Here is an 81,987-nt window from a genome sequence, read left to right as displayed (position 1 = left end):
TTGGTGGAGGTAAGCGGGATCGAACCGCTGACCTCTTGCATGCCATGCAAGCGCTCTCCCAGCTGAGCTATACCCCCGCCGCGAAAGAAGGCCGCATTATAGGGACCTCATTGGTGCTTGTAAAGGGCTTTTCGCGTTTTTTTAGAGATAAGCCGAAAGCGATGCCAAAACTTTCTCGCGGCCGATCAGGGTGATCACGGCATCGACCGAAGGTGTTTGCGCCTGGCCGGTCAGCAGTACGCGCAACGGCATGGCCAGCTTGGGTATCTTGAGGCCGTGCTTGGCGACGCATTCCTTGATCAGTCCGTTGATGGCCGGTGCCTCCCAGGCGACGCTGGCAATGCCGGCCGCGAAGTCGGCCAGTGCCGGGCGCGCCTCATCGGACAGGTGCTGGGCGAGCAGGGCAGCATCCGGCACGACATGAATGTAGAAAGCTTCGACGGCATCGGCCAGCACATTCAGCGTGTTGCAACGGTCGACGTAAAGCGCGACGGCCTGTTCCAGGCTCGGTCCGGTATCGGTGTTCACGCCGCGGGCGTCAAGGCGTGGCTTGACCTTGGCGGCCAGTTCGGCGGCCGGCAACTGCTTCATGTAATGCTGGTTCAGCCAGAGCAGCTTTTCAGTGTTGAACTGGGCAGCGGAGGCGGTGATGTGATCGAGATCGAACCATTCGACGAATTGCTGGCGCGAGAAGACCTCGTCGTCGCCGTGCGACCAGCCGAGGCGGGCCAGGTAGTTGATGACGGCCTCTTTGAGGAATCCATCTTCGTCATACTGAATGACGGATACGGCGCCGTGGCGCTTGGACAGCTTGGCGCCGTCGTCGCCGAGGATCATCGATAGGTGGGCGTAAGTCGGCACCTCGGCGCCCAGCGCCTTGAGGATGTTGATCTGGCGCGGTGTGTTGTTCACGTGGTCGTCGCCGCGGATGACGTGGGTGATGCCCATGTCCCAGTCGTCGACGCAGACGCAGAAGTTGTAGGTTGGGGTACCATCGGCGCGGGCAATGATCAGGTCGTCGAGTTCGTCGTTGCTGATCTCGATGCGGCCCTTGACTGCGTCGTCCCAGGCTACCACGCCGCCTTTCGGGTTTTTGAAGCGGACGACCGGCGGCACGTCGGCCGGCGGGGTCGGCAGGGTCTTGCCGTCTTCCGGGCGCCAGCGGCCATCGTAGCGCGGCTTGATCTTCTGGGCTTCCTGCTCGGCGCGCAGGGCATCCAGCTCTTCCTTGCTGGTGTAGCAATGGTAGGCATGGCCCTTGGCGAGCATTTCCTGGATCACGGCCTTGTAGCGGTCCATGCGCTGCATCTGGTAATAGGGGCCGTCGTCGTGGCTCAGTTCCAGCCAGGCCATGCCGTCGAGGATGGCTTGCACCGCTTCGGGCGTCGAGCGGGCGACATCGGTGTCTTCGATGCGCAGCACGAACGTGCCGCCGTGACGGCGGGCATAGGCCCAGGAGAAGAGGGCGGTGCGGGCGCCGCCAATGTGCAGGTAGCCGGTGGGGCTGGGGGCGAAACGGGTGCGAACGGGTTTCATGTAATCCGGAATGAAGTGAGGCAAAGGGCGATATTCTAGCCGACCGGCGTTTGACCCGTATGGCCGATTGTGGTTAAATGCGCGCCTCTTGTACGGGCGGTTAGCTCAGCGGTAGAGCACTGCCTTCACACGGCAGGGGTCACTGGTTCGATCCCAGTACCGCCCACCACATAAGTGGCTCGCACAGGAAAACGAAAACCCGCTCAGCGCAAGGCTTGGCGGGTTTTTTGTTTGTCGGTAGCCTGGTTGAATGAAGGCTGTGTTGGGGGTATGCCCTTTATGGGGTGGCCGCGCTCTTCAGACTGAGATCGAAGTGAATGATATGGTCGACGATGATGGCGATCAGTTCGTGGGCGATATCCGAGACGTGTTTCCATTCCGAGACCGTCGTGGAGTGGATGTTGGTCTGGATCAGCCTTTCCAGGAGAGCCGAATGTTCGCGCGTGTGTACGTCGACCTGGTCCTTGGGGAAGCCGAGTGTTCGCATGAGCTCTTCTTCCGTCTCGAAATGGTCTGCAACCAGTTGCCAGAATTCCGCAAAGTAGTCGCCGAATCGTTCGGATGTCAGAGGCAGTCCGGTTTCCTTCAGCATTTTCGCACCCAGTCTTGCGATGTCGCGATGCTGCTGATCGACGGTCGGGATGCCTGTCAATAAGGCTTCGTCCCACAATTCCAGTGTGCTGAGAGAGGTCGGCAAAGACATGGTGTTTTGCACAATGAGCAATGCATGATTGTATGCCGATACAACCGCGGCGTCATCGTCTAGGAATTACCCTAGTGGTTTGTGGTCGGCACGGTGAACAAAAAAATGCCCGCACGAGGCGGGCATTAAATCCAATCCATGGAGGAGGGTTGGAGGAGACAAGTGCTTATTATCCAGAAATTCGTTGTGCGTTGCAGCAAATTATTTGTAGCAGTTTGTAACGATGTGTTGCTGGTTGGGCAATTCGGCGGTTTGCGTACGCAGCAACTATGCGGCTGAGGTGGAGGTAATTCAGAGCGGCAGTTCGGCCTGGATGGATATTCGTTGCTCAGGCAATTCGGTCAACGGGAGCAAGGTGCTGGCCCTGACCCCCAGGAGACGTATGCGCTGGGTCAGCGGGACGCGCTTCAGGCATTCTCCGGCCGCCTTGCGGATCAGTCGGCCATCGGACGTCGGGGTGGAGAGCGTGATGTCGCGTGTCACGGATTCGAAATCGGCGTAGCGAAGCTTGATGCCGATGGTTCGCGCGACGTAGCCTTTGCGGGTGAGGTCCTCGGCGACACGCAGACAGATGCCGGTAAATATCTCGGAGAGTTCGGCCCGGTCGGCCCTGGCATGCAGGTCGCGCTGAAAGGTGCTTTCGCGGCTGATCGACTTGGGTTCACGGCTGGTCTTGATCGGACGATCGTCGATGCCGTGCGCGACCTGGTGCAGCCAGGAGCCCATGCTTTGACCGAAGTGTCGAAGCAGGTGTTGCGGGGGTGTCGCGGCCAGTTCGCCGACCGTCTTGATGCCTAGCTGGGCGAGGCGTTCATTGGCTTTGGGGCCAATGCCGTTGATTTTCCGGGCGGGCAGCGGCCAGATGCGATCCGGTATATCGGGCGTGTCGAGCAAGGTGATGCCGTTCGGCTTGTCGAGGTCGGAGCAAATCTTGGAGAGCAGTTTGTTCGGGGTGATGCCGATCGAACAGGTCAGGCCGGTAGCGTCCAGTACCGCCTGCTTGATTCGGCGTGCCAGGGGGAGGCTTTCTTCGTCGTGCTCGGTCAGGTCGATGTAAATCTCGTCGATGCCACGATCTTCTATTAGCGGTGCAACGCCCGCCACGGCTGCCTTGAAGCGTCGGGAATAGTCGCGATAGGCATCGAAATTGGCGGGCAGCAGGATCGCGTCGGGGGCCAATTGGGCTGATTTCATCAGGCCCATTCCCGAAAACACCCCCAAGGCTCTGGCTTCGTAGGTTGCGGTGGTGACGACGCCCCGCCCGACGTAGTCGCGCAAACGAGCGAAGTGCAGGCTGCCATCGGCCTGGGGTGTCGGCTGGTGCGCGCTGCGACCGCCAACGACGACCGGCTGGCCGCGCAGTTCGGGGTAATGCAAGAGTTCGACGGAGGCGAAAAAAGCATCCATATCGAGATGGGCAATGCGCCGCTTCCTTAACTGGGCGGCGTTGTCAGTCGTCGGCGCTTGCTGGGGGGTATTAGCCATGGCTGTATTTTTATACAGTCATGGCCTGGGCGCAATGGATGCGTGGGTGTGGCGAGCAGTTTCCGGTTTGGCCGACGACCGGAGAGCCCGGTCAGGCGTTGCGTAAGGCCAGGTATTCGTCGATCAGGCGGGCAAGCAGCGATTCTTCGTCTTCTTCGCTCAGGCCGAGCAGTTCAGCGACCAGTTTGACCTTGCCGGGATTGACCTTGGCGCGAACGGCGGAGGGGGCTGCGCGTGGGGGCATTTCATCGGGCTGGGCGGTTTCTTCCCAGGGCGGGCTTGGTTCCGCCGGGGACGGTGTGTCAGCAGCCGGGGAGGCAGCGTGTTGCGGCGTCGCGGGTGGTGGCGCCGACTCCTCGCTTTTGCGCGGGCGGCCGGTTGCTTCGGCGAGTACGTCGTCGACGACCTTGCGGGAGACCTTTTCGCCCTCGGGGAGCTGTTCGATCTGCTCGATCAGGGAATCTGCCTTGGCTTCATTTTTCCGGGCCAGTTTTTCGAGTTGTACGGCCGCGCTGGTGCTCGATATTTTCCCGGAGTCGAGCAGCGCCGTGACTTTCTCCGACAGATTGGCGGCTGCCGTTGCCTGAGCCAGCCAGGTGGGGGCACGGCCGAAATACTGGGCGGCCTCTTCCGGGCTGGTGAAGCGCTCGGCGATCCGCTGGACGGCGTTGGACATCTCGCGCGCTTCGAGCGCAGAGCGGACGCCCAGGCCGATATTCTCGAAAACGCGGATTTCCAGCGCCTCGTCGTCCGAGCAGTCGCGGATGATCACCGGCACCCGGGTTTCGCCGGCCAGCAGTGCCGCACGGCGCCGGCGTTCGCCGGCAATGACGATATAGCGGTCGTTGCCGGCAGGTCGGACCACGATGGGGTGAATCAGGCCGAGTTTGGCGACGGCATTGGTCAGTCCCTTCAGCGTTTCTTCGTTGATGTTCTGGCGAATGTGGTTCGGATCGGGGGCGATCAGGTTGATATCGACCAGGTCGAAACGGGGCGTGCTGTCTTTGAAGGCCATGGGGTTCGGGAGGTATTGGGTCAAACGGGGGGCGCGATGTTCGCCGCTTTCGCGCTTTTTATCAATCGGGAAGGATCACTGGTGTCTGCTCGGGCTTCGCTTTCAGCGATTTTCTGGCATAAATGTCGAAGCGGCTGGATTTTCCCTCCAGCGCATAGCTCGGTGTTGCACCGGCAATGCAGGGCGCCTTGCGCGGGCGCTTGACGACAACGCGGTGGCTGGCGAGGGCGAGCGCCGCCTGCAGCAGTTGCGGCGCATCGTCGTCGTCGCCGACCAGCGGCCGGAAGAGCCGCATTTCCTTCTTGACCAGCGAACTCTTGTCGCGATGAGGGAACATCGGGTCGAGATAGACGACCTGCGGCGTATCCAGAGACCAGGATTGCATCAGGGCAATCGCATTGCCGCATAGCAGCTGCATGCGCGCGATGATCGACGCCACCTCGCCGTCGTTCCGGCCGCGTCGCATGCCATCGTCCAGCAGCGCGGCGATGACCGGCTGGCGTTCGATCATCGTCACCACGCAACCCAGCTGGGCGAATACGAAGGCATCGCGGCCCAGCCCGGCTGTGGCATCGAGGATGAGCGGCCGGACACCGGGCTGGATGCCGACGGCCTTGGCGATCATCTGCCCGCTGCCACCGCCTTGCAGGCGCCGGTGGGCCAGGGCGCCTTCAACGAAATCGACGCGCACGGCACCGGCTGCCCCGGGGCCGAGTTCCTGGAGTTGCAGGCCCTGATCGCCGACTTGCAGGCTGAAAGCCGCGCTGCCGTCCTGCGGCAGGCCGAGTTGTGCCGCCAGGGCCTTTGCCGCCTCGGCGTGAGCGCTATCCAACGTATCGACCCGAATGACGAGCGGGGCGCATGGCTGGATATTTTCGGGCGGGATCATCGTCGGCGGAGAGGCGCGGGCCTGGGGCGGAAAGGAGGCGCGCATTGTAGCAGGCGGGTTTTTGCCGGTCCGGAGCGGCCGATGATTTCGCGTTTGCCGGTGCCGTTACTGGCAAGCCCGGGGGCGAACGGAGTTAAATTGAGCGCTTGCCCACCATCACAAGGAAATGGCGTTGCGGCCCAGTACTACCGAAACCATCACCATTCGCGGTTTGCGCTACCACATCCGGCACTGGGGGGCCGAGGATGCGCCGCCGGTATTCCTGCTTCACGGCTGGATGGATTCGTCGGCGACTTTCCAGTTCGTCGTCGATGCCCTGCGCCGGGAATGGCACCTGATCGCACCCGACTGGCGGGGTTACGGGGCCAGTCAATGGCTTGGACGCCCGTACTGGTTTCCCGATTATTACGCCGACCTCGAAGCCTTGCTGCAGCACTATTCGCCGGATGCGCCGGCGCAGATTGTCGGCCACAGCATGGGAGCCAATATCGCGGCGACGTTTGCCGCCTTGCGCCCGCAGCGGGTTGCGCGGTTGGCGATGCTCGATTTCCTGGGTCTGAAGCCCGATCCGGCCATCGACGCGCCGGCTCAACTCGGCAAATGGCTGGCCGAAATCGGTGAGGAGCCGCGCCTGAGGGCTTATCCCGACCAGGCGGCACTGGCGCGTCGCCTGCGTTTGGCCAATCCCCGCCTGTCGGTGGCGCGGGCGGATTTCCTGTCGCACGCCGTCAGTCGCCGCAATGCCGATGGCGCGGTCGAAATGGCCTGCGATCCCTGGCACAAGGTGGCCTCGCCAACGCTCTACCGGGTCGAGGATGCCATGGCGGCCTGGCGCCGGATCAAGGCGCCGGTGCTGATGTTGATCGCCGAGAAGGGATTCGTGAACATGCGCTTCGGCAAGGAACCCGAAGTCTTGCGGGAGCGTCTCGCATGCTTTGCCGACCTGCGCGTGGAAACGGTTCCCGACGCCGGGCACAACCTGCAACACGACCGGCCCGAGGTGGTCGCGGGCCTGCTGGAATCTTTCCTGCACCGCTGAACGTGCCGCGTGGCGGCGACCGGCCGGGCTCAGTGATAGAAGGCGTAGCCGATGAGGATGGCGCCGACCAGTCCCACGGCATCGGCGATCAGCCCGCAGGCGACGGCATAGCGGGTTTTCGTGATGTTCACGCTGCCGAAATAGACGGCCAGCACGTAGAAGGTTGTTTCCGTGGATCCCTGGATGATGGCGGCCAGTTTGCCCTGGAACGAATCGACGCCGTAGGTGCTCATCACATCGACCATCAGGCCGCGGGCGCCGCTGCCGCTCAGGGTTTTCATCAGGCCGACCGGCAGGGCGGGAACGAAATCGGCATTCATGCCCAAAGCAATCACCACGGCGCGGATGCCATCGATCAGATAGTCCATGCAGCCCGTGGTACGGAAGACCGAAATGGCAGCCAGCATGGCGATCAGGTAGGGGATGATCTGCACGGCCACCCCGAAGCCTTCCTTGGCCCCGTCAACGAAGGACTCATAGACATCGACGCGCCGCCAGGCGGCCACTGCCACGAAGAGGACGATCAGCGAAACGATCAGGCCGCTGCCGAGCAGGCCGATCATCTGCGCCATGCGTTCGGGCGGCATGCCGCTGAGCCATGCGTACAAGCCGCCCATCAGCGCCGTGAATACGGCAAAGAAGCCGAGCACCGGGCGACAGAACAGATTGATGCGCTGCCAGATGGCGACGGCGACGAGTCCGGCGCAGAACGAAACGAAGGTGCCGAGCAGGGTGGGCAGGAAAATGTCGGCGGCGTTGAAACCGACCAGCCCCTGTTTCAACGCAATGCTCTGGCGGATGGCGATGACCGAGGTGGGGATCAGCGTGATGCCCGCCGTGTTGAGCACCAGGAACATGATCATCGGATTGCTGGCGGTATCCTTTTGCGGATTGATCTCCTGCAATTCGCGCATGGCCTTCAGGCCGAGCGGTGTCGCCGCGTTGTCGAGGCCGAGCATGTTGGCGCTGGCGTTCATGACAATGCTGCCGCCGGCTGGGTGTCCGGGCGGAATATCGGGAAAGATGCGGCGGAAAAAAGGCGCCATGGCGCGCCCGAAGAGCTGGATCAGGCCGCCCCGTTCGCCGATTTTCATGATTCCCAGCCACAGGCTCATGACGCCGACCAAGCCAAGGGAAATATCAAAACCAGTCTTCGCCGTGTCGAACAGGCCGGTGAGTACGCGCGTGAAAATGTCGAGATCGCCTTGCAGCATCTGCGCGACGGCGGCAGCGAAACCCAGCAGGATGAAGGCGATCCAGATTCGATTGAGCACGGGTGACGGTGTGGCTCAGGGCAGTGGCGCGACGAGCCGTTTCGGGAGGGGAAAGGCGGACAGTCTAGCGATGTCCTTCGCCGCTGTCATGCCAAGGGTTAGGGCAAGTTCCAGGCATCCTTGCGGCGCCGGTATTCCGCTTCGGGCAACTGGACGATCAGGGGGTGGCCGGCCGCATCGAGCCAGGTGCAGATCTCGGTCATGTCGGCGAGCGAGGTCGCGGTGCAGCCGGCCGTCGGAATCCCGGCAGCCTGCCAGACATGCAGGAATATGCAGGAGCCTTCGCCGGGGCGGCAGGCGGCGTTGTGGGCAATGACCGCGCCGATGACATAGCGCTCGTCGTCGCGCAGCATCTCTTCATGAGAGCGCCAATCGACAGCATCGACCATGTCCTGGTCGATGATCTGGTTGTAGTAGCGGGAAGTCGGGTCATCGACGCACTTCAGGCAGGCGCTGGCGCAGCGATAGGGCAACCGGGCGGACTGTGCAAACGCGCTTGCCGGCCCCGCTTCGCCGAACAGGGCGGTAATTGCGAAAACCCCGGCGGGGGCACAGCCGTCGCCTTCCTGCTTGCGACATTCGGATGCATGGGTGGAGGGATGCAGGCCGACGCCCCAGGCCAGGCCTGATCTGCCTAGGCTGACCGGTATTGGGCCGCCGACAGCCTGCCAGGCTTGTGTGTGATGCCGGCGGACGAACCGCTGCAGCGTGGCGCTGTTGCTTGTCCATTCGGGGGCGATGACGCGAAGTATCTGGCATGAATTCGCGGCGGCAGGTGCTTGGCTATCGGGCATCGGCTTGGTTGTAGTCGGGCTGGTATGCCGGATTTTGCCCGAATACGGTATGCTTCAAGAAAATAACAACATCGCTTGCAGGGTTATTCGTGTTTCGGCACTGATCCCGGTAGCGTCACGGGAGGGTGATTTCGCCCATGTCGACCGGTTTTCTATCGCTGGTTCTGAATGCGCCGGAGAGCAACCTGCTCTACGTCGGAAATTACGACCGCCTGCTGGTCGGATTTTCCATCGGCATCGCCATTCTGTCGTCGTATGCCGCCTTGCTGATTGCCCAGATGCTCGGCCGCTCCGGGCGCATCGAGCGTCGGCGTACCTGGATCGCACTGGGTGGCCTGTGCATGGGTTCGGGGGTGTGGGCCATGCATTTCACCGGCATGCTGGCTTTCAGTCTGCCTTGTTCCACGGCCTACGATCCTCTGCTCACCGGACTTTCCATGCTTCCCGGGGTGCTGGCCAGCGCGCTGGCGGTTGAGGTATTCAGCCGTCAGCAGCGTTCGGGACGACGATTGTGGTTGGGCGGACTGTTATTCGGTAGCGGCATCGGTGCCATGCATTATGTCGGCATGGCGGCTTATCGCTTGAATGGCTTGATTGTTTACGATGCGTGGCTGTTTGTTCTTTCCATCGCAGTCGCCGTCCTGTTCGCCGTGCTGGCGCTCTGGATCACACACTTTCTCGCTGCTTGGCAGGGAAAGTGGCGGGTGGCGGCCCCTGTTGCCGGTGCCGTGGTCATGGGCGGCGCAGTCTCCGGCATGCACTATACGGCGATGGCAGCCGCCTATTTTGTACGGGGGGAGGAGATTGTCGCAGCGTCAACATTGACGCCGACTTTCCTGGCCTACGTTGTCTTGATGATCAGCGTACTGCTGGCGCTGGTCACCTTGATTGCGCCATTCGTTGTGCGCTTGTCGTTCCAGTTCAGCAAGCGGGAACTAAGGGTCGTCGCGGTTTTGCTGAGTGGATGGACGCTGGCCTGCTGGTTGGCAAGCGGTGTCTACACGGAAATGCAGCAGCATGGCGAGTACGAACGGGAAGCAGCCTTCTCGACACATCAGGCGGCGCTGGTCGCCAGTCATATCGACGAAACGCTTGGCATGTTGCGTGGGGTGCCGGCCACCCTGATCAGGAGCGACATGATTCGGCGTGCGCTCTACCGAATGAAAGGGAGCGTCGATATTCCGGGCGATGCGGCGGAACGCCGAAGAGCCTGGAGCGAAGACCCGGAGTTGTCCGCCCTGAGTCGTTATCTGGCTTTGCTGGCCGAGAACCTGAGTGCCGATAACGTGTGGCTGCTCAGGGGGAACGGAGATTGCATCGCCGCCAGCAATGGCGAAACAGCGGGGAGTTTCGTCGGGGGGAATTTTGCCGATCGCTTGTACTTCCAGGAGGCGGCAGCCGGTAGACCAGGGCATCAGTATGCCGTTGGGCGAGTCAGTCATATTCCCGGGCTCTATTTCTCCAATCCGATTTTTGATGGCGATAGGTTTTTGGGTGTCGTGGTCATCAAGCGGGATATCACGAGATTTGCCAAATGGATCGCCGATGTGAACGGATTTCTTGCCGATGACAACCGGATCATCGTGCTGGCCAGCCGTCCTGATTTTCTCTATCGCAGCCTGCCGGGCAGTACCATTGATCGGCTGCCGGTTGTCGAGCGTGAGCAGCAGTACCGGCGAAGCAACTTCGAGGCGTTGAGCTTCAACCGATGGAAAGGCGGCGAACTGCCGAATGTGGTGCGTCTCGGTGCCGAACCGGAGCCCTTCGTCATCGCCCACCAGGCACTCGCAGGGCACGGCTTGAGTGTCTACGTACCGCGTCAGGTCACGAATCTGCCGCGTCTTGAATCGGAGCGGTTCTGGCTCTTTCTTCTCGCAGCCCTTGCCGGCAACATGCTGATTCTGGCATTGCTTGCCATGGCTCTTTACCTCAGGGCCATGCGTCGCGCGGAGTCGGCGGCACAGGTGACGGCTGCCTTGCTTGAGGAGCAGGTGAGCGAACGAACGGCGGCACTGCAGAGGGCAAACCTGAGTCTGCAGGAGGCGAGAAATGCTGCCGAACAGGCAATGAATGCCAAGGGCGCATTCCTTGCCAACATGAGCCATGAAATTCGCACGCCGCTGAACGCCATCGTCGGTATGACTTACCTGATGCGTCGCGACGGCGTCGAACAGCGCCAAGCGGCGCGTCTGGAAAAAATCGACCTGGCTGGCCACCATCTTTTGGGGGTGATCAACCAGATTCTCGATCTGTCAAAGATAGAGGCCGGGAAATTCGAGTTGGATGAAGCCCCAGTTTCCGTCGGCAGCATCATGACAGGGGTGGTATCGATGCTGCATGAACGGGCTCAGTCGAAGCGCATCGAATTGCGGATGCTGCCGTTCGAGTGCGCTTCCCCCTTGCTTGGCGACCCGGCGCGACTGAGCCAGGCGCTCCTGAATCTGGCTGCCAATGCCGTGAAGTTCACCGAGGTTGGCACGGTGACTGTCAAAGCTGTGGTCGAAGATGAGCGTACCGATGAGGTGACCGTGCGGTTCGAGGTCGACGATACCGGGATCGGCATCGCTCCGGATGCCATCGAACGGCTGTTCGATGCGTTCGAACAGGCTGATAACTCGACCAGTCGGCGATTCGGCGGTACCGGTCTCGGCTTGGCGATTACCAAGAAAATCGCCCTCCTGATGGGGGGCGAGGTCGGAGCCGGCAGCATTCCGGGGCAGGGGAGCCGTTTCTGGTTCACTGCACGACTGCGGAAAGGTGGGGCTTCGGCATGGTCGCCGGAGTCTCCGGCCGACAATCCGGATCTCGGCAAGCGGTATGCCGGAAGCCGTGTATTGCTGGCCGAGGATGAGCCGATCAACCGGGAAATTACGCTCGAGTTGCTTGCCGATTCGGGCTTGGAGATCGATGTTGCCGAAGACGGGGTGCAGGCGGTCGAACTGGCTAGCATGAATCACTATGCGCTGATCCTGATGGACATGCAGATGCCGAAGCTGGATGGCATTCAGGCAACGCAGCGGATTCGTGCGCTGCCGGGCTGCGGCGGCGTACCGATTCTGGCCATGACGGCCAATGCTTTTATTGAGGACAGGCTACGTTGCGAAGAGGCCGGGATGAATGATTTCGTCGCCAAACCAGTCGATCCGGCGCATTTGTTCGCCACGATGCGCAAGTGGTTGCAGGCTAGGGACAGTCAAGGGGATAAATCACTGAATTGATGATTTTGTCGATATTGAAGATTGGTTGGGTGGTAGATATTTATGGAATATTTGCCGAAATGGTATAGAGTGAACAGTGTAGTAGTGTCTTATTGAGGTGAATCCATGGCCATCGAATCCGTGACTTCGACAATCAGTGCCTACGTCAGTGGTGGGGCGCAAGCCGGCCAGTCGCAGCAGGCGCAACAAGTCCAGCAGGCGCAGCAGCCTGAAACGCGTGAGCCGCGCCCGGAAGAACGCGTGGAGCGCAAGGAAGAACCGCCGCGTCCGGTCGTCAATGCGCAGGGGCAGCAGACGGGTACGCTGATCAACGTGATCGCTTGATCGCAGCAAACTTGAGTTGATACTGCGACATGCCGGTAGCTTCTTTTTCCGGCACGCAAGCGGCCGGTAGCGCGCTATGGGCCCAGATTCAGCAACAACAGGCCCAGCGTACTGCGGATCAGGCCGAGCAGCGTGCCAGAGCTTTGCAGAGCCAGGCCCAGGCGGCACAGAGCGAGGCAGTGCGCGCACAGGAAACGGCCCGAGCCCTGCAGTCTGAGTCCACGGCGGCTCAGAACGACGCGGGCGAGGCCCGGCGGAGCGTGATTGCCTTGCGCTCGCAGAGCGCCTTGCAGGAGCGGTTCAGTAATGTGCAGGGCCAGATTGCTCGGGTGCTCGACACTACCTTGTCGGCAACGCCGAACGCTTCGGCGGGTGTCGTCAATACATCCGGTCAGCAGACGGGAACCGTGATTGATGTGACTGCCTGAAACGTATTTTTGTCACTTGCGGGCGCATTGGGCGCCTTTTTTTTCGGGCTTTGATATTGTCTCGGCTTGATGGAATAGGCTGTGAAAGGAATCGGATTTTGCTAGAGAACCATTGGTGCGCCTCGGTCGACGCCACCATTCAATTGCGAACCGGCTGCAACCCGCTGGAAAAGCACGGGCCGCAGGCCGTCCTGGTACACGCCGACGCTTGGGCACCGATGGATGCAGTGGCCGATCCGCACGATATTCGGCAAGTCGTCGACTACGAGGTGATATTCCTTGCCATCCGCAAGCTGGAAGAAAACGCGCACTGCGAATGCCTGGAGTCCAGCATCCTGGAAGTGATGGCGGCCATCTTCGGAATGAGCATCGTGTCCTCGGCATTCGTTTCCATGCATAAGCCCCATGTCTACAACGGGCAGGGCGTGCCGGCCATCTCGCTTTCGATGACCCGCGAGCAATGGGAAAGGACGCGCTGTTGATTTCAGCTATCGGCGCGGTGTCGGCCAATGGCATGATCGGCCTTGACGGCTGGCTGCCTTGGGATATTCCGGAGGAACTGGCGTATTTCGAAAAAACGGTGGCCGGTGCCGCTTTGCTGATCGGGCGCCTGACCTACGAATCGATGGATGTCGTTCCGGAGGATTCCTTCATTGTTTCCCGTCAGTCGGACATGGTCGTCCGGGAAGGCTGTACGCGGGTTGCCTCGGTCGAGGAAGGATTGCGCCGCGCGCAGGCGACAGGAAAGCCGGTATTTGTCATTGGCGGCGCCTCGATTTATGCGGCTGCCTGGAAATACTGCCATCGTTTCTGGCTGACGCGGATCGAACAGGCGTTTCACGGCGACTCGTCTTTTCCCGAAACGGTGGATCTGAGCGGTTGGGTGGTCGAGCGTGAGCACTGTCGATACTTGCGCGAACGCAAAACCGATACCGACGTGATGTGTCGTTTTTTTGTCTATCGACAAAATAACCCGCTTTCGCTTCCGGTTCCGGATTGCAATTCATTCGGGGCCTGATCAGAATGGGTCGTACCGACTCTGCAGTTTTGACGAGTGGAAGCAATGCCTGAGCAGAATCCCCGTTCCGGGTACCATTTGTGGTTCGCCCTGATTTCATTGGTAGGGGGCGGCTTCGTTCTGCTGGCATTTGTATTGTGGTCTGTCCATCAGAGCGCCTGGTCCGAGGCAAAGGATGTGGCGATCAGTCAGTCCGCACTGATCGAGGCGCGTCTCGAATCGACGTTGCGTCACATCGAGGCAAGGCTGGACGACCTGGCCGCGAGGATTCCGGAAGAAGCCTACCGCCCTGCTGCAGGGGAGCGTTTCCGGCAGCAATTGGAGACGGACCTGGAGCGAGGTCACCATGTATTTCCCGATGTGGCCGGTTTTCAGGTGATCGATGCGCGCGGCGATGTTCTGTACCGTTCTGGCGGCGGTGAATACGCCAATCTGGCGGATCGTTCCTATTTCACGGTGTTGAAGAGCAATCCGGAGAGCAGTCTGGTTTTTTCCGAAGTCGTTACCTCGCGGATTACCGGGCGCCCAACCATGGTTGCGGCACGCGCCGTACGCAGGCCTGATGGTGGCTTCGTCGGTGTCATCAGCGCTGCAGTCGAACTGGAGCATTTCGAATCCTTGTTCCGGTCGATTCCACTTGGCGAAAATGGGGCGATTTCGGTTCGGCGTAGCGATCAACATGCCTTGGTGGTCAGATATCCGCCCTTGGCAAAGGAGCTAAACCGTTCGCTCGATGCCGGGCACCCGGTCGTCAAGTATTTGCAGAGCGGTGAGCGGCAGGGGGTTCTCGAGTTTGTTTCCCAGGCTGACGGGGTCCGGCGGGTCTACGCCTTCCGTGCGCTGGAACGCTACCCGTTCTACGTTTCGGCCGGTTTGGCCGAAACGGATGTGCTGGCTGCCTGGCGGAAGCGTGCGCTTCTTGTCTTGCTACTGGGCAGCGGCTTGTTCGTCGGCATCATCGCCGTGGTTGTTGCGCTCTACCGCTCGCAGCAGCGTGAGCATGCCGCGGCTCAGGCCCTGCGTCTGAAGGATGAACGGTTAACGACGGCGCAGCGCATTGCCCAGATGGGCAGTTGGGAGGTCGAATTGCCGAGGATGAAGGTTCGATGTTCGGATGAATTGTTCCGTATATTCGAACTGCCCCAGAGCGCGGAATGGTCGAACTATGCGGACTTTCTGGCACAAGTGCATCCGGATGACCGGGAGATGGTCGATAAGATGCTTCAAGATTTGATTGCGTCACGCCAGCCGGCGAGCTTGAAGCATCGCCTGCTGATGCCGGATGGCCGGATCAAGTTCGTGCTGGAATGCTACGAGGTGGAGTACGGCGAGGACGACAGGCCGGTGCGGGTCATCGGCACATCGCAGGATGTGACCAGCCAGCAGGAAATGATCTCGAAAATGTTGCTGCTGGCGAGCGCGGTTCAATACAGCAGCGAGGCGATCCTGATGACCGACGCCGATAACCGGATTGTTGAGGTCAATCCGGCCTTTACGCAGTTGACAGGGTATGAGGCCTCGGAAGTGATCGGGCGGAATCCCAGTTTCCTATCGACGGGACGAACGACACGGGCGGAGTACGCCCAGCTTTGGTCCAGTCTGGCGGAGCACGATTTCTGGCAGGGGGAAATCTGGGACCGCCGCAAGGACGGTGCGGTCTATCCAAAATGGATGTCAATTTCGGTGATCCGCGACGATGACGGCGGGGTGCGTTACTACGTGGCGCATTTCACGGATATCAGTTCCGAGCGCGCCGCCGAAGAGAGATTGCATCACATTGCCCACCATGACGTGCTGACCGGCCTGTTCAACCGATTCAGCCTGAAGGGGCATCTCGACCAGGCGCTGGCCGCCGCGCGTCGTGACGCCTCCAAGGTGGCCCTGCTGTTCATCGATCTTGATCGCTTCAAGGTCATCAACGACACCCTGGGGCACCATATTGGCGACCTGCTGCTGATCGAGGTTGCCCGCCGCCTGGAGTCGTGCGTGCGCGACAGCGACGTGGTCGCCCGTCTTGGCGGTGACGAGTTTGTGATCATGCTGACCGGGATCGCACAAAGTTCGGTGGTGGCAACCGTGGCGGAGAAGCTGGTATTCAATATCGGCTGCTCTTACCACATCGAAGGCTTTGATCTCTATACCTCGCCGAGTATCGGTATCGCCATCTACCCGACCGACGGGCCGGATGGCGAAACACTGATGAAGAATGCCGATGCCGCCATGTATCACGCCAAGATGGCCGGCCGGAACAATTTCCAGTTCTTCGACCAGAAGATGAACGATGCTGCCGTCGATCGCCTGAAGATCGAAAACAGCCTGCGCCAGGCATTGGCCAATCAGGAGTTTCGTCTGCACTACCAGCCCGTTATCGACGTGGTGTCGGGCAGGGTGCGCGGTCTGGAGGCGCTGGTGCGCTGGCAGCATCCCGAGCAAGGCCTGCTCTCGCCCATACGGTTCATCGGTGTGGCCGAGGAAACGGGGCTGATCCAGCCGTTGGGCGAATGGGTGATCTGGGAGTCCTGCCGGCAGCTTGCGGAATTCAAGGCGGCCGGATTGAGCGACTTTCGCATGGCCATCAACATTTCGGCTGTCCAGATGCGCAATGGCAACCTGCCTCTGCTCGTCCGCGGAGTTATCGAGGCTTATGACCTCAATCCCGAAGACCTGATGTTCGAGATAACCGAGTCGGTGGCCATGGAACAGCCGACGGAAACGGTGCGCATACTCGATCTTCTGAACGCCATGGGGATCAGCATTGCGATCGACGACTTCGGTACCGGCTATTCGTCGCTGAGTTATCTTCACATGTTCCCGATCAGCCACCTCAAGCTCGATCGATCCTTTGTCGAGGAGATCGGCAACGGCACCGACGGCTCGGTGATCTGCGATGCCACCATCGGCCTGGCGCACAGTCTGGGACTCAAGGTGGTCGCCGAAGGGGTGGAAACCCAGGCGCAGTTCGATTACCTGCAACAACTCCGGTGCGACATGGTGCAGGGCTACCTGTTTAGCCGTCCGCTGCCGGCGAATGAGGTTGCTGACGCGATTCGTCAGCGGAATGTCCGAGGCTAAAGCAAAGGGCGACAAAAGGCTTGCCAAGCCTTTTTGTTTTCCCTATGATTAAAACGAACGTATGAATTAAAGGAGCCTGACATGGCTGAAATCCGTACCGGCGACACCCGCGAACGCATTCTCGATGCTGGCGAGCGCTTGTTCATGGCCCACGGCTACGAGGGAACCTCGATGCGCCAGATTACCAGCGAGGCCGGTGTCAACCTGGCTGCCGTCAATTATCACTTCGGCTCCAAAGAGGCGTTGATGCAGGAAGCCTTTCGGCGTCGCCTCGACTGGTTGAACGAAGAGCGCATGCGCGTGCTGGATCTGATGGAGGCCGAGGCGGACGGCAAGCCGCTGAAGCCGTCGCAGATCGTCGATGGCTTTTTCGGCACGCTGCTGCGCATGGCGGGCGACGAGAAGCGCGGCGGGGTGACTTTCCTGCGCCTCCTGGGTCGCACCTTGACCGAACCGTCCGAGTTTATCAGGGCCTTTCTTGCCCACGAGTACAAGGAAGTGATGGATCGTTACAAGGAGGCGCTGTTCAGGGCCTTGCCGGATGTTCCCAAGGCGGAAATCGTCTGGCGTTTCCACTTCATGCTGGGGGCGACGTCCTACGCGATTGCGGGTACCGATGCCTTGCGCCTGGTAACCGACTGGCAGATCGAGGACGAGGATTCGACGGATCGCCTCGACCGCCTGGTGCCGCGCCTGATGTCCTTCCTGCTCGGCGGCCTGCGCGCCCCCTTGCCCCAGTTTTCAGATACGACGGCCGCCAGCAATTAAGCGGCCTATACCAATAAAGACATAAAAGGAGACCTGTAATGCAAACCGTGTTGATGATTTTGGCGGGATTGTTGGGGGCGATCGTATTGATCGTTGCCATCCGTCCGATTCGCCGCTCGTTGATTACCAGCCCCATTTTCGCCACGTATCGCAAGGTTCTTCCGCAGATGTCGGATACCGAGCGCGATGCGCTGGAAGCCGGCACGGTCTGGTGGGAAGGCGAGTTGTTCCGCGGCAAGCCCGACTGGCAGAAGCTGCACGCCTACCCGGTGCCCAAGCTGACGCCGGCCGAGCAATCCTTCCTCGATAACGAGTGCGAGGAAGCCTGCCGTCTGGTCGATGACTGGAAGGTTACCCACGAACTCTACGATCTGCCCAACGAGGCGTGGCGCTATATCAAGGACAAGGGCTTCCTCGGCATGATCATCCCGAAGAAGTACGGCGGCCTGGAATTCTCGGCCTACGCCCATTCGCAAGTGGTGACCAAGCTGTCGACGCGCTCTTCAGCGTTGTCGGTATCGGTCATGGTGCCCAACTCGCTCGGCCCGGCCGAGCTGCTGCTGCACTACGGCACCGAGGAGCAGAAAAACCATTACCTGCCGCGCCTGGCCAAGGGCATCGAGGTGCCGGCCTTTGCACTGACCAGCCCGTGGGCTGGTTCCGATGCGGCTTCGATTCCGGATAGCGGCGTCGTCTGCAAGGGCATGTACCAGGGCAAGGAAGTGCTCGGCATGCGCGTCAGCTGGGACAAGCGCTACATCACGCTGGCTCCGGTGTGCACGGTGTTCGGCCTGGCCTTCCACCTGTTCGACCCGGACGGCCTGCTCGGCGACAAGAAGCATATCGGCATCACCTGTGCGCTGGTTCCTTACGACCATCCGGGCGTCGATACCGGTCGTCGCCACTTCCCGTTGAACGCCATGTTCATGAACGGCCCGACGCGCGGCAAGGAAGTCTTCATGCCGCTCGATTTCATCATCGGCGGCCCGAAGATGGCCGGCCAGGGCTGGCGTATGTTGATGGAGTGCCTGGCGGCCGGCCGCTCGATCTCGCTGCCGTCGTCGAACACCGGCATGGCGCAGATGACGGCACGCGCCGTCGGCGGTTATGCCCGCGTCCGCAGCCAATTCAAGATGGCTGTCGGCAAGTTCGAGGGCGTCGAGGAAGCGCTGACCCGCATCGGCGCCTACACCTACATGATGGATGCCGTGCGCAAGATGACGGCCGGTGCCGTCGATCTTGGCGAAAAACCCTCGGTCGTTTCGGCCATCGCCAAGTACCACGTGACCGAGCGCGCCCGCCAGGTGGTCAATGACGGCATGGATGTCATTGGCGGCAAGGGCATCTGCCTCGGCCCGAACAACTTCCTCGGCCGTGCCTACCAGCAAGTGCCGATCGGCATTACCGTCGAAGGCGCCAACATCCTGACCCGCTCGCTGATCATCTTCGGGCAAGGAGCCATCCGCTGCCATCCGTACCTGCTGCCGGAAATGCAGGCGGCACAGAATCCGGATACCAAGAAGGGCCTGGTCGATTTCGACAAGGCGTTGTTCGGCCATATCGGATTCACCATCAAGAACGGTTTCCGCGCGTTGTGGCTGGGCATGACCGGTTCCCACTTCGCCGGTGTCAATACCGATGTGGCGCCGGAAATGCGCCGCTACTACCAGCAGCTGACCCGTTTTTCGGCCGCCTTCGCGTTCATGTCCGATATCTCGCTGCTCGTCCTCGGCGGCAGCGTCAAGCGTCGCGAAAAGCTGTCGGCGCGTCTGGGCGACATCCTGGCGCAGATGTACCTCATCTCCTGCACCCTGAAGCGTTATGAAGCCGAAGGCCGCAAGAAGGAAGACGCCGCGCTCGCCCATTGGGCGATCTGGGATGCGATGTACAAGGCGCAGCAGGCTTTTGACGGCGTGATTGCCAATTTCCCGGTGCGCTTCATCGCCGCCTTCCTGCATCGCTCGATCTTCCCGTGGGGCCATCCGTACGTCGTGCCGTCCGACGACGTCGGCCACGATGTTGCCAAGACCCTGATTGCACCGTCGGCGACCCGCGACCGCCTGACCGCGGAATGCTACTTGCCGTTGATCGAGAAGGAGCCGGTCGGCGCCATCGAACTGGCCCTCAAGGCGACGCTGGAGGCCGAGCCGATCGAGGCGAAAATCCGCGCCGCGGAGAAGGATGGCCGTTTCGACAACAATCCGCAGGCCAATGTCCGCGATATCGCCATCGTTGCCTTCGAGGGCGGCGTGATCAATGCAGCCGAATATGAGGTGATGAAGCGCCGCAACCATCTGCGCGATATCGTTGTCCACGTTGACGACTTCCCTTTCGACTACAACGTTGCCACGGCCAACAAGCCGGTTGATGACCGGATGGCCGCCTGATATGAGCAAGACGATCTACGTGGTGGACGGGGCTCGCACACCCTTCCTCAAGGCGCAGAAAGGGCCGGGGCCGTTCGCGGCTTCCGACCTCGCCACCCAGGCCGGACGGGCGCTGCTGTTGCGCCAGCCGTTCGAGCCGGGCGATCTGGACGAGGTGATCCTCGGTTGTGCCGCACCCTCGCCGGACGAAACCAATATCGGTCGCATGGTTGCCCTGCGCATGGGCTGCGGCAAGAAGGTGCCGGGCTGGACCGTGATGCGCAACTGCGCCTCCGGCATGCAGGCCATCGATTCGGCCATCGCCAATATCCAGTCCGGGCGTTCCGAACTGGTGCTGGCCGGCGGTGTCGATGCGTTGTCGCGCGCGCCGCTGCTTTACTCGGACGCCATGGTGCGCTGGTTCGCCGGCATGATGTCGCTGCGTACGGCAGGCGAGAAGGTCAGGCATTTCCTGAAGTTGCGTCCGGCTGCCTTGCTGACGCCGGTCATCGGCCTGATGAAAGGGCTCACCGACCCGGTGGTCGGCCTGCTGATGGGGCAGACAGCCGAAAACCTGGCCTGGCGTTTCGGCATCAGTCGCCAGCAGATGGATGAATTCGCCGTGCGCAGCCATCTGCGCGCCCTGGCGGGCCGCGAGGCCGGTCACTTTGGCGAGATCGTTCCGGTGGTCGATGCACAGGGGAAGGTCTATGCCGAGGACGACGGGGTGCGCGCCGATGCCAGCATGGCCGGCATGGCCAAGCTGAAGCCTTTCTTCGACAAGAAATACGGCAACATCACCGCCGCCAACAGTTCGCAGATCACCGACGGGGCCGCCTGGGTGCTGCTCGCTTCGGAAGAGGCGGTCAGGAAGTGGAATCTGAAGCCGCTCGGCAGGATCGTGGACAGCCAGTGGTCCGGTCTGGAGCCGGAGCAGATGGGCCTCGGTCCGGTGCATGCATCGACGCCCATCCTGCAGCGCAACGGGTTGTCGCTGGCCGACGTGGATTACTGGGAGCTGAACGAAGCCTTCGCGGCACAGGTTATCGGTTGCCAGGCTGCCTGGAAGGACGATGCCTATTGCCGCGAGCAACTGGGTCTCGAGGGGGCGTTCGGCAGCATCGCCGACGACCGCCTCAACGTTGATGGCGGCGCGGTGTCGATCGGTCATCCGGTTGGTGCCTCGGGCGCGCGCATCGTCCTTCATCTGCTGCAAGTGCTGCGCCGGAACAAGGCGAAGCGGGGCGTCGCGACGATCTGCATCGGAGGCGGCCTGGGCGGCGCGATGCTGGTCGAGAGCCTGAACTGAGATGCGCATCGGTATCGTGGTCGACTCGGCGTGCGATCTGCCGCGCGAGTTCCTTGACCAGCATGGTGTTCTGATCATGCCCATCACCTTGCGCATTGGCGATGCACTGGTCGAGGACCGCCGCCATCCGGACGAAACGCAGGCCTTCTATATCCGGCACCTGGACCGGAAAAACGAGGATTTTGCCGAGTCGATCCCGTATTCGGCATCGCAGATCGAGCGCCTTTTCCTCGAGCGGCTGGTACTCGATTTCGACTACGTGTTTTGCCTGACCATCACCAGCACACGCAGTCCGATATTCGATCACGCCATGCTGGCCTCGCGTGCCATCCTGACCAAGTACAAGGCCATCCGCCGCGAGGCAGGCATGGAGGAACGTTTCGGTCTGGCCGTCTTTTCCACGCGCAACCTGTTTACCGGACAGGCCGTGCCGGTTGCCGAGGCGGTGCGCCTGATCCGTCAGGGTGGCTTGCCCAGCGAGATCGGCGCACGTTTGAAGCAGCTGATCGACGAGACACATACCTATCTGGTGCCGGCAGATCTGTTCCACATCTACAAGCGGGCTTCCAAGAAGGGCGATACCAGCCTGAGCTGGGGCTCCTATACGCTGGGTTCCTGGCTGGACGTCAAGCCCATCCTGCATTGCCATCGCGACGTGACAACCACGGTCGACAAGGTGCGGGGTTTCGAGGCAGGCGTCGAGCAGCTGTTCGAGCGGGCGGTCAAGCGCATCCACGACGGGCTCGATGCGCCGAACGTCTGCCTCAGCTACGGCGGTTCGCCATCGGCCGTCAGCCGGTTTCCGGGCTATGCGCGTTTCGCCAAGACAGCCGAGGACAACGGCGTGCAAATACTGGTGTCGCCGATGAGCAAGACGGCGGCCGTCAATGTCGGGCCGGGTGCCCTGTCGCTGGCTTTTGCCGCGAAGGGCCATCGTGCCCACTGAGGACTATGCAATGAATGTGAATCTTCAACACTGGAAGCTGGTTGTCGATGCCGAGGGCATCGCGACGGCCACCTTCGACAAGACAGGCGAGACTGCCAATTCGCTGTCGGCCGATGTGCTGCGCGAGTTTTCTTCCCTACTCGACCAACTCGACCTCTATCCGCCCAAGGGGCTGATCATCCGCTCCGGCAAGGACGCGGGCTTTATCGCCGGGGCCGATATCGGCGAATTCTCGCAACTCGATACGCCGGAAAAGGGCAGGGAGCTAGTCGAGCGCGGCTGGACCCTGTTCAATCGTCTGGAGGCCATCAAATACCCGACCTTGGCGCTGGTGCGCGGTCATTGTCTGGGCGGTGGCCTGGAACTGGCACTGGCTTGCCGCTATCTGCTGGCCGTGGACGAGTCGGGAACCAAGATGGGCTTGCCGGAAGTCATGCTCGGCATCTTCCCCGGCTGGGGAGGCATGCTGCGGCTACCCAAGCGGGTTGGCCCGGCCGCCGCGCTGGACATGATGCTCACCGGCAAGACGATCGATGCCAGGCGGGCCAAGAAAATGGGCCTGGCCGACGACTGCGTGCCGCCCCGCGTCATGGAGCCGGCGGCCCGCCAGCTGCTGCTTTCGGGGCAGCCGCGCCGGCCGTTGCCGTTGATGCAGCGCCTGATGAACGGGCCGCTGAAGAGCATCGTGGCCAACGCTGCGCGCAAGCAGGTGGCGAAGAAGGCGCGCCCGCAGCACTATCCGGCACCCTACGCCATCATTGACCTGTGGCAGAAGCACGACGGCAATGCGCTGGCCGCGCCGGAGGTGGTCGACCGCATCATCTCGTCGCCGACGGCCCGCAACCTGGTTCGCGTTTTCCATTTGCAGGAACGCATGAAAAACTTTGGCAAGGATGCCGGCTTCAAGGCCAGGCGCGTTCATGTCATCGGCGCCGGCGTTATGGGGGGCGATATCGCGGCCTGGTGCGCCCTGCGCGGCATGACGGTGACCCTGCAGGATCAGACGCTGGAGCGCATCTCGCCGGCCATGAAGCGTGCCCACGCCCTGTTCAGCAAGAAGCTCCGCGAACCGCTCAAGGTGCGTGCGGCCTACGACCGCCTCATTCCCGATCCGCAAGGCGATGGGGTGCCGCATGCCGATGTGATCATCGAGGCCATTTTCGAGAATGTCGAGGCCAAGCATGCCCTGTTCCGTTCGCTGGAGCCGCGCATGAAGCCGCAGGCCGTTCTGGCCACCAACACGTCCAGTCTCCGTCTGGAAGACCTGCGTGCCGTGCTGGCAAGGCCGGAGCGGCTGGTCGGCATCCATTTCTTCAATCCGGTTGCGATGATGCCGCTGGTCGAAGTGGTCGAGGCCGAAGGGGCCGACCCGGCCGCTGTGCAGGCGGCCTGCGCCTTCGTCAAGCAGATCGACAAGTTGCCGTTGCCGGTGAAGAGCGCGCCGGGCTTTCTGGTCAACGCGGTACTCGCTCCCTACATGCTGGCCGCCATGCGCGCGGTGGACGAGGGCGTTTCTCCCGAAACGGTTGATGAGGCCATGCTCGCCTTCGGTATGCCGATGGGGCCCATCGAACTGGTCGATACCGTCGGCCTGGACATCGCGATGGCGGCCGGCAAACAACTGGCCGGCGGTGCCGATGCGCCGAAATGTCTGCTCGACAAGGTCGAACAGAACATGCTCGGCAAAAAATCGGGACGAGGTTTCTATGACTGGACTTCCGGCAAGGCTGCCAAGGGCAGTGCCGGGTCTGTGCCTGCCGGACTGGCGGAGAGGTTGGTCAAGCCGTTGATCGACCGCGTCGAACAGCTGGTTGCCGACGGGGTCGTCGGGGATGGTGAACTGGCCGATGGTGGCGTCATTTTTGGTACCGGCTTTGCTCCCTTTACCGGCGGTCCGCTGAACTATCGCGCGAGATTGCACGGGTGATGTTGCTGAATTGCAACAGGTCGTAAGTTTTTTTTTGATCAAACAGAATTTCAAACGTTTGTTTGAGTTTTAATTGTTGCACCAAACCGGGGCCAGTTCCCACCACAATCACAACAGGAGACATATCGATGCACAAGAGAATCACCATGCGCCTGATCCCGGCACTGATTGCCGTTTCGTTTTCGGGGGGCGCCTTCGCGGCTGCCTTCCAGCTGACCGGCCAGAGTGCCTCAGGGGTCGGTATGGCCAATGCCGGTGCTGCCGCCGCCGCAGAAGATGCCAGCACGCTGTATTACAACCCGGCCGGGATGACCTATCTGTCCCAGGGGCATAACATCAGCTTCGCCACGACGCTGCTGAGTCGCAGCACGCGCTTTACCGACGAGGGAACGGGTGGCTATCTCAACAACCCGGGTAACCCGCCGTTCTATGCAACCGGATTGGGGAAGGAAGTCGGTGGAGATGGTGGAAATGGTGGTGGATTGCACGCAGTCCCCGCCTTCTATTATTCCTATGCCTTGGCACCGCAGTGGCGTCTGGGTCTCGCTGTCAATCCGACTTTTGCAGATGAGACCGAGTACGACAAGGATTTTGCCGGTCGTTATTCGGGTTTAAGAACCAAAATCCGGATCGTCAACGTAAACCCCTCGATTGCTTACAAGGTGAATGACGCGCTGTCGGTGGCGTTCGGTATCAATTACGCCAAGGCTGACGTTGAATTCAATCAGGCGGTGCCGAGGGCTGGTCAGTCGGATGGCTCCGGTGCCTTGAAGGGAGATGCAACCGGCTGGGGATTTAACCTGGGCGCGATGTACCAGATCACGAACGATACGCGCGTGGGTCTGAGCTATCGCTCCACGATCAAGTTCAATCTTGAAGGCGATAAAAACCAGACGGGGCAAGCGACCCGCGACATCTATGCCGACTTGACGACGCCGGATACCGCTTCCTTGGCGGTTCGTCACCAGTTCAACGACAAGTGGGCAATCCTTGCCGACTACACCTGGACGGGTTGGAGCAAGCTTCAGAAACTCGAGCCGGTCTATTCAGACGGCAGCCGTGCCGTGGCGCCATTGCGCTACAACTTCAAGGACACTTATCGGATTGGTCTGGGTAGCACTTACCAATTGAACAACCAGTGGATGTTGCGTATGGGCGTCGCCTTCGACAACGGGGCGGTTCCCGACAATGAATCTCGTACGATGACCGTGCCCGACCAAGATCGTACTTGGCTGTCGCTGGGGGCCAAATGGAAGATCACGCCGCAAGCATCGCTCGACATTGGTTATGCTCACATTTTTGTGAAGGATGCATATACGGCGCGGAAGGTTTATAGCTCTGCGGCAGAAACGACGGTTGTGCAGACCGTTCGTGGCAAGTTCGAAACCTCTGTCGATTATTTGTCGCTTCAACTGAACTATTCCTTCTGATTCAGAAAGAACCTTGCGTACTTTATTCCCCGGCTGGCCCGGGGATTTTTTTTAATCCATCGCGCAAAAAAAAGTTGACCCGAGGGTCGGCTTGTCTATAATTCAAACGTTCGTTTTATTTAACGAGATGTTAGAACGAGACCAAAGGAGAACCGCTTGAACAAGCTGATTGTGAAGAAAGCCGCTGTGCTCGGCGCCGGCGTGATGGGGGCGCAGATTGCGGCGCATCTCGCCAACGCCAACGTGCCGGTCGTGCTGTTTGACCTGCCGGCCAAGGAGGGAGACAAGAACGGTGTCGTCAAGAAGGCCCTCGACGGCCTCAAGAAGCTGGACCCGGCTCCGCTCTCCAGCAAGAGCAAGCTGAAGTTCATCGATGCCGCCAACTACGAGGAGCATCTGGCACAGCTGGCCGATTGCGACCTGATCGTCGAGGCGATTGCCGAGCGCATGGACTGGAAGAACGATCTGTACGCCAAGATCGCCCCGCACATCGCGCCGAATGCCGTCGTCGCATCCAATACCTCCGGCTTGTCGATGAACCTGCTGGCGCAGGGCCTGCCGGCGGATATCCGTCCGCGCTTCTGCGGCATCCACTTCTTCAACCCGCCGCGTTACATGCATCTGGTCGAGATCATTGCCACCGAGCAGACCAATCCGGCGACGCTGGATGCGCTGGAAACCTGGCTGACCTCCCGTCTGGGCAAGGGCGTGATCCGTGCGCTCGATACCCCGAACTTCGTTGCCAACCGCATCGGTGTTTTCTCGATTCTCGCCGTCATGCACCACACCCAGGCTTTCGGCCTCGGCTTCGACGAGGTCGATGCGCTGACCGGCCCGAAGATCGGCCGTCCGAAGAGCGCCACCTACCGTACGGCCGACGTGGTCGGTCTGGATACCCTGGCGCACGTCGTCAAGACCATGCAGGACACCCTGCCGAACGATCCGTGGCATGCCCACTTCAACGTGCCGGCCTGGCTCAGGCTGCTGATCGAAAAGGGTGCGCTGGGCCAGAAGACCCGTTGCGGCATCTTCCGCAAGCAGGGCAAGGAAATCCAGGTGCTTGACCTGGCCGCCCAGGACTACCGCAAGTCGGCCGGCGAAATCGCCGAGGAGGTTGGCGCCATCCTGAAGATCAAGAACCCGGCCGAGAAATTCGCCGCGCTGCGTACCTCGCAGCATCCGCAGGCGCAGTTCCTGTGGGCCATCTTCCGCGACATCTTCCATTACGCCGCCGTGCAGCTGGAAAACGTTGCCGACAATGCGCGTGACCTCGATCTGGCCATGCGCTGGGGCTTCGGTTGGGCGCAAGGTCCGTTTGAGACCTGGCAGGCCGCCGGCTGGGCCGAGACGGCCCAGGCCGTGGCTGCCGATGTCGCAGCCGGCAAGGCGATGAGCAGCGTACCGCTGCCGGCCTGGGCGCTGGAGGCCGGTCGTACCGGCGTGCATGGGCCGGAAGGTTCCTACTCCGCTCGCAAGAACGCCTATGTGGCCCGCTCCGCGTTGCCGGTCTATCAGCGTCAGCTCTTCCCGGAGCGCGTGCTGGGCGAAAATGCCGCTACGCCGGAAAAATCCGGCGAGACCCTGTACGAGAACGACGGTGTCCGCCTGTGGCGCCTGCCGGCGCTCGACGCCGGCATCGGCATCGTTTCCATCAAGTCCAAGATGCACACCATTGGCAACGAGGTGCTGGATGGCGTGATCGCTGCCGTGCGCCAGGCTGAAACGACCTTGGATGGCGTGGTGATCTGGCACGAGGCGCCGTTTGCCGTGGGCGCCAACCTGCAACAGGTCTCGGAAGCGATTGCCGCCGGTGAATTCGGCCTGCTGGAGCAGACCGTCGAGAAATTCCAGCGCGCCTCGCAAACCCTGAAGTACGCGCAGGTGCCGGTGGTGGCTGCGGTGCAGGGCATGGCCCTGGGTGGTGGTTGTGAGTTCGTGATGCATGTCGGCAAGCGCGTCATGGCGCTGGAAAGTTATGTCGGCCTGGTTGAGGCTGGCGTCGGCCTGATCCCGGCCGGCGGCGGCTGCAAGGAATTCGCGGTGCGCGCCGCCGATTGGGCTGCCCAGTCGGCCACGCCGGGCGAGGTCTTCAACTTCCTGCAGCCGGTGTTCCAGACCATTGCCATGGCCAAGGTGGCCAAGAGTGCGCAGGAAGTCGTCGATTTCGGCTTCGCCAAGCCCTCCGACACCATCCTGTTCAACGCCAACGAATTGCTTTACGTGGCGATCAGGGAAGCCCGTGCCATGGCCGAGGCAGGCTATGCCCCGCCGCAGATGGCGCGCGGTATTCCGGTCGCTGGCAAGAACGGCATCGCCACCTTCGAGATGATGCTGGTCAATATGAAGGAGGGCGGCATGATCTCGGCCCACGACTACAAGGTAGCCAAGTCCGCTGCCATTGCCCTGTGCGGTGGCGAGGTGGAAACCGGCAGCCTGGTCGATGAGGAATGGCTGATCACCGTTGAACGCCAGCTGTTCGTCGAACTGCTGAAAGACCCCATGACCCAGGCCCGGATCAAGTACATGCTTGAAACCGGCAAGCCGCTGCGTAACTAATTCCATGTCCTCGCCGCGCCATAACTTTGTCGCCGCCGCTTGCCGTACTAATCGTACTGTCTGCGCGCCGGCTTCGCGTTCTGGCGCAACGCCGACATGGAATTCAGCTCCCTCAGGAGACATAGAGAAATGAGCAAACAGATTCAAGAAGCCTACATCGTCGCCGCGACCCGCCTGCCGGTCGCCAAGCGCAACGGCATGTTCAGGAATGTCCGTCCGGACGACATGCTGGCCGCCGTCATCAAGTCCGTCGTCGCCAAGGTGCCGGATGTCGATCCGGCGCTGATCGGCGACGTCATCGTCGGCTGTGCCATGCCGGAAGCCGAGCAGGGCATGAACGTCGCCCGCATCGGTGCGTTGCTGGCCGGCCTGCCGATCACCGTGCCGGGTATCACCATCAACCGCTTCTGTTCCTCCGGGGTACAGGCGGTCTCCGATGCCGCCAACCTGATCCGCCTCGGTCAGGCCGACGTGATGATTGCCGCCGGTACTGAATCGATGTCGGTCATGCCGCAGATCATGGGCAACAAGATGTCGATGAACCCGGCCATCTTCGCCAGGGAGGAAAACCTCGGCATCGCCTACGGCATGGGCCTGACCGCCGAAAAGGTCGCCCAGCAGTGGAAGATCGGCCGCGAGGCGCAGGATGCCTTTGCCCTGGCTTCCAACCAGAAGGCCTGTGCCGCAATCGCGGCAGGCCATTTCAGTGCCGAGACGACGCCCTATGTCATCCGCGAGAGCCTGCCCGACCTGAAGAGCGGCCAGATCAAGTTGCGCGAACGCACCGTCGAGTTCGACGAAGGCCCGCGTGCCGACGCATCGCTGGAAAAGCTGGGCAAGCTCAAGCCGGTGTTCCACGCACGCGGTTCGGTCACGGCTGGCAACTCGTCGCAGATGTCCGATGGCGCCGGTGCGGTCATGCTGGTATCCGAGAAGATCCTGCGTGAGCATAATCTGACGCCGCTCGCCCGCTTTGCCGGCTACGCCGTCGGGGGTGTGGCACCCGAGATTATGGGTATCGGTCCGATTGCCGCGATCCCCAAGGTGCTCGCCCAGGTCGGCATCAAGCAGGACGATCTCGACTGGATCGAGCTGAACGAAGCCTTTGCGGCCCAGTCGCTTGCCGTCATGCAGGAGCTTGGCCTGAACCCGGAGAAGGTCAATCCGCTGGGCGGCGCCATCGCCCTCGGCCATCCGCTCGGCGCGACCGGCGCCATCCGGATCGCGACCCTGGTTCATGGGCTGCAGCGTACCGGCGGCAAGTACGGCATGGTGTCGATGTGTATCGGCACCGGGATGGGCGCCGCCGGCATCATCGAGCGCCTGTAAGCATGTCGGATGCACGCTCGACGATCAGGGCCGGAGTCGCGGCATGAAGCCGTCCTGGATCGTCAAGTTGCCCCCGGTATGGCGGGCGCGGGTCATGCGGATGGGGTTCAACCTCCATCCGGCTTTCCGCAGCACGGGAGGGCGCGTCGTGCATGTCGCGCCCGACCTCTGCCATATGCGTGTCCGCCTGCCACTGAGCTGGAAGACGAAGAACATCGTCGGCTCGCTCTACGGCGGATCGCTGTTCGCGATCACCGACGGGGCGCATCCGGCGATGCTGATGGCTGCGCTGGGCGAGGACTACATCATCTGGGACAAGGCAGCGAACATCCGTTACCGCAAGCCGGGGTACTCCACGTTGTACGCTGATTTCCGGGTGACGCCGGCGGAGCTGGCTGCGATACGCGAGGCGCTTGCCGAGCAGCACGAAGTCGATTGGACCTTCGAGATCGACATCAAGGATGACGAAGGTGTGGTGCATACGGTCGTCGAGCGGACCGTCTATATCGCCGATAAACATTACTACCGCCAAAAGAGCGGTGGAGGAGACAAACAATGATTACATCGACATGCGTGAGAAAGGCGGCACTGATCGCCGCCCTGATGACCGTTCCCGGGCTGCATGCAGCCGAGGTGGCGGGCGTCAAGGTGGAGGACAGGCTGAAAGTCGGCAGCAGCGAACTGGTGCTCAACGGCGCCGGTCTGCGCAGCAAAATGTTCATCAAGGTCTATGTCGGGGCACTGTATGTGGGGCAGAAGGCCACTACGCCGGCTGCGATCTACGACAGTACCGGGCCGCGCCGCATGGTGTTGCGCCTGTTGCGCGACCTCGATGCCGATTCGTTGCATTCGGCGCTCGACGAGGGCTTGAAGAACAATCACTCCCCTGCGGAAATGGCAGACATGAAGGGGCAGGCCGAACAATTGGCCGGCATCATGAAATCCATCGGCAAGGTCCGCGAAGGCGATACCATCGCTATCGACTTCACGGCAGACGGCGTTGCCGTGAGTCAGAATGGCGAGCAGCGCGGCAAGGTGCCCGGCGCCGGGTTTGCCAGGGCACTGCTCAAGGTCTGGCTGGGCGATAAACCGGCCGACGCTTCGCTGAAAAAGTCGCTGCTGGGCAGCTAACGCTGACGTACGAAGGAGGAGACAAAAATGGAAAAAATCTGGCTACAAAGCTACCCGAACGGTGTTCCGGCTGAAATCGACATCGACCATATCCCTTCGCTGGTCGCCTTGTTCGAGAAAGCATGCTCGACCTATGCGGACAAGGTTGCCTATATCAGCATGGGAAAGGAGATGACCTATCGCCAGCTGGACGAGGAAAGCAAGGCATTTGCCGGCTGGCTGCAGGCCAAGGGTTTCAAGAAGGGCGACCGTGTGGCGCTGATGATGCCCAATCTGCTGCAATACCCGGTGGCCCTGTTCGGCACCCTGCGCGCCGGGTGCGTGGTGGTGAACTGCAACCCGTTGTACACGCCGCGCGAACTGGAGCACCAGCTCAAGGACTCCGGTGCCATCGCCATCGTCATCGTTGAGAATTTTGCCCACACGCTGGAGCAGATCATCGCCCATACGGCGGTCAAGCACGTGATCGTCACGCCCATGGGTGAAATGCTCGGGCTCAAGGGCGTGGTCGTCAATTTTGTTGTCCGTCATGTCAAGAAGCTGGTGCCGGCCTGGAAGATTCCCGCGGCAAGCGGCTTCAACAGCGCCCTGGCCATTGGCCGCCGCCACGGCTGGAAACCGGTTGCTCTGACTCAGGACGACATCGCCTTCCTGCAATATACCGGCGGTACCACCGGTGTCTCCAAGGGTGCGATGCTGACCCATGCCAACATCGCTGCCAACGTTACCCAGGCCTACAGCTGGATCAAGCCGGTGGTGCGCGAAGGCGAGGAGTTCATCGTCACGGCCCTGCCGCTCTATCACATCTTCGCGCTGACAGCGAACTGCCTCACCTTCCTGATGATCGGCGCCCGCAACCTGCTGATCGCCAATCCGCGCGACATTCCCGGATTCGTCAAGGAGTGGGGGAAATACCCGGTCACGGTGGTGACCGGCGTCAATACGCTGTTCAACGCCCTGCTCAACAATGCCGAATTCGCCCGGCTCGATTTTTCCACCATGCGCGTCACACTCGGGGGGGGCATGGCGGTCCAGGGGCCGGTGGCGGAGAAGTGGTTGAAGGTAACCGGCACGCCCTTGCTGCAAGCCTATGGCCTGACCGAAACCTCGCCGGCAGCTACCATCAATCCGCTCGACATGACCGAATTCAACGGTGCCATTGGCTTGCCGATTTCCTCCACCGAGATTTCGATCCGTGACGATGGCGGCAACGAGGTGCCGCCCGGACAGGTCGGCGAGATCTGCATTCGTGGCCCGCAGGTCATGAAGGGTTACTGGCAGCGTCCGGATGAAACCGAGCTGGTTTTCTACCCGGATCGTTTCCTGCGTACCGGTGACATGGGCTATGTCGACAAGAAGGGCTTCGTATTCCTGGTGGACCGCAAGAAGGACATGATCCTGGTGTCCGGCTTCAACGTCTATCCAAATGAGGTTGAGGAGGCTGTCGCCATGCACCCCGGGGTCATGGATGTGGCCGCCATCGGCATCTCCGACGAGCATTCCGGCGAGGCCGTGAAAATCTTCGTCGTCCGCAAGGATCCGCGAGTGACCGAGAAGGAACTGATCGATCATTGCCGCAAGCTGCTCACCGGCTACAAGGTGCCGAAACACGTCGAATTCCGCGACGACCTGCCGCGTACCAACGTCGGCAAGATCCTGCGTCGCGCATTGAAAGAGGGGGCGTAATGCCGATTCCAGCTTCACTGAACAAGAACCTGTCGCTGCCGGCCATCTGTGCGCCGATGTTCATCATTTCCAATCCCGATCTGGTCATCGCCCAATGCAAGGCCGGCCTGATCGGCTCCTTCCCGGCACTCAACGCCCGGCCGAAGGAACTGCTCGACGACTGGCTGATCCGTATCAAGACTGAACTGGCCGCTGATCCGAACGCGGCGCCGTTCGCCGTCAATCAGATCATCCACCCCTCCAACGAGCGCCTGGAGCATGACATGGCGCTGTGCGTGAAGCACCAGGTGCCCCTGATCATCACCAGCCTGTCGGCGCCGACGCAGATCGTGCCGCACGTGCATGCCTACGGCGGCAAGGTCTTCCACGACGTGATCAGCGTCCGCCATGCCGAGAAGGCGCTCGAAGCAGGTGTGGACGGGCTGATCCTGGTCTGTGCCGGGGCGGGCGGTCACGCCGGCACACTCAGCCCCTTCGCGCTGGTCGGCGAGATCCGCAAGTTCTACGATGGACCGATCGCCCTCTCGGGGTCGATCACCAACGGCCAGGCCATTCTCGCTGCGCAGGCCATGGGTGCTGACTTCGCCTACATCGGTACGCGCTTCATCGCGACGAGCGAGGCCAACGCGGTCGAAGCCTACAAGCAAGCCATTCTCGATTCGGCTGCCAAGGATGTCGTCTACACCCCGTATTTCACCGGGGTGCACGGCAACTACCTGATGAAGAGCATCGTCGCCGCCGGTCTCGATCCGGCCAACCTGCCGGAGAAGGACAAGACCTCGATGAGCTTCGGCGGCAGCCGTGATGCCAAGGCGTGGAAGGACATCTGGGGCGCCGGTCAGGGTGTCGGCACCATCGATGAGGTGCTGCCGACGGCCGAACTCGTCGCCCGCCTGAAACAGGAATATCGCAGCGCCAAGGCGGCGCTGTGCAGCAACCCGTTCTGAACAATAAACCAAGGAGACTGCAGCAATGAGTGATTACCGCGCCCCGGTGAAAGACATGCGCTTCGTGATGGACGAACTGGCCGGTTTCAAGGAGTTGAGCCAGATCGCCGGTTTCGAGGAGGCGACCCCCGATCTCGCCGATGCCGTGCTGGATGAGGCAGCAAAATTTGCGGGTGAAGTGCTGGCACCGCTCAACCGCATTGGCGACAAGGAAGGCTGCAAGCTGACCCCGAACGGCGTCACCACGCCGCCGGGCTGGAAGGAAGCCTACAAGGCATTTTGCGAAGTCGGCTGGAACGGCATCAGTTCGCCGGCCGAATTCGGCGGCCAGGGCTTGCCTGATTCGCTGGGCGTTGCCGTCAAGGAAATGGTCTGCTCGGCCAGCCTGTCGTTCTCGCTCGGCCCCTTGCTGACGACCGGGGCCGTCGAAGCCTTGCTGACCTGCGCCAGCGACGAGCTCAAGGCCATGTATCTGGAAAAGATGGTGACCGGCGAATGGACCGGCACGATGAACCTGACCGAGCCGCAGGCCGGTTCCGACCTGGCGCTGATCCGTTCGCGTGCCGAGCCGCAGTCTGATGGCAGCTACCGGGTTTTCGGCCAGAAAATCTTCATCACCTACGGCGACCACGACATGACCGACAACATCGTGCATCTCGTGCTCGCCCGCCTGCCGGATGCACCGGCCGGCGTGAAGGGCATCTCGATGTTCCTGGTGCCGAAATTCCTGGTCAATGCCGACGGTTCGCTCGGTGCCCGGAACGATGCCCATTGCGTTTCCATCGAGCACAAGCTCGGCATCCACGCCAGCCCGACCTGCGTCATGGCCTATGGCGACAACGGTGGCGCCGTCGGCTACCTGCTCGGCGAGCCGAACCGTGGCCTCGAATACATGTTCATCATGATGAACGAAGCCCGTCTTGGCGTCGGCCTGCAAGGCATTGCCCTCGGCGAACGCGCCTACCAGCAGGCACTCGGCTACGCCCGCGAACGCAAGCAAGGGCGCGATGCGCTGACCGGCGAAGCACTGGTGAGCATCGACAAGCACCCGGATATTCGCCGCATGTTGATGTTGATGAAGTGCCGCGTTGAAGCCTGTCGCGCCATGGCCTACTACACCTCCGGCCTGCTCGACCGGGCGCATGCCGCCGGCCATACCGAAGAAGGCAAGCGCCACTTGTGGCTCGCCGAATTCATGATTCCCATCGTCAAGGGCGGCGGTACCGAGATGGGCATCGACGTCACCTCGCTCGGCGTACAGATACACGGCGGCATGGGCTTCATTGAAGAAACCGGCGCCGCCCAGCATTGGCGCGATTCGCGCATCACAACCATCTATGAAGGCACCACCGGTATCCAGGCCAACGACCTGCTGTTCCGCAAGCTGATGCGCGACCAGGGCGCCACCGCCAGGGTCGTCTTTGGCGAGGTCCATGCCACTGCCAAGGCACTCGCTGCCTCCGGCAAGCCGGAACTGCAGGCCATGGGCCAGCGTCTCGGGGTTGCCCTCAAGGCCTGGACGCAGGCGACCGAATGGCTGGCTGCCAATGCCAAGGGCGGATTGGGTGGCGTGCTGACCGCTGCCGTGCCTTACCTGCATCTGGCGGTGACCGTATGCGGCGGCTGGTTCATGGGCAAGGCCGCCCTGGTTGCGGCTGGCTATCTCGACACAGGCGAGGGCGACCAGGCCTTCTACCGGTCCAAGGTGGCCACGGCACACTTCTACGCCGACCAGATGCTGCCGCAGGCAGGCGCTTTTGCCGAAACTGCCATGGCGGGCGATGCCGCGATTGGCAACATGACCGGCGACGAATTGTTCTGATGTGCTGAATCTTCTCTGCGGGTTAGTTTAGCGAAACATCTCTGGCAACAGGATCAACGCGTCAACCCTTTGGGGCCTTCGGGCCCCTTTTTTTATTTGCAGCAATCAGGTGGCTGCGTGGTTTTGCGAAGTCGTTAGACGCTTTGCAAGCGGGTGCCTTGTATTGAAAGGCTGAAATCGACCCAATGCAGTCCTTCGGGAGCGATTCTCTCGTCGGTCTGCATTCGAAGGACTGCGGTCGAAGCGAGTTGCTGACCAGGAAATGCCCCAAGAGCGTCAGAGCAACTTGGGGCTACATTGCAGACCTATCTCAACGCATTACGCGGGCTCGCTCGACAATGATGTCAGCCTGAGCCTGCGTCACACCGGGGCCAAGAGACCCGAACATCACGCCCCAGTTGTTCGTGCTCCCGCCCAATCGGGTTTTCATGAAAACGTCGATAACCTCTGACGTAGAGTGACGAAGCAACTCGGCCCCCTGTAGAGCTCGCGCGATAGCCTCAGAGGCAGGGCGAGCCAGGAATTCATCCTGAAGCATTTCGTCCAGCAGCGGCCCCATTGCGTTGACGTAGCTGTCGAAGCGAGCATCCTGACCGCGAACATCGGCAAGCTCCGCAAAAAGCGCGTCTCGGCAGGCGGCATCCTTCTGCATCGCCCGGCGAACGTCCATGCACATCATGTTGGCGGTGCCTTCCCAGACGCTGTTGAGCGGGGCTTCTCGATACAGACGCGCCATCGCCCCATCCTCGACAAAACCATTGCCACCGTGGCATTGCAGCGCCTCGTTGGCCACTGCCACCACTCGGGAACAGTTGAAGTATTTCGCCATCGGGGTTGTGACGCGTGCAAATGCTTTCTGCTGCGGCTCAGAGTCAATGTAGTCGGTCGCCTTCGCAACTCGCATGGCCATGAGCGTTGCAGCCTCCACTTCGACGGCCATATCTGCCAACACATTGGCCATCATCGGCCGTTTGGCGAGACTGGAGCCGAAGCCACCCCGCGTAGTGGTGTGATTGAGGGCTAGCGTCAGAACCTGGCGCATCAGACCAGCCGAACCGACGGCAAAGTCCAGCCGCGTCAGATGAGAGTGCGACAGGATTTCACGCAGCCCGCGACCTTCCTCGCCGACACGAATCGCCAGCGTGCCACTGTATTCAACCTCACTGCCTGCATTGGAACGGTTCCCTGCCTTGTCCTTGAGGCGCTGGATGAAGAACCTGTTGTAGCTGCCGTCGGGCAACGTACGTGGCAGGAAGAAGCAGGTAACGCCGCCGTTGACCTTCGCCAAGGTGAAGAAGCCATCCGACTGTGGCACCGAGCAGAACCACTTGTGACCGGTCAGCTCGTACCAGTGAGCGGTGGCACCGTGGTAATCAGCGGTATGAGAGAAGACGGCAGTGGTCTGCGTCTCACGCAGGTCCGAACCACCTTGCTTCTCGGTCATGGCGTAGCCTATAACCACGGAGGGTTTATCGGCTACTTCCCGGCGGCTATTCTCGTACACCGTACCTAGCGACTTCTCCGCCCAAATCTTAAGTGCCGGTTCGTGGCTGAACCCAGCATAGGAGGCATATGCCATCCCGGTCGGACAACCCGTACCCTGCTCAACCTGATTCCAAAGGTACGAGAGCATTGCTCGCGCATAGTGAGGGTGCTTTTCCTTAGCGGTCCAAGACAATGTCGGCACCTCGCACTTCCAGGCGAGCGACATGAGTTGGTGCCAGGACGGATGGAAATCGACCCAGTCGATGCGGTTTCCAAACCGGTCATGGGTTTTCAGTTCGGGAATGTTGCGATTGGCCTGGCGAGCCAGTTCCTGAATCGCCTCGTTACCGGCAAGCTGGCCAATGGCTGAGCACTTGCCTGCCGCCCAGGGAGCCTCACGTTCGATGGCTGCCTTGAGGACGACATCATCGTCGAAGGCATTGAACCCGGTGGGCATCGACGCCTGGTTCTTTACGATGTGGGTCGAGAATCTGTCGGCGGCGGCCTTGATGGGCTCTGTTGGAATCGGGGCGTTCATTGCTGTCTCCTTTGGTTTGATTTGAACGACGTGACGTTGTTGTACTGGGCCACAGCGGCACAGCACACATCGGCAATCTGTCCGGCCAGGGCATGCACAGCTTCTGCGTCTTGCTTACCCGAGCCATCGAAATCTGCATTGAATGGGGAAAGCGGTCCAATCAGGCTTTCCATGAAGCCACCGACAACGACAGTAGCGGCGATATTGGGGTCGAGGTCGGTACGGAAATCACCGTGTTCCTGACCTTCTTTCACGATGCGCATGATTTGCTTGCTGATAGCGTGGCGATAAACCAGACGCGCCTCGTCGATTTCCTTCTCGCAAGGCTCGGCAATCAATGCGTACGCCAGACGACGATTGCGCATCGCCCGCTCGACAAAAGCCGACACCGCCGCATGAAGTGTTTGAAAGGGCAAGTCGTCGTTGTCGGCAATAGCCTCCAGCACATCGACTTCGCGCTGAGAAACGACCGACAGCACTTCGACGAACAAATCTGCTTTCGAAGGGAAGTAGCGATAAACGGAGCCTGTCGCTACGCCAGCGGCCGAGGCTACATGGCTGACCTGTGCTTCCGCCCAGCCACCCTCGGACACCAAGGCTCGCGCGGCATCAAGAATGCGTTGACGGTTATCTGCAAGACGGGCTTCGACACGTTCAGTTTTACGGTAGGCCATAATAAAATGAATTTGAATTCAGTGAGTGAACCATAATTCATTTCATTGGCGTGCGCAACACGACAATATTGGCCGCACTTTTTAGCTTGAATGAAAAAAGCCGCCTTTCGGCGGCCTGGCAATCACGCGTTAGAGCGCGGCAATCGCTGTATCAACGACGCCATGTAGCGTTCGAAAAGCGTGTCAGGATTTTGCTTGAAGAGGCGGATTCGCCCCGTATTGCTCAACACCAGGAGGCCCACGATATGGGCGAAAACGGCACTAGTCTCAAGAACGGCCTCCTCAAAACTCAGGCCCAAGGCTTCCAACTGCACCTGGACAGGCTTCAGAGCCGCCATCAGCTGGTCGTTCAATTCCTGGTTGAGCTCGGGGGTCAGCCCACGAGGCTTCATGCCATCGAACAGGTAGAAGCCCAGGTCCAGCTCCTTGGGATTGTCGCGGTAGAAGACGTAGAAGGCTTCAGCCTTGGCGTGGAGCAATGTGACCGCCGATGACGGCTTGCCACTAGCCTTGGCAGTCTCGACCACCTGATTGAGGCGGAGCAAGGACTCGCCAAGCAGAGCGCCATAAATCTCTTCCAGGTTGGTGAAGTAGCTGTAGATGGCGCCGGGCGTATAACCCGCCCGCTTGGCGATTTCTCGCAGGCTCGCACCATCCAGGCCAAGCTCAAAAAAAGCTGAACGTGCCGCATCAAGAATCAGGGTTCGTCGCGCCTGATTCAGCGTGCTTTCCCTAACCACGCGGGATTCGGCGGTGCCCCCACTTTTGCTGGCGGTTTTTTTTCGAACGGCAGTTGACTTTTCCATAACTCAGATTCTACACTGTTCTTACGCATTGAACACTGTTCAATTTTATAAACAGCGTTACGAGAGGAAAGAACATGACTGCTACCGACACCAGCGGCTTGATGGATGGCAAAGAGTTTCGTGAATCCCTGAAGAAGTACAAACCCACCGTCTATGTGGATGGTCAATTGATTGACTCGGTCGTTGATGCGCCGTCGCTTCAGCCCGGTATCAATGCGATGGCCGTCACCTACGACTTCGCACATGACCCGGCCATGGCTCCCCTGATGCTTGCCAAGCAGACTGTCTCCGGCAAAACGGTTAACCGAATGCTGCACATCGACGAGTCGGCGGGCGACCTGCTCAACAAGCTCGAAGCTGTCCGGGTGCTTTGCCAGGAAACCGGGTGTGCCCAGCGCTACCTAGCCCACGATGCCCTCGGCGGCATCCTGCAAGCAGTCACGAAAATTGATGATGCCAAGGGCTCGAGCGAGTACACCTCGAAGTTCTCTGCCTACCTCCAGCACGTCCAAGACGAAGACCTGACCATCGGTATTGCGATGACCGATGCCAAGGGTGACCGCAGCAAGCGTCCGAATCAGCAACTGAATCAGGACGTGTACGTACATATCGTCGAACGTAGTGCGAAAGGTATCGTCATCACCGGCACCAAGGCGATTGTGACGGGCGCGCCGTATGTGCATGAGTTCCTGGTTATGCCGTCGCGCAACATGCGTGAGGACGATGCAGACTTTGCCGTTTGCTGTGCTGTACCGGTTGATGCCCCGGGAGTCACGATTGTCGCCCGTCCCGCTGGCCGCCCTGGTGAGAAGCCGGAACATGGTTCGCCAATTTTCTCTCGTAAGTACGGCCAATCGACGGGTGTGGTCATCTTCGACAAGGTCTTCGTGCCTTGGGACCGCGTGTTCCTGTCAGGGGAATGGGAATTTTCCGGGGACATTACCTATAACTACGCAACGCATCACCGTCACAGTTGTATCGGTGCCCGTGCAGGCTTCGGCGACCTGCTCATCGGTGCCGGGGTGCTGATGTGCGAAGCCAATGGCCTCGACCCCAACAAGAAGGCGAACCTGCGCGACCCGATGGTCGAGCTCATCAAAATTACCGAAGGGTTCTACGCCTGCGGTGTGGCGGCCAGCGTCTACGCGGTTCAAGACCCGTATTCAAAGACCTTTATGCCGGAACCGGTGTATTCGAATATTGGCAAGCTGCTGCTCTCGACCCAGATTTACGATATGCACCGCCTTGCTCACGAGGTCTCCGGCGGCCTTATCGTTGCCTTGCCTGGGCCCGATGAAGACCATAACCCGGCAACGGCGGCGACCTTGGCTGAAGTGCTGCGTGCCAACCCCGATGTGCCGTACGACAAGCGTATCGAGGTCTCTCGCTTCATCGAGGATTTGACGGCTTCCTACCAGGGCGGCTGGTACTCGCTCATCAGCTTGCACGGAGGTGGTTCGCCGACGGCGCTGAGACAGGAAATCTGGCGCAACTACCCGGTGGGCAGCAAGGTCGAACTGGTTGAACGCCTGATGGAGCGTGGCGTCTTGGCTGAAGACAACAGGGCAATCACCAAGAACAAACAGCCAGGTCGTTGCTGTGATGCGGGATGCAGTCAGCCTGGCCAGCAATTCATGGTGCCGCTGCCGGAAATCAAAAAGACGAGCGCTTGATAGCTAATGCCACCTTCAGGCTTGCTTGGAGGTGGCAGAACTCCGATGTCCATTTAGGAGAACAGCAATGCTTCACCAAGCTAATGAGTCGACTCTTGTTCTGGTAGACCTTCAAAAATGGTTGATGCCCAGCATCTTCGACGGCGAGCGAGTTATCAAGGAGGCCGTTCGCCTGGCCAATATTGCCCGAATCCTTGAGATTCCCGTCATCGGGACAGAACAGAGTCCTGAGGGTATTGGCGAGAACGTAAGTGAGGTCAAGGAGCTGTGTGACCAAACAGTAGTCAAAAGCCATTTTGATGGATGTGAAGACGGCCTCTTGGAGGCCATTTCAGCTAACCGGCAGAACGTCATTGTCGCTGGATGTGAAGCACATGTTTGCGTTTTGCAAACATGCGCGGGACTTCTTCAGCACGGATTGAATGTAACCGTAGTCTCTGACGCCGTCGGTTCTCGGGTCACGGGCAACCGTGATGCGGCCATTGCCAGGTTAGGAAGGGCCGGTGCGACGCTTGCCACGGTTGAGATGGTCGCCTTTGAATGGATGCGTTCAAGCAAGCATCCACGGTTCAAGGACGTTCTTGCTTTGATTCGCTGAACCACAAGTGCCCGAAGCTCTTTGGCTGGGACTGACTGGATTCTGACTACAGCGGTCAGTCAGATGTCTGGTTACGAGAAGAGCCGACAGGCCGCTTCTGGCCGGTAGCAGACTATCAGTGCAGAAGATTCACAGGCAAGTGCCGGCCATGAAGAGTCACTGGAAAATCTACTCCATAGCTGCCGTTCAAATTGCGTGTTGCTCCGAAGCGGCCATTGACCCGTGGGTACTCAGAATATGATTTTGATCGTCAGCCATGTAGTGATACCAGACGACCAATAAAAATGATAGGGGGAAGATTCCCCTTTGACGCGATAATCGGGTCAGTGTTTTTTGAGTGGCAGGTCCGCCAAAAGATTGCGGTCACTAGCTCTCAGCGTATGACTAATACGCCCCAGTCATAGGCAGCCTGTCGCAGAAGAACTCTCAGATGAGCTTCCAAATGCTTCTTGTCCACTGTGTCGATATTATTTACACCAGCAAACCCGTATGCTGAACAACATACATCAAATCAGTGCATTATATAGGTGGCATTGGTTTTGCTTTGTCGTTTGGTAGTGCCATAAACTGTTATTTGTAGAAAGAGAGCCCACCAAATGAACAAAAAAACGAAATTTCTGGCTGCTTTGTTGGCCAGTGCAGCGATTGCAGGAAACGCACATGCAGCACTAGTTAACTCGGCGCTGCCGACGAATACCTACATTACTGAAAGCGGATTAGATTGGGCATGGGCCTTCCCCTTGCCTGCAGCTGCCGGGCTGGACCTTTCGTTTCAAAGCTCTTTCGGCTGGCGCATCCCAACCCTTGCTGAGCTTGCACTTGCCCCAGATGCTACAGATTTTATGTTTGCTGGAGCTAACGTGCCGCTTCACGGTGTCGACCCAGTAAGTGGAGCTTATTTTAGTGCTACTAATGCCGCTCTTACCGGTGCAGCAGCATGTGCCACCCCCTATTTCAGTAACTCTTATAGCCATTGCGATTGGCAGGATGGTCAAGGTCAGCCTTTGGCACCTTGGGCCGGCTTACAGGGCGCACAAGGCTTTGCTGACCAGTTAGTCGTTCGCAACGCCCAAGTTCCTGAGCCAGCCAGCATCGCCCTTATTGGTTTGGGCCTTATTGGACTTGTCGGAAGTCGCCGTAAGGCAAAGTAAGGCAGGCAAGTCGTTTTTTTAGTTGGCATGAACGAGGGGCTACAGCCCCTCCTTTCTCTTTTCCATTCCCCATGCTTGAATGACCGCAATCAGTCTGAAGCAGACACAGCGCTCCGCAACCCGACTGTCCACTTCTGGCCGCAAGCTGCCTGAGTGAGTAATCACCAAAATATTGCAAATCGATAGTTAGCGGGGCGCCAATTCTATATTGTCGCAACCGCCGAAATACGGGGCTTTAGCGAATCGCCTCGAACATAATGCGAATCAGCGTTCCGGTTGCTGACGATGCGTGTTTCAATTCGATGCTGGCGCCATGTCGGTCGGCGACTTCCTTGACGATGGCCAATCCGAGGCCGCTGCCTTCGCTGATCGATTCGTTCAGCCGGTAGAAACGCTCGAAAATCATACTTTGCTTGTCTGGTGGGATGCCCGGGCCATTGTCCTCGACCTCGAGAAAGGGCCGTTCTTGATCCAGTCCGCTACGCACGGTGATCGTCCCGCCTTCCTGGGTGTAGCGCAGCGCATTGTCGATCAGGTTGGAGAGCATTTCACGCAGCATCCATTCGGAGCCGGAAACGATGGCCGGGTTGGCCTCGAAGCCGAGATCAATATGCTGCTTCATGGCCTGATCGAACCAGGCTGACGCACTAGATTCGAGCAACTGCCCCAGGTCTACAGGGCGCTTTTCCTGGACAAGGTTGGCCTCCTGCCCGGAACGGGCGAGGGCCAGCAGTTGATGTGTGAGGTGGCCGAGGCGTCGGGTTCCGTCGAGCAGACGTTGAGCCCGGGGCGCATAGTCGGCCGGGAGTTCCTGGGCGTGCAGTTCGAGTTGCGCCTGCAGCCCGGCCAGTGGAGTTTTGATCTGGTGCGCGGCATTGGCCAGGAAAGCCTGCTGGGCGGCGGAGGCTGACCGCAGATCGTCGATCAGGCCGTCCATGGCCTGGATCAGCGGCTGTGCTTCGGCCGGGATGGCATGCTGCGGGAGGGGGCTGAGATCGTGCGGGGCGCGCTGGCTGATTTCCCGGCTGAGATCGGTCAGCGGGGCGAGACCGCGCCGAACACCCAGATAGACCAGGACCAGCGTCCCGATGATGAGCAGGATATTGGGGAGCAGCATGGCGGCCAGAATCTTGGACCCGGCTCGTTCCCGTTTGCGTGTCGTTTCGGCAACGGTGATGGTGACCTGGCCGCCGGCGGTATCGAGCCGGTAGCTGGCTTTGCGGATTTTCTTGCCGCGGAATTCGCCATCCGACAGCACGGGGTTTTTCCCCTTGGTGGCGGGATCGGGCAAGAGGTCGGCATCGCCGGCAAGCAGCTGAAGTGTCGGGCCGTAGATCGACAGAAATTCCTCGTCGCTTCGGTTGGTACGGAGCACGGCTTCGGCGGCCGCCGGCAGATCGACCTGCAACCGGGCATCGAGATAACGGATACGCCCGGCCAGTGCGATGGCGTCATCCGCCAGCGCGTGATCGTATGCGTCGGCAGCAGGTTCGAAGGCGATGCGGTAGTCGACCGCCAGACTGAGAACAAGCAGGGCAGCCAGCGGGAGGACGAGCAGTACGAGCAGCCGCCGGCGCAGGGTCGGCGTTGCGGGCACAGTCGGCTTAGCGTTCATCGAGGCGATAGCCGATGCCGCGGATGGTCCTGATCTCGATACCACTGCCCTGAATCTTGTGGCGAAGTCGGGATACATAGATTTCCACCGCATTGGCGGTGATTTCGTTTTCCCACTCGCTCAGGCTCTCGGCCATTTTTTGTTTATTCACGACATTGGGCATGGCCAGCATCAATTGCTGAAGAATTTCCCATTCCCGGCCCGTGAGGTCGAGGTCTTCGCCATTGGTCGTGGCGACGCGCCGAGCCAGGTCGAGACGGATGGCACCAGCGGTCAGCTCTGAAGAAGCGGATGATCGGCTGCGCCGGATCAGCGCACGCAACCTGGCTTGCAGTTCGGGGAGCTGGAAGGGCTTGACCATGTAGTCATCGGCGCCCAGGTCCAGGCCACTGATGCGGTCGTCCAGCCCGTCGCGGGCGGTCAGGATGAGGACGGGAACCAGGATGTTGCGCTGGCGTAGCAGGCGGATCAAATCCAGGCCGGACATGCCGGGGAGTCCGATATCGACGATGGCCAGATCGTAGTGGGTGAGGCCCAGTGCCGAGACGGCCGGCTCCGCGGCATTCAGGTGGTCGACTGCAAAGCCGCCTTTTTCCAGGCCCTCGCGGATGCTATCGGCGAGCAGGGTATCGTCTTCGACAAGCAGAATGCGCATGGTGAGGGGGAGCCTAGGGGCGGATGACGACGCTGACTATGATAGCGCAGCCGGGACTCGGCTTTTGCGCGGCTGAAAAGGTGGAAGGCTCCCGCAGGAGCCTTCCGTGGCATGCCGTGGATCAGGAGAGGGGGATACTCGGCATGCCGGGGAAAAACTGTCCGGACTCAAATCCAGCTACTGTCGCCGTCGCTGTCCAGACCATCGCTCAGGCCGGCAAAGCCGGAACCGTTCGATGCCAGGCTGTCGGACTCAAAAAAATTGTTGACCACCGTGGTTTCGTTGGGCTGTGGGAGGGCGTTACCACCGAACAGGCTGTTGCTGCCGTGATGACCGATCAGGTTCTCGATGCCCTGGAACAGGAATGCACCGGCTGCCACGCCGGCAGCGGTCGTCGCGACATTGCCCAGCCAGCCGGAACCCCACGACGACGTTGGGGCGGACTGCGCCGCGCCAGGGGAAGCGGGCTGCGGTACCGGACGCGATGCCGAGTTGCCCCAGGTATCGCCATTTGCAAAGCCGCCACGTCCCTGCGTAGCCCGAAGGCTATCAACTTCGCCCTGCAATTGCTCGATCCGGCTTCGCGCGCTAGCGATGGCCTGTTCCTGTAAAAAGGCTTTTTGCACCAGCAGATAGGCAGCGTCCGGCTGGCGGGCGACGGCGTCGCGAATCAGGGCCTCGGCATCGGCATCCTTCTGGCCGGCATGGGCGGCAACCAGTTGCGACAAGAAATTATTGAGCTGCTCACGTTCCTGGGTATTCACGGGGTTTCACTCCTTTGACGAGACCAGACCAAGATAGGGCCGGGGCCTGTGACACTCAAGGCGGCAATTGCAACAGATTGTCGCTGGATGCTGACGGGTTCGTCAGGAATCGTCGGTACGCTCATTGCTCGTCGTCTTCCTGTCCGTGCCGGCGCATACCCCACCAGGCAAGTGGTGGCAGCAGGGTGAGCGTGAACAGCGTGGCGGTGACGACGCCACCGACGATGACCACCGCGAACGGACGCTGCGTTTCGGCACCGATGGCGCTCGACAAGGCTGCTGGTAACAGGCCGAGCCCGGCCATCAGCGCGGTCATCAGGATGGGGCGCAGGCGGGACACGGCGCCTTCGGTGATGGCGCGGACCAGGCTGGAACCGTTATCGACCAGACGGACGATTTCTTCGACCATGATGACCCCGTTCTGCACCGAAATACCGGCCACGGCGATGAAGCCGACGGCAGCCGAAATCGACAGGTGCAGCCCGGCCAGGCCCAGTGCGAAGAAGCCGCCAGCGATGTTGAAGGGCAACATCGCCAAAATCAGGCCGGCCAGGCGAATGGAGCGGAAGGCCCAGAACAGCAATGCAAAGATACCGAACAACGAGGCCGGGACGATGACGGCCAGGCGCTTCATGGCACGTTGCTGGTTTTCGAACTGTCCTCCCCAGACGATGCGATAACCGGCCGGCAGTTGGACCTGACTGGCGACCTTGGCCATGGCTTCGGCAACGAAACTGCCCTGGTCGCGACCTTGCAGGTTGGCCTTGACCGGCACATTGCGGCCCCCGGCCTCGCGAGCGATACGAGATGCGCCTTCGCGGACCTCGACAGTGGCAAAATCAGCAATGCGCACCGTACCCTTGTTGTCGGGCAGGGCCACCGGCACGGCACCGACATCTTCCACCGAGTTTCGATACGGTGCGGCAAAGCGCAGCACCAGGTCGAAACGGCGTTCGCCCTCGTAGAAGCCACCCACGGCATTGCCGCCGAGCGCGCTTTGCACGGCACTGTTCAGATCGTTCATCGAGAGTCCGAGTCGAGCCATCTTGATCCGGTCCGGGAGTATGGCCAATTCGGGCTGTCCGGCAGGCTGGAAGGCCGCCACATCGCGGCTGCCGCGTGTCGCGCGGAGAATCTCGGCGATCTGCTCGGCCTTGTCCTGCAGGATGTTCAGGTCGGGACCGAAAATCTTCACGACGATTTCCCCCCGGGCGCCGGACAGGGCTTCTTCCACATTGTCCTGGATGACCTGCGAGAAATTGGTTGGCAAGCCGGGAATGGCCTTCAGTTTGTTGGACATGTCTTCGACCAGCGCTTCCTTGTCGGCAAAACGCCAGTCACCACGCGGCTGCAGGTCGGCCAGGATTTCAATGTTGTTCGGACCCTTGGGGTCTGTGCCGTCATCCGGGCGACCGACCTGGGTTACCACCATTTTGACTTCCGGATAGGTGCGCAGGGTGGCACGGACGGCACGCTCGACGTCCTTGCTCTGCTCCAGCGAGGAGCCTGGGGGGAGGGTGATGGTCAGCCACAGGTTGCCCTCGTCAAGGCGGGGCAGGAATTCGTTGCCCAGTAAAGGGATCAGGCCAAAGGCCAGCAAGGCGATCAGGCCGCCGATACCGAAGGCCTTGCGCGGGGTGCGTTGGCATTGCATCAGCAGGCGCCGGTAGGCCCGCTGCAGGCGGGCAAGCCAGTCGATGTGCTTTTCTGACAGGTCATTCTTGGCCAGCACCAGCGAGAGCAGGGCGGGAACGACGGTCAGCGTGAACAGCACGGCACCGATCAGCGAGAAGGACAGGATCAGGGCCACCGGGGCGAAGATGCGGCCTTCGACGCGCTGGAAGGTGAAAATGGGCAGGAAGGCGAGAATGATGATGGCCTTCGAGAACAGGATCGGCTTGGTCAGGTGCGCGGTCACCCAACGCAGCGCATCGAAACGGCGGCCGATGGCCGATTCGATGGCGGCTGTGGGCTGGTGGACGGCCAGGCGGACCATTAGCGCTTCGACCAGCACCACGGCGCTGTCGATGATGATCCCGAAGTCGACGGTGCCGAGCGAAATCAGGTTGGCGGGCACGCCCTTCAGATCCATCAGCGTGAACGCGAAGAGCAGCGTGAGCGGGATGATCGCGGCCACTACCATGGCCGCCCGCCATTCGCGCAGGAAAATGACCAGGACCGAAACCACCAGCAGGGCGCCGGCCAGCAGGTTCTCGATGACGGTATGCACCGTGTGCTTGACCAACTCGGTGCGCTGGTAGATTGCCTTGATCGAGACGCCCTTGGGCAGTTGCCCGTTATTCAGCTCATCGACGCGTTGCAATACCTCGGCGACGACCTTCGATGGATCGCCGCCCTTGGTCATCAGAATGATGCCTTCGACCACGGAATCCTGGCCGTCGTGGGCGACGATGCCGGAGAGGGGGCGGTCGCCGACCGATACGTCGGCCACGTCACCCACGGTGATCGTCTTGCCATCCTTGGCCGAGACCACGGTCGCACGGATGTCGTCGAGCGAGGCGTAGAGGCCAACCGCCCGCACGACCAGCGACTCCTCGCCCCGTTTCATCAGGCCGCCGGATGCGTTCTGGTTGCCGTTGACCAGCGCCTGCGAGACCTGGTCGAGCGTGATGCCGTAGCGCATCAAGGCCGGCGGATTGATCCGAACCTGGTATTCCTTGACGGCGCCACCGAAACTGTTGATATCGGCCACGCCGGCGACGCGGCGCAACGCCGGCCGCACGACCCAGTCCTGCAGGGCGCGTACCTCGCGCGGCGGCATCTCGGCCGGGGCGCTCAGCACGTACCGGTACACCTCGCCCACGGCGGTGGCCAGCGGGGCCAGTTGGGGCTGGATTCCCGGTGGAAAACTGACGTTCTGCAACTTTTCCAGCACCTGGTTGCGGGCGAAGTAATCGTTGGTGCCTTCCGAGAAGGTCAGCGTGACCACGGACAGCCCGGTGATCGACACCGAGCGGACCTGCGTGGCGCGCGGGACGCCGCTCATCTCGCGCTCGACGGGAATGCTGATGTTGCGCTCCACCTCTTCGGGCGATTGCCCGGGATATTGGGTGACGACCTGGACCTGGACATCCTGGACATCGGGGAAGGCTTCCACCGGCAGGTCCTGCAGGGCGCGGAAGCCGATCACGGCGAGGGCGACCGCCATCACCAGAATGAACATCCGCTGGCGGATGACGAAGGTGGAAAAGCTCGGCAGCACCTTATTCTCCCTGTGCCAGTTCGGAGGCGAGCAAGAGCGCGCCGCGCACGACGACGATGTCCCCGGCCTTGAGCGGCGAATCCGCGCTCAGGTAGGCGAATTCGCTATCCTGGCGGGCCACGCTGACCGGCCGGCGCTCGAATTCGCGGGTCCCGATCTGCACGAAAACATGGGCCGACAGGCCGCCAGTTAGCAGGGCACTGACGGGCAGGCGAACCACCTTGGCTGCATCGGGAGCGCTCAGCGTGGCGCGGGCGAACATTTCCGGCTTCAGCCGACCATCGCCGTTATCGACCACGGCCCTTACCGGGATACGGCGGGTGGCTGGGTCGACGCTGGCGCCGACGCGGTCGACCTGACCGGTGAAGTCCACGCCAGGGTAGGCATCGAGCGTGAAACTGACCGTCTCGCCTGCCTTGGCGAGTGCAGCGGCCTTTTCCGGCAAATCGATGTTGAGCCACAGGCGACGCAGGTCGGAAATGACGAACAAGGGATTGTTGGCATCGGGCCGGACCTCGGTGCCCGGATTGGCCTGGCGGTCGACCACGATGCCGGCCAGTGGGGCGCGCAGCACCAGGCGCTGGCCTTCGATCTTGCTGCCGGCCGGTGCCAGGTTGGCCAGGCGCAAGCGGGCGCGCTCGGCCTCGGCATTGGCGCTCTGCGCATCGGCTTGGGCGACTTCCAGATCGCGCCGGGCCAGTGCATCGCCCTGGAAGAGGGTCTCTGCCCGGTTGAGCGCCTTGTGTTTCTGGTTGCTGTCGGCTTCTGCCTTGCGCAGGTCGGCAATGGCCTGGCCGAAGTCGGGGGCGTCGAGGACGGCCAGTTGGGCGCCGGGTTTGACACTGTCGCCGATGGCGGCTTGCAAGGACACGACGCGGCCGGCGAGCGGTGGAAATATGCGAGCGGTGAGGTCTTCGGCCACGCTCAGCCGGGCGTTCATCGGCTCGCTGGCCGGAAGCGCAGACAGGCTAACCGTTTCCAGCTTCAGAAACGCCAGTTGGCCGGCATCTTCCGGCAGGCTCAGATGGTTGGCCGGGGCACGTACCTTGTCGGCCGGTGCGCCGGGACGCGGATTGTGCGCATGCCAGAGGCTGGCACCGCCGGCACCGAGCGCAAGAGCGGCGATGACGATGAGCGCGCCACGGGCCAGAGGGGAGGCGAGGCGGGCGCGGAGCGGGGTGGGTTGTCGAGTCATGGCAATTCCGGGCGATGGCGTGCGGCCGCCCAGGCGGCGCGGGCCTTGGCCGCATCGGACAGGGCGAGGGTGGTATCGGTTTCGATGGCGAACAGGCTGCGGCGGGCATCAATCACATCGAGTGCCGATGCAGCGCCGTGTGTGAAGGCGAGGACGATGGCGGCATGGGCCTTGCGCGCAGCAGGGAGCGCTTCTCCCTGCAGGCTGCGTGCTCTCTCACTCAGGCGTTCGGCCTCATAGGCGGACTGTTCCAGTTCGGCGGCCGCCGTGGCGCGGATGCGGGCCAGTTCATCGCTGGCAACGTCGCGGTCGACATGGGCGCGGCGAATTTCGCCGCGATAGTCGTAGCCGGTGAAGAGGGGAATGCTGACGCCGAAGCCGTAGGTCGTGCTCGGGCGATCGTCGGGCACCCGTTCAACCTGCGCCCCGATGCTGATGTCGCGAACCTGCAGGGATTTGGCCAGGGCGATGCCGCGTTCGGTGGCATCGAGGCGTTGGCGGGCGGCGACCACGTCGGGGCGGTTTTCGATATCGCTCGTTGCCGTGGGCAACGTCGCCAGGGATGGCCACGGATCGACCGTAGCCAGCCGTGGTGCATCGCTTTCGATGGCCAGCAGTTGAGCCAGTGACAGGCGGGCGCGGCGCAACTCGATGCGGGCCTGGGTGGCTTCGCTGTCGGCTTTCAGGGCATCCGCACGGATACGGGCGGCGTCGGCAGCCGAGAGGTCGCCGGCCTTGAGCCGCAGCTCGGCCTTGCTCGATATCTGATGGGCGAGCTGTGCCGACTCATCGCTCAAGCGCGACTTTTCTTCGGCGGCTTTCAGATCGAAATAGGCCTGGCGGGCGAGCAGTATTTGCTGGCGCAAACTGTCGGATTCGTCGGAGCGATTGGCCTGCAGGAGTGCATCGGCTACCGAAATACGCAAGTCGCGCTTGTTGCCGCGTTCGATCGGCTGGTCGATGCGCAAGGTGGTGTCGATGCTGCCGCCACCGGCGGTGGGGCGGCGACCATTGATGCCGCTGGTGTTGAGCGATACGACCGGGTTCGGACGGGCGCCGGCCATGTCGATGCCGGCCTTGCCTGCCGCGGTGGCGCGTCGGGCGCCGAGCAGGCTGCGGTTGTTCTCGAGCACCAGCCGCTCGACTTCCTTGAGTGGCAGCGAGCGTGCCGGCGGCGGCTCGGCATGAAGAGTCCCGCTGCCCAATCCGGCAAGGCACAGCAGCAAAATTGAAAGTCTGGTGTTCATGGGGCGGCACAGTAGCGAAAAGAAGCTGTCGCTAGCCTGACACTCTCATGTGACAGGAAATGAAAAAGCCCCGCAGGGCGGGGCTTCCTGGGCGACGATTGCCGCGTTTTGGCCTGTTGCTACTTGACCGACATCAGGTAGGCAATCACATCGGCACGAGCGGCGGCATCGCCGAGGCCGTCGTATTTCATCTTGCCGCCAGCAACGACTTTTCTGGGTTGCGTGATGTAGGCATCGACCTTGTCGGCCGCCCAGGTGATGCCGCTTTGTTTCATCGCCTCGGAATAACCCGAAAAATCGGTGACCGAACCAGCCTTGCGGCCGAATACCCCGTTCAGGCTGGGCCCTTTCTTGTTCTTGCCGGCAGCGGCGCTATGGCAATCGCCGCATTCCTCGGCAAATACATCGGCGCCTTTCCTGGCATCGCCGGTCGCCCAGCTCGGGGCCGCCAGCAGGGTAGCGCTCAGGCAGAACAGCAGACTGATGGCTTGTTTTTTCATCTTCGCTCCTTGCGTCTTAGATCGAGGTCCACAGGAACAGCATGGTGGTGTTGTTGTCGCGAGCCCGGCGCTCGTTGCCGTCGTTGTCGAGATAGGTCGAGCCACCCATGAAGCGGTTGTAGCCGGTGTACTGGATGCCGACACGGACGTTGGCCCAGCCATTGCCCCACGAGCCTTCCTTGCCCCAGGGGGTCCAGTCGGCTTGCAGGATGTAGCCCCGGGTGTTCGGGCGGCCGTTGATCGAGCCATTGGTGACCAGACCGGTGGTGTCGTCAACCGAGCTGTAGAGGCTGCTGTTGGATTTGCCGCGCAAGTCGAAGAGGCCAACGGTGCCTCCCCAAGTCTGGTCGAAATGATAGGAACCGGCCGCACGGAACTGGTCGATGCTGTTATGCACGTCGTCGGCCCCCGCCAGCGTGGCGTTCAGGCGTTGCCATTCGCGCACGTAGCTCGCATTGGCCGTGAAGATATGCTGGCGGTTGCCTAGGTACTGGTAGGAGGCATCGAGTCCGAGGTCGCGGTACTTGTCCGCTGGGCCGGGATCGGCGCGATCCTGAATGTCGGCGCTGAAACCGAACAGCCCGAACGAGAAGTTGTCGCGCTTGCGGTCCTTGAAGTAGGCGATGCGGCCATAGGTGCCCAGTCCCTTGAACTTGCCCTGGTCTTCGGTATTGAAGACATTCAGGGCCTTCTTCGACAGGTTGTTGTACAGACCGAGTTCGGCATAGAGGCTGTCGTCGTAGAAGGCGTAGGCATTCACGCCCATGACACCGCCACCCAGGCTTTCAACCTTGGGTGCAGCCGGGCCGAAGCCGGGATTGAAGTCCGACTGGGTGTAAGGAAAGCGCCACTGACCCAAGGTGTTGAATGGGTCGGTCAGCGTTGGATTGGTGTTCAGCGAGACGCCGACGGTCATCTCCTTGTCGCCGAGTTTCAGGCTGCGGGCGTAGCGCACATCGGCTTGATCGAGGGCGTAGGTGCGATCGACACCGGAATAGGTCACCTGGACGAAACTGCCGATGTTGTCGGCCAGCTTGCCGGCGACAAAAACGGACGCTTCCTGCATGGCGACGTTGTTGTTGCCGTTGAAGTGCTCGACCTTGTCGGCTTCCGGTGCATCCTTCGCGGTGCGGGTGGCGTTGACCACCATCATGGCCGACAGCGGAATCTTGCCGTCCTTGCCATCGCTATCGGTGTAGCCGTTGATCTTGAAGCGGATGCCATAGGGGGTCAGTTGCGGGCCATAGCCGCCGACGTGGCAGGCGGCGCATTCGGAGCCGGTTTGCCGGGCGTAGCTGGGAACGGCCTGGGCGTTCGGGATGGTCATGGCGAGCGTGGCGCCGATACCGGCCAGCGCGGCCAGTCGGCGCAGGTTGGCATGGCGTTGCCAGGCCAGGCGCGCGTAAGTCAGGATGTTCATGGAGTTCCTCTTCTTCGTTCAAGACGCCGCATTCTTGAACCCTGTGCCTTGCGAATCCCTGACGAAAATCGTTGTCAGGCATTCGCAAGCTAATTGTCGCGATGATGCGTGCCGTTCATGATTGGGAGGTCGAGATGGGCGCTGCACGTCAGCCGACAGGCAAATTGAAATCGCTGTTGTCCTGGGGGTCGCTGGCCCTTCTGCTGGTCGGCGGTTTGGTCTTTGCCGGCGGCAAATACGCGATCGATCAAACCAATACGGTCGAGTTCTGCATTTCGTGCCACGAAATGAAGGACAACAATTTCGAGGAATACAAGGACACGATCCACGCCAGGAACCGCACGGGGGTCAAGGCGACCTGTTCGGACTGCCATGTCCCCCATGATTTCGTGGGTACGACGATCCGCAAGATCAAGGCTGCCAACGATGTGTTTCACCATGTCGCGGGGACGGTCGATACCAAGGAGAAGTTCGAGGCCCATCGTCTCGAACTGGCCAGGCGCGTGTGGTTGCGCATGAAGGAAACCGACTCGCAGGAATGCCGCCACTGCCACGACATCAAGGCCATGGCTCCGGAAATGCAGGGAAAAACAGCTCAAAAGCAGCATCAGAAGCTGCTTTCCGGTGAGCGGACCTGCATCGACTGTCACTACGGCATTGCCCACAAGGAGCCCGAAGGGGGCCTGGAGCCGGGCGATGTGGTGCGCAATTAAGCGGGAGCGGCCGGCAGCATGCGCATACTGATAGTCGAAGACGACAGGCTGGTTGCCCAGGGACTCAAGGAGGGGCTGCAGCAACTCGGATATACCTGCGATGTCGCCCATAGTGCCGAGGACGCCGATGTTTGCGTGAGTGGCGAGGAATTTGATGTCGCACTGGTCGACATTGCCTTGCCCCGTGCCGACGGCCTTTCCTTCATCCGGCAATTGCGCAGCCGGGGCAATCCGCTGCCGGCACTGATTCTCACCGCCTGCGGCAGCATGGACGATACCGTGCGCGGTCTGGATGCCGGGGCCGACGACTACATGATCAAACCCTATCGTCTGCCGGAAGTGGCAGCGCGGATACGGGCGCTGATTCGTCGTTCGAACGCCATTGCAGACGCCTGTTTGTGCCATGACGGGGTGTGCCTGGACACGCGCAGCCACACGGCCACCTTGAACGGTGCAGAGCTGGATCTGACCAATCGCGAATGGGCCATTCTGGAGATGCTGCTCATGGCATCGCCTGCCGTCGTCAGCAAGGACAAGCTGGTGCAGCGTCTGGCTGGGTGGGACAAGGACATTACGCCGAATGCCATCGAGGTCCATCTGTCGCGGCTGCGCCAGAAGCTGTCATCCGGCAGTATCGTCATCCGGACGGTGCGCGGCATTGGCTATCGCGTCGATGCGCCCAACAACTGAACGTCAGCCGCTCTCGCTTCGTCAGCGCCTGATCCTGGCCCTGATGACGCCGCTTGTCATCATATTGGCCGCTTCGTCGATCTTCGATTTCCAGCTGGCCAAGCGGACGGCGAATCGGGCGCACGATCAGGCGTTGGCCGACAACGTTTACGATCTGGCCGCCCATCTGAAGCGGCAATTGCCTTCCCGTGACCTGGATCTGACCGAGGAAGCGGAAGCGATGCTGCGCAGCAATGCCCCGGACATGCTTTATTTTTCGGTGACGGATGCTTTCGGCAAGGTACTCGCTGGCGATGCCGACTTGCCGTCACAGCCCTTTCCCAAGAACGACCAGATCGAATTTGCCGATGGCCAGTATCGCGGCCACGTCGTGCGCATTGCTTCGCACCGGATCAGCGGCTACGGCCAGGATTTCCAGATCGTGGTTCTGGAAACGACCGAAAAAAGACAACAGGCCAGTGTCCGCATCCTGACCGCGATGATCGTGCCGAATCTGGCCGTGGTGTTGGCGACCCTGCTGGCGGTCATATTCGGTGTACGCCAGGGGCTTTTGCCCCTCCATGCGGTCGAACGCGATATTGCCGGTCGGTCGGCGAACGATCTGCACGAAATCGACATGGCCGGAACGCCGGCGGAAGTCCGTCCCATGCTGGGGCGGCTCAACGAACTGTTTTCCCTGGTGCGAGAATCGGTGGAAATCCAGCAGCGTTTCATTGCGGACGCGGCACACCAGTTGCGTACCCCGCTGGCCGGTTTGCAGACACAGCTTGATCTGGCCAGCGCTGAAGGAGCATTCAAGGAGAGTCCCGAGCGTTACCGGGCGCTCGATGAGGCCAGCACCCGCCTGGGGCATTTGCTGAGTCAGTTGCTCACGTACGCTCAGGCGGAAACCTCCGGCTCACAGATAGAACGCTTCGAGGCGGTGGATCTGGGCATGCTGGTCGAGGATTCAGCCTCGCTGTTCCTCGACGCAGCCCTGGCCAGGAGCATCGATCTCGGATTCGACATCAGCCCTGCCAGGACCAGAGGGTTTCCCTGGATGCTGCGCGAGGCCTTGTCGAACCTGATCGACAACGCCTTGCGTTATTCGCCGGAGGGCGGGACGGTCACGGTACATTGCGGTGCCGAGCAAGGCCAGGCTTATCTCGGCGTCGAAGACAGCGGCTCCGGTATTCCCGAGGAGCATGTCCGTCACGTCTTCGAACGCTTCTACCGCATCCCGGGATCACCCGGCCACGGTTGCGGCTTGGGATTGGCGATTGTCCAGGAAATTGCCGAACTGCACGGCGCCCGTGTGACCTTTCCGCCAAGTTTGCTCGGCGGTCTGCATGTCAGGATCGTTTTCCCATCGGCAAGCTAGTTGATTTGTCTGCAGGCCGATGCGGGACCAAGCGGTTTTCGATCTGAAGACGCCGAACCATGCACCATCTCCGGCATGAAAAAAGGGAGCCACAGGCTCCCTTCGCTTGGATGTCAGTCGGTGCTTCAGAAATTGATGCCGACCTTGGCGATCAATGCCCAGTTCTCGAATTCGACGTGCTTGCGTTCGCTGGTGTTCAGGTAGCGCAGGTCGAGGCCCGAGTAGTACATGCCCTTGCGGTAATTGGCGCCGACCACGGCACCATAGGCGAATAGATTCTTGTCGCTGACGCCATTGTCGGCCTTGACCATGCCGAGGACCGGGCCGGCACCCACCGAGAAACCGCCGCCGACGGGCAGCGTGTAACGCGGGGACAGCTCGAAGGAGGTGGCTTTGACGCCCGATTCGTTGGTGTGGTTGATCTGGACGTGGGTGCGGATGCGGTTGTCCGGCGTCTGGATCAGGCCGCAGTTCATGTTGAAGTCGAGGCCATAGACGAAGTTGGTATCGTCGTTGGCTGCCTTGGCATTCATGACGCCGCCGGTAATCGCCAGCGACGGCTCGAGCTTGAAGCCTGATTCCAGGCCGGGCAGGAAGCGCAGGCCATCGGCCATGGCTGTGCCGGACACGAGGCCGGCGAGGATCAGCGCAGATACGAAGCGGGTGGTTTTCATGGTCTCTCCGATTGAGTTGTTGTCGATCGAAGAGACTGTAGCGCGCAGTGGAACAGGCGTCGGTGACTCAGGTCACCCAGTTGTCACTTCTTGAGCAGCGCGCCTTCGATGGCGTCGAGATCGGGTTTCTTGATGGTCCCCATCTTCTTGCTGATGACCTGGCCGTTGCGGTCGATGAAGAGGGTGTAAGGCAGTCCGGCCTTGGTGTTGCCCAAGGTTTGCATGAGCGGAATGCCCTGTTCCTTGGCGACGAAAACCGGGTAGTCCATGTCGTAGGCCTTAGCGAATTCCTTGGCCGGCTCGGCCTTGTCCTCGATGCCGATGCCAAGCACCTCGATCTTGCCCTTGTGGGCATTGCGGAATTTGATCAGCTCGGGAATTTCGGCCCGGCACGGACCGCACCAGCGCGCCCAGAAATTGACCACCAGCGGCTTGCCCTTGTAGCGCTCCAGCGCAACCGGCTTGTCGTCGAGGTCGGCCAGCGTCGCCGCGAACAGCGGTGCCGACGATGGCATTTCCTGCGCCACGGCCAGCGTGGACAGGGCCGCGAGTGCAAGTGCCGGTAACAGGCGGATCATGGGAGATCGCCCCGGCGGAAGAGGAAGTAGCCGGCCGTCGCGCTCAACAGGCCGAGAAGGGCAGGGTAAGCCAGGGCGAAGACTTTGTAGCCGGCGGCGCCGAACAGGTCGAGGATGACGTAGGCCGACGGGCCGAGAACGATCAGTTGCGGGTCGAACAGGGCCAGCGCGGCGGTGCGGAAGACCTGCAGCGGGTTGGCGAGCGCCAGGGTGATGGCCAGTTCCGGCGCGATCTTGCCCTGGATCATGACGCCGAGCAGGATCAGGTCGAGGAAGAGCAGCAGCACCAGCCAGACCATGAAGGCGGCGCCTTGCGCCATGTCGGTGGTGCGGGCTACCGAGGAGATCAGCATGCCGATACCGAGGAAGCACATGGCCATCACGGCGAGCAGCGCGGTGTAGTAGCCGAACATGTCCCAGGGCACTTCGATGCCGACGATGGTCGCCCAGATGACGGCACCGAGCATGGCCAGGAAGACAGGGGCGAAGACGACAATGTAGCGGCCGACGATCTTGCCCCAGAACCAGGCGGACAGCGACACGGGCAGCGACAGCAGGTATTCGAAGACGCCGGCCTCGCGGTCGCCGGCCACCGAGCGGACGGTGGTGATCAGCACGAAGATCGGCAGGATGGCCATGGTCAGCTGGATGTAGGTGACCAGCAGGCGGGACAGGCCGATGAATCCCAGGACGCGCGACTCGGTCAGGCCGAAGACGAAGAGCAGGGCGACGATGCCGCCGAAGACCAGGGTGTAGATCTGGAACCAGCGGGCACGCAGGGATTCGACGATATCGAGTTTGGCGGTGAGCCAGAGTTGTTTCATTTACTTGCCTTTGGCCAGTACGTGCTGGCGCATGTCGGTGAAATCGAGGCTGCCGGGCATTGGCATGGAAACGGCGGCGTAGTTATAGCCCATCGGTGAGCTGCGGGTGACGTAATGGGCGCGGCGCGGGTCGAGCCAGCGCATCTCGTCGCGGCTCTTGCTGTCGAAGTCGGCAACCCACATCCGGGTGCCGGCCTCGGCAAGCCACCGGTATTTTTCCGCTTTTTCCTTGAGCCAGAAGGCGAGACAGCCGGGGTCGTCGAACTTGAAGACGCTCTGCTCGCTGCCGCCCCGTATCTGCGCGGCAAAGCGGCGGTCGGAGATGACCATGCTGCACCGCGCACAGGTGTCGCGATCCCACTTGATCTCCGCCATCTCGTCGGGCCAGTTGCCCTTCTTGCAGGCAGAGAGCAGGGCGGCCAGCGGTGTCAGCAGGAGGCCGCCAACACCGATCTGGCCGATGAAGCGCCGGCGATGCGTGTCGCACATGGTCAGCACTCGGCCAGCGAAAGATCGGCAACGAGGGCCGTGTAGCGGGAAACGATGCCCAGGAAGCGCAGGCGGTCGGGGCCGGCAATCTCTCCGCGCCACTCCAGCTGTTTTTCGTCCACCGGAGCGATCCGCCAGCCGTCCAGTGCCTTGGCAAAGGCGGGCTCGAAACGCTTGAGGAGGATGCGGCACGAGACCGTGCCGGTCAGCGAGACATCGTCGGCGACCTTGTCGTCGAGGACGACCTTGCCCATGTCCATTTCGATGACGCGATTGACCAGCGCCGATACCTCGTCGAGACGGTGGCTGGAGATGATCATCGTGGCGTCGTTGAGGCGCTCGGCGAGCAGGTCGAAGAAAATCTTGCGTGCTTCCGGATCGAGGTTCGCCGCCGGTTCGTCCATGACCAGCACCTGCGCATCGCGCCCCAGGGCAATCGAGATCAACAGTTTTTGCTTCATGCCGCCGGAAAGGCGAACGAACTGACGGGTCAGGATGGCCTCGAGATCGAGACCGAGCCGTCGGGCGATGGCATGGATGCGCTGTGGATCGGTACCGCATAGCGAAGCCGAGAATTCGATCAGCTGGCCGACCGGCATTTTCAGCGGCGGCGGCAGTTGGGGAACGAAACCGATCTTGCCGAGCACGGCGGTGCGATGGCTACGCGGGTCCAGACCGTTGATGCTGACGCTACCGTCGAAGGTGTATTCGCCGAGCAGGCAACGGATAAGGGTGGTTTTGCCGGCGCCGTTGGAGCCGATCAGGGCGACCCGTTCGCCGATCCCGATGTTGAGGCTGATGCCATCGAGTACCCGGGCTTTGCGAAAGGTCTTGGCGACATTATTGAACTGGATCATGGGGCCAGATTATAGGTGGGGCGGTGTCGATCGGCATTGAATCTCGATCAAAAATCGTGCGTCTTCGCCGCATGGGCGGCGTTCCCCAGCGTGCCTTCGGCAATCGATGCAAACAGTTCGGCCAGCGGCAAGGGGGCGGCCGGGAGAGCCAGGGCAGAAGCGGCCACGGCGTCGCCATCGCTCAACGGAACGAAATCGATGCCGGGTGTTGCCAGTTTTTGCATGCCTTCGGGAATGACGGCAATGCCAAAACCCGCGGCAACCAGCGTCAACATCGAGGTCTTGCGGGAAATGGCCGGCCCCAGGCGGGGCACGAATCCTCGCTTGAGGCAGAGGTCGGTGACGCAACGGGCCAGACCGCCGCGCTCGCGATGCACGGCGCTGACGAAGCGCTCTTCGGCGAGATCGGCAATCGCCAGGGCAGGGGCAACTGCCATCGGGTGCCGGGAAGGCAGCGCGACAAGCAGGCGTTCGGCTGCCAGATGGCGCAATGCGACGTCATCGGTGCGCCGCAGCACCGGCAGGCGAATGAAGCCGATATCGGCTTTCCCTTCGGCTATTTCCACCAGTTGTTGCTCGGACGACAAGCGGTCGATGTCGATGCGCGCCGACGGGGCCCGGTCGTGAAACTGCCGGATGCTGGGCAGCAGGCCTTCAAGCGGCAGCGAGCTCGAGTGCAGGAGGCGCAGTACCCCGGCTTCGCCCCGGCTCACTTGCCGGCCGTCCTCGATGGCCGTTTGCAGCGATTGTTCGATGTTGATGACGCGGTCGCGAAACTGGCGGCCCGCCGGGGTCAGGCTGACGCCGCGGGCTTCGCGGACGAACAGGGCAAAGCCCAGCTCGTCTTCGAGGAGCGCCATCTGGCGGCTGAGCGCCGGCTGGGCGACATGCAGCGCCGCGGCGGCAGGCGTGAAGCCGCCTTGCGCACCGATGGCGAGGAAATAGCGAATCTGGCGCAGCGTAGGCATAACAAAACGATATGGTTCATTGAAAAAAATGGTATTCGATTTATACATCGAATCTGCCGAGAATGGCAGAGGATTCAGACAGCGAGGTTTTTGCATGACAGCGGATATCGTGGCGACCCTGCCGGTTGCCTTGCTCGCAGTAATCTGCGGATACGCACTGTTTTCCCTGTTCGGCTTTGGCTCGGCCATTCTGGCGGCTCCGGGCCTGACGCTGGTGATGCCGATGGTCCGTATCGTTCCGCTGCTTGCCATGCTCGACGCGGGCAGTTCGTCGTTGCGGGCGTGGCGAGGGCGCGCTGCGATCGATACTGCGGCAATACGTTTGTTGTTGCCCTGCATGCTGGCCGGGCAGGTCATGGGAGTCGGCCTCTTGCGCTACCTGCCGGTACGCGAAACGGGCCTGCTCTTCGGCTGCTTCGTCGTCCTGCTCGGATTGTCGTCGCTGCGGCCGGGGGCGCAGGCGCAGCGGCAAGGCGGAGCCTGGGAGGGGATCGGGCACGGTCTGGTCGGCGGCGTTCTGGGCGGGATGTTCGGCAGCGGCGGCTTTCTGTATGCGCGCTATCTGCAGCGACGCTTGCCGCAACAGGATCGTTTCCTGGCGACACAATCGGTGATGATCGGCATATCGACCGTCTGGCGCGTCGCGCTGTGCGCCCTCTCTGGTTTGATCGACGGTGGCTTGCTGATGACGGCGATCATGCTTGCGCCGGCGGTGTGGGCGGGATTCGGGATCGGACGTCTTGCCCGGGGCCGGATATCCCGTCAACGTTGGGGCGGGCTGTTAAACGGCCTGTTGGTCGTAGCGGGCCTGTTGCTCGTTTATCGCCACATGGCTTGATCATGGCTGAACCGAGCGATCCGGGCGCGATCCTCCGCCATTTTTCGCAGGGTGGAATTCAGCCGGACCCGGCGCAGCATCTCGTCGCACAGCAGCTGGCGCGGCTGCTGGCGGAGGTGGTGGCCGGTGCGGGCAAACGCACGACGGGGCGGGTGGCACGCGGTATCTTTCTGTGGGGCGGTGTCGGACGCGGCAAGACCCGGCTGGTGGATGCCACCGTGGCCGCCGCACCGGCGGGGATGGCCTGTCGATGGCATCAACTGGCCTTCCTTGATGCCTTTCACCGTGTTTTTGCCGGACCGGCACGGCACGACTTCACCGTCGCGATCGACAGGCTGGTCGGGCAGGCCCGGTTGCTGGCCTTTGACGAGTTTCATATCCACGACGTCGCCGATGCGCAGATTCTCAGCCGCGCCTTCGGCTACCTGGCGGAACAGGGTGTGAGCCTGCTCGTCACCGCCAACCCGCCGCCGACCGGATTCGTCGCCGAGGGAGACCGGCAACGCCATTTCGCCCCGCTGATCGAACAGCTCTCGGCATGGTGCCAATCGATCGAACTGGATGCGGGCGTCGATTATCGCCGCGCTCATCAGCCGGTCGGGCAGCGGTGGCTGGTGCCGGATACGGCAGCTGCACGCGCCCAGTTGAGGGGCGATCTGGAAAGCGTATCGCCATGCGTTGTCGCGGCTTCGTTTGATGACCTGTGCCGGCGGCCGTGCTGCCATGGCGACTATGCGCGACTTTTCGAATCGGGCTCGGCGCTCGCTCTGTGGAGTATCCCGCGTTTCGGCGAGCGCGATGGAGATGCCCTGCGTCGCCTGGTCTGGCTGGCCGACGTGCTTTGGGAGCGGCAGGTGCCGCTGGCGATCACGGCGGAAGAGCCCGCTGAATCGGTTTTTCTGCGCATCGGCGACCCGTTGCGGCAGATGCTCGGCCGGGATCTGGCGCGCGCCGAATCGCGCCTGATCGCCTTGTGCTCCTTGTCTGCCGAGTGTCTTACAGCAGCTTCTGCAAGCCCTTGATTTCGAAGCTCAGCGAGCCCGTCGGGCAGGTGTCGACGCACAGTCCGCAGCGTGTGCAGTCCGGACCGATCGGTACTTCCGGTTCGACGGCGCGCCCCTTGATCACCGTGTCGAGGACATGCGGAACCAGGCAGACCTTGCGGCAATCGCCTTCGTGGAAACAGCCATCGAGCTTGTACTTGATGCGAACCGGGGAAATGATGCCGACGACGCCGTAGGTCAGGCCGATCGGGCAGGCATAGCGACACCAGGCACGACGCGAGAAGAAGACCTCGAAGAAGAGCAGGGCCAGCACCCACAGCATGGCCAGTCCCGGGCCGTAGATCAGGGCGCGCGAGACGATGCCGGTGGGTGAGATGGCTTCATAGACGGTGTAGCCGGTGAGCAGCGCCAGCAGCGCGAAGACGATCCAGAACACCGTGCGCAGGCGGCGGTCCATGGTCTGGTCGGTGACCAGCTTTTTCCTGGCCAGGAAGAGATGGATTTTCTCGGCCCATTCGGCCAGCAGGTGGTAGGGGCAGACCCACGAGCAGAAGGTGCGGCCACCGAGCAGTACCCACAGGACCAGAACGGTTCCCGTACCGATGAGCAGGTTGTTGATGATGTGCTTGTGGGCGAGCATCACCTGCAGGGCGGAATTCAGGTCGATCAGGTGGAAACCGACAAAGCGGGAAGCGGTAAGCGCACCTTCGAGAATCTGGATGTCCAGCGCGAAGGAGAGAGTGAACAGCAGGTTGGCGAAGATCAGCGTTGCCCAGCGGCGGTTACGCCACTTGTTGGAGGTTTCCTGATGGGCGCGCTGATGGGCCTTGGCCGCCTGCAGGTCCTGCTTGTTGGTCATGCGCTTGAGGACATGAACTTCCTGGGCGCGCTCCGAAATCTTTTCCGGCTTGGCCGGTTCCCAGCCGAACATGATCTTGATCTGTTCGCGGAAACGGCGTTTGAGGAGATCGCTCATACCTTCCACACCTCCCGGGCTTCAATGCTGATGGCCGTGGGTTCGACCGGACAGACCATTTCGCAGACGCCGCAGCCGACGCAGGGTTCGTGTACGACAGGGGATTTGCGTTTGCTGCCATCGGGCGCAAAAACCGTCTCGATGGAGATGGCGCCCTTGATCGGGCACTCGCGGACGCAAAGGTCGCATTCGGCGATGTCGTAGGGATGGTCGGCGATCTTGATCGGCTTCCAGCGATCGACATCCATGTACCGCAGTTTGCCCTTGAAGCCGGGGCCACGGGTCTGCCCTTTGAAACCCTTGCCCTGAATGGCCAGGCAGGCCTCGGGGCGGACCAGGCGGGCCACACCCATGCGCTCATTCAGGTTGAGGGTCGGCTCGGCATCCTTTTCCTTGGCGAGCAGGATGGGCTTGGCCGAGAGTTGCGCACCGGAACGGACCGGCATGAATTCCGGCTTGTGATAGGTCAGCGAACCGGTCGGGCAGGCGAGAATGCACTGCACGGCATCGCAGGAGAAGTCGCAGGCCTGTTCGCGGGCATCGATCATCGGGACGCCGACCCCCATGCCGTCGACAAGGTCAGCCAGCTTGATCGCCTGGACGGGACAGACTTGCACGCACTGGCCGCACTTGATGCAGCTGGCCAGGAAGTCCTTTTCATCGAGCGCGCCGGGGGGACGCAGGCGTTGCTTCTTGGAGTAAATCAGCGGCAGAAAACCGGAGGTCGCTGCGCCGAGCACGCCGCCGGTCAGCAGGATGGTGCGCAGCACGCGGCGGCGGTTGGTTTGTTTCTTGGCGATCGAAACAGCGGGTTTCGTATCGGCCGCAGGCTTGCGGTCGCCGTCTTCGGGGGCACTCATGCGGTGGCTACCTTGGTCGGTTTGACGAAGCGGGGCTTCTCGTCACGCAGGATCAGGTCCGGTGTCGAGAACGGCGCGAGGCGTTCCAGAAAGTCGAGCAGTTCCATGACCGGAGAGCTGCGGAAGAAGCGGGCAATCGGCAGTTCCATCCAGATCTGGTCGGCGAAGGAGAGCAGCTCATGCGGATTGTCGCCATAGCCATCGCCGTTGCGGTCAAAGCCCTGGTAGTCGTCCCAGTAGTTGCCTTCCCAGAAGTTCTTGCCACCCAAATTGCCGCGGCCGCCGTAGGTGACCTGGGTCAGGTTGCCTTCGAAGACGTTGTCGATCAGGCGATTGCCGCCGGTCTCGCTGTTGAACTGGATGCCGATGCCGTTGAAGGCGAAGCGGTTCTGGCGGATCTCGATGGTCGAGTCGGGCTGGAACGGCGAGAGGTCGGAACCGATACCGATGGCGCAGTAGATGATCTCGTTGTTCTCGATGATCGTGCCGGAGGCTTCCTTGAAGCCGATGCCCATGCCGGCCGCGCCGGTGGCATGCGAGATGACGTTGTTGCGTACGACCCCGCCCTCGGTGTACATGAAATAGACGCCGACCGCGTTGTCGTAGAATTTGTTGCCCTCGACGACGTTGTCGTTGGCAAACATGAAGTGGATCGAATAGCGGCTGCGCTTGCCGATATTGTTGCGATAGATGTTGCGGTGCGAATACCAGGCCACCATGTCGCGCGAGTCGATAACCTGGTTGCCTTCGACCAGGTTGTCACTGCTGTACCACAGGCGCAGGCCATCGCCACGCACACCGAGTTCGCGATCCTTGGAGCTGATGCGGTTGTTCTTGATGGTGCTGTGGTTGACTTGCTTGAGGTCGATGCCGAACAGACAGTTGTCGGCGACGACGTTCTCGATCACGTTGTTGTTGCCTCGCACGTCGAGACAGGAATCGTCGGTGTCGTGCGAGTCGCCAGATCCGGTCAGACGCACGCCGCGGATGGTCGTGTTGCCGGCATTGATCATCATGACGGTTCCACGGTCGCCGGCATCGATGGTGACCTGATCGGCACCGTCAATGGTCAACGGCTTGTTGATGACCACCGGACCGGCATAGGCCCCGGGGGGCGGCTTGATGACGGAGCCCGGGGCAGCTTTATCGACAATATCCTGGAAGGGCTTCAGTCCATGGACACGCTTGTCGCGCTCGTGCAGCATGAAAGTCGGCTTTGGACGGTCGACATCGGCGCGGGCACCCATGCCGGCGGGCACTTCCGACTGGGTTTCCGAAATGCCGTTGCTGATGGCTAGCAGGAGCGTTGTGGCCAGCCCCAGTCTGGCCAGGTGATTCAAGGCGCTCACGACGCTTACTCGACCGTGCCTTCGCGCAGTTGCTTGCGGCGGATCAGCAGCGCCAGCATCATGCAGACGAAGATGACCAGCAGCAGGCCGTAGCCCCAATAGGGGTAGGAGAAGGTCGAGAACTGCGCGACCTTGCCTTCGCCAAAGACGGTGGGCATGAAGGGCTTGACCGTGAAGGCGCCCCATGGGTGCAGGTTATGGCCGAAGAACCACAGCCAGCCGGCGTAGGTGATCACGAAGAAGAGTGGCAGCAAGGCCGGAATCAGCGCCAGCAGCAGCTGGAAGGGGCGGATTTTAGCGGTTGCCGCGACGACGACGCCCATGACGGCGATCAGGCCGAAGATGACGATTTTGGAAACGTTGCTGACGTTGTCGCCCCACACCTTGATCTTGTCGGGCTCCTTGAAGAAGGTACCGGCTTCCTTCGTGTAGTGTTCGACATGACTGGCGAGGTGGCCCAGGACGAACTGATCGACGATCATCCAGGCGGCCACGGCGGTGAAACCGGCAGCCAGGGTCATGATCCTGGCCTTTTTCCCGGTCATCGCAAAGGCGATCATCATGACGGCGAAGAAGCCGAAGAAGAACTTGGCCAGCGGCTTTTCGACCGGCGCGCCGGTGGCGATCGGGAACATCCCGACATAGTGGTTGATGGTGTTCATTTCATGAACGCAGTCGAGGCCTTCGGCACCCTTGTCGACGTTCTTCTGGGCGTCGAGAATGGGGTTGTAGCGCTCGTCGTCATGGGCGAGATCCTTCTGGATGATCTCGTTGGCCATGCGGGTTCCCTTGCCGGCTGCCTTGCAGCCGTTATAGACGCCATCGAAATGGAAATGGATGCGGATGCCATCCGGGAAGGCGTCTTTCGGGTAGTTCGGGGCGGTCAGGGAGACCCACCAAATTGGGGCGAAATAGGCGGCGACCAGGCAGATCAGAGAGATCAGGGTCAGCCCACCGACGATTTTGTTTTGTTTTTCCATGTCGCTGTTCTCTGTTCGTTGCAAACCCGGCTGCTGACCGGGGTTGCGGCTGCCGCGAGGGCAGCCGCGATCCTGCAGTGGTGCAGTTTACTTCTTCTTGGCAGCGCCGGCTTTCGGCTTGCACATGGAGCCCGGCATTGTCAGGCTGGACTGGTAGGCCGAGATGGCGACCAGTTGATCATTGGTGTAGGGCTTGATGACCTTGACCATGTCCGGGTTGGCGTTACGGCGGTGTCCGTCGCGGATTTCGGTCATCTGGCGGAGCAGGTACTTGTAGTGCTGGCCGGCGATAACCGGGTAGAACTTGGCCTTGTCGCCTTCGCCGTTCTTGCCGTGGCATTCCAGGCATTGCTTCTCATACAACTCCTTGCCCTGGGCTACCTTGATGGCAGCATCGGCGCCTTCGTACTTGCCGTGCTCAAGCGGAATGCACAGGCTTTCGATGTAGGCGGAAACGTCAGCCAGTTCCTGGGCATCGGTCAGCGTGGCGGCAAACGGATACATCGTCGGGTTGTCGCGCAGGCCGGCACGGATGTCGGCCATCTGCTTGATCAGCACGGTGGTGTGCTGGCCGGCGAGTTGCGGGAAGGTGCCGTCCGGGCGGCCGGCGCCGGAGGGCAGGTGGCAGGCGCCGCAGACTTCGTAGCCTTCGGCACCGGCTTTCTTGTCGCCCTTCTTGTTCAGGGCTTCGGACTTTTCGCCGCCCTGGGCGTTCCATTTGTAATCCTTGCCTTCAATGCCTTGCTGGTGTGGGGCGGGGGGGCCGGCAAATGCGACACCCGCGCTGAGCAGGGCAACCATCAGAAGTGATGCTTTCATGTCAGATATCCTTTTATGGCTAGGTCCGAGGAGCGATGAGTGCATTATCCAATGCCCTATATCAGCACTCCTTGATGTGGGTCATAAGCCCGTCACTCCGGGCTCTTGGCTTATTTCAGCTTCGACAGGTAGTCGGCGAGGGCCTTGATTTCCTCGTCATTGACCAGCTCCATGACGCCCTTCATCGCGGCGGCCTGGCCGTTGGCACGAGCACCGCTCTTGATGTCCTTCATCTGTTGTTCGGCATAGGCGGCATTTTGCCCGGCAATCTTCGGGAAAGCGGGGGTCAGGGTCTTCTTGCCATCCTTGCCGTGGCAGGACCAGCAGGTCTTCTCCTGGTACAGGGTAGCGCCATCCGGTGCGGCGATTGCCGGTGCGGCGATGATGGTTGCCGCGATCAGAGTCATTACAAATTTCATGGTTATTCCCTCCTGAAAGTGAAACGGGGAGCAGATTGACTCTGCTCCCCGATAATTGCCTTAAGTCAGATCAACTTTTGGCTTACTTGACCTTCTTGGCGCCGTTCTGCTCAAGGTAGGTCTTGGCGCGCAGGCCGAGGTCGGCAGCCTTGACCTGATACTGCCACACTTGCTCAGCCCACAGGTTGGCTTGTTCCCAATCCTTCTTGGCGGCTGCGGCTTCGTGCTTGGCCTTGGCATCCTTCATCTTGCCGAGCTGGTCGGTTGCATCGTCGACCATGGCCACGACATCCGGGAAGTCCTTGAAGTTCACGCTGGTGATGTAACCCACCACGGAATCAATGACAGCCTGGGTGTCAGCAACCTTCTTGACGGTCGCCTTGTAGTCGGCTTCGGTGTAGTTCTGCTTGGCCATCTCGGTCTTGGTCGGCTTCCAGCCCTTCGGCTTGACGAGCAGGTAGCCTTGCATTTCGAGGTGCAGTGCGGAGCAGAATTCCGTGCAGTAGTACGGATAGACGCCTTCCTTGTCGGCCTTGAACTTGACGGTGACCGTCTTGCCCGGTTCCACGGAAGCGTGGACGTTGTAGGTCGACACGGTGAAGCCGTGGGTTTCGTCCTGGGCGCGTTCGAGGTTGGTCAGGTGGATGGTGATTTCGTCGCCCACTTCAGCCTCGATGGTTTCCGGCGTGATGTGCGAACGGATCAACGTACCCTTGACCTCGATCTTGTTGCCCTTCTTGGTGGTGACTTCCTCGCCGGCGCGGACGGCGCCCGGGTGCGGCTTGTCCGTACGGGAGTCGGTACCGACCTTGTAGCGGACGCCCGGCTTCAGCTTGGTGGCGTCGATGGCGACGGCGTAGTGCGGCTCGCCCAGCGGCAGCGGCATGTCGTACAACAGTTGCATCTTGTCGTTCGAGATGTCGATCAGCTGGTGGTTCTGCGGGTGCAGCGGGCCGACCGGCACGAAGCGGTCAATGGCCAGCTTGTTCAGCGCAACCAGGTAACGGCCCTTCGGATCGGCGGAATCGCCTTCCATGGCCATCAGGTGGCCGATGTTGTAGTGCACCGAGATCTTGTCGAGCACCTTGCCTTCGCAGTAGTTCCACTTGGCAACCTGCGAATCGACGTACAGCGAGGTGTAGGCGATACAGGTCTTGGAGTCATACTGGGTGTGCAAGGGGCCGAGGCCGAGCTGGACTTGCGTGTGCAGCGCGTCCTTCATGCCGATGACCGGAATGCCGTACGGGTCCTTGGATTCGAACTTGCCGGCCTTGATCGCAGCCTGGATCTTTTCGAAGGAATAGACGGACACGTGGGTATCGAGCTTGCCGGAGACGACCAGCATCTTGCCGTCCGGGGTCACGTCGACGCCGTGCGGGGACTTGGGTTCCGGAACCAGGAAGAGGATGCCTTCCTTGACGGCGACGTCGATCGGCAGAACCTTGTGACCGTTGATGGTCTTGGCCTTGCCGGCGGCAACCAGTTCGGCAGCCTTCTTCCAGTTGATCACGTGCAGATAGTCGGTGTCCTTGGCGGAACAGCCGGCTTCGTACGGCGGACGGCCTTTTTCGATGCCGCCGACGTAGCGCTCGGAGCAGAAGGAGTTGGTGAAGGACCAGCCGTCGGAAGGACCCTTGCCGGCGTCGGACAAGTCCTGCGAGTACGGCGGGAGTTCGAGCGAGAAGGATTCCTTCGGATTGATGCGGCCTTCCTTGCGGTCGAACTTCCAGTAGGTCACACCGCCGCGATATTTCTCGTTGAATTCTTCGAGCGGGTAGAACTTCTTGTTTTCCAGCGGCGATGCGTACTGGGCGGCTTCGATGACGTATTCGGTGTTCGGCGTCACGAAGGCACCGCCGTGTTCCGATTTGTAGATCGGGTTGACCACGATCTGCTTGGTTTCGAAGTCACGCAGGTCGATCACGGCGAGGCGCGGGTTGGCCTTGTCGTTGATGAACAGGAACTGACCGTCGTACTTGCCCTGGGTTTCGGAAATGGCCGGGTGGTGCGTATCGCCCCAGGTGATTTCCTTGCCGTCGATGTTGCCCTGACGCAGCACGGCCTTGGAGTTTTCGTCGTAGCCGTAGCCTTGCCACGGTTCCGGCGTGAATACGCCGATGTACTTCAGGATGCGCATGGACGGGATGCCATACACGATAATCTGGCCGGACTGCCCGCCAGAACTGAAGACCACGAATTCATCGCGCTTGCCGGTCGGGACATAGGTCTTGGCCGCAGCAAGCAGATCCTGCTGGCTCAGGTTACGACGCTTCATCACGTCCTGCAGCGATTCAGCGGACCACGCGGTGGCGGCAAAACCGGCTGCGAGCAGCAACGCAGTTGTTTTCACTGCAAATTTACTCATTTTCATTACTCCCAAACAAGAAGTGAGAACTTCCAATTCCCCCATTACCGCGTGTGACAAAATGTCACTGCGACAATATGCCGCACACTGTATTCCCGGGTGTATGTGAAAGAATTGATCTTTGTTAAATTCAAGCTGGTTGTATCGGCGAAAATGCACGCTCCTCAATGCTTTTGTCCGGCTGCGCGACTTGGTGAATAAAAAAATACTGATGGACGTGATCGGCCTGGAGCTGATCGCCCTGATCGTGGTTGCAGGCTACAAACTGTCGCCCATGCTGCTTCCCAAAGCCGATGTCACGGTTTTTCCCGATCCGGCCTGCAATTTGCAAAAGACGAATTGCTCGGTAACCCTGCCGTCGGGGGGCAAGATCGAACTTTCGCTGGGGGCGCGCGCCGTTCCGCTGGTCAAGCCATTCGGGGTCGACGTGACAACCAGCGGCTTTGTTGCGGAGCGCGTCGAGGTGGATTTCGTCGGGGTCGACATGAACATGGGGTACAACCGACCGGAGCTGGTCTTGCGCGGCGAAGGGCATTTCGCCGGCGAGGCAACATTGCCGGTATGCATTACCGGTCATATGGACTGGCAGGCAACCGTACTGGTCGAGGCGGGCAACCAGCGCATTGCCGTGCCTTACCGGTTTTCCACCGGAGGGCAGGAGTGATGGCTGAGCGTTTGCTGGGGTTGGCCGCGATCTTGCTGGCGATTGTCATTGCCGGCCTGGCGCTGTTCTGGAAACCCGAAATGCCCGAGCGGCCGATTCCTCGTGCGCAGATTGTGGCGGGGGGGGATTTCACATTGCAATCGGCGGCCGGCCCTGTTTCCCTGAGCGACTACAAGGGCAAGCTGGTGCTCCTCTATTTCGGCTACACCTATTGCCCGGACGTTTGCCCCACGTCGTTGGCGGCAACTGCCGAGGGCATCAAGCAATTGACGCCGGAAGAGCTGGCCAGGGTCGCGATGATCTTTGTTTCAGTGGATCCGAAGCGCGACACGCCGGCGCGGCTGAAGGAATATGCGGAGTTTTTCCATCCGTCCATTGTGGGCGCGACTGCGAGTGCCGAAACCGTCGCCGAAGTCGCCAGGCGCTACGGCGTGTTCTATGCGGAGCAGAAAGTCGAAACAGCCGGTGGTGGTTACGTGGTCGATCATTCGTCCGATACGTTCATCGTCGGACCTGACGGTACTGTGGTCGGCAAGATAGCTCACGCCACGCCACCGGATCAGGTCGTCGTGGCCATTCGAAAATATTTGAATCAACCGTGAAGGAGTACAAGCCAATGAAACAAGTTTCCCTGTTTGCTGCCAGCCTGCTTTTTTCTGCCGGGGTATTTGCCGGTTCCGCCGACCAGGTCGTGGTTCAGGATCCCTACGTTCGTCTCGCACCGCCCAATGCGCCTGCAACGGGCGCGTTCATGGTGATCAAGAACAACGGCGACAAGGATATCAAGGTCGTCAAGGCCGAAAATACCGCCTCGAAAGTCACCGAACTGCATAACCACCTGAATGAGGGGGGGGTCATGAAAATGCGTCCGGTTCAAAGCGTCGACATCAAGGCCAAGGGAGAGGCCGTGCTCAAGCCTGGCGGTCTGCATGTGATGCTGATTGACCTCAAGGCGGCCATGAAAGAGGGGGATGTCGTTCCGATCACCTTCACCTTCGACGATGGCAGCACGAAGAAGGTCGACGCCAAGGTGGTTCGCCCCACCGCGGCGGTTGCACCGATGTCGGAACACAAGCACTAAGCGGGAGGAAGTTTCCGCCCGTTTGCCGGGTTGTTGTCCAGCCAGCCTCAGGCGCCTGACAGGGCGCCTGATTGCTTTGGGGGGCGCGCTTTGCCTTGTCGCCTGTAACCGCAAGGGCAGCCGGGCGAATTGTGGACTCAGTACTTTCCCTGAATGGCCGGAAAAGTGTGTTGTGCTACCCTTTAGTCCTCCCCACTTGCTTGCCAGTCGATGATCGATACCACCGTCAGCCTGCCCGAACTCTTTGCCGCCGCCATCTTTGCCCTGGCGGTGCTTCATACCTTTTCGACCAAACTGTTTGCTCATCTTGCGCACGTGCAGCCCCGGCATGCGGGGTTATGGCACTTGCTTGCCGAGGTCGAGGTCGTCTTCGGTTTCTGGGCTTTTGTGCTGCTTGCCGTCCTGTTCGCTCTGACGGGCAAGGCTGATGCCATCGAGTACATGGAAAGCCGGAATTTCACGGAGCCATTGTTCGTCTTCGTGATTATGGTCATTGCGGCCAGCCGGCCGATCCTGGAGTTTTGCGGTGCGGCGGTGCGTGGCATGGCGGGGATGCTGCCAATGGCGCGCGAGGTGGCGATCTTCTTCCTGTGCCTGACGCTGATTCCGTTGCTCGGGTCCTTCATTACCGAACCTGCAGCGATGACCCTGGCCGCACTCATGCTGCGCGACCGGTATTATTCACAAAACATCAGCTCGCGGTTCAAATATGCGACGCTTGGCGTCTTGTTCGTGAATGTCTCGATTGGCGGCACGCTGACCAGTTTCGGTGCCCCCCCGGTTTTGATGGTGGCTGCTACCTGGGGTTGGGATACGCCCTTCATGTTCACGACTTTCGGTTGGAAAGCCGCGCTGGCCGTCCTGTTGAATGCTTCGCTGCTGACCGCCGCATTCCGCCGTGAATTGCTGAGGACGGCAGGGCAAAGCAAGGCAGCCGACAAGTTGGGGGTGCCGCTTTCAGTCGCCTTGATTCATTTGGCCTTTCTCGTCGCCGTGGTTCTTTTTGCCCATCATCCGTCCATATTCATGGGAATATTCCTGCTCTTCCTGGGTTACACGGAAGCGTATGAGCGCTACCAGGACCGCTTGATTCTTCGCGAAGGATTGCTGGTGGCGTTTTTCCTGGCCGGCCTGATCGTTCTCGGCGGCTTGCAGCAGTGGTGGCTGCAGAAGACTTTGCTCGGCGTCGAGCCGACAGTCCTGTTTTTCCTGGCCACCGGACTGACGGCGATTACCGATAACGCTGCCTTGACCTATCTGGCTTCCCTCGTCGAAGGGGTTACCCCAGCCTTCCAGTATGCAATCGTGGCGGGTGCGGTGACCGGCGGGGGGCTGACCATCATTGCGAATGCCCCAAATCCGGCGGGTATCGCGATTCTGAAATCCAGTTTTGCCGAGGAGGCGGTCAGTCCGCTCGGACTGTTCCTGGCAGCGCTTCCTCCAACGGTGGTCGCTGCCGTCGCATTTTTGCTGCTGTAGGCGGCACGCTGTCGCGGCCGTTCAGCTTTTGACCGGCCGTTTCGACAGCTTGCGCTGCAAGGTGCGCCGATGCATCTTCAGCGCCCGGGCCGTGGCGGAGATGTTGCCGTCGTTTTCGTTGAGTACTCGCTGAATGTGTTCCCATTCCAGGCGGTCGACGGACAGCGGTTCATCGGGTATCTGAAGATCGAAGTCAGGGTCGTTGTCCTCGTCGAAGGCCGAGAGGATGGCCTCGATCTCGATCGGCTTGGCGAGGTACTGGATGGCGCCCAGCTTGACGGCGTCGACTGCGGTGGCGATGCTGGCGTAGCCGGTCAGTACCACGATGCGGCAATCCGGCCGAATCTCCAGCAACTTGGGAATCAGCGCCAACCCGGAACTGCCATTGAGGTTGAGATCCAGAATGACGTTGCCCGGCTTGAGTTCGCGTGCCTTGTCCAGCGCGGACTGGACGTCACGGGCGCCGCAGGCCGCGAAGCCACGGCGTTCCAGGGTGCGGACGAGAATGGCGTTGAAGCTGGGGTCATCGTCGATGACCAGCATCGGTTCGGTCATGGTTTTACTCTGGGCAGTTCGATACGGGCAATGGCACCGCCATCGTCACGATTCATCAGGGAAAGACGGCCGCCGAGTTGTTCGATGGCTGTTTTTGTCAGCATCAGACCAACCCCGCTACCTCGTTCGTGGGCCGGAAAATTCGACTGTCCGCCATGTGCCAGAACGGCGGGTGGAAATCCGGGGCCGTGGTCGCGAATTTCGAAGCAGATTTCGTCGGCACACCATCCCAGCCGAATCTCCAGCGGATGGTGGGTGGCGTTGGCGGCGTTGTTCAGCAAATTGAGCAGCGCCTGCTCCAGGCGCGGATCGGCTACAAGCTGCGGGGATGAGCCATCGCTGGTAATGATCAGGCGGCTGTTGGCTTGTGGGCGAGCCGCATGCCAGTGCTGGCGCACGCTTTCCAGCCAGCGGTCGGCCGCGATCGGCTCGGCGTTTTCCAGGCGTTCGGCACCGGCACGTCGCGACAGGCCGGTGATGATTTCCTTGCAGACGCCAATTTGCTGGCGGAGGAGGGCAATATCGTCGTGCATGGCCGGCGGCAGGTTCGGGTCGTTGGCCAGTTCACCAGCGAGGAGGGATATGGTGCCCAGCGGCGTGCCCAGTTCGTGCGCGGCACCGGCTGCGAGGGTGCCCATCGCCATCACGCGCTCGTCGCGCAGTGCCTGTTCCCGCGTCGCTGCCAGTTCGGCATCGCGTTCGCGGATCAGCCGCGTCATGCGCACGATGATCCAGGCGATCATGGCGGCAGAGATGACGAATATCAGCCACATGCCGATCAGGTGCAGGCGCGTTGCGCGCGTTGCGTCGGCCATCGGCAGGGGAATGAAAAAAACCATCAACAGCGAATAGGCGACGATAGCCGTTGCGCTGATGACGAGTACGCAGCGTGCAGGCAGGGTCAGGGCGGCAATGGCGACCGGCGGCAGCAGAAGGGAGACCAGCGGGTTGGCAGCTCCGCCGCTGAAGAACACGATGGCAGAAAGAGCGCCGATATCGAAAAGCAGCTGGCTGAACAATTCGCCTGCGCTTGCCTGTTCGCTGCGTGCCACGCGCCATTGGGCGAGACCGTTGAACAGTCCGATCAAGGCGAGGATGCCGAGGAGCGGCAATTGCGGAACCGGAATGTCGAGCAGGCCGGGGGCCATCAGGGCGAGCTGGATCAATATGGCCAGGACAACCCAGCGACCCAGCACCAGGCGGCGAAGATTGGCCAGATGCTCGGTGTTTTCCATTGTGCATGCGCTGATTGCCATGGGGCGAATTATGCGTGATTTGTGTCAATTTACGGATGATGAGATGGTGCGACAATTCGCCGCAGCGAACTCTGGAGTGCCTACATGAAGAAAAACCTGCGTCTTGCCGCGCTGACCGCGGTCTTGCTTTGCAGCAGCGGAAGCTTTGCCGTCGAACTTGAGCAAGGCGGCGACAAAGGCAAGGAAATCAACGGTACTTGCGCCGCTTGCCACAGCGATAACGGGCAAGGCGGGAAGAAGGGCGAGTACCCGCGGATCGCGGGACAGCAGGTCAAGTATCTCGAGAGCCAGTTGAAGAGCTTCCGGGCGAGGACGCGGGTCAATATCCCGATGTTCCCCTATACCCAGGAGCGCGAACTGTCGGATGAGGATATCAAGGAGGTGTCGGCCTACCTGAGCGGCATCCAGCTCGATACCAAGATGCCGACCTATACCGGCAACGAGGACGCGCTGACCAAGTTGCTGATGGCCGATAAGGTGATGATCATCCCGCGCGCGGAGGGCGATCTGGCCAACGGCGAGAAGATCTACCAGAAGCAGTGCGCCTCCTGCCACGGAAAGACAGGGAAGGGGCGAGGCATGTTCCCGATGCTGGTCGGGCAATACACCAATTACCTGCAACGCCAGGTCGACCTGTATCTGAAGGGTGACCGGCCGCACGACGAGGAAGGAACCGTCGGTGTGCTCAATGGGCTCAAGGCGCAGGACATCCAGGATATCCTAGCCTATCTCACCTCGATTCAGGATATCGGCAAATGAAACATCTCCCGCTACTTCTTCTTGGCTTGCTGATTTCCGGCGGCGTCATGGCCCATGGGCATCCGGCACCGGTCGACGACAGTATGCCGGACGCCCAAAAAATACGTTTCTGCGAACGGGTTCGCGACCATGCCCTGCAGGCGTTCTACAACCGCGACCGCGGCCGTCCGATGAAGCTGTTCGAAGAGGATGGGAGCGACGGTCCGCGTATCACCAACGTGATCATCAAGCGCATTTACGAAGAACCCCAGATCTCCAGCCCGAAAAAGGCCGAGGCCTTTGGACGGGCGACCTGCAACGAGATGATGGGGACGAAAAACGTTTCAGAGTAGGAAGGGAATGAAGCGTTTGGTGCGCCGCATATAGTCGGCGTAGTCCTGGCCGAAATAGGCGAGGCATTCCCTTTCGTCGGTCGTGGCGGTCAGCCACAGCGCGATGCTCGCCGTCAGGGCGATGGCGGTGCCGATCAGGCTTGGGTCCTGAAAATAGGCCCCCCAGGCCAGCGCCAGCAGGGAGGTGTACATCGGGTGGCGAATGTAGGCAAAGATGCCACGGGAAACGAGTTGCGTCGTTTTCTCGAATTCGTAGAACGACCCGTCGTCGCGCTTGGTGTTGGGGGCGCCATTGCGTTTCAACGACGAGACTCCCATGACGACCAGCGCAATGCTGGACAGCATCAGCAGCCAGGAAGCGAACTGGTGGGGCGAGTAGGGATCGTCGCCCCAAACCGCGTGGTTAAGGACGATCAGGCCGAGAATGGCCTCCCACGCGAAGAAGCGATAGAAGCCGTGGCTCCCCGGCTTGCTCAAGGGCTTGCGCGACCACCAGACGATGAGGGCCGAGCCGGCGAGAAAGAGGATGGTATCGCTCATGTCAGCTCGCGAAGGCTGCGCTCATCGCGGCAATCATGTAGCCGTGATCGAGAACGCCGGCGCTTTCGCGGATGCTGTGCATGGCCCACATCGGCGACCCGACATCGACGCTGGGAATGCCCAGCTGGGCTGCGACGATGGGGCCGATGGTGCTGCCGCAGCCGAGATCGGTGCGGTGCGCATATTGCTGGCAGGGCACGCCGGCGCGTTCGCAGAGAGCCATGAAGCGGGCGGCGGTCTCGGCCGTCGTGCTGTAGCGCTGGTTAGCATTGCTCTTGATCACCGGGCCGGTGTTGACCAGCGCATGGTGGCAGGGCTCGTAGGCGGCCGGGAAATTCGGGTGCCAGCCATGCGCCATGTCGGCGCTGATGAAAAAGCTGCCGGCCAGCATCCGCCGCCGGTCTTCGTCGTCGAGGCCGAAGGTGCCGGCAAGGCGGGCGAGCACGTCGCCGAGGAAGCTGCCTCCGGCGCCGGCCGCGCTTTCGCTGCCGACTTCCTCGTGATCGAAAAAGGCGACGAGGCAGGTTTGCTCGGGCTCACGGGTAGCCAGCAGGGCCGACAGCGCGGCGTGGCAGGAGGCGAGGTTGTCGAGCTGGCTATCGGCGATGAACTCGCTGTCCGCACCCCACAGGGTGCCCTTCTGCGTGTCGTAGGCGGCCAGTTCCCAGGTGAGCAGGTCGTCCGGTGCGACATCGAGCGCCGTCGCGATCAGGGCGCGGAAACGCCTTTCGGCCCCGTCGTCGCCGGCGATGCCCAGGAGCAGCGGCAGTTCGGTCTGCTTGTTGAATTTGAGGCCGGCTTCATTGACCTCGCGGTTCATGTGGATGGCGAGATTGGGCAGGCGCAGTAGCGGGGCATCGAAACGCAGCAGGCGGCTTTCGATGCCGCCGCCGGTACGGATCGCGACGCGGCCGGCCAGGGACAGGTCGCGATCGGCGAAGGTGGCCAGGATGGGGCCGCCGTAAACCTCCACCCCGAGGCGGATCATGCCGCCGGTTGCGTCGGCCGGTTTCGGCTTGATGCGCAGGCCGGGCGAATCGGTGTGGGCGCCGATCAGGGTCAGGCCGCGTCCGGCCAGCGGTGCGCTACCGACGACGAAGGCGATGATCGATGAGCCGCCGCGGGTGACGAAATAGCGGCCGCCGGCTTGCAGGGACCAGCGGGCGTCTTCGTCAAGCGCTTGGTAACCTGCGGCACGCAGGCGGGATTCGCAGGTGGCGACGGCATGCCATGGGCTGGGACTGGCGTCGATGAAGTCGAGCAGGTCCCGGGCGGTCAGGTGAGAGTCGGCGTGGGGCATGGTGGCGGGTATCAAGTGTCGGCCCGGAATGCTACCGCAGATGTCGGTCAGGCAGAAGGCAGGCCGATCCGCGAACGTGTCCGGGGCTAGGCATTTTGCATTCGACCGGCGAGGGCTACCCATGCGCTCATGAGCGACATAGTCACTAACCGCAAGTACAGCCTTGGCGAGGAAGTGCTGGCGCTGCTCTGATTCAGTATCAGTATCCGATCGGCAGTGGCCGGCGCGGTAGCGGTTCGGCGCAAAGCTCGATCAACAGGGCGGCTGTCCGTTCGGAAAGCAGCAAGGCCAGATGGCCGATACCCGGCAGTTCGACGTCGCGGGCTTCCGGCAGACGCTGGTTATCCTGCGGCATGACATAGTTGTCATGCGGCGTGCGGACAGAAACAAAGGGGATCTTCACCGGTTCGACCCCCAGGTCGTGCAACCATTGCGAGCCCGGTTCCATTTCGCGCGCATTCCGACCTATCCCGATACGCGCTATCTCGCTACCTTGGTGCGGTGTGGCCAGCGTGATCAGCCGGTTGACCCGGGCAATGCCGTGGCGTGCCAGATAGGAACGCGAAACCAGGCCTCCCATGCTGTGCGCGATCAAGGTGAGTTGTTGCACGCCGGCAGCAGCGATGACTGCCTCGATGCGCGCATGCAGTTGCGGTACCAGCTTGCCGACGCTGGTATAAGGCGGTACCAGGCTGACGCTGGCGACGTTGTAGCCCGCCGCTTCAAGGCGGCGGCGAATGAACCACCAGACGCCCCGGCTACAGCCGTAACCATGGACCAGCAGGACCGTCGGCCTTCCCGGCAGCAGCCGGTCGGCGGGCATCCAGAGCCGCTCGAAGGGCAGGACGAGGACGAAATGGACGATGAAGGCGAGGTACTCGCCGAGCAGCATGCCGGCGTAGCGCCAGGGTGACAGTTGTGGCGCCGGCGATGGGTAGGCACGGGCAAACGCCCAGGTGATGGCGACGATGCCGAGCCGCAGGCCGAGCAGGGCGCCCAGGGCTGGAAGCAGTGCCTCGGCGAGCGGCAAGGCAAAGAAATAGCGGGTGAGATTGACGTAGGTGGCGAATTCGACCACCAGCCAGAACAACAGGGCGATAGGAACCATAGCCTTCAGAGAATCGCGGGTTTCGGCCTTCCCGTCAAGCTGGCGGCGAGCAAGGATGCATAGTGGGCGACCAGGCCGTAGAGGGAGGGTTGTGGATTGGCACCCATGCTGGTTGGAAACAGCGAACCGTCGTGGATCGACAGATTGTCGACATGGAAATGGCGGCCACTGTCATCGGTGAGCTCGCCTTCCGGGCTGTCGGCCATGGCGCAGCCGCCCATGACGTGGGCGCTGGTGCTGTCCGCCGGCCGAACGACTCGCTTCGGTTCAGGCCTCGGCCTTGGGCAGCCAGAGGCAGGCACCTTTCGATTCCTTGTCGATGGCGGCGAGGATACGGTCGTGTTCGGCCAGTTCCTCTTCGGTGGGGCGGCGCACAAGCAGCGGCTTGCGCTCGCGGACCTGGCCGTCGGCACCGATGTTCGGGCGCGGGGCAGCATCGGGCTCGATCATCAGGGTGTTCTGCCCGCGGGTCATGGCGAGGAAGACATCGGCCAGCAGTTCCGTGTCGAGCAGGGCGCCGTGCAGGGTACGCGTCGAGTTGTCGATTTCGTAGCGTTCGCACAGTGCATCCAGACTGTTGCGTTTGCCCGGATGCAACTCCTTGGCCATTCTCAGCGTATCGGTCACGCCGTCGCAGATGGTCTCGACCGGCACGCGGTCGAGGCGCCGTAATTCGGCGTTGAGGAAGCCGAGGTCGAAGGGCGCGTTGTGAATGATCAGTTCCGCACCGCTGATGAACTCAAGGAATTCGTCAACGATGTCGGCAAACTTCGGCTTGTCGGCCAGGAACTCCAGGGTGATGCCGTGTACCGCCTGGGCGCCGGCATCAATCTCGCGTTCCGGATTGACGTATTTGTGCAGGTGGCGACCGGTCAGCCGCCGGTTTTCCATCTCGATGCAGGCAACTTCGATGATGCGGTGACCCGAACGCGGATCCAGGCCGGTGGTTTCGGTATCGAGAACAATCTGGCGCATGGCGTTTCCTTATTTCTTCAGCTCGTCGATGCCACGGTTGGCCAAGGCGTCGGCGCGTTCGTTTTCCGGGTGGCCGGCGTGGCCCTTGACCCAGATCCATTCCAGCTTGTGCTGGCGAACCAGGGCATCGAGGGTCTGCCACAGATCAGCATTCTTGACCAGCTTCTTGTCCGAGGTCTTCCAGCCGTTGCGTTTCCAGCCGTGAATCCACTCGCTGATGCCTTTCAGCACGTATTGCGAGTCGGTGTAGACCTTGCCGACGACTGGGCGTTTCAGCGCTTCCAGCCCGCGTATCGCTGCGGTCAGTTCCATGCGGTTATTGGTGGTTTCCTTCTCGCCGCCCCACAACTCCTTTTCATGTGGGCCGGAGCGCAGGATGGCTCCCCAGCCGCCGGGGCCTGGGTTGCCCTTGCAGGCGCCGTCGGTAAAAATTTCTATCGTGTCTTCAGTGGCCATGTGTTTCTTTTTGGGTAATGGGGCGCAACGCCTTGGCGCGCACCGGTTTTTTCTTCCAGTTCGGGGTGATCAGGCGCATGCCGTGCATGCGTTTGATGGCGTGCAGCACGTAAACGCCCCCCGAAACGTTCCACCAGCGATCGCCGGGCTGGTCGACCGTTTGCCATCGCTGGAGCCAGCGCAGCCTATCCAGCGGGGGAATGAAACAGCCCAGACTGCCTTGGACGATCTCGAATCCGAGCAGTTTCAGCCAGTCCTTGAGACGGTTCATCGACAGGTAGCTGCCATTCCACGGATATTCGCCGCTCCGGTCGAAGCGGCGCTTCAAACCCCAGAGCGACAGGGGATTGAATCCGATGACGACTAGCTGCCCTTCGGGGATCAGGACGCGTTCGACCTCGCGCAGAATCTGGTGCGGCTCGTCGCTGAACTCCAGAACATGCGGCAGGACAAGCAGATCGGTGCTGTTCGCGGCGATCGGCAAGGCATGGAAATCGCACAGGAAATCGCCGCCGGGCATATCACCGCCCTTCTGGCGGAGGGGAATGCGGTTGGCGCGCAGATAGTCGAGCTGCTGCAAGCCGATTTGCAGCGCATGGTAGCCGAAGATGTCGGTGAGCATGCGGTCGACCTGCGCCAGTTCCCAGTCGAGCACGGAGCGGCCAGCGGCTGACGCGAGCCAGCGATCGAGGCCGGGAATTGACATCCGGGGCGAGTCGCTCGATAGTTCCGGCATGTTTGACGTGTCGTTCATTCCCGCATTCAAGGACAATTACATCTGGCTGCTGACCCTGGGCAAGCGCGCTGTCGTCGTCGACCCCGGCGATGCGGCGCCTGTGCTTGCCAGGCTGGATGCCGACGGACTGACTCTCGAAGGCATCCTGATTACGCATCACCATGCCGATCATCAGGGGGGCGTTGCCGAACTGTCAGCACGCGGTCCGGTCAGGGTCCATGCGCCGGGCAACGAGTCTATCACAGGCTGCACGCACCCCCTGTATGGCGGTGAAGTCATCGATATTCTCGGCCAGCCCGTCACGGTGATGGCCGTGCCCGGGCATACCCTCGGGCATCTGGCCTATCGGGCCGAGGGAGCCCTGTTCTGCGGCGATACACTATTCGGGGCGGGCTGCGGACGACTGTTCGAAGGGTCGCACGCGCAGATGGCCGATTCGCTCGATCGCATTGCTGCCTTGCCGGAGTCGACGCAGATTTACTGCGCCCACGAATACACCGAGATGAATCTGCGCTTTGCGCTGGCGGTCGAACCGGACAACGTCGCCTTGCAGGCCAGGGTGGCGCAGGTGGCATCGCTGCGGGCCGCAGGTCTGCCCAGCGTTCCCTCCAGCTTGGGCGAGGAGAAGGCGACCAATCCCTTCCTGCGTTGCAGCGAGCCTGCCGTGATCGAGGCCGCACTGCAGCATGGTGCGGCCGCGCGCGACCGGGTTTCGGTCTTTGCGGCCATACGGGGCTGGAGAAACGGTTTTTAGGGCTTTCTCTGCAGGATGCGGCTGCGGGCCTTGGCCAGCGTGTCCAGTACCCGGGCTGCGTTGAACGGCTTGATGATGAAGCCGCTTGCTCCGTTCAGTATCGATTCCTGCACCGTTTCCGGGTCGGAACTGCTGGTCACCATGATGATCTCGACGTTCGGCTGTGCTGCCTTGATCTCGGCGAGGGCAGCGATGCCGTTCTTCTCCGGCATCATCACGTCCATGCAAACGATGTCCGGCTTGAGGCGGCTGACGATTTCGACGGCGACCGATCCATTGCGGGCCTCGCCGACGACGTCGTATTCCTGATTGCGCAACATCCCCCGCAGGATGCTGCGCATCATGTCGTTGTCGTCGGCAATGACGATGGAGATTCTGCGCTTATTCATGTTGCTCAAGCGGCGTCCGCCCGGCAAATCCGGTCTCGCCCTTCCTGCTTTGCGCGGTACAGGGCCTTGGTGGCAGCCTGAATCAGGTCGTCCGGCGGGTTGTCGAAACCCGGCGCGGCAGAGGCGATGCCGATGCTCAGGCTGACCTGGCCGAAAGGCGAGGAGGGATGGGGGATTTTCAGTTCCTGTACGCCGCTGCGGATTTTCTCGGCCACCATCAGCGCGCCGCCGATGGATGTCTCCGCCAGAATGACCGCGAACTCTTCTCCGCCGTAGCGGGCGAC

The 81,987-nt window shown here is 61.2% G+C and carries 77 protein-coding genes and 2 tRNA genes (1 of these 79 cut by a window edge); 36 read left to right on the top strand and 43 right to left on the bottom strand.

Translation table 11 applies throughout. The features are described from left to right. Window position 1: 1 nt before the first annotated feature. A tRNA-Ala gene (locus F1002_RS17405) sits at window positions 2–77 on the bottom strand. A 64-nt stretch (window positions 78–141) separates the two neighbouring features. Then, entirely contained in the window at window positions 142–1,536 is a 1,395-nt protein-coding gene (gene gltX, locus F1002_RS17400; RefSeq protein ID WP_150430314.1) for a glutamate--tRNA ligase, read from the bottom strand. Window positions 1,537–1,630: 94 nt separating this feature from the next. Between gltX and F1002_RS17395 the strand changes: the two genes are divergently transcribed. Then, window positions 1,631–1,705: transfer RNA gene (locus F1002_RS17395), tRNA-Val, on the top strand. Window positions 1,706–1,813: 108 nt separating this feature from the next. Here F1002_RS17395 and F1002_RS17390 read toward each other — a convergent pair. The 4 genes from F1002_RS17390 to F1002_RS17375 all read right to left on the bottom strand — a co-directional run bounded on the left by F1002_RS17390 (window position 1,814) and on the right by F1002_RS17375 (window position 5,673). Continuing rightward, a complete protein-coding gene (locus tag F1002_RS17390; protein WP_150430313.1) occupies window positions 1,814–2,239 on the bottom strand; it encodes a bacteriohemerythrin in 426 nt (141 codons plus the stop codon). A 291-nt stretch (window positions 2,240–2,530) separates the two neighbouring features. Then, entirely contained in the window at window positions 2,531–3,724 is a 1,194-nt protein-coding gene (dinB, locus tag F1002_RS17385) for a DNA polymerase IV (protein ID WP_150430312.1), read from the bottom strand. A 91-nt stretch (window positions 3,725–3,815) separates the two neighbouring features. Continuing rightward, window positions 3,816–4,739, bottom strand: a complete 924-nt coding sequence (locus F1002_RS17380) for a ParB/RepB/Spo0J family partition protein (RefSeq protein ID WP_150430311.1) — start codon at window positions 4,737–4,739, stop codon at window positions 3,816–3,818. Between the two features lie 61 nt (window positions 4,740–4,800). Beyond that, a complete protein-coding gene (locus tag F1002_RS17375; protein ID WP_223879655.1) occupies window positions 4,801–5,673 on the bottom strand; it encodes a class I SAM-dependent methyltransferase in 873 nt (290 codons plus the stop codon). Between the two features lie 121 nt (window positions 5,674–5,794). On the opposite strand from F1002_RS17375, the gene F1002_RS17370 reads away from it, so the two are divergent. Next, complete coding sequence (locus tag F1002_RS17370; RefSeq protein ID WP_150430310.1) at window positions 5,795–6,667, top strand: alpha/beta fold hydrolase; 873 nt, start codon at window positions 5,795–5,797, stop codon at window positions 6,665–6,667. A 29-nt stretch (window positions 6,668–6,696) separates the two neighbouring features. On the opposite strand, the gene F1002_RS17365 is transcribed toward F1002_RS17370, so the two are convergent. After that, window positions 6,697–7,941 (bottom strand): nucleoside recognition domain-containing protein, encoded by a 1,245-nt coding sequence (locus F1002_RS17365; protein ID WP_150430309.1) that lies wholly within the window; start codon window positions 7,939–7,941, stop codon window positions 6,697–6,699. Between the two features lie 98 nt (window positions 7,942–8,039). Then, complete coding sequence (locus tag F1002_RS17360; protein ID WP_150430308.1) at window positions 8,040–8,735, bottom strand: L,D-transpeptidase; 696 nt, start codon at window positions 8,733–8,735, stop codon at window positions 8,040–8,042. A gap of 137 nt (window positions 8,736–8,872) precedes the next feature. Here F1002_RS17360 and F1002_RS17355 point away from each other — a divergent pair, with 137 nt between their 5' ends. From F1002_RS17355 to F1002_RS17265, 19 genes are all read left to right on the top strand, one after another. Beyond that, window positions 8,873–11,953 (top strand): MHYT domain-containing protein, encoded by a 3,081-nt coding sequence (locus F1002_RS17355; protein WP_150430307.1) that lies wholly within the window; start codon window positions 8,873–8,875, stop codon window positions 11,951–11,953. 105 nt (window positions 11,954–12,058) lie between these two features. Further along, the gene (locus tag F1002_RS17350) at window positions 12,059–12,277 is read left to right on the top strand and encodes a hypothetical protein (RefSeq protein WP_150430306.1); all 219 of its coding nucleotides are present in this window, start codon (window positions 12,059–12,061) and stop codon (window positions 12,275–12,277) included. A 29-nt stretch (window positions 12,278–12,306) separates the two neighbouring features. Continuing rightward, window positions 12,307–12,705: a hypothetical protein gene (locus F1002_RS17345; protein WP_150430305.1), complete on the top strand. Its 399-nt coding sequence runs from the start codon at window positions 12,307–12,309 to the stop codon at window positions 12,703–12,705. 98 nt (window positions 12,706–12,803) lie between these two features. Next, on the top strand, window positions 12,804–13,187 hold the full coding sequence (locus tag F1002_RS17340; protein ID WP_191090458.1) for a dihydroneopterin aldolase: 384 nt from the start codon (window positions 12,804–12,806) through the stop codon (window positions 13,185–13,187). Further along, window positions 13,184–13,723 carry a dihydrofolate reductase gene (locus tag F1002_RS17335; RefSeq protein ID WP_191090457.1) on the top strand — a complete coding sequence of 180 codons (540 nt, stop codon included), beginning with the start codon at window positions 13,184–13,186 and terminating at the stop codon, window positions 13,721–13,723. Before F1002_RS17340 ends, F1002_RS17335 begins: the two co-directional genes overlap by 4 nt. Window positions 13,724–13,768: 45 nt before the next feature. Then, on the top strand, window positions 13,769–16,795 hold the full coding sequence (locus F1002_RS17330; RefSeq protein WP_150430302.1) for an EAL domain-containing protein: 3,027 nt from the start codon (window positions 13,769–13,771) through the stop codon (window positions 16,793–16,795). An 81-nt stretch (window positions 16,796–16,876) separates the two neighbouring features. Beyond that, window positions 16,877–17,563 carry a TetR/AcrR family transcriptional regulator gene (locus F1002_RS17325; RefSeq protein ID WP_150430301.1) on the top strand — a complete coding sequence of 229 codons (687 nt, stop codon included), beginning with the start codon at window positions 16,877–16,879 and terminating at the stop codon, window positions 17,561–17,563. 38 nt (window positions 17,564–17,601) lie between these two features. Continuing rightward, window positions 17,602–19,950 (top strand): acyl-CoA dehydrogenase, encoded by a 2,349-nt coding sequence (locus F1002_RS17320; protein ID WP_150430300.1) that lies wholly within the window; start codon window positions 17,602–17,604, stop codon window positions 19,948–19,950. A gap of 1 nt (window position 19,951) precedes the next feature. Next, entirely contained in the window at window positions 19,952–21,238 is a 1,287-nt protein-coding gene (locus tag F1002_RS17315; RefSeq protein WP_150430299.1) for an acetyl-CoA C-acetyltransferase, read from the top strand. A gap of 1 nt (window position 21,239) precedes the next feature. Further along, window positions 21,240–22,184, top strand: coding sequence for a DegV family protein (locus F1002_RS17310; protein ID WP_150430298.1), 945 nt, complete (start codon window positions 21,240–21,242; stop codon window positions 22,182–22,184). A 10-nt stretch (window positions 22,185–22,194) separates the two neighbouring features. After that, window positions 22,195–24,111 carry a 3-hydroxyacyl-CoA dehydrogenase NAD-binding domain-containing protein gene (locus tag F1002_RS17305; RefSeq protein ID WP_150430297.1) on the top strand — a complete coding sequence of 639 codons (1,917 nt, stop codon included), beginning with the start codon at window positions 22,195–22,197 and terminating at the stop codon, window positions 24,109–24,111. 128 nt (window positions 24,112–24,239) lie between these two features. Continuing rightward, window positions 24,240–25,541 (top strand): OmpP1/FadL family transporter, encoded by a 1,302-nt coding sequence (locus F1002_RS17300; RefSeq protein ID WP_150430296.1) that lies wholly within the window; start codon window positions 24,240–24,242, stop codon window positions 25,539–25,541. 156 nt (window positions 25,542–25,697) lie between these two features. Then, window positions 25,698–28,097 (top strand): 3-hydroxyacyl-CoA dehydrogenase/enoyl-CoA hydratase family protein, encoded by a 2,400-nt coding sequence (locus F1002_RS17295; RefSeq protein WP_150430295.1) that lies wholly within the window; start codon window positions 25,698–25,700, stop codon window positions 28,095–28,097. Between the two features lie 129 nt (window positions 28,098–28,226). Then, on the top strand, window positions 28,227–29,426 hold the full coding sequence (locus tag F1002_RS17290; protein WP_150430294.1) for an acetyl-CoA C-acyltransferase: 1,200 nt from the start codon (window positions 28,227–28,229) through the stop codon (window positions 29,424–29,426). A 43-nt stretch (window positions 29,427–29,469) separates the two neighbouring features. After that, the gene (locus tag F1002_RS17285; RefSeq protein ID WP_150430293.1) at window positions 29,470–29,985 is read left to right on the top strand and encodes a DUF4442 domain-containing protein; all 516 of its coding nucleotides are present in this window, start codon (window positions 29,470–29,472) and stop codon (window positions 29,983–29,985) included. Next, complete coding sequence (locus tag F1002_RS17280) at window positions 29,982–30,557, top strand: chalcone isomerase family protein (RefSeq protein WP_150430292.1); 576 nt, start codon at window positions 29,982–29,984, stop codon at window positions 30,555–30,557. Before F1002_RS17285 ends, F1002_RS17280 begins: the two co-directional genes overlap by 4 nt. 27 nt (window positions 30,558–30,584) lie before the next feature. Continuing rightward, a complete protein-coding gene (locus F1002_RS17275; protein ID WP_150430291.1) occupies window positions 30,585–32,243 on the top strand; it encodes a long-chain-fatty-acid--CoA ligase in 1,659 nt (552 codons plus the stop codon). Then, window positions 32,243–33,190 (top strand): nitronate monooxygenase family protein, encoded by a 948-nt coding sequence (locus tag F1002_RS17270; RefSeq protein WP_150430290.1) that lies wholly within the window; start codon window positions 32,243–32,245, stop codon window positions 33,188–33,190. The genes F1002_RS17275 and F1002_RS17270 overlap by 1 nt, the downstream gene beginning before the upstream one ends. A 25-nt stretch (window positions 33,191–33,215) precedes the next feature. Continuing rightward, the gene (locus F1002_RS17265) at window positions 33,216–35,012 is read left to right on the top strand and encodes an acyl-CoA dehydrogenase C-terminal domain-containing protein (protein WP_150430289.1); all 1,797 of its coding nucleotides are present in this window, start codon (window positions 33,216–33,218) and stop codon (window positions 35,010–35,012) included. Window positions 35,013–35,322: 310 nt separating this feature from the next. On the opposite strand, the gene F1002_RS17260 is transcribed toward F1002_RS17265, so the two are convergent. The 3 genes from F1002_RS17260 to F1002_RS17250 form a co-directional block, all read right to left on the bottom strand. Next, window positions 35,323–37,035, bottom strand: a complete 1,713-nt coding sequence (locus tag F1002_RS17260) for an acyl-CoA dehydrogenase family protein (protein WP_150430288.1) — start codon at window positions 37,033–37,035, stop codon at window positions 35,323–35,325. After that, window positions 37,032–37,709 (bottom strand): TetR/AcrR family transcriptional regulator, encoded by a 678-nt coding sequence (locus F1002_RS17255; RefSeq protein ID WP_150430287.1) that lies wholly within the window; start codon window positions 37,707–37,709, stop codon window positions 37,032–37,034. The genes F1002_RS17260 and F1002_RS17255 overlap by 4 nt, the downstream gene beginning before the upstream one ends. Before the next feature lie 122 nt (window positions 37,710–37,831). Continuing rightward, complete coding sequence (locus tag F1002_RS17250) at window positions 37,832–38,515, bottom strand: TetR/AcrR family transcriptional regulator (RefSeq protein WP_150430286.1); 684 nt, start codon at window positions 38,513–38,515, stop codon at window positions 37,832–37,834. 74 nt (window positions 38,516–38,589) lie between these two features. Between F1002_RS17250 and F1002_RS17245 the strand changes: the two genes are divergently transcribed. From F1002_RS17245 to F1002_RS17235, 3 genes are all read left to right on the top strand, one after another. Next, on the top strand, window positions 38,590–40,188 hold the full coding sequence (locus tag F1002_RS17245; RefSeq protein WP_150430285.1) for a 4-hydroxyphenylacetate 3-hydroxylase family protein: 1,599 nt from the start codon (window positions 38,590–38,592) through the stop codon (window positions 40,186–40,188). 67 nt (window positions 40,189–40,255) lie between these two features. Then, the gene (locus tag F1002_RS17240) at window positions 40,256–40,786 is read left to right on the top strand and encodes an isochorismatase family protein (protein WP_150430284.1); all 531 of its coding nucleotides are present in this window, start codon (window positions 40,256–40,258) and stop codon (window positions 40,784–40,786) included. A 596-nt stretch (window positions 40,787–41,382) separates the two neighbouring features. Beyond that, window positions 41,383–41,937 carry a PEP-CTERM sorting domain-containing protein gene (locus F1002_RS17235; protein WP_150430283.1) on the top strand — a complete coding sequence of 185 codons (555 nt, stop codon included), beginning with the start codon at window positions 41,383–41,385 and terminating at the stop codon, window positions 41,935–41,937. Between the two features lie 235 nt (window positions 41,938–42,172). Here F1002_RS17235 and F1002_RS17230 read toward each other — a convergent pair whose 3' ends face one another. From F1002_RS17230 to F1002_RS17195, 8 genes are all read right to left on the bottom strand, one after another. Continuing rightward, on the bottom strand, window positions 42,173–43,552 hold the full coding sequence (locus tag F1002_RS17230; protein ID WP_191090456.1) for a sensor histidine kinase: 1,380 nt from the start codon (window positions 43,550–43,552) through the stop codon (window positions 42,173–42,175). Next, window positions 43,542–44,207 (bottom strand): response regulator, encoded by a 666-nt coding sequence (locus tag F1002_RS17225; protein WP_150430281.1) that lies wholly within the window; start codon window positions 44,205–44,207, stop codon window positions 43,542–43,544. Before F1002_RS17225 ends, F1002_RS17230 begins: the two co-directional genes overlap by 11 nt. Window positions 44,208–44,374: 167 nt before the next feature. Continuing rightward, the gene (locus F1002_RS17220) at window positions 44,375–44,971 is read right to left on the bottom strand and encodes a DUF2076 family protein (RefSeq protein ID WP_150430280.1); all 597 of its coding nucleotides are present in this window, start codon (window positions 44,969–44,971) and stop codon (window positions 44,375–44,377) included. A gap of 121 nt (window positions 44,972–45,092) precedes the next feature. Then, window positions 45,093–48,194 carry an efflux RND transporter permease subunit gene (locus F1002_RS17215; protein ID WP_150430279.1) on the bottom strand — a complete coding sequence of 1,034 codons (3,102 nt, stop codon included), beginning with the start codon at window positions 48,192–48,194 and terminating at the stop codon, window positions 45,093–45,095. Between the two features lies 1 nt (window position 48,195). Beyond that, the gene (locus F1002_RS17210; RefSeq protein ID WP_150430278.1) at window positions 48,196–49,389 is read right to left on the bottom strand and encodes an efflux RND transporter periplasmic adaptor subunit; all 1,194 of its coding nucleotides are present in this window, start codon (window positions 49,387–49,389) and stop codon (window positions 48,196–48,198) included. Further along, a complete protein-coding gene (locus F1002_RS17205; protein WP_150430277.1) occupies window positions 49,386–50,636 on the bottom strand; it encodes a TolC family protein in 1,251 nt (416 codons plus the stop codon). The genes F1002_RS17210 and F1002_RS17205 overlap by 4 nt, the downstream gene beginning before the upstream one ends. A 119-nt stretch (window positions 50,637–50,755) precedes the next feature. After that, complete coding sequence (locus F1002_RS17200) at window positions 50,756–51,136, bottom strand: cytochrome c family protein (protein WP_150430276.1); 381 nt, start codon at window positions 51,134–51,136, stop codon at window positions 50,756–50,758. A gap of 16 nt (window positions 51,137–51,152) precedes the next feature. Beyond that, entirely contained in the window at window positions 51,153–52,556 is a 1,404-nt protein-coding gene (locus F1002_RS17195; protein WP_150430275.1) for a cytochrome C, read from the bottom strand. A gap of 71 nt (window positions 52,557–52,627) precedes the next feature. Between F1002_RS17195 and F1002_RS17190 the strand changes: the two genes are divergently transcribed. Genes F1002_RS17190 through F1002_RS17180 form a run of 3 tightly spaced genes read left to right on the top strand, consistent with a single transcriptional unit; the run spans window position 52,628 to window position 55,319 of the window. Continuing rightward, window positions 52,628–53,269, top strand: a complete 642-nt coding sequence (locus F1002_RS17190) for a NapC/NirT family cytochrome c (protein WP_223879654.1) — start codon at window positions 52,628–52,630, stop codon at window positions 53,267–53,269. 18 nt (window positions 53,270–53,287) lie between these two features. Then, window positions 53,288–53,959 (top strand): response regulator, encoded by a 672-nt coding sequence (locus F1002_RS17185; protein ID WP_150430274.1) that lies wholly within the window; start codon window positions 53,288–53,290, stop codon window positions 53,957–53,959. After that, on the top strand, window positions 53,943–55,319 hold the full coding sequence (locus F1002_RS17180; RefSeq protein WP_150430273.1) for a sensor histidine kinase: 1,377 nt from the start codon (window positions 53,943–53,945) through the stop codon (window positions 55,317–55,319). The genes F1002_RS17185 and F1002_RS17180 overlap by 17 nt, the downstream gene beginning before the upstream one ends. A 125-nt stretch (window positions 55,320–55,444) precedes the next feature. Here the strand turns inward: F1002_RS17180 and F1002_RS17175 are convergent, their stop codons facing one another. The 6 genes from F1002_RS17175 to F1002_RS17150 all read right to left on the bottom strand — a co-directional run bounded on the left by F1002_RS17175 (window position 55,445) and on the right by F1002_RS17150 (window position 59,709). Continuing rightward, window positions 55,445–55,993: a hypothetical protein gene (locus F1002_RS17175; protein ID WP_150430272.1), complete on the bottom strand. Its 549-nt coding sequence runs from the start codon at window positions 55,991–55,993 to the stop codon at window positions 55,445–55,447. An 83-nt stretch (window positions 55,994–56,076) separates the two neighbouring features. Then, window positions 56,077–56,571 carry a TlpA disulfide reductase family protein gene (locus F1002_RS17170; protein WP_150430271.1) on the bottom strand — a complete coding sequence of 165 codons (495 nt, stop codon included), beginning with the start codon at window positions 56,569–56,571 and terminating at the stop codon, window positions 56,077–56,079. Continuing rightward, complete coding sequence (locus F1002_RS17165) at window positions 56,568–57,395, bottom strand: ABC transporter permease (protein ID WP_150430270.1); 828 nt, start codon at window positions 57,393–57,395, stop codon at window positions 56,568–56,570. Before F1002_RS17165 ends, F1002_RS17170 begins: the two co-directional genes overlap by 4 nt. Next, window positions 57,396–57,884: a nitrous oxide reductase accessory protein NosL gene (locus F1002_RS17160; RefSeq protein ID WP_150430269.1), complete on the bottom strand. Its 489-nt coding sequence runs from the start codon at window positions 57,882–57,884 to the stop codon at window positions 57,396–57,398. 2 nt (window positions 57,885–57,886) lie between these two features. Beyond that, window positions 57,887–58,741, bottom strand: coding sequence for an ABC transporter ATP-binding protein (locus F1002_RS17155; RefSeq protein ID WP_150430268.1), 855 nt, complete (start codon window positions 58,739–58,741; stop codon window positions 57,887–57,889). A gap of 47 nt (window positions 58,742–58,788) precedes the next feature. Further along, complete coding sequence (locus F1002_RS17150) at window positions 58,789–59,709, bottom strand: LysR substrate-binding domain-containing protein (protein ID WP_150430267.1); 921 nt, start codon at window positions 59,707–59,709, stop codon at window positions 58,789–58,791. A 94-nt stretch (window positions 59,710–59,803) separates the two neighbouring features. Here F1002_RS17150 and F1002_RS17145 point away from each other — a divergent pair, with 94 nt between their 5' ends. Then, a complete protein-coding gene (locus F1002_RS17145) occupies window positions 59,804–60,547 on the top strand; it encodes a sulfite exporter TauE/SafE family protein (RefSeq protein WP_191090455.1) in 744 nt (247 codons plus the stop codon). 2 nt (window positions 60,548–60,549) lie between these two features. Beyond that, window positions 60,550–61,569 (top strand): cell division protein ZapE, encoded by a 1,020-nt coding sequence (gene zapE, locus F1002_RS17140; protein WP_150430265.1) that lies wholly within the window; start codon window positions 60,550–60,552, stop codon window positions 61,567–61,569. Here zapE and F1002_RS17135 read toward each other — a convergent pair. From F1002_RS17135 to nosZ, 7 genes are all read right to left on the bottom strand, one after another. Beyond that, complete coding sequence (locus F1002_RS17135; protein WP_191090454.1) at window positions 61,544–62,527, bottom strand: NapH/MauN family ferredoxin-type protein; 984 nt, start codon at window positions 62,525–62,527, stop codon at window positions 61,544–61,546. The two genes, zapE and F1002_RS17135, sit on opposite strands and share 26 nt — an antisense overlap. Further along, a complete protein-coding gene (locus F1002_RS17130) occupies window positions 62,524–63,387 on the bottom strand; it encodes a 4Fe-4S dicluster domain-containing protein (protein WP_150430264.1) in 864 nt (287 codons plus the stop codon). Before F1002_RS17130 ends, F1002_RS17135 begins: the two co-directional genes overlap by 4 nt. Further along, window positions 63,384–64,736, bottom strand: coding sequence for a nitrous oxide reductase family maturation protein NosD (nosD, locus tag F1002_RS17125; protein ID WP_150430263.1), 1,353 nt, complete (start codon window positions 64,734–64,736; stop codon window positions 63,384–63,386). Before nosD ends, F1002_RS17130 begins: the two co-directional genes overlap by 4 nt. 5 nt (window positions 64,737–64,741) lie before the next feature. Continuing rightward, the gene (locus F1002_RS17120) at window positions 64,742–65,716 is read right to left on the bottom strand and encodes a hypothetical protein (protein WP_150430262.1); all 975 of its coding nucleotides are present in this window, start codon (window positions 65,714–65,716) and stop codon (window positions 64,742–64,744) included. Window positions 65,717–65,803: 87 nt separating this feature from the next. After that, window positions 65,804–66,535 carry a c-type cytochrome gene (locus F1002_RS17115; RefSeq protein WP_150430261.1) on the bottom strand — a complete coding sequence of 244 codons (732 nt, stop codon included), beginning with the start codon at window positions 66,533–66,535 and terminating at the stop codon, window positions 65,804–65,806. 110 nt (window positions 66,536–66,645) lie between these two features. Continuing rightward, a complete protein-coding gene (locus tag F1002_RS17110) occupies window positions 66,646–66,954 on the bottom strand; it encodes a c-type cytochrome (protein ID WP_150430260.1) in 309 nt (102 codons plus the stop codon). A gap of 82 nt (window positions 66,955–67,036) precedes the next feature. Then, entirely contained in the window at window positions 67,037–69,319 is a 2,283-nt protein-coding gene (gene nosZ, locus F1002_RS17105; RefSeq protein ID WP_150430259.1) for a Sec-dependent nitrous-oxide reductase, read from the bottom strand. Window positions 69,320–69,512: 193 nt separating this feature from the next. Here nosZ and F1002_RS17100 point away from each other — a divergent pair, with 193 nt between their 5' ends. From F1002_RS17100 to F1002_RS17085, 4 genes are all read left to right on the top strand, one after another. Further along, entirely contained in the window at window positions 69,513–69,983 is a 471-nt protein-coding gene (locus tag F1002_RS17100) for a hypothetical protein (RefSeq protein ID WP_223879653.1), read from the top strand. Continuing rightward, entirely contained in the window at window positions 69,983–70,585 is a 603-nt protein-coding gene (locus F1002_RS17095; RefSeq protein ID WP_150430258.1) for an SCO family protein, read from the top strand. The genes F1002_RS17100 and F1002_RS17095 overlap by 1 nt, the downstream gene beginning before the upstream one ends. A 14-nt stretch (window positions 70,586–70,599) precedes the next feature. Beyond that, on the top strand, window positions 70,600–71,064 hold the full coding sequence (locus F1002_RS17090) for a copper chaperone PCu(A)C (RefSeq protein ID WP_223879652.1): 465 nt from the start codon (window positions 70,600–70,602) through the stop codon (window positions 71,062–71,064). A gap of 210 nt (window positions 71,065–71,274) precedes the next feature. Then, window positions 71,275–72,543 carry a putative Na+/H+ antiporter gene (locus F1002_RS17085; protein WP_150430256.1) on the top strand — a complete coding sequence of 423 codons (1,269 nt, stop codon included), beginning with the start codon at window positions 71,275–71,277 and terminating at the stop codon, window positions 72,541–72,543. 21 nt (window positions 72,544–72,564) lie between these two features. Here F1002_RS17085 and F1002_RS17080 read toward each other — a convergent pair whose 3' ends face one another. Next, window positions 72,565–73,098 carry a response regulator transcription factor gene (locus F1002_RS17080; RefSeq protein WP_150430255.1) on the bottom strand — a complete coding sequence of 178 codons (534 nt, stop codon included), beginning with the start codon at window positions 73,096–73,098 and terminating at the stop codon, window positions 72,565–72,567. Continuing rightward, entirely contained in the window at window positions 73,095–74,354 is a 1,260-nt protein-coding gene (locus tag F1002_RS17075; RefSeq protein ID WP_150430254.1) for an ATP-binding protein, read from the bottom strand. Before F1002_RS17075 ends, F1002_RS17080 begins: the two co-directional genes overlap by 4 nt. Before the next feature lie 84 nt (window positions 74,355–74,438). Here F1002_RS17075 and F1002_RS17070 point away from each other — a divergent pair, with 84 nt between their 5' ends. Both F1002_RS17070 and F1002_RS17065 read left to right on the top strand, forming a co-directional pair. Continuing rightward, complete coding sequence (locus F1002_RS17070) at window positions 74,439–75,113, top strand: c-type cytochrome (RefSeq protein ID WP_150430253.1); 675 nt, start codon at window positions 74,439–74,441, stop codon at window positions 75,111–75,113. Beyond that, window positions 75,110–75,445, top strand: coding sequence for a hypothetical protein (locus F1002_RS17065; RefSeq protein WP_150430252.1), 336 nt, complete (start codon window positions 75,110–75,112; stop codon window positions 75,443–75,445). Before F1002_RS17070 ends, F1002_RS17065 begins: the two co-directional genes overlap by 4 nt. On the opposite strand, the gene F1002_RS17060 is transcribed toward F1002_RS17065, so the two are convergent. The 7 genes from F1002_RS17060 to F1002_RS17030 all read right to left on the bottom strand — a co-directional run bounded on the left by F1002_RS17060 (window position 75,437) and on the right by F1002_RS17030 (window position 80,578). Beyond that, on the bottom strand, window positions 75,437–75,985 hold the full coding sequence (locus F1002_RS17060; RefSeq protein WP_150430251.1) for an isoprenylcysteine carboxylmethyltransferase family protein: 549 nt from the start codon (window positions 75,983–75,985) through the stop codon (window positions 75,437–75,439). The two genes, F1002_RS17065 and F1002_RS17060, sit on opposite strands and share 9 nt — an antisense overlap. A gap of 1 nt (window position 75,986) precedes the next feature. Further along, complete coding sequence (locus tag F1002_RS17055; protein WP_150430250.1) at window positions 75,987–77,285, bottom strand: M18 family aminopeptidase; 1,299 nt, start codon at window positions 77,283–77,285, stop codon at window positions 75,987–75,989. 199 nt (window positions 77,286–77,484) lie between these two features. Further along, window positions 77,485–78,393 carry a triacylglycerol lipase gene (locus F1002_RS17050; protein ID WP_150430249.1) on the bottom strand — a complete coding sequence of 303 codons (909 nt, stop codon included), beginning with the start codon at window positions 78,391–78,393 and terminating at the stop codon, window positions 77,485–77,487. Between the two features lie 5 nt (window positions 78,394–78,398). Beyond that, window positions 78,399–78,695 (bottom strand): GMC oxidoreductase, encoded by a 297-nt coding sequence (locus tag F1002_RS17045; RefSeq protein ID WP_255584494.1) that lies wholly within the window; start codon window positions 78,693–78,695, stop codon window positions 78,399–78,401. Then, the gene (dnaQ, locus tag F1002_RS17040; RefSeq protein ID WP_150430247.1) at window positions 78,661–79,368 is read right to left on the bottom strand and encodes a DNA polymerase III subunit epsilon; all 708 of its coding nucleotides are present in this window, start codon (window positions 79,366–79,368) and stop codon (window positions 78,661–78,663) included. The genes F1002_RS17045 and dnaQ overlap by 35 nt, the downstream gene beginning before the upstream one ends. Before the next feature lie 9 nt (window positions 79,369–79,377). Then, entirely contained in the window at window positions 79,378–79,824 is a 447-nt protein-coding gene (gene rnhA / locus F1002_RS17035) for a ribonuclease HI (protein ID WP_150430246.1), read from the bottom strand. Further along, entirely contained in the window at window positions 79,814–80,578 is a 765-nt protein-coding gene (locus F1002_RS17030) for a class I SAM-dependent methyltransferase (RefSeq protein WP_370452172.1), read from the bottom strand. Before F1002_RS17030 ends, rnhA begins: the two co-directional genes overlap by 11 nt. On the opposite strand from F1002_RS17030, the gene gloB reads away from it, so the two are divergent. Further along, a complete protein-coding gene (gene gloB, locus F1002_RS17025) occupies window positions 80,559–81,314 on the top strand; it encodes a hydroxyacylglutathione hydrolase (RefSeq protein ID WP_150430245.1) in 756 nt (251 codons plus the stop codon). The genes F1002_RS17030 and gloB overlap by 20 nt on opposite strands. Here gloB and F1002_RS17020 read toward each other — a convergent pair. Together F1002_RS17020 and F1002_RS17015 are read right to left on the bottom strand one after the other, a co-directional pair. Then, window positions 81,311–81,703 (bottom strand): response regulator, encoded by a 393-nt coding sequence (locus F1002_RS17020; RefSeq protein ID WP_150430244.1) that lies wholly within the window; start codon window positions 81,701–81,703, stop codon window positions 81,311–81,313. The two genes, gloB and F1002_RS17020, sit on opposite strands and share 4 nt — an antisense overlap. A 5-nt stretch (window positions 81,704–81,708) precedes the next feature. After that, window positions 81,709–81,987 carry the 3' end of a diguanylate cyclase gene (locus tag F1002_RS17015; RefSeq protein ID WP_150430243.1) on the bottom strand. It continues 663 nt past the right edge of the window, so 279 of the gene's 942 nt are visible here — the last part of the coding sequence; its start codon lies off the right edge, out of view; its stop codon occupies window positions 81,709–81,711.

This window comes from Dechloromonas sp. CZR5, assembly GCF_008711155.1.
GTDB lineage: Bacteria > Pseudomonadota > Gammaproteobacteria > Burkholderiales > Rhodocyclaceae > Azonexus.
This window is presented reverse-complemented; position numbering and strand designations above follow the sequence as displayed.

Coding starts and splice junctions, on each gene's coding strand:
- gltX (WP_150430314.1), bottom strand. CDS start 1,536: ATGAAACCCGTTCGCACCCGTTTCGCCCCCAGCCCCACCGGCTACCTG.
- F1002_RS17390 (WP_150430313.1), bottom strand. CDS start 2,239: ATGTCTTTGCCGACCTCTCTCAGCACACTGGAATTGTGGGACGAAGCC.
- dinB (WP_150430312.1), bottom strand. CDS start 3,724: ATGGCTAATACCCCCCAGCAAGCGCCGACGACTGACAACGCCGCCCAG.
- F1002_RS17380 (WP_150430311.1), bottom strand. CDS start 4,739: ATGGCCTTCAAAGACAGCACGCCCCGTTTCGACCTGGTCGATATCAAC.
- F1002_RS17375 (WP_223879655.1), bottom strand. CDS start 5,673: ATGCGCGCCTCCTTTCCGCCCCAGGCCCGCGCCTCTCCGCCGACGATG.
- F1002_RS17370 (WP_150430310.1), top strand. CDS start 5,795: ATGGCGTTGCGGCCCAGTACTACCGAAACCATCACCATTCGCGGTTTG.
- F1002_RS17360 (WP_150430308.1), bottom strand. CDS start 8,735: ATGCCCGATAGCCAAGCACCTGCCGCCGCGAATTCATGCCAGATACTT.
- F1002_RS17355 (WP_150430307.1), top strand. CDS start 8,873: ATGTCGACCGGTTTTCTATCGCTGGTTCTGAATGCGCCGGAGAGCAAC.
- F1002_RS17350 (WP_150430306.1), top strand. CDS start 12,059: ATGGCCATCGAATCCGTGACTTCGACAATCAGTGCCTACGTCAGTGGT.
- F1002_RS17345 (WP_150430305.1), top strand. CDS start 12,307: ATGCCGGTAGCTTCTTTTTCCGGCACGCAAGCGGCCGGTAGCGCGCTA.
- F1002_RS17330 (WP_150430302.1), top strand. CDS start 13,769: ATGCCTGAGCAGAATCCCCGTTCCGGGTACCATTTGTGGTTCGCCCTG.
- F1002_RS17325 (WP_150430301.1), top strand. CDS start 16,877: ATGGCTGAAATCCGTACCGGCGACACCCGCGAACGCATTCTCGATGCT.
- F1002_RS17320 (WP_150430300.1), top strand. CDS start 17,602: ATGCAAACCGTGTTGATGATTTTGGCGGGATTGTTGGGGGCGATCGTA.
- F1002_RS17315 (WP_150430299.1), top strand. CDS start 19,952: ATGAGCAAGACGATCTACGTGGTGGACGGGGCTCGCACACCCTTCCTC.
- F1002_RS17310 (WP_150430298.1), top strand. CDS start 21,240: ATGCGCATCGGTATCGTGGTCGACTCGGCGTGCGATCTGCCGCGCGAG.
- F1002_RS17305 (WP_150430297.1), top strand. CDS start 22,195: ATGAATGTGAATCTTCAACACTGGAAGCTGGTTGTCGATGCCGAGGGC.
- F1002_RS17300 (WP_150430296.1), top strand. CDS start 24,240: ATGCACAAGAGAATCACCATGCGCCTGATCCCGGCACTGATTGCCGTT.
- F1002_RS17290 (WP_150430294.1), top strand. CDS start 28,227: ATGAGCAAACAGATTCAAGAAGCCTACATCGTCGCCGCGACCCGCCTG.
- F1002_RS17285 (WP_150430293.1), top strand. CDS start 29,470: ATGAAGCCGTCCTGGATCGTCAAGTTGCCCCCGGTATGGCGGGCGCGG.
- F1002_RS17280 (WP_150430292.1), top strand. CDS start 29,982: ATGATTACATCGACATGCGTGAGAAAGGCGGCACTGATCGCCGCCCTG.
- F1002_RS17275 (WP_150430291.1), top strand. CDS start 30,585: ATGGAAAAAATCTGGCTACAAAGCTACCCGAACGGTGTTCCGGCTGAA.
- F1002_RS17270 (WP_150430290.1), top strand. CDS start 32,243: ATGCCGATTCCAGCTTCACTGAACAAGAACCTGTCGCTGCCGGCCATC.
- F1002_RS17265 (WP_150430289.1), top strand. CDS start 33,216: ATGAGTGATTACCGCGCCCCGGTGAAAGACATGCGCTTCGTGATGGAC.
- F1002_RS17260 (WP_150430288.1), bottom strand. CDS start 37,035: ATGAACGCCCCGATTCCAACAGAGCCCATCAAGGCCGCCGCCGACAGA.
- F1002_RS17255 (WP_150430287.1), bottom strand. CDS start 37,709: ATGGCCTACCGTAAAACTGAACGTGTCGAAGCCCGTCTTGCAGATAAC.
- F1002_RS17250 (WP_150430286.1), bottom strand. CDS start 38,515: ATGGAAAAGTCAACTGCCGTTCGAAAAAAAACCGCCAGCAAAAGTGGG.
- F1002_RS17245 (WP_150430285.1), top strand. CDS start 38,590: ATGACTGCTACCGACACCAGCGGCTTGATGGATGGCAAAGAGTTTCGT.
- F1002_RS17240 (WP_150430284.1), top strand. CDS start 40,256: ATGCTTCACCAAGCTAATGAGTCGACTCTTGTTCTGGTAGACCTTCAA.
- F1002_RS17235 (WP_150430283.1), top strand. CDS start 41,383: ATGAACAAAAAAACGAAATTTCTGGCTGCTTTGTTGGCCAGTGCAGCG.
- F1002_RS17230 (WP_191090456.1), bottom strand. CDS start 43,552: ATGAACGCTAAGCCGACTGTGCCCGCAACGCCGACCCTGCGCCGGCGG.
- F1002_RS17225 (WP_150430281.1), bottom strand. CDS start 44,207: ATGCGCATTCTGCTTGTCGAAGACGATACCCTGCTCGCCGATAGCATC.
- F1002_RS17210 (WP_150430278.1), bottom strand. CDS start 49,389: ATGACTCGACAACCCACCCCGCTCCGCGCCCGCCTCGCCTCCCCTCTG.
- F1002_RS17205 (WP_150430277.1), bottom strand. CDS start 50,636: ATGAACACCAGACTTTCAATTTTGCTGCTGTGCCTTGCCGGATTGGGC.
- F1002_RS17200 (WP_150430276.1), bottom strand. CDS start 51,136: ATGAAAAAACAAGCCATCAGTCTGCTGTTCTGCCTGAGCGCTACCCTG.
- F1002_RS17195 (WP_150430275.1), bottom strand. CDS start 52,556: ATGAACATCCTGACTTACGCGCGCCTGGCCTGGCAACGCCATGCCAAC.
- F1002_RS17185 (WP_150430274.1), top strand. CDS start 53,288: ATGCGCATACTGATAGTCGAAGACGACAGGCTGGTTGCCCAGGGACTC.
- F1002_RS17180 (WP_150430273.1), top strand. CDS start 53,943: ATGCGCCCAACAACTGAACGTCAGCCGCTCTCGCTTCGTCAGCGCCTG.
- F1002_RS17175 (WP_150430272.1), bottom strand. CDS start 55,993: ATGAAAACCACCCGCTTCGTATCTGCGCTGATCCTCGCCGGCCTCGTG.
- F1002_RS17170 (WP_150430271.1), bottom strand. CDS start 56,571: ATGATCCGCCTGTTACCGGCACTTGCACTCGCGGCCCTGTCCACGCTG.
- F1002_RS17165 (WP_150430270.1), bottom strand. CDS start 57,395: ATGAAACAACTCTGGCTCACCGCCAAACTCGATATCGTCGAATCCCTG.
- F1002_RS17160 (WP_150430269.1), bottom strand. CDS start 57,884: ATGTGCGACACGCATCGCCGGCGCTTCATCGGCCAGATCGGTGTTGGC.
- F1002_RS17155 (WP_150430268.1), bottom strand. CDS start 58,741: ATGATCCAGTTCAATAATGTCGCCAAGACCTTTCGCAAAGCCCGGGTA.
- F1002_RS17150 (WP_150430267.1), bottom strand. CDS start 59,709: ATGCCTACGCTGCGCCAGATTCGCTATTTCCTCGCCATCGGTGCGCAA.
- F1002_RS17145 (WP_191090455.1), top strand. CDS start 59,804: ATGACAGCGGATATCGTGGCGACCCTGCCGGTTGCCTTGCTCGCAGTA.
- zapE (WP_150430265.1), top strand. CDS start 60,550: ATGGCTGAACCGAGCGATCCGGGCGCGATCCTCCGCCATTTTTCGCAG.
- F1002_RS17135 (WP_191090454.1), bottom strand. CDS start 62,527: ATGAGCGATCTCCTCAAACGCCGTTTCCGCGAACAGATCAAGATCATG.
- F1002_RS17130 (WP_150430264.1), bottom strand. CDS start 63,387: ATGAGTGCCCCCGAAGACGGCGACCGCAAGCCTGCGGCCGATACGAAA.
- F1002_RS17120 (WP_150430262.1), bottom strand. CDS start 65,716: ATGGAAAAACAAAACAAAATCGTCGGTGGGCTGACCCTGATCTCTCTG.
- F1002_RS17115 (WP_150430261.1), bottom strand. CDS start 66,535: ATGAAAGCATCACTTCTGATGGTTGCCCTGCTCAGCGCGGGTGTCGCA.
- F1002_RS17110 (WP_150430260.1), bottom strand. CDS start 66,954: ATGAAATTTGTAATGACTCTGATCGCGGCAACCATCATCGCCGCACCG.
- nosZ (WP_150430259.1), bottom strand. CDS start 69,319: ATGAGTAAATTTGCAGTGAAAACAACTGCGTTGCTGCTCGCAGCCGGT.
- F1002_RS17095 (WP_150430258.1), top strand. CDS start 69,983: ATGGCTGAGCGTTTGCTGGGGTTGGCCGCGATCTTGCTGGCGATTGTC.
- F1002_RS17090 (WP_223879652.1), top strand. CDS start 70,600: ATGAAACAAGTTTCCCTGTTTGCTGCCAGCCTGCTTTTTTCTGCCGGG.
- F1002_RS17085 (WP_150430256.1), top strand. CDS start 71,275: ATGATCGATACCACCGTCAGCCTGCCCGAACTCTTTGCCGCCGCCATC.
- F1002_RS17080 (WP_150430255.1), bottom strand. CDS start 73,098: ATGACCGAACCGATGCTGGTCATCGACGATGACCCCAGCTTCAACGCC.
- F1002_RS17075 (WP_150430254.1), bottom strand. CDS start 74,354: ATGGCAATCAGCGCATGCACAATGGAAAACACCGAGCATCTGGCCAAT.
- F1002_RS17070 (WP_150430253.1), top strand. CDS start 74,439: ATGAAGAAAAACCTGCGTCTTGCCGCGCTGACCGCGGTCTTGCTTTGC.
- F1002_RS17065 (WP_150430252.1), top strand. CDS start 75,110: ATGAAACATCTCCCGCTACTTCTTCTTGGCTTGCTGATTTCCGGCGGC.
- F1002_RS17060 (WP_150430251.1), bottom strand. CDS start 75,985: ATGAGCGATACCATCCTCTTTCTCGCCGGCTCGGCCCTCATCGTCTGG.
- F1002_RS17055 (WP_150430250.1), bottom strand. CDS start 77,285: ATGCCCCACGCCGACTCTCACCTGACCGCCCGGGACCTGCTCGACTTC.
- F1002_RS17050 (WP_150430249.1), bottom strand. CDS start 78,393: ATGGTTCCTATCGCCCTGTTGTTCTGGCTGGTGGTCGAATTCGCCACC.
- dnaQ (WP_150430247.1), bottom strand. CDS start 79,368: ATGCGCCAGATTGTTCTCGATACCGAAACCACCGGCCTGGATCCGCGT.
- rnhA (WP_150430246.1), bottom strand. CDS start 79,824: ATGGCCACTGAAGACACGATAGAAATTTTTACCGACGGCGCCTGCAAG.
- gloB (WP_150430245.1), top strand. CDS start 80,559: ATGTTTGACGTGTCGTTCATTCCCGCATTCAAGGACAATTACATCTGG.
- F1002_RS17030 (WP_370452172.1), bottom strand. CDS start 80,578: ATGAACGACACGTCAAACATGCCGGAACTATCGAGCGACTCGCCCCGG.
- F1002_RS17020 (WP_150430244.1), bottom strand. CDS start 81,703: ATGAATAAGCGCAGAATCTCCATCGTCATTGCCGACGACAACGACATG.